Annotated in this window: 102 protein-coding genes, 2 pseudogenes and 1 riboswitch (1 of these 105 only partly in view); of the genes and pseudogenes, 49 read left to right on the top strand and 55 right to left on the bottom strand. The window is 67.5% G+C overall.

What is annotated here, in order from left to right; translation table 11 throughout:
- Window positions 1-567, top strand: the 3' portion of a protein-coding gene (locus C1925_RS03165) for an EamA family transporter (RefSeq protein ID WP_108767667.1). It extends 255 nt beyond the left edge of the window; 567 of the gene's 822 nt are visible here — the last part of the coding sequence; its start codon lies off the left edge, out of view; its stop codon occupies window positions 565-567.
- Between the two features lie 45 nt (window positions 568-612).
- Here the strand turns inward: C1925_RS03165 and rimI are convergent, their stop codons facing one another.
- Genes rimI through pssA form a run of 3 tightly spaced genes read right to left on the bottom strand, consistent with a single transcriptional unit; the run spans window position 613 to window position 2,386 of the window.
- Window positions 613-1,110: a ribosomal protein S18-alanine N-acetyltransferase gene (gene rimI / locus C1925_RS03160; protein ID WP_108770599.1), complete on the bottom strand. Its 498-nt coding sequence runs from the start codon at window positions 1,108-1,110 to the stop codon at window positions 613-615.
- Window positions 1,107-1,613 (bottom strand): hypothetical protein, encoded by a 507-nt coding sequence (locus C1925_RS03155; RefSeq protein WP_108767666.1) that lies wholly within the window; start codon window positions 1,611-1,613, stop codon window positions 1,107-1,109. The genes rimI and C1925_RS03155 overlap by 4 nt, the downstream gene beginning before the upstream one ends.
- Window positions 1,610-2,386 (bottom strand): CDP-diacylglycerol--serine O-phosphatidyltransferase, encoded by a 777-nt coding sequence (gene pssA, locus C1925_RS03150; protein WP_108767665.1) that lies wholly within the window; start codon window positions 2,384-2,386, stop codon window positions 1,610-1,612. Before pssA ends, C1925_RS03155 begins: the two co-directional genes overlap by 4 nt.
- Before the next feature lie 80 nt (window positions 2,387-2,466).
- On the opposite strand from pssA, the gene C1925_RS03145 reads away from it, so the two are divergent.
- The 3 genes and pseudogenes from C1925_RS03145 to C1925_RS03135 form a co-directional block, all read left to right on the top strand.
- Window positions 2,467-2,844, top strand: coding sequence for a DUF4124 domain-containing protein (locus C1925_RS03145; RefSeq protein ID WP_108770598.1), 378 nt, complete (start codon window positions 2,467-2,469; stop codon window positions 2,842-2,844).
- A 664-nt stretch (window positions 2,845-3,508) separates the two neighbouring features.
- Window positions 3,509-5,200, top strand: a complete 1,692-nt coding sequence (locus tag C1925_RS03140) for a proline--tRNA ligase (protein WP_108767664.1) — start codon at window positions 3,509-3,511, stop codon at window positions 5,198-5,200.
- Window positions 5,201-5,422: 222 nt separating this feature from the next.
- A pseudogene (locus tag C1925_RS03135) lies at window positions 5,423-5,803 on the top strand (H-NS histone family protein); the annotation flags it as partial.
- Between the two features lie 65 nt (window positions 5,804-5,868).
- On the opposite strand, the gene C1925_RS03130 reads toward C1925_RS03135, so the two are convergent.
- On the bottom strand, window positions 5,869-7,128 hold the full coding sequence (locus C1925_RS03130) for a threonine/serine exporter family protein (protein ID WP_108767663.1): 1,260 nt from the start codon (window positions 7,126-7,128) through the stop codon (window positions 5,869-5,871).
- Between the two features lie 92 nt (window positions 7,129-7,220).
- Here C1925_RS03130 and C1925_RS03125 point away from each other — a divergent pair, with 92 nt between their 5' ends.
- The 4 genes from C1925_RS03125 to C1925_RS03110 are packed head-to-tail and all read left to right on the top strand — an operon-like array spanning window position 7,221 to window position 10,739.
- Window positions 7,221-8,342, top strand: coding sequence for an ABC transporter permease (locus tag C1925_RS03125; RefSeq protein ID WP_174213481.1), 1,122 nt, complete (start codon window positions 7,221-7,223; stop codon window positions 8,340-8,342).
- 1 nt (window position 8,343) lies between these two features.
- On the top strand, window positions 8,344-9,171 hold the full coding sequence (locus C1925_RS03120; RefSeq protein ID WP_108767661.1) for an ABC transporter ATP-binding protein: 828 nt from the start codon (window positions 8,344-8,346) through the stop codon (window positions 9,169-9,171).
- Between the two features lie 3 nt (window positions 9,172-9,174).
- Complete coding sequence (locus C1925_RS03115) at window positions 9,175-10,101, top strand: MlaD family protein (RefSeq protein WP_108767660.1); 927 nt, start codon at window positions 9,175-9,177, stop codon at window positions 10,099-10,101.
- Window positions 10,098-10,739 (top strand): ABC-type transport auxiliary lipoprotein family protein, encoded by a 642-nt coding sequence (locus tag C1925_RS03110; RefSeq protein ID WP_108767659.1) that lies wholly within the window; start codon window positions 10,098-10,100, stop codon window positions 10,737-10,739. Before C1925_RS03115 ends, C1925_RS03110 begins: the two co-directional genes overlap by 4 nt.
- Window positions 10,740-10,826: 87 nt before the next feature.
- Here C1925_RS03110 and C1925_RS03105 read toward each other — a convergent pair whose 3' ends face one another.
- The gene (locus C1925_RS03105; RefSeq protein ID WP_108767658.1) at window positions 10,827-11,414 is read right to left on the bottom strand and encodes an alpha-ketoglutarate-dependent dioxygenase AlkB; all 588 of its coding nucleotides are present in this window, start codon (window positions 11,412-11,414) and stop codon (window positions 10,827-10,829) included.
- Between the two features lie 130 nt (window positions 11,415-11,544).
- Between C1925_RS03105 and C1925_RS03100 the strand changes: the two genes are divergently transcribed.
- The gene (locus tag C1925_RS03100; RefSeq protein WP_108767657.1) at window positions 11,545-13,596 is read left to right on the top strand and encodes a glycoside hydrolase family 99-like domain-containing protein; all 2,052 of its coding nucleotides are present in this window, start codon (window positions 11,545-11,547) and stop codon (window positions 13,594-13,596) included.
- A 38-nt stretch (window positions 13,597-13,634) separates the two neighbouring features.
- On the opposite strand, the gene C1925_RS03095 is transcribed toward C1925_RS03100, so the two are convergent.
- Together C1925_RS03095 and C1925_RS03090 are read right to left on the bottom strand one after the other, a co-directional pair.
- A complete protein-coding gene (locus C1925_RS03095) occupies window positions 13,635-14,267 on the bottom strand; it encodes a CoA transferase subunit B (RefSeq protein WP_108767656.1) in 633 nt (210 codons plus the stop codon).
- Between the two features lies 1 nt (window position 14,268).
- Complete coding sequence (locus C1925_RS03090; RefSeq protein WP_108767655.1) at window positions 14,269-15,000, bottom strand: CoA transferase subunit A; 732 nt, start codon at window positions 14,998-15,000, stop codon at window positions 14,269-14,271.
- A gap of 144 nt (window positions 15,001-15,144) precedes the next feature.
- On the opposite strand from C1925_RS03090, the gene C1925_RS03085 reads away from it, so the two are divergent.
- The 3 genes from C1925_RS03085 to C1925_RS03075 all read left to right on the top strand — a co-directional run bounded on the left by C1925_RS03085 (window position 15,145) and on the right by C1925_RS03075 (window position 21,322).
- Window positions 15,145-18,462: a DEAD/DEAH box helicase gene (locus C1925_RS03085; protein WP_108770597.1), complete on the top strand. Its 3,318-nt coding sequence runs from the start codon at window positions 15,145-15,147 to the stop codon at window positions 18,460-18,462.
- Between the two features lie 98 nt (window positions 18,463-18,560).
- Window positions 18,561-19,907 carry a phosphomannomutase gene (locus tag C1925_RS03080; RefSeq protein WP_108767654.1) on the top strand — a complete coding sequence of 449 codons (1,347 nt, stop codon included), beginning with the start codon at window positions 18,561-18,563 and terminating at the stop codon, window positions 19,905-19,907.
- Window positions 19,908-19,918: 11 nt separating this feature from the next.
- Window positions 19,919-21,322 (top strand): mannose-1-phosphate guanylyltransferase/mannose-6-phosphate isomerase, encoded by a 1,404-nt coding sequence (locus C1925_RS03075; RefSeq protein WP_108767653.1) that lies wholly within the window; start codon window positions 19,919-19,921, stop codon window positions 21,320-21,322.
- Window positions 21,323-21,502: 180 nt separating this feature from the next.
- Here the strand turns inward: C1925_RS03075 and rfbD are convergent, their stop codons facing one another.
- Genes rfbD through rfbB form a run of 4 tightly spaced genes read right to left on the bottom strand, consistent with a single transcriptional unit; the run spans window position 21,503 to window position 24,904 of the window.
- Window positions 21,503-22,396 (bottom strand): dTDP-4-dehydrorhamnose reductase, encoded by an 894-nt coding sequence (rfbD, locus tag C1925_RS03070; protein WP_108767652.1) that lies wholly within the window; start codon window positions 22,394-22,396, stop codon window positions 21,503-21,505.
- Window positions 22,393-22,950: a dTDP-4-dehydrorhamnose 3,5-epimerase gene (gene rfbC / locus C1925_RS03065; RefSeq protein ID WP_108767651.1), complete on the bottom strand. Its 558-nt coding sequence runs from the start codon at window positions 22,948-22,950 to the stop codon at window positions 22,393-22,395. The genes rfbD and rfbC overlap by 4 nt, the downstream gene beginning before the upstream one ends.
- On the bottom strand, window positions 22,947-23,834 hold the full coding sequence (rfbA, locus tag C1925_RS03060) for a glucose-1-phosphate thymidylyltransferase RfbA (protein WP_108767650.1): 888 nt from the start codon (window positions 23,832-23,834) through the stop codon (window positions 22,947-22,949). Before rfbA ends, rfbC begins: the two co-directional genes overlap by 4 nt.
- Before the next feature lie 14 nt (window positions 23,835-23,848).
- Window positions 23,849-24,904, bottom strand: a complete 1,056-nt coding sequence (rfbB, locus tag C1925_RS03055) for a dTDP-glucose 4,6-dehydratase (protein WP_108767649.1) — start codon at window positions 24,902-24,904, stop codon at window positions 23,849-23,851.
- A 326-nt stretch (window positions 24,905-25,230) separates the two neighbouring features.
- Here rfbB and C1925_RS03050 point away from each other — a divergent pair, with 326 nt between their 5' ends.
- The 7 genes from C1925_RS03050 (at window position 25,231) to C1925_RS03020 (ending at window position 33,606) form a co-directional block, all read left to right on the top strand.
- Window positions 25,231-25,977 (top strand): electron transfer flavoprotein subunit beta/FixA family protein, encoded by a 747-nt coding sequence (locus tag C1925_RS03050; RefSeq protein ID WP_108767648.1) that lies wholly within the window; start codon window positions 25,231-25,233, stop codon window positions 25,975-25,977.
- A complete protein-coding gene (locus C1925_RS03045) occupies window positions 25,977-26,915 on the top strand; it encodes an electron transfer flavoprotein subunit alpha/FixB family protein (RefSeq protein ID WP_108767647.1) in 939 nt (312 codons plus the stop codon). Before C1925_RS03050 ends, C1925_RS03045 begins: the two co-directional genes overlap by 1 nt.
- A 72-nt stretch (window positions 26,916-26,987) precedes the next feature.
- Window positions 26,988-27,374: a GtrA family protein gene (locus C1925_RS03040; protein ID WP_108767646.1), complete on the top strand. Its 387-nt coding sequence runs from the start codon at window positions 26,988-26,990 to the stop codon at window positions 27,372-27,374.
- Between the two features lie 110 nt (window positions 27,375-27,484).
- A complete protein-coding gene (locus C1925_RS03035; protein WP_108767645.1) occupies window positions 27,485-28,648 on the top strand; it encodes a cystathionine gamma-synthase in 1,164 nt (387 codons plus the stop codon).
- 95 nt (window positions 28,649-28,743) lie between these two features.
- Window positions 28,744-29,523: an ABC transporter permease gene (locus C1925_RS03030; protein ID WP_108767644.1), complete on the top strand. Its 780-nt coding sequence runs from the start codon at window positions 28,744-28,746 to the stop codon at window positions 29,521-29,523.
- A 5-nt stretch (window positions 29,524-29,528) separates the two neighbouring features.
- Complete coding sequence (locus tag C1925_RS03025; protein WP_108767643.1) at window positions 29,529-30,281, top strand: ABC transporter ATP-binding protein; 753 nt, start codon at window positions 29,529-29,531, stop codon at window positions 30,279-30,281.
- A 43-nt stretch (window positions 30,282-30,324) separates the two neighbouring features.
- The gene (locus C1925_RS03020) at window positions 30,325-33,606 is read left to right on the top strand and encodes a glycosyltransferase (RefSeq protein ID WP_108767642.1); all 3,282 of its coding nucleotides are present in this window, start codon (window positions 30,325-30,327) and stop codon (window positions 33,604-33,606) included.
- A gap of 244 nt (window positions 33,607-33,850) precedes the next feature.
- Here C1925_RS03020 and C1925_RS03015 read toward each other — a convergent pair whose 3' ends face one another.
- The 6 genes from C1925_RS03015 to C1925_RS02985 all read right to left on the bottom strand — a co-directional run bounded on the left by C1925_RS03015 (window position 33,851) and on the right by C1925_RS02985 (window position 40,337).
- A complete protein-coding gene (locus C1925_RS03015) occupies window positions 33,851-35,671 on the bottom strand; it encodes a DUF2142 domain-containing protein (protein WP_108767641.1) in 1,821 nt (606 codons plus the stop codon).
- On the bottom strand, window positions 35,668-36,651 hold the full coding sequence (locus C1925_RS03010; protein WP_108767640.1) for a glycosyltransferase family 2 protein: 984 nt from the start codon (window positions 36,649-36,651) through the stop codon (window positions 35,668-35,670). The genes C1925_RS03015 and C1925_RS03010 overlap by 4 nt, the downstream gene beginning before the upstream one ends.
- A gap of 95 nt (window positions 36,652-36,746) precedes the next feature.
- Window positions 36,747-38,117, bottom strand: coding sequence for a pyridoxal-phosphate dependent enzyme (locus C1925_RS03005; protein WP_108767639.1), 1,371 nt, complete (start codon window positions 38,115-38,117; stop codon window positions 36,747-36,749).
- 412 nt (window positions 38,118-38,529) lie between these two features.
- Entirely contained in the window at window positions 38,530-38,766 is a 237-nt protein-coding gene (locus C1925_RS02995) for a YdcH family protein (RefSeq protein WP_079220527.1), read from the bottom strand.
- 324 nt (window positions 38,767-39,090) lie between these two features.
- Window positions 39,091-39,975: an OmpA family protein gene (locus tag C1925_RS02990; RefSeq protein WP_108767638.1), complete on the bottom strand. Its 885-nt coding sequence runs from the start codon at window positions 39,973-39,975 to the stop codon at window positions 39,091-39,093.
- Window positions 39,972-40,337: a DUF4398 domain-containing protein gene (locus C1925_RS02985; RefSeq protein ID WP_108767637.1), complete on the bottom strand. Its 366-nt coding sequence runs from the start codon at window positions 40,335-40,337 to the stop codon at window positions 39,972-39,974. The genes C1925_RS02990 and C1925_RS02985 overlap by 4 nt, the downstream gene beginning before the upstream one ends.
- 121 nt (window positions 40,338-40,458) lie before the next feature.
- On the opposite strand from C1925_RS02985, the gene C1925_RS02980 reads away from it, so the two are divergent.
- The 3 genes from C1925_RS02980 to C1925_RS02970 all read left to right on the top strand — a co-directional run bounded on the left by C1925_RS02980 (window position 40,459) and on the right by C1925_RS02970 (window position 44,502).
- On the top strand, window positions 40,459-41,589 hold the full coding sequence (locus tag C1925_RS02980) for a PilT/PilU family type 4a pilus ATPase (RefSeq protein WP_108767636.1): 1,131 nt from the start codon (window positions 40,459-40,461) through the stop codon (window positions 41,587-41,589).
- A gap of 149 nt (window positions 41,590-41,738) precedes the next feature.
- Window positions 41,739-43,022: a putative DNA modification/repair radical SAM protein gene (locus C1925_RS02975; protein ID WP_108767635.1), complete on the top strand. Its 1,284-nt coding sequence runs from the start codon at window positions 41,739-41,741 to the stop codon at window positions 43,020-43,022.
- A complete protein-coding gene (locus tag C1925_RS02970; RefSeq protein WP_108767634.1) occupies window positions 43,003-44,502 on the top strand; it encodes a UdgX family uracil-DNA binding protein in 1,500 nt (499 codons plus the stop codon). The genes C1925_RS02975 and C1925_RS02970 overlap by 20 nt, the downstream gene beginning before the upstream one ends.
- A gap of 33 nt (window positions 44,503-44,535) precedes the next feature.
- Here C1925_RS02970 and maiA read toward each other — a convergent pair whose 3' ends face one another.
- Together maiA and C1925_RS02960 are read right to left on the bottom strand one after the other, a co-directional pair.
- Window positions 44,536-45,219, bottom strand: a complete 684-nt coding sequence (gene maiA / locus C1925_RS02965; protein ID WP_108767633.1) for a maleylacetoacetate isomerase — start codon at window positions 45,217-45,219, stop codon at window positions 44,536-44,538.
- A 14-nt stretch (window positions 45,220-45,233) separates the two neighbouring features.
- The gene (locus C1925_RS02960; protein ID WP_108767632.1) at window positions 45,234-46,223 is read right to left on the bottom strand and encodes a fumarylacetoacetate hydrolase family protein; all 990 of its coding nucleotides are present in this window, start codon (window positions 46,221-46,223) and stop codon (window positions 45,234-45,236) included.
- A 684-nt stretch (window positions 46,224-46,907) separates the two neighbouring features.
- Here C1925_RS02960 and C1925_RS02955 point away from each other — a divergent pair.
- Entirely contained in the window at window positions 46,908-48,332 is a 1,425-nt protein-coding gene (locus C1925_RS02955; protein WP_108767631.1) for a DEAD/DEAH box helicase, read from the top strand.
- A 533-nt stretch (window positions 48,333-48,865) separates the two neighbouring features.
- On the opposite strand, the gene C1925_RS02950 is transcribed toward C1925_RS02955, so the two are convergent.
- Complete coding sequence (locus C1925_RS02950) at window positions 48,866-51,460, bottom strand: M14 family zinc carboxypeptidase (protein WP_108767630.1); 2,595 nt, start codon at window positions 51,458-51,460, stop codon at window positions 48,866-48,868.
- Between the two features lie 71 nt (window positions 51,461-51,531).
- Complete coding sequence (locus tag C1925_RS02945) at window positions 51,532-54,171, bottom strand: TonB-dependent receptor (protein ID WP_108767629.1); 2,640 nt, start codon at window positions 54,169-54,171, stop codon at window positions 51,532-51,534.
- Between the two features lie 190 nt (window positions 54,172-54,361).
- Here C1925_RS02945 and queD point away from each other — a divergent pair, with 190 nt between their 5' ends.
- A complete protein-coding gene (gene queD / locus C1925_RS02940) occupies window positions 54,362-54,724 on the top strand; it encodes a 6-carboxytetrahydropterin synthase QueD (protein ID WP_108767628.1) in 363 nt (120 codons plus the stop codon).
- A 115-nt stretch (window positions 54,725-54,839) separates the two neighbouring features.
- A complete protein-coding gene (locus C1925_RS02935; protein ID WP_108770596.1) occupies window positions 54,840-55,193 on the top strand; it encodes a phasin family protein in 354 nt (117 codons plus the stop codon).
- 224 nt (window positions 55,194-55,417) lie between these two features.
- Here C1925_RS02935 and C1925_RS02930 read toward each other — a convergent pair whose 3' ends face one another.
- Complete coding sequence (locus C1925_RS02930) at window positions 55,418-56,890, bottom strand: HAMP domain-containing sensor histidine kinase (RefSeq protein WP_108767627.1); 1,473 nt, start codon at window positions 56,888-56,890, stop codon at window positions 55,418-55,420.
- Entirely contained in the window at window positions 56,887-57,606 is a 720-nt protein-coding gene (locus C1925_RS02925; protein WP_108767626.1) for a response regulator transcription factor, read from the bottom strand. Before C1925_RS02925 ends, C1925_RS02930 begins: the two co-directional genes overlap by 4 nt.
- Window positions 57,607-57,750: 144 nt before the next feature.
- Here C1925_RS02925 and msrB (C1925_RS02920) point away from each other — a divergent pair, with 144 nt between their 5' ends.
- The 4 genes from msrB (C1925_RS02920) (at window position 57,751) to C1925_RS02905 (ending at window position 62,520) form a co-directional block, all read left to right on the top strand.
- Window positions 57,751-58,326, top strand: a complete 576-nt coding sequence (msrB, locus tag C1925_RS02920) for a peptide-methionine (R)-S-oxide reductase MsrB (RefSeq protein WP_108767625.1) — start codon at window positions 57,751-57,753, stop codon at window positions 58,324-58,326.
- Between the two features lie 2 nt (window positions 58,327-58,328).
- Window positions 58,329-60,098, top strand: coding sequence for a cytochrome c biogenesis protein CcdA (locus tag C1925_RS02915; RefSeq protein ID WP_108767624.1), 1,770 nt, complete (start codon window positions 58,329-58,331; stop codon window positions 60,096-60,098).
- A gap of 15 nt (window positions 60,099-60,113) precedes the next feature.
- Window positions 60,114-60,851: a peptide-methionine (S)-S-oxide reductase MsrA gene (gene msrA, locus C1925_RS02910; RefSeq protein WP_108767623.1), complete on the top strand. Its 738-nt coding sequence runs from the start codon at window positions 60,114-60,116 to the stop codon at window positions 60,849-60,851.
- Between the two features lie 226 nt (window positions 60,852-61,077).
- Complete coding sequence (locus tag C1925_RS02905; protein WP_108767622.1) at window positions 61,078-62,520, top strand: PLP-dependent aminotransferase family protein; 1,443 nt, start codon at window positions 61,078-61,080, stop codon at window positions 62,518-62,520.
- Window positions 62,521-62,642: 122 nt separating this feature from the next.
- Here the strand turns inward: C1925_RS02905 and bioD are convergent, their stop codons facing one another.
- Complete coding sequence (gene bioD / locus C1925_RS02900) at window positions 62,643-63,335, bottom strand: dethiobiotin synthase (protein ID WP_108767621.1); 693 nt, start codon at window positions 63,333-63,335, stop codon at window positions 62,643-62,645.
- 67 nt (window positions 63,336-63,402) lie between these two features.
- Between bioD and C1925_RS02895 the strand changes: the two genes are divergently transcribed.
- Together C1925_RS02895 and C1925_RS02890 are read left to right on the top strand one after the other, a co-directional pair.
- Window positions 63,403-63,885 (top strand): GAF domain-containing protein, encoded by a 483-nt coding sequence (locus tag C1925_RS02895; protein ID WP_004154035.1) that lies wholly within the window; start codon window positions 63,403-63,405, stop codon window positions 63,883-63,885.
- On the top strand, window positions 63,882-64,244 hold the full coding sequence (locus tag C1925_RS02890) for a TfoX/Sxy family protein (protein WP_108767620.1): 363 nt from the start codon (window positions 63,882-63,884) through the stop codon (window positions 64,242-64,244). The genes C1925_RS02895 and C1925_RS02890 overlap by 4 nt, the downstream gene beginning before the upstream one ends.
- Window positions 64,245-64,342: 98 nt before the next feature.
- On the opposite strand, the gene C1925_RS02885 is transcribed toward C1925_RS02890, so the two are convergent.
- Together C1925_RS02885 and C1925_RS02880 are read right to left on the bottom strand one after the other, a co-directional pair.
- Window positions 64,343-64,921 carry a histidine phosphatase family protein gene (locus C1925_RS02885; RefSeq protein ID WP_108767619.1) on the bottom strand — a complete coding sequence of 193 codons (579 nt, stop codon included), beginning with the start codon at window positions 64,919-64,921 and terminating at the stop codon, window positions 64,343-64,345.
- Between the two features lie 128 nt (window positions 64,922-65,049).
- Window positions 65,050-66,174, bottom strand: a complete 1,125-nt coding sequence (locus C1925_RS02880; protein ID WP_108767618.1) for an acyltransferase — start codon at window positions 66,172-66,174, stop codon at window positions 65,050-65,052.
- 58 nt (window positions 66,175-66,232) lie between these two features.
- A riboswitch (cobalamin riboswitch) is annotated at window positions 66,233-66,456 on the top strand.
- A gap of 115 nt (window positions 66,457-66,571) precedes the next feature.
- On the opposite strand from C1925_RS02880, the gene btuB reads away from it, so the two are divergent.
- Window positions 66,572-68,419, top strand: a complete 1,848-nt coding sequence (gene btuB, locus C1925_RS02875; RefSeq protein WP_108767617.1) for a TonB-dependent vitamin B12 receptor — start codon at window positions 66,572-66,574, stop codon at window positions 68,417-68,419.
- 99 nt (window positions 68,420-68,518) lie between these two features.
- Here the strand turns inward: btuB and gph are convergent, their stop codons facing one another.
- The 3 genes from gph to C1925_RS02860 all read right to left on the bottom strand — a co-directional run bounded on the left by gph (window position 68,519) and on the right by C1925_RS02860 (window position 70,968).
- Complete coding sequence (gene gph / locus C1925_RS02870; RefSeq protein WP_108767616.1) at window positions 68,519-69,175, bottom strand: phosphoglycolate phosphatase; 657 nt, start codon at window positions 69,173-69,175, stop codon at window positions 68,519-68,521.
- Between the two features lie 75 nt (window positions 69,176-69,250).
- A complete protein-coding gene (locus C1925_RS02865; protein ID WP_108767615.1) occupies window positions 69,251-70,042 on the bottom strand; it encodes a class I SAM-dependent methyltransferase in 792 nt (263 codons plus the stop codon).
- The gene (locus C1925_RS02860) at window positions 70,039-70,968 is read right to left on the bottom strand and encodes a LysR family transcriptional regulator (protein WP_108767614.1); all 930 of its coding nucleotides are present in this window, start codon (window positions 70,966-70,968) and stop codon (window positions 70,039-70,041) included. The genes C1925_RS02865 and C1925_RS02860 overlap by 4 nt, the downstream gene beginning before the upstream one ends.
- Window positions 70,969-71,075: 107 nt before the next feature.
- Here C1925_RS02860 and C1925_RS02855 point away from each other — a divergent pair, with 107 nt between their 5' ends.
- Together C1925_RS02855 and C1925_RS02850 are read left to right on the top strand one after the other, a co-directional pair.
- Complete coding sequence (locus C1925_RS02855; protein WP_108767613.1) at window positions 71,076-71,714, top strand: NAD(P)H-binding protein; 639 nt, start codon at window positions 71,076-71,078, stop codon at window positions 71,712-71,714.
- 93 nt (window positions 71,715-71,807) lie between these two features.
- A complete protein-coding gene (locus C1925_RS02850) occupies window positions 71,808-72,719 on the top strand; it encodes an MBL fold metallo-hydrolase (protein WP_108767612.1) in 912 nt (303 codons plus the stop codon).
- 230 nt (window positions 72,720-72,949) lie between these two features.
- Here the strand turns inward: C1925_RS02850 and C1925_RS02845 are convergent, their stop codons facing one another.
- Together C1925_RS02845 and dinB are read right to left on the bottom strand one after the other, a co-directional pair.
- A complete protein-coding gene (locus C1925_RS02845; protein WP_108770595.1) occupies window positions 72,950-73,864 on the bottom strand; it encodes an IS110 family transposase in 915 nt (304 codons plus the stop codon).
- Between the two features lie 458 nt (window positions 73,865-74,322).
- A complete protein-coding gene (gene dinB / locus C1925_RS02840; RefSeq protein ID WP_108767611.1) occupies window positions 74,323-75,417 on the bottom strand; it encodes a DNA polymerase IV in 1,095 nt (364 codons plus the stop codon).
- Window positions 75,418-75,608: 191 nt separating this feature from the next.
- On the opposite strand from dinB, the gene fabA reads away from it, so the two are divergent.
- Window positions 75,609-76,124: a 3-hydroxyacyl-[acyl-carrier-protein] dehydratase FabA gene (fabA, locus tag C1925_RS02835; protein WP_079220498.1), complete on the top strand. Its 516-nt coding sequence runs from the start codon at window positions 75,609-75,611 to the stop codon at window positions 76,122-76,124.
- Window positions 76,124-77,332: a beta-ketoacyl-ACP synthase I gene (gene fabB, locus C1925_RS02830; protein ID WP_108767610.1), complete on the top strand. Its 1,209-nt coding sequence runs from the start codon at window positions 76,124-76,126 to the stop codon at window positions 77,330-77,332. Before fabA ends, fabB begins: the two co-directional genes overlap by 1 nt.
- Before the next feature lie 209 nt (window positions 77,333-77,541).
- On the opposite strand, the gene C1925_RS02825 is transcribed toward fabB, so the two are convergent.
- Genes C1925_RS02825 through C1925_RS02815 form a run of 3 tightly spaced genes read right to left on the bottom strand, consistent with a single transcriptional unit; the run spans window position 77,542 to window position 79,984 of the window.
- Window positions 77,542-78,225, bottom strand: a complete 684-nt coding sequence (locus C1925_RS02825; protein WP_108767609.1) for an HAD family phosphatase — start codon at window positions 78,223-78,225, stop codon at window positions 77,542-77,544.
- Complete coding sequence (locus C1925_RS02820) at window positions 78,222-78,923, bottom strand: pseudouridine synthase (RefSeq protein ID WP_108767608.1); 702 nt, start codon at window positions 78,921-78,923, stop codon at window positions 78,222-78,224. Before C1925_RS02820 ends, C1925_RS02825 begins: the two co-directional genes overlap by 4 nt.
- Complete coding sequence (locus tag C1925_RS02815; RefSeq protein WP_108767607.1) at window positions 78,920-79,984, bottom strand: class I SAM-dependent methyltransferase; 1,065 nt, start codon at window positions 79,982-79,984, stop codon at window positions 78,920-78,922. The genes C1925_RS02820 and C1925_RS02815 overlap by 4 nt, the downstream gene beginning before the upstream one ends.
- A gap of 158 nt (window positions 79,985-80,142) precedes the next feature.
- On the opposite strand from C1925_RS02815, the gene C1925_RS02810 reads away from it, so the two are divergent.
- The gene (locus C1925_RS02810; protein WP_108767606.1) at window positions 80,143-80,406 is read left to right on the top strand and encodes a hypothetical protein; all 264 of its coding nucleotides are present in this window, start codon (window positions 80,143-80,145) and stop codon (window positions 80,404-80,406) included.
- A gap of 39 nt (window positions 80,407-80,445) precedes the next feature.
- Here C1925_RS02810 and C1925_RS02805 read toward each other — a convergent pair whose 3' ends face one another.
- Both C1925_RS02805 and C1925_RS02800 read right to left on the bottom strand, forming a co-directional pair.
- A complete protein-coding gene (locus C1925_RS02805) occupies window positions 80,446-80,748 on the bottom strand; it encodes a DUF3247 family protein (RefSeq protein ID WP_108767605.1) in 303 nt (100 codons plus the stop codon).
- A gap of 19 nt (window positions 80,749-80,767) precedes the next feature.
- Entirely contained in the window at window positions 80,768-82,783 is a 2,016-nt protein-coding gene (locus C1925_RS02800) for an ATP-binding protein (protein ID WP_108770594.1), read from the bottom strand.
- Between the two features lie 217 nt (window positions 82,784-83,000).
- On the opposite strand from C1925_RS02800, the gene C1925_RS02795 reads away from it, so the two are divergent.
- Window positions 83,001-83,567, top strand: a complete 567-nt coding sequence (locus tag C1925_RS02795; RefSeq protein ID WP_108767604.1) for a DUF3016 domain-containing protein — start codon at window positions 83,001-83,003, stop codon at window positions 83,565-83,567.
- A 122-nt stretch (window positions 83,568-83,689) separates the two neighbouring features.
- Here the strand turns inward: C1925_RS02795 and alr are convergent, their stop codons facing one another.
- Together alr and C1925_RS02785 are read right to left on the bottom strand one after the other, a co-directional pair.
- Window positions 83,690-84,760, bottom strand: a complete 1,071-nt coding sequence (gene alr, locus C1925_RS02790; RefSeq protein ID WP_108767603.1) for an alanine racemase — start codon at window positions 84,758-84,760, stop codon at window positions 83,690-83,692.
- Complete coding sequence (locus tag C1925_RS02785) at window positions 84,739-86,043, bottom strand: D-amino acid dehydrogenase (RefSeq protein ID WP_108767602.1); 1,305 nt, start codon at window positions 86,041-86,043, stop codon at window positions 84,739-84,741. Before C1925_RS02785 ends, alr begins: the two co-directional genes overlap by 22 nt.
- 149 nt (window positions 86,044-86,192) lie before the next feature.
- On the opposite strand from C1925_RS02785, the gene C1925_RS02780 reads away from it, so the two are divergent.
- Window positions 86,193-86,672 carry a winged helix-turn-helix transcriptional regulator gene (locus C1925_RS02780; protein ID WP_108766941.1) on the top strand — a complete coding sequence of 160 codons (480 nt, stop codon included), beginning with the start codon at window positions 86,193-86,195 and terminating at the stop codon, window positions 86,670-86,672.
- A gap of 103 nt (window positions 86,673-86,775) precedes the next feature.
- Here C1925_RS02780 and C1925_RS02775 read toward each other — a convergent pair whose 3' ends face one another.
- Window positions 86,776-86,964, bottom strand: coding sequence for a lana protein (locus tag C1925_RS02775; protein WP_108767601.1), 189 nt, complete (start codon window positions 86,962-86,964; stop codon window positions 86,776-86,778).
- Between the two features lie 115 nt (window positions 86,965-87,079).
- Complete coding sequence (locus C1925_RS02770) at window positions 87,080-87,469, bottom strand: classical arabinogalactan protein 4 (RefSeq protein WP_108767600.1); 390 nt, start codon at window positions 87,467-87,469, stop codon at window positions 87,080-87,082.
- A gap of 137 nt (window positions 87,470-87,606) precedes the next feature.
- Here C1925_RS02770 and msrB (C1925_RS02765) point away from each other — a divergent pair, with 137 nt between their 5' ends.
- From msrB (C1925_RS02765) to C1925_RS02745, 5 genes are all read left to right on the top strand, one after another.
- Window positions 87,607-88,074, top strand: coding sequence for a peptide-methionine (R)-S-oxide reductase MsrB (msrB, locus tag C1925_RS02765; RefSeq protein ID WP_108767599.1), 468 nt, complete (start codon window positions 87,607-87,609; stop codon window positions 88,072-88,074).
- Window positions 88,075-88,165: 91 nt separating this feature from the next.
- Complete coding sequence (gene motA, locus C1925_RS02760; RefSeq protein ID WP_108767598.1) at window positions 88,166-89,020, top strand: flagellar motor stator protein MotA; 855 nt, start codon at window positions 88,166-88,168, stop codon at window positions 89,018-89,020.
- A 3-nt stretch (window positions 89,021-89,023) separates the two neighbouring features.
- Window positions 89,024-89,980, top strand: coding sequence for a flagellar motor protein MotB (gene motB / locus C1925_RS02755; RefSeq protein WP_108767597.1), 957 nt, complete (start codon window positions 89,024-89,026; stop codon window positions 89,978-89,980).
- 178 nt (window positions 89,981-90,158) lie between these two features.
- Complete coding sequence (locus C1925_RS02750; RefSeq protein WP_108767596.1) at window positions 90,159-90,650, top strand: hypothetical protein; 492 nt, start codon at window positions 90,159-90,161, stop codon at window positions 90,648-90,650.
- Window positions 90,651-90,663: 13 nt separating this feature from the next.
- Entirely contained in the window at window positions 90,664-90,939 is a 276-nt protein-coding gene (locus C1925_RS02745; protein ID WP_108767595.1) for a DUF4031 domain-containing protein, read from the top strand.
- Between the two features lie 277 nt (window positions 90,940-91,216).
- Here C1925_RS02745 and C1925_RS02740 read toward each other — a convergent pair whose 3' ends face one another.
- On the bottom strand, window positions 91,217-91,759 hold the full coding sequence (locus C1925_RS02740) for a hypothetical protein (RefSeq protein ID WP_108767594.1): 543 nt from the start codon (window positions 91,757-91,759) through the stop codon (window positions 91,217-91,219).
- An 89-nt stretch (window positions 91,760-91,848) separates the two neighbouring features.
- Here C1925_RS02740 and C1925_RS02735 point away from each other — a divergent pair, with 89 nt between their 5' ends.
- Window positions 91,849-92,097: a DUF3297 family protein gene (locus C1925_RS02735; protein WP_108767593.1), complete on the top strand. Its 249-nt coding sequence runs from the start codon at window positions 91,849-91,851 to the stop codon at window positions 92,095-92,097.
- A 90-nt stretch (window positions 92,098-92,187) separates the two neighbouring features.
- Here the strand turns inward: C1925_RS02735 and C1925_RS02730 are convergent, their stop codons facing one another.
- The 4 genes from C1925_RS02730 to C1925_RS02715 form a co-directional block, all read right to left on the bottom strand.
- Window positions 92,188-93,837, bottom strand: a complete 1,650-nt coding sequence (locus C1925_RS02730; protein ID WP_108767592.1) for a Na+/H+ antiporter — start codon at window positions 93,835-93,837, stop codon at window positions 92,188-92,190.
- Window positions 93,838-93,948: 111 nt separating this feature from the next.
- A complete protein-coding gene (locus C1925_RS02725; protein ID WP_108767591.1) occupies window positions 93,949-94,602 on the bottom strand; it encodes a phospholipase in 654 nt (217 codons plus the stop codon).
- On the bottom strand, window positions 94,599-95,405 hold the full coding sequence (locus tag C1925_RS02720) for a class III extradiol ring-cleavage dioxygenase (protein WP_108767590.1): 807 nt from the start codon (window positions 95,403-95,405) through the stop codon (window positions 94,599-94,601). The genes C1925_RS02725 and C1925_RS02720 overlap by 4 nt, the downstream gene beginning before the upstream one ends.
- 31 nt (window positions 95,406-95,436) lie before the next feature.
- Window positions 95,437-95,847, bottom strand: coding sequence for a DoxX family protein (locus C1925_RS02715; protein ID WP_108767589.1), 411 nt, complete (start codon window positions 95,845-95,847; stop codon window positions 95,437-95,439).
- Window positions 95,848-95,942: 95 nt separating this feature from the next.
- Here C1925_RS02715 and C1925_RS02710 point away from each other — a divergent pair, with 95 nt between their 5' ends.
- Window positions 95,943-96,824, top strand: a complete 882-nt coding sequence (locus C1925_RS02710) for a LysR family transcriptional regulator (RefSeq protein ID WP_108767588.1) — start codon at window positions 95,943-95,945, stop codon at window positions 96,822-96,824.
- A gap of 95 nt (window positions 96,825-96,919) precedes the next feature.
- Here C1925_RS02710 and C1925_RS02705 read toward each other — a convergent pair whose 3' ends face one another.
- The gene (locus tag C1925_RS02705) at window positions 96,920-99,871 is read right to left on the bottom strand and encodes an EAL domain-containing protein (protein WP_254051375.1); all 2,952 of its coding nucleotides are present in this window, start codon (window positions 99,869-99,871) and stop codon (window positions 96,920-96,922) included.
- 287 nt (window positions 99,872-100,158) lie between these two features.
- Here C1925_RS02705 and C1925_RS02700 point away from each other — a divergent pair, with 287 nt between their 5' ends.
- On the top strand, window positions 100,159-102,270 hold the full coding sequence (locus C1925_RS02700; RefSeq protein ID WP_108767586.1) for a M13 family metallopeptidase: 2,112 nt from the start codon (window positions 100,159-100,161) through the stop codon (window positions 102,268-102,270).
- 122 nt (window positions 102,271-102,392) lie between these two features.
- Here C1925_RS02700 and C1925_RS02695 read toward each other — a convergent pair whose 3' ends face one another.
- Window positions 102,393-103,319 carry an oxygenase MpaB family protein gene (locus tag C1925_RS02695; RefSeq protein ID WP_108767585.1) on the bottom strand — a complete coding sequence of 309 codons (927 nt, stop codon included), beginning with the start codon at window positions 103,317-103,319 and terminating at the stop codon, window positions 102,393-102,395.
- A 309-nt stretch (window positions 103,320-103,628) separates the two neighbouring features.
- On the opposite strand from C1925_RS02695, the gene C1925_RS02690 reads away from it, so the two are divergent.
- Complete coding sequence (locus C1925_RS02690) at window positions 103,629-104,243, top strand: hypothetical protein (RefSeq protein ID WP_108767584.1); 615 nt, start codon at window positions 103,629-103,631, stop codon at window positions 104,241-104,243.
- Between the two features lie 73 nt (window positions 104,244-104,316).
- Here C1925_RS02690 and C1925_RS02685 read toward each other — a convergent pair whose 3' ends face one another.
- The 7 genes from C1925_RS02685 to C1925_RS02655 all read right to left on the bottom strand — a co-directional run bounded on the left by C1925_RS02685 (window position 104,317) and on the right by C1925_RS02655 (window position 111,004).
- A complete protein-coding gene (locus C1925_RS02685) occupies window positions 104,317-105,087 on the bottom strand; it encodes a LytTR family DNA-binding domain-containing protein (RefSeq protein WP_108767583.1) in 771 nt (256 codons plus the stop codon).
- Window positions 105,077-106,336 (bottom strand): histidine kinase, encoded by a 1,260-nt coding sequence (locus C1925_RS02680; protein WP_108767582.1) that lies wholly within the window; start codon window positions 106,334-106,336, stop codon window positions 105,077-105,079. The genes C1925_RS02685 and C1925_RS02680 overlap by 11 nt, the downstream gene beginning before the upstream one ends.
- 140 nt (window positions 106,337-106,476) lie before the next feature.
- Window positions 106,477-108,126, bottom strand: a complete 1,650-nt coding sequence (locus tag C1925_RS02675; protein ID WP_108767581.1) for a M28 family metallopeptidase — start codon at window positions 108,124-108,126, stop codon at window positions 106,477-106,479.
- Between the two features lie 170 nt (window positions 108,127-108,296).
- On the bottom strand, window positions 108,297-109,583 hold the full coding sequence (locus tag C1925_RS02670) for a sigma-70 family RNA polymerase sigma factor (RefSeq protein WP_108767580.1): 1,287 nt from the start codon (window positions 109,581-109,583) through the stop codon (window positions 108,297-108,299).
- Window positions 109,584-109,641: 58 nt separating this feature from the next.
- Window positions 109,642-110,052 (bottom strand): VOC family protein, encoded by a 411-nt coding sequence (locus C1925_RS02665; protein ID WP_108767579.1) that lies wholly within the window; start codon window positions 110,050-110,052, stop codon window positions 109,642-109,644.
- A gap of 54 nt (window positions 110,053-110,106) precedes the next feature.
- Window positions 110,107-110,529 (bottom strand): VOC family protein, encoded by a 423-nt coding sequence (locus tag C1925_RS02660; RefSeq protein ID WP_108767578.1) that lies wholly within the window; start codon window positions 110,527-110,529, stop codon window positions 110,107-110,109.
- Window positions 110,530-110,590: 61 nt separating this feature from the next.
- The gene (locus C1925_RS02655; RefSeq protein WP_108767577.1) at window positions 110,591-111,004 is read right to left on the bottom strand and encodes a YciI family protein; all 414 of its coding nucleotides are present in this window, start codon (window positions 111,002-111,004) and stop codon (window positions 110,591-110,593) included.
- A 694-nt stretch (window positions 111,005-111,698) separates the two neighbouring features.
- On the opposite strand from C1925_RS02655, the gene C1925_RS02650 reads away from it, so the two are divergent.
- A complete protein-coding gene (locus C1925_RS02650; protein ID WP_108767576.1) occupies window positions 111,699-112,106 on the top strand; it encodes a YciI family protein in 408 nt (135 codons plus the stop codon).
- On the opposite strand, the pseudogene C1925_RS02645 reads toward C1925_RS02650, so the two are convergent.
- A pseudogene (locus tag C1925_RS02645) lies at window positions 112,084-113,031 on the bottom strand (gluconolaconase); the annotation flags it as partial. The gene C1925_RS02650 and the pseudogene C1925_RS02645 overlap by 23 nt on opposite strands.

Below are 113,031 nucleotides of genomic sequence, written 5' to 3'. Positions count from 1 at the left end.
AGCCTGGCCTACCCGCTGATGCGCGGTTGCGCGCCGATCCTGGTCGCATTGGCCGGCAGCCTGTTCGGCCAGTCGTTGCCGCCAGCGGCGTGGCTGGGCGTGGTCCTGGTCAGCACCGGCATCCTGTGCATGGCGCTGGGCGCACGTCGCGGCCAGCTCGGCCTGCCACTGCTGACGGCGTTGATGATCGCCACCTACACGCTGGTCGATGCACAGGGCGCACGCCAGTCCGGCAGCGCGCTGGCCTACACGCTGTGGCTGTTCCTGCTGTCAGGCCTGCCGCTGCCGGCATGGGCGCTGTACACCCGACGTGGCGCAGTGCTGGCCTACGCGCGCCAGCATTGGCCGCTGGGCCTGGCCGGTGGTGTCGGCACCACCGCGTCCTATGCGATGGCGCTGTGGGCGATGACCCAGGTGCCGGTGGCGATGGTGTCGGCACTACGCGAATCGTCGATCCTGTTCGCGCTGCTGATCTCGGTGTTCGTGCTGCGCGAGCGCGTGCCACGGGTGCGCTGGCTGGCGGCGGGCTTGATCGTGGCTGGCGTGCTGGCGCTGCGGATGGCGTAAACCACCCATCGGTAGTGCCGGCCGCTGGCCGGCAATCCCTCTCCGTTACAGCGGCGGCATCGTCTGCAGGTCGTCGTTGACCAGCTCGATCGCCATCACCAGCGCATCCTCACGACCGTTGGCGGCCGGGTAATAGCGCGGGCGGCGGCCGATCTCGTTGAACCCTTCGCTGTGGTACAGCGCCAGCGCCGGGGTATTGGACGGCCGCACTTCCAGGAAAACGCGCTGCGCGCCACGGTCACCGGCCAGGCGCACCAGTGCGCGCATCAGCTGCCGGCCGAGGCCATGCGACTGCTCCAGCGGATCGATGCAGATGTTGAGCACGTGGGCTTCATCGGCGGCCAGGCTCAGCACGCCGTAGCCGATCAGCAGGCCGTCGCGTTCCATGGCCAGGCCGGGGTAGCCGGCGCGCAGGCAGTCCAGGAAGATGCCGCGGGTCCAGGGGTACGGATAGCCACGCACTTCGATGGCCATCACCGCATTGAGGTCGCTTTCGCGCAGGGCGCGCATCGACACCGGGCCCGGCCGGGCGACCGCACTCACGGCGCGCCCCGCTTGCGCAGCGCGCGCAGCTGCGGCCACAGCGCGCGCTTTGCCTTCGGATCGCGGCGCAGCTGTTCCAGCGGCCAGCTGTCCATCAGGGCCTGCGTGGCCGGGTCATTCGGGTTGCAGCCCGATGCGCGCAGCAGCGCGATCTGCAGGCGGTCAGGCAGGCGTACCGACGGCTGCCGGGCGTTGCCGCCGGGCAGCGGCCGCGATGCGGCCGGCGCCGTATCCGGCGCCGCCACCGGGGTGGTGCGAACGGGCGGTGCCGGGCGTTCGTACGGGGCCGGTGCGCGTTCGGTCGGCGCATCGGCCTGGCGTTGCGGCTGCCGTGGCGCTTCACTGCGCACCGGTGCGGCCGCGGCTTCGGCCTCGGCCACGCTCAGCTGCAGGGCCGCGTCCAGCTCGGCGGCCAGCTGGCCATCGTGGAAGACGGTGTAGCCCATGGCCTGCAGCCAGGCCTGCTGGGCCGGGGACCACAACACGGGCAGGTCCTCGCTCACGCCGCCTCTGGCTTCTTGCGCAGGCGCTGCAGGGCCCACATCACCGGGCCGGACAGCGCGTAGAGGATGCCCACCACGAACAGCACGCGCGGCAGGTCGATGACCGCGATGGCGATGGCGATCGGCACCAGCGCCAGCACCAGGAACGGCACACGGTCGGAACGGGTGCCCTTGGCGGCACCGCCCTTGAAGCTCCAGAAGCGGATGCGGCTGACCATCAGCAGGGCCGCGACCACGGTGACGGCCAGCGCGACGAAGCGCAGCTCGTTGCCATTCCAGCCCAGGCCGCCATCGGCGAAGGCCCAGACGAAGGACATCATCAGGCCGGCCGCGGCCGGGCTGGCCAGGCCGACGAACCAGCGCTTGTCGACCACCGCCACCTGGGTATTGAAGCGGGCCAGGCGCAGCGCCGCGCAGGCGGCATACAGGAAGGCGACCGCCCAGCCGAGGCGGCCGAGCAGTTCGCCGTCGTACTTCAGCTCCGACAGCGACCAGTGGTACATCACCAGCGCCGGGGCCATGCCGAAGCTGACCAGGTCGGCCAACGAGTCGTACTGCACGCCGAACTCGCTGCTGGTGCCGGTCAGGCGCGCGACGCGACCGTCCAGGCCATCCATCACCGCTGCCACGAACACGGCGATGCTGGCATTGACGAAATCGCCATTGGCCGCCGCGATGATCGCGTAGAAGCCGGAAAACAGGCCGGCGGTGGTGAACAGGTTGGGCAGCAGGTAAATCGTGCGCGAGCGCGGCGGCGGTGTGATCGGGTCCATGGAATCCAGTTTAATCGACTTGCCAGCCGTCGGCGGCAATGCTGCAATCGGCGTTCTACGCCCATTCTGCGGAGTTTGCCATGCGTGCCTTGTCCTGCCTGGGATGCCTGCTGCTGTTGGCCAGTGCCAACGCGGTGGCCGGGCCCGTCTACAAATGGAAGGATGCCAAGGGCGTGACCCAGTATTCGGAGACGCCGCCGGCCGGGGGCAAATACGAAACCCGGGAGCAGGCCCGCGGCGGCCAGGCGCCCGCGGCAGAGGCCAGCGAGGCCAAGCCGGTGCCGGAGAAGTGCAGCACCGCCCGCGCCAACGTGGCCCTGCTGGACGGCAACGGGGAGGTCATGCAGGACACCGACGGGGACGGCAAGGCCGATACCGCGTTGACGCCGGAGCAGCGCAGCGCGCAGAAGGGGTTGGCCGAAGCGGCGATCAAGGCGTACTGCCCGCCGGCGGGTTAAGGGGTTTTTCGGCAGGGCTTGCAGCCCTGCACCTGCTTGCAAGCCAAGGCAACGGCCAGAGCCAGAGCGGCATTCCGTGGGATGCCGGGGCACTGTGGGTTTGCGGGGACGCCGTAAACCCGTCCATGGGGGCTTGGTCGCCGCATCCATGCGGCTCACACCCCGCAAACCCACAGTGCCCCGCCTTCGACAGTTTCACGCGGCCGTTGGTAAGGGCGATGTGCAGCTTTTGGTAGGTGTCGACCTTGGTCGACACGATTTTTCTCTCAGATATCGATATTCAGATGGGGTCAGAGCCCGTTGCGCAGCAACGGGATCCGACCCCGTGCTCCGACAGATCGCGGAGGCCTGTCGAAGGCGGGGTGGGTCCGGTTGAGGGGGTGTGAGCGCCATGGATGGCGCGACCAAGCCCCCATGGGTGAGGGCGCTTTGCTTGCGAAGCACTGCTTCGCAAGCGCCCGAACGCACAGCCGCCAGCGGCTGGGCCGGACCCCGGAGGGGGGTTTACGGCGTCCCCCTCAACCGGACCCACCCCGCCTACCCACGGATAGCCAGCTTTTGACGTTGACGTTGATTCTGCGGGTGCAGGGCTGCAAGCCCTGCCGGTACAAACCCCCGGCCGGGCTGGCAGAATAGGCGTCTCTGCCGTTATCCGAAGCCGCCGATGCGCCTCTCCCAGTTCCACCTGCACACCACCAAGGAAACCCCCAGCGATGCCGAGCTGACCAGCCACCGGTTGATGCTGCGGGCGGGCATGATCCGCAAGCTGGCATCGGGCCTGTACACCTGGTCGCCGCTGGGCCTGCGCGTGCTGCGCAAGGTCGAGCGCATCGTGCGCGAGGAAATGGACCGCGCCGGCGCCGTCGAATTCCAGATTCCGACCATCCAGCCGAAGGAACTGTGGGAGCAGACCGGCCGCTGGGAGAAGTTCGGCCCGCAGCTGCTGAAGATCAAGGACCGCAAGGAACAGACCTTCTGCTACAGCCCCACCGCTGAAGAAGCGGCCTGCGATTTCGCGCGCAGCGAGCTGTCCAGCTACAAACAGCTGCCGGTCAACTTCTACCAGATCCAGACCAAGTTCCGCGACGAGATCCGCCCGCGTTTCGGCGTGATGCGCGCGCGCGAATTCCTGATGAAGGATGCGTATTCGTTCCACCTGCACGATGACTGCCTGGTGCGCGAATACGAAAACATGAAGGCGGCCTACAGCCGCATCTTCACTCGCCTCGGCCTCGATTTCCGCATGGTCCAGGCCGATTCCGGTGCCATCGGTGGTGATGCCTCGCAGGAATTCCACGTGATCGCCGATTCGGGCGAAGACGCGCTGGTGTTCTCCACCGGCTCGGATTATGCCGCCAACATGGAAGCGGCCGTGGCCGCTGACCCGGCACCGCGCGCGGCTGCCACTGAAGCCATCCGCAAGGTGGAAACCCCCACGCAGAAGACCTGCGAGGACGTCGCTGCCCTGCTCGGCCTCGACCTGACCCGCACCGTGAAGTCGGTGGCGCTGATGACCGAAGCCGGCTTCGTGCTGGCCCTGGTCCGCGGCGACCATGACGTCAACGAGATCAAGCTGGGCAAGGTCGCCGGCCTGGAAGACCAGCGCTTCGCCAGCGAGGCGGAGATCGCCGAGTACCTGGGCAGCGTGCCGGGCTTCCTCGGCCCGGTCGCCCCGGCCAAGGCCATCCGCGTGATCGCCGACCGTGAAGTGGCGGCCATGGCCGACTTCGTGGTCGGCGCCAATGAGGCCGGTTTCCACCTGGCCGGCGTCAACTGGGGCCGCGACCTGGCCGAGCCGGAAGTGGCTGACATCCGCAACGTGCAGGCCGGTGACCGCGCCGTCGATGGCGGCGAGCTGAAGATCGCCCGCGGCATCGAGGTCGGCCACGTCTTCCAGCTGGGCCGCAAGTACGCCGCCGCGCTCGACGCCACCGTGCTGGACGAGAACGGCAAGGCCGCGGTGATGGCGATGGGCTGCTACGGCATCGGCATTTCCCGCGTGGTCGCTGCGGCGATCGAACAGAACCACGATGACGCCGGCATCATCTGGCCCGAGGCGATGGCGCCGTGGCAGGTGGTAGTGTGCGTGATCAACCCGAAGGGCGACGCCGGCGTGGCCGAAGCGGCGGCCGGCCTGCTGCAGGAACTGCGCGATGCGGGCCTGGATGCGGCGCTGGACGACCGTGGCCTGCGCCCGGGCGCCATGTTCGCCGACATGGAACTGATAGGCGTCCCGCACCGGGTCGTGGTCAGCGAACGCGGCCTGGCCGCCGGCACGTTCGAATACCGTTCGCGCCGTGCCAGCGAGGCGGAAAGCCTGGACAAGACCACCCTGCTGCAGCGACTGCAGGGCTGACCAGAGAGACCGGGGCCTGCCCCGGTCTTTTTTTGCCTTTTTTGTGCGCGCCAGCAAAATGCGGCCGGACATAATCCGGTCAAAATAGACGCATTGGGGCCATCTGGCCGCCATGTCGCGACTGCCGATGTTTGTGCTGGCATTAATTCATCATTATTCTGTCCCGCGACGCCACGGACCGGCTCGTCCCTGTCCCTAATTCAGTTTCCGGAGTAATCGTAGATGAGCATCGACCTGAGCGGCCTGTCGGCACGCGAGCTGGGCGCCCTGATCCGTACCGCCAAGAAGCAGCAGACCATCGTGGCCAAGCGTCGCCCGATCACCAAGGTACGCGCCCAGCTGAGCAAGCTGGCCAAGGCCGAGGGTTACACCATCGAGGAACTGTTCGGTGATGCCCCGGCTGCCCCGCGCGCCCGCAAGGCGACGAAGGCTACCAAGGCACCGGCGAAGACCGCCGGCCGCAAGCTGGGCAAGGTTGCCCCGAAGTACCGTAATCCGGCCAACCCGAAGGAAACCTGGACCGGCCGTGGCAAGCAGCCGCGCTGGATGGCCGAACTGACCGCCAAGGGCGGCAAGAAGCCGGAAGATTTCCTGATCAAGAAGGCGTAAGGCCGAATATCAGGTTGAAATGAAAGACGCCGGCGAAAGCCGGCGTTTTTTTTGCATCGTCACAGGGTTTTGCGGGCCGGCATCAGCAGGTTGCCGAACAGCAGGCCGGCCACCAGCGCCATCACAACGTTGAGCACGGTGAGGAACACGCTCTGCCCGGCGCCCACGTCCTGCTGCTGCACCAGGGTCAGCACGCCGCGCAGGCTGGTGCTGCCCGGCACCATCATGATGATGCCCGGCAGGCGGATGATCGCGCCCGGGCGCCCGACCAGGCGGCCGAACAGATTACCGCCGGCGGTCAGCAGCATCGCGGACAGGAAAATACCCGCCGGTGCGCCCCAGGCGTGGCCACCGAATTTGGAAATGGCATAACCGGCCACCGAGGCCGCCATCACCCACGGATAATCACGACGGTTGGCCTTGAACAGCATGGCGAAGGCGAATGCCGCGGTCAGCAGCGAGCCCCATTCCACCCACGGCCCCTGCGGCCGCGCGGCACGGATCACCGGCTCCAGGCCCAGCACATCGGCCAGGGTCACCGCGATCATCGCGCCGACGCTGAGTTTCATGATGGTGGTCAGCGCACCGGCGAAACGCGCGGTACCCGATACCCAGTGCTGGCTGGCCAGTTCATTGACCGCATTGGTCAGCGACATGCCGGGCAGCAGCACCACCAGCGAAGCAATGATGACGGTATTGAGATTGAGCGCGCCGATGAAGGCAGCCACCAGCGTGGCGACCATGCCCGCCAGCAGCGCGGCCAGTGCTTCGGCGGCCTCGCGGGTGGCCGGGCGGCGGTCGGTGACCATGCCCAGCAGGCCGATCATCAGACCGATGACACCGGCGGTGGCGATATCCAGCCACGGCAGTTTCCACATGCCGGCCACGCCGGCCGCGCCCAGGCTGAAGGACAGGATGGTGCGCAGCTTGCCGCGCCGGCCGGGATCCTTGTCCAGCTGGCGCAGCGCGGTATGGCCCTGGGCGATGCTCATGCGGCCGTTGGACACTTCCTCGGCGATGCGGTCGGCCACGCTCAGTTTGTGCAGGTCGTTCTCGCCCGGTGCCAGGCGGATGACCCGGGTGATGTCACTGGAACCGATGGCCTGTGCCGGATCGCTGAAGCTGAGGATGATGCCGGTGGGGTTGGACCACGGCTCGCAATCGAGATCGAGCTGGCGCGCCAGGGCCACCACGGCCGTTTCCAGGCGCTGTGCGGTGGTGCCATAGCTGTGCAGGCGCCCGGCGATCTCGGAAACGAATGCCACGCGCTGTGCGTAGGTGGCCGGGGGCGTGGGGATCGTGTGAGCGTCTGCAGACATGCGCCGTAGTATTACCCACGCGGGGCCCGGCAGGAGAAATTCATCCCGGTTCGACGCGGCGCGCAGGACGAAACGGTTATGCTGCGAACCGAATGGCCCCCATGACCCCGAACCACGCCCCCCGGCTTGAACAGGACGCCCACGATCCCGGGCTGATCCGCCTGTCCGGGCACTGGACCCTGAAGACCGCGCTGGACGCGGCCGAGGTGCTGCGTGGTATTCCCGACACGTTGACCGGCATCGATGCCACCGGCATCGAACAGCTGGACTCGGCCGGCGTGCTGCAGGTGCTGCGCGTGGCCCATCGTGCCGACCTCGGCGAACAGGCACTGCAGTTCCGCCCGGACCACCAGGCGCTGGTGTGCACCATCGAGGAAGTGGCCGACGACCGTCCCAAGGCCAAGCGCGATTTCGGCGTGCTGGCCGCGCTCGAACGCCTCGGCGTCAGCGTCCATGCCACCGGCCACAACATCAAGGCGCTGTGCAGCTTCCTCGGCGAGAACCTGGTGAAGGCCGCGCGGCTGGTGAAGGAACCGCGGCGCTTCCGCCTGACCGCCACCGTGCACCAGATGGAACAGGTGGGGCTGGACGCGGTGCCGCTGGTGGCCCTGCTGTCCTACCTGGTCGGCGCGGTCATCGCCTTCCTCGGCTCGACCATCCTGCGCGACTTCGGCGCGGAGATCTACGTGGTCGAACTGGTCAACATCGCTTTCCTGCGCGAGTTCGCCGTGCTGCTCACCGCCATCGTGCTGGCCGGCCGCACCGCCAGTGCGTTCACCGCGCAGATCGGCGCGATGAAGGCGCGCGAGGAAATCGATGCGATGCGCACGCTGGGCCTGGACCCGGTCGACCTGCTGGTGCTGCCGCGCCTGCTCGCCCTGCTGGTGACCCTGCCGCTGCTGACCTTCATCGCGATGATCGCCGGCCTGGCCGGCGGCATCACCGTCGGCGCGTTCGACCTGGACATCCCGCCGCAGATGTACATCGCGCGCATGCACGAAACGATGGAAGTGCGGCACATGCTGGTGGGCCTGTCGAAGGCGCCGGTGTTCGCGCTGATCATCGGCCTGATCGGCTGCCTGGAAGGCCTGAAGGTGGAAGGCACGGCGCAGTCGGTGGGCGAACGCACCACCTCCAGCGTGGTGCAGACCATCTCGCTGGTCATCATCATCGACGCCTTCGCGGCGTTGTGGTTCATGCACATGGACTGGTGACATGAACGCACACGACACCCCCACCGATGCCGCCATGCAGGACGACCAGGGCCACGACCTGGCCATCCGCGTGCGTGGGCTGGTCAACCGCTTCGGCAGCCAGACCGTGCACGAAGGCCTGGACCTGGACGTGCGCCGCGGCGAGATCCTCGGCGTGGTCGGCGGTTCGGGCACCGGCAAATCGGTGCTGATGCGCTCGATCCTCGGCCTGCGGGTGCCCGACGAGGGGCAGATCGAGGTGCTCGGCCGCGACGCACGCGCCGACGATGCCGAAAGCCGCCTGCACATCGAGCGCAACACCGGCGTGCTGTTCCAGGATGGCGCCCTGTTCTCCTCGCTGACCGTGGGCGAGAACGTGCAGGTGCCGCTGAAGGAACACCACCGCGAGCTGCCCGAGCGCTGGCATTACGAACTGGCGCTGCTGAAGGTGAAGCTGGCCGGCCTGCCCGCCGATGCGATCAACAAGCTGCCCTCGCAGCTGTCCGGCGGCATGCGCAAGCGCGCCGGCCTGGCACGGGCGCTGGCGCTGGACCCGCCGCTGCTGTTCCTGGACGAACCCACCGCCGGCCTGGACCCGATCGGCGCAGCCGCCTTCGACCGCCTGATCAAGACCCTGCAGGAAGCGCTGGGCCTGACCGTGTTCCTGATCACCCACGACCTGGACACGCTGTATGCGATCTGCGACCGGGTGGCGGTGATCGCCGACCGCAAGGTGGTGGCCAATGCGCCGCTGCCGGAGATCGAGACACTGGACCATCCGTGGATCCAGGAATATTTCCACGGACCCCGCGCGCGTGCTGCACGCGGCGAACAGATCAAGAGTGCCTGAGCCATGGAAACCAAAGCCAATTACGTGCTGATCGGCGCGTTCACCCTGATCACCGGCCTGGCCCTGCTGGCCTTCGGCCTGTGGGCGGCCAAGTACTCCTCCGACCGTACCTGGCAGGAATACCGCGTGGTGTTCCGCGAGGCGGTCACCGGCCTGTCGGTCGGCAGCCCGGTGCAATACAACGGCATCGCGGTCGGTTCGATCACCGAGCTGAACCTGGTGCCGGACGACCCGCGCCAGGTGGTCGCACGCATCCGCCTGAACTCCAACACGCCGGTCAAGACCGATACCCGCGCCAAGCTGGCCATCACCAGCCTGACCGGTCCGTCGATCATCCAGCTCAGTGGCGGCACCCCGCAGGCGCCGACGCTGACCATGGTCAACAAGGATCCGGCGCCGATCATCCCGACCACGCCGTCGGCGCTGCAGAACATCACCGATGTGGCCAACCGCATCGTCGAACGCATGGATCAAGTCCTCAGTGACCGCAACGTGGCCTCGATCAACGCCACCCTGGCCAACCTGGAAACCATCAGCGGCGGCCTGGCCGACCGTGACCAGGGCACCCAGGCGCTGCTGCTCAGCGCGCGCGATGCCGCACGCAGCCTGGACACCACGCTGAAGACCACCAACGGCACCATCGAGCGCCTGGACAAGAATCTGGTGCAGCAGCTGCCGGGCATCATCGACAAGCTCGACGCCACCCTGGGCAAGCTCGATTCGGCGGCCGGCAATGCCGATTCGATCCTCGGCGAGAACCGCGCGGCCATCAACAGCTTCGCCAACGATGGCCTGGGCCAGCTCGGCCCGACGCTGAATGAACTGCGTGGCCTGATCCGCGACCTGCGCCGGGTCAGCGACCGCCTCGAGAACAACCCCGCGCGCTACCTGCTGGGCCGCGACGCACCGAAGGAGTTCGAACCCAAATGAGCCCGATGACCCTTCCGCGCCTGCTGCTGGCCGCCTCGGCCGTCGCCCTGCTGGGTGGCTGCTCGATCCTCGGCAGCGGCGACAAGAGCCCGGTCACCCTGTATTCGCCCGCCGTGCAGGTGAAGGTGGACCCGAGCTGGCCGCAGGCCGACTGGCAGCTGGTGGTGTCCAAGCCCAGCGCCGCGCGCATGGTCGACAGCCCGCGCATCAACGTGCGGCCGACGCCGTCCGAGCTGGAGATCTACAAGGGCGCCAGCTGGGCACAGCCGGCCACCGACATCATCGAAGACACCCTGCTGCGTGGCTTCGAGGATTCCGGCCGCCTGCGCGGCGTGGCCCGCACCGCCGCCGGCATCCGCGCCGACTACAAGCTGGCCACTGATATCCGCCGCTTCGAATCGGACTACCAGGGCCAGGCCACGCCGACCGTGGTGATCGAAGTGAACGCCAAGCTGATCCACACCACCGACCAGCGCGTGGTGGCCGACCGCACGTTCCGCCAGGCGCAGCCGGTGGGCAGCACCGACGTACCGGCCGTGGCCGCCGCCTTCGAGCGTGGCCTGCAGCAGCTGGCGCAGGATGTGGTGGGCTGGACGCTGGAGAACGGGCAGAGCGACGCGGCTGCGCTGAAGCGTTGAGCCGTGTCCGCTGCGCTCGCCGGGCATGGCCCGGCGCTACCCCTTGTGCAATCCTGGTAGCGCCGGGCCATGCCCGGCGGAACGCCCTCAGCGCGGCTGGATCCAGCGGAACGTCAGGTTGATCCGCTCGCCCTGCACCCGTGCCATCTTCGGCAGCGCGTGCTGGTAGAAGCGCTGGGTGTTGCCGCCCATCAGCAGCAGGTCGCCGTGGCCGAGCAGGAATTCGGCCTTTCGCGCGGGATCATCGCGCCGTCGCAGCAGGAAGCGGCGCGCCGAGCCCAGGCTGAGCGAGGCGATGAGCGGTGACGACCCCAGCTCCGGTTCGTCATCGCTGTGCCAGCCCATGTAATCGCCGCCGTTGCGGTAGCGGTTGACCAGCACGCTGTTGAACGTACCGATGCCCTGTTCCTGCAAGCGCTCGCGCAGGGCCTGCAGCCGCGCCGGCCAGGGCTGCGGCACGAACTCGGCACCGGAATAGCGGTAACGTGCCTGCGGATCACCGATCCAGCAGCTCAGCCGGGGCGAATCGACCCAGTGGCCGAACATGCGGATGCGATGCACCTCCCACGGCAGTTCCGACTGCAGGGCCGACAGCAGCGCATCGGCGGCGGCGGCCGGCAGCCAGCCGGGCAGGTGCTGGACATCGGCATCGGGCAGGTCGTGGGGGAACAGCATCACCCCACGCTAGCACGGCAGCCGCCGCGATCCGGTTTGCCGTGATGGCCATCAGCGTCGAAAATGCGTCCATGACCCTTTCCACGACGTCCATGCACGCCCCCGCCCGCCCTTCCCGGAGCGCGCTCCAATGAGCGGCAGCCTGCGCCAGGCCCTGTTCCCGCTGCTGCGTGCGGCCTTCCGGCTGCTGCCCCTGTCCGAGGGGCAGCGCGACCGGCTGCGGACCCGCCTGCTGGCCCGTCATGGTGACTGGGTGCCGCCGCCACCCAAGGGTCAGCAGGACGCCGCCGGGCCAAGCTCGAGCGCGCAGCTGCGCTGGCGGGCCGACGAGGCCGCGATCGGCCACCGCCGCTATCAGCAGGCAGCCCTGCCGGACCCGGTGCCGGCCACCCTTGTCGCTTTCTACCTGCCGCAGTTCCACACCTTCGCCGAAAATGATGCCTGGTGGGGCAAAGGCTTCACCGAATGGCGCAACGTCACCCGCGCCCTGCCGCAGTTCGAAGGCCACATCCAGCCACGCCTGCCGGCCGATCTGGGCTTCTACGACCTGCGCAACCCGCAGGTGATGCGCGACCAGGCGCAGCTCGCCGCCGAACATGGCATCGGCGCGTTCTGCTTCTACTACTACTGGTTCAGTGGCCGCACCCTGATGGAAGACCCACTGCAGCAGTGGCTGGCCGATGACAGCATCGACTTGCCCTTCTGCCTGTGCTGGGCCAACGAGAACTGGGCGCGGCGCTGGGATGGCCGCGACGAGGACATTCTGATCGGCCAGCAGCATAGCGCCGAGGATGACCTGGCCTTCATCGCCCACGTTGCACCGTACCTGCGTGACCGGCGCGCACTCAAGGTCGATGGCAGGCCGATGCTGCTGGTCTACCGCCCGCACCTGCTGCCCGATGCACGGGCGACCGCGGAGCGCTGGCGCCGCTGGTGCCGCGACCACGGCGTCGGCGAGATCCACCTGGCCTATGTGCAGGGCTTCGAGCGGCCCGATCCACGCGACATCGGCTTCGATGCCGCCGTCGAATTCCCGCCGAACATGAGCAATCCGGCCTCGCTGTCCGCGCAGCAGTGGCTGCTCAATCCAGAATTCAACGGCGATGTGCGCGACTGGCGCGAACTGGCCGCCGAGATCGGCGCGCGGCCGCTGCCCGACTACCCGCTCTACCCCGGCGTGAATCCCGGTTGGGACAACGAAGCACGACGCTCCGGCCGTGGCCGGGTGTACCTGCACGCCTCACCACGCGGCTACCGCGACTGGCTGCGCCGGACCGTGCACGAGCGACTGTCGGCAGCCCCACAGGACCAGCGCCTGGTCTTCATCAACGCCTGGAACGAATGGGCCGAAGGCGCGGTGCTGGAGCCGGATGCACGGCTGGGCCACGCCTGGCTGCAGGCCACGCGCGAAGCGCTGCTGCCGCTGCCGGCCACGTCACCGCAACCGGCGGTGCACGTGCATGCGTGGTATCTGGAAACCCTGCCGGAACTGCTGTCCGCCCTGCGCGAGGCGGCGCTGCCATGGCGGATCATCGTCACCACCCCGGCGCAGCAGCTGGACGCGGTCCAGCAGGCGCTGGCCAGCCATGGGCTGCAGGGTGAGGTGATCGCCGTGGCCAATCACGGGCGCGACATCCTGCCGTTCCTGGAGGTGGCCGAGCGACTGCTGCAGGACCAGCATGATCTGGTGCTCAAGCTGCATACCAAGCGCTCGACCCATCGTGACAACGGCGACCAGTGGCGGCAGGAACTGCTGCAGCGCCTGCTGCACGGCGGCCGGGCCGCGCGCATCCACGCCGCATTCCAGGCGGATCCCGGCCTGGGCATGGTGGTTGCCGAAGGGCATCTGCTGCCCGTTGCCGACTTCATCGGCGGCAATGGGCCTGCGCTGCAGCGGCTGCGGGCGCGGCTCGGCCTGCCACCGGCGCAGGCCGCCGTGTTCGGCGCAGGCAGCATGGGCTGGTGGCGGCTGCAGGCGCTGCGCCCGTTGCTGGACGCGCATCTGTACCGCAGTGCGTTCGATCCCGAACAGGGCCAGACCGACGCAACGCTGGCCCATGCCATCGAGCGGGTGTTTGGTGAGTGCTGCACGCACAGCGGCCTGCGCGTGGCCACTGCGGCGTCCTGTCTGGGTGAAGCGGACCCCGCTGGTTCCGACTACGCCTACGCCCGTCGCAGTTGAGCAAAGGAGGCCGCACGGCCTCCTTCGCGGTTCATCGATCAGGCCTTGCGGAACGCAACGCCGGTCTTTTCCTTCAGTTCGTCATCGCCCACGCCCGGCGCAGCTTCCACCAGCAGCAGGCCATCGTCGGTGACATCGAACACGGCCAGGTCGGTGATGATCCGGTCGACCACGCCGACGCCGGTCAGCGGCAGCGAGCATTCGGCCAGGATCTTGTGCTCGCCGTTCTTCGCGGTGTGCTCCATCAGCACCACCACGCGCTGCACGCCGGCCACCAGGTCCATCGCGCCGCCCATGCCCTTGACCATCTTGCCGGGCACCATCCAATTGGCCAGGTCACCCTTGTCGGTCACCTGCATGGCGCCAAGGATGGCCAGGTTGACGTGGCCACCGCGGATCATCGCGAAGCTGTCATGGCTGCCGAAATAGCTGGCACCCGCACGCGCGGTGACGGTCTGCTTGCCGGCATTGATCAGGTCGGCGTCCACTTCGGCGTCGGTCGGGAACGGGCCGATGCCGAGCAGGCCGTTCTCGGACTGCAGCCACACGTCCACGCCTTCGGGAATGTGGTTGGCCACCAGGGTCGGCAGGCCGATGCCGAGGTTCACGTAGGCGCCATCGGTCAGTTCGCGGGCGGCACGTGCCGCCATCTCGTCACGGGTCCACGCCATGTCAGTTGCCCTCCGCGCGGATGGTGCGCTGTTCGATGCGTTTCTCGGGATGCGCGTTGTGCACGATGCGGTGCACGTAGATGCCCGGCAGGTGCACCTGGTCAGGGTCGATGGCGCCCACCGGCACCACCTCTTCCACTTCCACGATGCAGACCTTGCCGGCCATCGCGCACGCCGGGTTGAAGTTGCGCGCGGTCTTGCGGAACACCAGGTTGCCGGCTTCGTCGGCCTTCCAGGCCTTGACCAGGGCAACGTCGGCACGCAGCGCGGTTTCCATCACGTAGTGCTTGCCGTCGAACTCGCGGGTTTCCTTGCCTTCGGCCACCACCGTGCCGTAGCCGGTGGCAGTGAAGAAGGCCGGGATGCCCGCGCCGCCGGCACGCAGGCGCTCGGCCAGGGTGCCCTGCGGGTTGAACTCCAGTTCCAGCTCACCGGCCAGGAACTGCCGTTCGAATTCCTTGTTCTCGCCCACGTAGGACGAAATCATCTTCTTGATCTGCCGTGTTTCCAGCAGCTGGCCGAGGCCGAAGCCATCGACGCCGGCATTGTTGGAGATCACGGTCAGGCCCTTGGCGCCGCTGTCGCGCAGTGCGGCGATCAGTGCCTCGGGAATGCCACACAGGCCGAAGCCGCCCACGGCCAGGGTCTGGCCATCGGCGATGACGCCCTGCAGGGCCTCCGCCGCCGAAGCGAAGCGCTTGCTGCGCTTGCTGCTGGAAGTTGCGTGTTCCATTTCTACTGCCCTACGGGGGAAGAATCAGCGCATTCTAGCTGGGCCTCGCCATATGGCTGGATGCGCCGCAGCATTTATCGGTCTGTTGCCGGGCTCCCGCTAGAATGTCGAATTGACGGAAGCTTGCCGCCGGCACTGGAAACGATGTCCCTGCACTACACCGATGAGGATCTGGCCCGCTGGTTCGATGACGGCACGCTGACCCGCAGCGAGCGGTGCATTGGCGGAGTAAGCCAGCTGGAACGCCACGGCGATGTGCTCATCGCCGATGTGCAGGGCACCGCCGCGCGGCCTTACCGCGTAAAGATCGACCTGGCGGCCAGCATGCGCACGCCCCGCAGCCGCCTGCAGGGAGACTGCTCCTGCCCGGTCGGCCAGAACTGCAAACACATGGCCGCCACGCTGATGGTCTACCTGCTGGATGGGGCCATCGAAGACGATGAACGTTTCCCGTTGGGTGCCGGGACCGACGGCGGACTGGAGCAGCCCGTGCGCCCGCAGCTGCTGGCGGAACTGTCGCGCTGGCAGGCCATGCGCAGCCAGCCGGCCAAGCCGGTCCGCAATGGCGTGATCTTCGAGCTGTCCACGGTCAATCATCGCCCGTCGGTGCTGATGCGCAAGGTGAAGTACCGTGGCGACGGCGGCATCGAGTTCGGCAAGTGGACCGAAATCACCGCCGAGATGCTGCTCACCCCGCCCAATTACCTGACCCCGGCGGACATGTCGATCATCGCCCAGCTCTGGGCTGAGCGGCGCGCCACCTCGCCGGAACCGCGCATCGACATCAACGCCACGCTGGCACTGATCGTTGCCAGCGGCCATGGCTGGGTCTTCTGCGGGCGGGATCGTGTGCCCGCACGCGCCGGCGCGCCGCGCCAGGGCGCGCTGCACTGGGAGGTGGACGAGGTGGATGGCGAGCTGCTGTCGTTTCCTTCGTTGCAGCTGGACGGCGATGCCGAGGGCCTGGTGCTGGGCAATGCCGCCGGCTACCTCGACCCCGTCACCGGCGAGGTGGGGCCGCTGCTGCTCGATGTGAGCACCCAGGATGCGGATTTCTTTCTCTCCCTGCCGCCCCTGCTGCCCAGCGAGGCGCCGGTGGTGGCGCAGGTGCTGCAGCAGATGGACCCGGCGCTGCCGCGCCCCGGTTCGATTGACCCGATGCGTACGCTGCAGATCAGCGCGATGACGCCGGTGCTGCGCCTGCACAGTTTCGAGTACCGCCCGGCATGGATGAGCCGTCGCGGGCCCTCGCAGTGGGCGGACTTTGCGACCGTTGCCTTCGAATACGACGAACACGTGCGCTTCCTGGATGACCCCAACGTGTTCGTCCACGATGGCGACGGCGCGCTTGCGCTGCTGCCGCGCGACCCCGCCGAAGAGGCGCGCCGCGAGCGCGAACTGCGCGGCTTCCACCTGCACCGCGATACGGCACCCCGTGCCTCGCTGGAGGGCGCAGGACCGCAGTTCGTCCTGCGCAGCCAGGACTGGACCCGGCTCATGCTGCAGGACGTGCCGCAGCTGGAAGCGCTCGGCTGGAAAGTGGAGGTGGATGATGATTTCCGCCACCGCATCACCCTGGTCGATGATATCGATCTGGACATCCAGCCCAGCCAGACGGAAGACGGCTGGTTCGATCTCGGCCTGGACATCCAGGTCGATGGCCGCACCGTGCCGCTGGCCCCGCTGCTGCACACGGTGCTGCAGACCGATCCGCGCTGGCTGCGCGGGCAGATCGATGCCATCGATGACGACGAGCACGTGATGCTGTCGGCCGACGACAACACCCATCTGGCGATCCGCGCTGTACGCCTGAAGCCGGTCATCGCCTTGCTCGCCGATCTGTTCAGCCAGCGCGGCGCGCCCCTGCGTGTGTCGTCGCGTGACCGTGGTCGCCTGCGCGCCCTGCAGGACGACGCCCGCCTGCAGTTCAAGGGCAACCAGGACACCCGTGCGCTGGTGCAGCGGCTGCTGCAGACCCCCGCACTGGAGGAGATCGCGGCTCCGGCCGGCCTGGCTGCCTCCCTGCGTCCCTACCAGCTGCAGGGCCTGGCCTGGCTTCAGTACCTGCGGCAGCAGGACCTTGGCGGCGTGCTGGCCGACGACATGGGCCTGGGCAAGACACTGCAGACCCTGGCCCACATCCTGCTGGAGAAGGAACAAGGCCGGCTGCAGCGGCCGGCGCTGGTGGTGGTGCCCACCTCGCTGCTGCACAACTGGAGCAGTGAAGCGGCCCGCTTCGCCCCGGACCTGCGCGTGCTGGTCCTGCACGGTGCCGACCGCGCTGCCCACTTTGATCGCATCGGCGAACACGATCTGGTGCTGACCACCTACCCGCTGGTGTGGCGCGATGAAGAAGCGCTGCTGGCCCACGATTACCACCTGCTGATCCTCGATGAAGCCCAGCAGGCCAAGAACGCGAAATCGAAGGCGGCCATCGCCCTGCGCACGCTGCATGCACGCCATCGCCTGTGCCTGACCGGTACGCCGCTGGAAAACCATCTGGGCGAGCTTTGGGCGCAGTTCGATTTCCTGCTGCCCGGCCTGCTGGGCAACGAAAAGCAGTTCAACCAGCATTGGCGCCATCCCATCGAACGCGGCAGCGATCCACAGCGCGCGCACCTGCTCGCCCAGCGCCTGCGTCCGTTCATGCTGCGCCGGCGCAAGGACCAGGTGGCGGCCGAGCTGCCACCGAAGACCGAAATCACCCGCACGGTGGCACTGGAAGGCGCACAGCGCGATCTGTACGAAACCGTGCGCGCATCGATGGAAGCCAAGGTGCGCGAAGCCGTCGCCGCGCAGGGCCTGGGCCGCAGCCACATCCTGGTGCTGGACGCCCTGCTGAAACTGCGCCAGGTGTGCTGTGACCCGCGACTGCTGCCCGGCGAAACCGGCAAACGCAGCGCGCCGTCTGCCAAGCTGGACCTGCTGCGCGACATGTTGCCGGAGATGGTGGAGGAAGGCAGGCGCATCCTGCTGTTCTCGCAGTTCACCAGCATGCTGGCGCTGATCGCACAGGCGCTGGATGAGATGGGCCTGGCCCATGTGCAGCTGACCGGCGACACCCAGGACCGGGCCACACCGGTACAGCGGTTCATGCAGGGCGAGGTGCCGATCTTCCTGATCAGCCTGAAGGCCGGTGGCGTCGGCCTGAACCTGACCGCGGCAGATACCGTCATCCACTTCGATCCTTGGTGGAACCCGGCCGCCGAACGGCAGGCGACCGACCGCGCCCACCGCATCGGCCAGCAGCAGCCGGTGTTCGTCTATCGGCTGATCGCTGCCGGCAGCATCGAAGAGCGCATCGCCGAGCTGCAGCAGCGCAAGGCGGCGCTGGCCGATTCCATCCTGGAAGGTGGCGATGCCAGCGGCCCGCGCTTCAACGACGAGGATCTGGAGGCGCTGCTGGCGCCGCTCCCCGGGGTGGTTCCGAAGGGCAAGCGCGGTCGGCCACCCCGTGCCTAGTGCGGCGCGGGCCGTTCAGCCGGAGCATTGGCATGGAAACGCTTCCCACACGGGGCTGGGATTACACTAGTCGACTGAACTCACCAAGGACTCGCTCGATGCCCCTGCCCGCCTTCAAGGCCTATGACATCCGCGGCCGGGTCCCGGAAGAACTGAACGAAGACCTGGCCCGCCGTATCGGCGTGGCGCTGGACGCTCAGCTCGCTCCGGGCCCGGTAGTACTGGGACATGACGTCCGCCTGACCAGCCCCGCCCTGCAGGACGCGCTCGCCGCCGGCCTGCGCGGCGTCGGCCGCGACGTGATCGACATCGGCCTGTGCGGCACCGAGGAGGTCTACTTCCAGACCGACCACCTGGGCGCCGCGGGTGGCGTGATGGTGACCGCCAGCCACAACCCGATGGACTACAACGGGATGAAGCTGGTCAAGGAAAACGCGCGTCCGATCAGCTCCGATACCGGCCTGTTCGCGATCTCCGACGCCGTGGCCGCCGATACCGGCGCCCCCCAGCCGCCGAGCGCAACGCAGACCGCCCGCCACGACAAGGGTGCCTACATCGACCACCTGCTGAGCTACGTCGACGCCAGCAAGCTCAAGCCGCTGAAGCTGGTGGTCAACGCCGGCAACGGCGGCGCCGGTGCCATCGTCGACCTGCTCGCGCCGCACCTGCCGCTGGAGTTCATCCGCATCTGCCATGAACCCGATGGCAACTTCCCCAACGGCATCCCCAACCCGCTGCTGCCGGAAAACCGCGCCGCCACCGCCGAGGCCGTGCGCGAACACGGTGCCGACTTCGGCATCGCCTGGGACGGCGACTTCGACCGCTGCTTCTTCTTCGACCACACCGGCCGCTTCATCGAGGGCTACTACCTGGTCGGCCTGCTGGCCAAGGCGATCCTCGCCCGCAACCCGGGCGGCAAGGTCGTGCACGATCCGCGCCTGGTGTGGAACACCGTGGAAATGGTCGAAGCGGCCGGCGGCGTGCCGGTGCTGTGCAAGAGCGGCCACGCCTTCATCAAGGAAAAGATGCGCGCCGAGGATGCGGTGTACGGCGGCGAGATGAGCGCCCACCACTACTTCCGCGAATTCGCCTATGCGGACTCCGGCATGATCCCGTGGCTGCTGATCGCACAGCTGGTGTCCGAGAGCGGCCGCTCGCTGGCCGACTGGGTGGAGGACCGCATGGCGGCCTTCCCCTGCAGCGGCGAGATCAACTTCAAGGTGGCTGACGCCAAGGCGGCCGTCGCCCGCGTGATGGCACACTTCGCCGCGCAGTCGCCGGCGCTGGACCACACCGACGGCGTCAGCGCCGATTTCGGCGACTGGCGCTTCAACCTGCGCAGCTCCAACACCGAACCACTGCTGCGCCTGAACGTCGAAGCCCGTGGTGACGCCGCGCTGCTGCAGGCGCGTACCGACGAGCTGTCGCAGCTCATCCAGCAGTAACCGAGGCCTCCATGAGCAGCATCCAACCCGTCATCCTGTCCGGCGGCTCCGGCACGCGGCTCTGGCCGCTTTCGCGCGAGGCTTACCCGAAGCAGTTCCTGCCGCTGGCCGGCCAGCTGACCATGCTGCAGGCCACGTGGCAGCGGGTGGCGCCCATCGCCAGCCGTGGCCCGCTGGTGATCGCCAACGAGGAACACCGCTTCGTTGCCGCCGAGCAGCTGCAGCAGGTCGGTGCCGAACCCGCCGCGATCATCCTCGAGCCGGTCGGCCGCAACACCGCGCCGGCGATCGCAGTGGCGGCGCTGGAAGCCACCCACGATGGCGCCGACGCGCTGCTGCTGGTGCTGCCCTCGGACCATGTGATCACCGATGAAGCGGCCTTCCGCAGCGCCGTGCAGGCGGCTGCCAGCGCGGCCGAAGCCGGCAAGCTGGTGACCTTCGGCATCGTGCCGACCGGCCCGGAAACCGGCTACGGCTACATCAAGGCGGCCGACGGCCAGGGCCTGCGCGCGGTCGAGCGCTTCGTCGAGAAGCCCGACCTGGATACCGCCAGCGGTTACGTGGCCAGCGGCCAGTACTACTGGAACAGCGGCATGTTCCTGTTCAAGGCCTCGCGCTACCTGCAGGAACTGGAGCGCTTGCAGCCGGCGATGCTGGCCGGCAGCCGCACGGCGTGGCAGCAGTCGCGCCGCGATACCGACTTCACCCGCCTGGACAAGGACGCGTTCACCGCGGTGCCGTCCGATTCCATCGACTATGCAGTGATGGAAAAAACCGCCGACGCGGTGGTGATTCCGCTCGACGCAGGCTGGAACGATGTCGGCTCGTGGACCGCGCTGCGTGATGTCTCGCAGCAGGATGGCGACGGCAATGCCCACCAGGGCGATGTGATCGCCATCGACTGCCGCAACACCTATGCCTACGGCCAGCGCCTGGTGGCGATGGTCGGCCTGGACGACGTGATCGTGGTGGAAACCGACGATGCGGTGCTGGTCGGCAAGGCCGACCGCATGCAGGAGGTCAAGACGGTGGTGGCGCAGTTGAAGGCCGACGGCCGCAGCGAAGCCACCTGGCACCGCAAGGTGTACCGCCCGTGGGGCGCCTACGATTCGATCGACAACGGCGAGCGTTTCCAGGTCAAGCGCATCACGGTCAAGCCGGGTGGCACGCTGAGCCTGCAGATGCACCACCATCGCGCCGAACACTGGATCGTGGTCAGCGGCACCGCCGAAGTGACCCGCGGCGACGAAGTGATCCTGCTGAGCGAGAACCAGAGCACCTACATCCCGCTGGGCGTGACCCATCGCCTGCGCAATCCGGGCAAGCTGCCGCTGGAGCTGATCGAAGTGCAGTCCGGCAGTTACCTGGGCGAGGATGACATCGTGCGCTTCGAGGACACCTACGGGCGCAGTTGAGGTTTGCCCGGGGTCGGATCCCGTTGCTGCGCAACGGGCTCTGACCCCTTTTCTGCTGACCAGTAGATCCACGCCATGCGTGGATGCTTCTCCATTCCGTCTGGCCCCTTCCACGCATGGCGTGGATCTACCAAGGCGGAGCAGTGCTGCGTCGCCGGGCACGGCCCGGCGCTACCGCCATCAGGCCAGCTCGGCCATCACCCGCTTCAGGCCGTCCTGCCAGGACGGCAGCACGATGCCGAACTCCTGCTGCAGCCTGCGGTTGTCCAGCACCGACCATGCCGGACGCTTGGCCGGGGTCGGGTACTCGGAACTGGGAATCGCTTCGACGGCCGGCACCTTCGCCAGCACGCCAGTGGCCAACGCCTCGGCGAAAATCGCCTCGGCGAATCCATGCCAGCTGGTCTGGCCGCTTGCGGTCAGGTGCCAGGTGCCCGACAGCTGCCCGGGGTGCTGCAGCGCCTGTGCGGTGACATCGGCGATCAGCGCGGCCGGGGTCGGCGTACCGATCTGGTCGGCCACCACCCGCAGCTGGTCGCGCTCGGCGCCCACCCTCAGCATCGTGCGCAGGAAATTGGCGCCGTGCGAGGCATACACCCACGCCGTGCGGAAGATCAGGTGGCGGCCACCAGCGGCGCGCACAGCGTCTTCGCCATCCCGCTTGCTGGTGCCGTACACGCCCAGCGGCGCGGTCGCTTCGTCTTCGCGGTAGGGCGCGCTGCCCTGGCCATCGAACACGTAGTCGGTGGAGTAATGCACGAACGGTACGCCATGGGCTGCACACCAGCGCGCGATCACGCCCGGCGCCTGCGCGTTGGCCGCGAACGCGGCCTCCACGTCCTGCTCGGCACGGTCGACCGCCGTGTAGGCGGCGGCATTGACCACCACCGACGGCTGCAGGCGGTCCAGCAGCGCCGGCAGGCTGTCGGGCTGGCCGAAATCGGCCACCTCGCACGCGCTGCCGTCGGGCAGCTGGCCACTGCGCGTGGTCGCCAGCACCGGCCCCAGCGGGGCCAGTGCGCGCAGCAGTTCCTGGCCGACCTGGCCGTTGCCGCCGAACACCAGCACGGTCATGCGCTGTAGACCGGCAGGCGGTCTTCGGCGATGTCCTTCAGGAACGGTGCGCTCTCATCCTTGGCCGACAGGGTCGGTGCGCTCACCGGCCAGTCCACCGCGATGTCGGCATCGTTCCAGCGCACGCCGGCATCGAAGTCCTTCAGGTAGACCTCGGTGCACAGGTAGCTGAACACCGCACGCTCGGACAGCACGGCAAAGCCGTGGGCGAAGCCTTCCGGAATCCAGAACTGCTTCTTGTTCTCCGCGCTCAGCACCACCGCTTCCCACTGGCCGAAGGTCGGCGAGCCGCGACGGATGTCGACGGCGACGTCATACACCTCGCCTTCCAGCACGCTGACCAGCTTGCCCTGCGGGCGCGGCCACTGGTAATGCAGGCCGCGCAGCACGCCCTGCGCCGAGGTGGACACGTTGCTCTGCACGAAGCGGTCCGGCAGGCCCAGCGCAGCGAAGCGCTCGGCATTCCAGGTTTCAAAGAAATAACCACGGGCATCGCCGAACACCGCCGGCTCGATCACCACGCAGCCGGGCAACTTGGTTTCAATCACTTTCACGGAACGACTCCACGCAGGGCGAGCTTGTGCAGGTACTGGCCATAGCCATTCTTGATCAGCGGGGCGGCCAGCGCCTCCAGCTGTTCGGCGGAGATCCACCCCTGGCCGAAGGCGATTTCTTCCGGGCAGCAGACCTGCAGGCCCTGCCGGGTCTGGATGGTCTCGATGAAGTTGGACGCTTCCAGCAACGACTGGTGGGTACCGGTATCGAGCCAGGCATAACCACGGCCCAGCGCCTCCAGATGCAGCTTGCCCTCGGCCAGGTAACGCTTGTTGAGATCGGTGATCTCCAGCTCGCCACGCGGCGACGGCTTGAGCTCGGCGGCGTAGTCGCTGGCATTGCCGTCGTAGAAGTACAGGCCGGTCACGGCGTAATTGGAGCGCGGGTTTTCCGGCTTTTCCACCAGGTCCACCACCTTGCCGCTCGCGTCGAACTCGGCCACGCCGTAGCGCTCCGGGTCGTTCACCCAGTAGCCGAACACCGTCGAGCCGTCCACGCGCTGGTCAGCGCGCTTGAGCACCTCGCGCAGGCCGTGGCCGTGGAAGATGTTGTCACCCAGCACCAGGCAGCTCGGCTTGCCGGCCACGAAGTCGCGGCCGATCAGGTAGGCCTGCGCCAGCCCGTCAGGGCTGGGCTGCACGGCGTACTGGATGTCCATGCCCCACTGCGAACCGTCGCCCAGCAGCTGCTGGAACAACGCCTGTTCGTGCGGGGTGTTGATGATCAGCACTTCACGGATGCCCGCCAGCATCAGCACGCTGAGCGGGTAGTAGATCATCGGCTTGTCGTACACCGGCAGCAGCTGCTTGCTGACGCCCTTGGTGATCGGATACAGCCGGGTGCCGGAGCCGCCGGCGAGGATGATGCCTTTACGCTGCGTCATGTTCTCTCCCGGTTTCAGGCGCTGGTGCCGATGCGCTGCAGGCGGTAGCTGCCGTCGAGCACGCCGTTGACCCATTCCTGGTTGTCCAGGTACCAGTCCACGGTGAAGGCGATGCCCTGTTCGAAGGTGTAGGCCGGTTCCCAGCCCAGGTCGTTCTTCAGCTTCGACGCATCGATCGCATAGCGGCGGTCGTGGCCGGGGCGATCAGCCACGTAGGTGATCTGGCTGCTGCGCGGCTGGCCATCCCCGCGCGGGCGGCGCGCATCGAGCAGCGCACAGATCGCCTGCACCACTTCGATGTTCTGCTTTTCCGAATTGCCGCCGACGTTGTAGGTCTCGCCGACCTGGCCCTTGGCCAGCACGGTGCGGATCGCTTCGCAGTGGTCGGTGACGAACAGCCAGTCACGCACCTGCTTGCCGTCGCCGTACACCGGCAGCGGTTCGCCGGCCAGCGCCTTGGCGATCACCAGCGGAATGAGCTTTTCGGGGAAGTGGTACGGGCCGTAGTTGTTGGAGCAGTTGGTGGTCAGCACCGGCAGCCCGTAGGTGTGATGGAACGCGCGCACCAGGTGGTCCGACGCGGCCTTGGACGCCGAGTACGGCGAATTGGGCGCATACGGGGTGGTCTCGCTGAACTTGCCGGTCTCGCCCAGGGTGCCGTACACCTCGTCGGTGGACACGTGCAGGAAGCGGAAGGCCGCGCCCTGCTCGGCCGGCAGGCCCTTCCAATGGTCGCGCACCGCTTCCAGCAGGCCCAGGGTGCCGACGACGTTGGTCTGGATGAAGGCACCCGGACCGTCGATGGAGCGGTCGACATGGCTTTCGGCGGCGAAGTTCAGCACCGCGTCGGGCTGGTGTTCGGCCAGCAGGCGGGCCACCAGGGCGCTGTCGCCGATGTCACCCTGCACGAACACGTGGTTCGGATTGCCTTCCAGGCTGGACAGCGTCTTCAGGTTGCCGGCGTAGGTCAGCGCGTCGAGATTGACAACCTTGACGCCGCGGGCGACTGCTTCGAGAACGAAGTTACCGCCAATGAAACCGGCGCCGCCGGTTACAAGCCATGTGGACACTACCTGTTCTCCTGTTATTTGAATTCTTCCAAGGGGCGCTTGAAGCGCCCCGACACGGCGGCACAGCGGCACAGCGGCACAGCGGCACAGCGGCACAGCGGCACAGCATACATGCCAGCACTCTTCACGACTGCGTGCAGGAGGTGAACAGCGCACGGGGCAAGGGCTTTTTTGCCGCATCGCAGCAAAACCATACGCATTCGCATGGTCACCCCAAGCCAGCTAGAATCGGGATCCCACCCCCGAACCGGTTGCTGTGCGAGGACCGGACGTTTCCCGTTACTGTGAGCCGGCCAATGGCCGGCACTACAAGGATCGAGTACCAGATGAAAATCCTCGTCGCGTACAAGCGCGTGGTGGACTACAACGTCCGCATTCAGGTCAAGCCGGACGGTTCCGGCGTGGTCACCGACGGCGTCAAGCTGTCGCCCAATCCCTTCGATGAAATCGCGCTGGAAGAAGCCCTGCGCCTGCGCGACAAGGGCATCGCCACGGAAGTCGTGGTCGCCACCATCGCCCCGGCCGACGCCCAGGCGCACCTGCGCAATGGCCTGGCCATGGGTGCGAACCGTGCGATCCACGTCGTGACCGACCAGGCCATCCAGCCGCTGACCGCCGCCCGCACCCTGCTCAAGCTGGTCGAGAAGGAACAGCCGGACCTGGTGATCCTCGGCAAGCAGGCCATCGACGACGATGCCAACCAGACCGGCCAGATGCTGGCCACGCTCTGGGGCCGCCCGCAGGCGACCTTCGCCAGCAAGCTGGACATTGCCGACGGCAAGGCCACGGTGACCCGCGAAGTCGACGCTGGCCTGGAAACGCTGGAAGTGGACCTGCCGGCCGTGGTCACCACCGACCTGCGCCTGAACGAACCGCGCTTCATCAAGCTGCCGGACATCATGAAGGCCAAGGCCAAGCCGCTGGAGAGCCTGCAGCTGGCCGACCTCGGCGTTGAAGCCGCCGATACCTTCAAGACCACCCAGTACGCCGCGCCGTCCAAGCGCAGCAAGGGTGTGATGGTCAAGGACGCGGCCGAACTGGTTGCCGCACTCAAGCAGAAGGGGCTGCTGTAATGAGCAAGATTCTCGTCATCGCCGAGCACCACGACGGCAAGCTCAACGCCGCCACCGCCAAGACCGTCAGCGCCGCCGCCGCCATCAGCGGTGCCAGCATCGACGTGCTGGTGCTGGCCGCCGACCCGGCCGCCGTGGCCGCTGAAGCCGCGAAGATCGCAGGCGTCACCAAGGTCCTGACCGTGGCCAACGCCGCCAACGCGCAGGCCATCGCCCAGGTGCTGGCCCCGCAGATCGCGCAGCTGGCCAAGGGTTACACCCACGTCTTCGGTCCGTCGACCACCTTCGGCAAGGATCTGATGCCCTGCGTGGCCGCCCTGCTGGGCGTCAACCAGGTGTCCGACCTGATGGCCGTGGAAGGCAGCCACACCTTCAAGCGCCCGATCTACGCGGGCAACGCCATCATCACCGTCGAAGCACCGGCCGACCAGATCGTGGTCGCCACCGTGCGCGCCGCGTCGTGGCCGGAAGCGGCCCAGGGTGGCAGCGCCGCCGTTGAAGCAGCCAGCGTCGATGCGGCCCTGCCGGCGCACACCCGCTTCGTCGGCCTGGCCGCCGGTGCCAGCGACCGCCCTGACCTGCAGAGCGCCAAGCGCGTGGTCTCCGGTGGCCGTGGCGTCGGTTCGGAAGAGAACTTCAAGGTCATCTTCCAGCTGGCCGACAAGCTCGGTGCCGCCGTCGGTGCCTCGCGCGCCGCGGTCGACGCCGGCTATGTGCCCAGCGACCTGCAGGTCGGCCAGACCGGCAAGATCATCGCGCCGGAACTGTACGTGGCCGTCGGCATCAGCGGTGCCATCCAGCACCTGACCGGCATCAAGGACGCCGGCACGATCGTGGCCATCAACAAGGACGCGGATTCGCCGATCTTCGAGATCGCGGATATCGGCCTGGTCGGGGATCTGTTCACGATTCTGCCGGAGCTGGAAGCGGCACTCTGAGCCCCTCTGCATGACCGTTGCACGGAGGGCACCGCCAGCGGCGCCCTCCCTTTCCGGACCCCTGTCGTATCCATGATGCCGCGCCTGTTCCGTTTCCTGATTTCCGGTGGCTCCGCCGCCGCCGTCGAATATGCGATCTTTCTGCTGATGCAGACCCAACTGGGTGCGAACTGGCTGCTGCTGAACCAGTCGGTCAGTTTTACAGGTGGCTTCGTCGTGAGTTTCATGCTCAACCGCCACTGGGTGTTCCGCAGTGAGGGTGCCTGGAGCGGGGAGCTGGCCCGCTACGGGCTCCTGGCTGCGATCAATCTCGTCCTGGGCAATGTTCTGATCAGCCTGCTGACCGGCCCCTTGGACCTGCACCCCCTGCTCGCAAAACTGATCGTAATGGTCATGGTGGCAGGCTGGAACTACGCTATCTTCGCCCGGCTGGTCTTCCGCCCGCGCCCGACGCCCTGATCCCATGGCCGCAGGGCGCATCACGCCCTTTCTGAACAGCGTGGAGGGCCCCTCCCACGGGTTGCCCTAGAATAGGCCCCCCAAACCTTCGTACTTCCAGGTTACTTCGAATGGCAAAGATCCCGAACTCGCTCGGCCTCGGCACCCGTGCCATCCATGCAGGACAGCAGCCCGACCCGAGCACCGGCGCCATCATGACGCCGATCTACGCCACTTCTACCTACGTCCAGGAAAGCCCCGGCAAGCACAAGGGTTATGAGTATTCACGTACCCAGAACCCGACGCGGAATGCCTACGAGGCCTGCGTCGCCAGCCTTGAAGGGGGCACCGCCGGCTTTGCATTCGCCTCCGGGCTTGCCGCTGCGTCGACGACGCTGGAGCTGCTGGACGCGGGCGACCACGTCATTGCGATGGATGACCTCTATGGCGGCACGTACCGCTTGTTCGAGCGTGTCCGTCAGCGATCGGCGGGCCTGGAGTTCACCTATGTCGACCTGAACGACCTGGATGCCGTACGAGCAGCGATACGGCCCAATACCCGCATGATCTGGGCGGAAACCCCCACCAACCCCATGCTCAAGGTGGTGGATCTGGCCAAGCTGGGTGCCTTCGCCCGCAAGCAGGGCGTGCTCTTGGTCGTGGACAACACCTTCTGCTCGCCGATGGTGCAGCGCCCGCTGGAGCATGGCGCCGATCTGGTCCTGCATTCGGCAACCAAGTACCTCAATGGCCATTCAGACATCGTGGGCGGCATCGTGGTGGCCGGCACTGATGCCCTGGCCGAACAGATGGCCTTCCTGCAGAACTCGATCGGCGCCGTGGCCGGCCCGTTCGACTCCTTCCTGGCCCTGCGTGGCCTGAAGACGCTGCACCTGCGCATGCGTGCACACAATGAAAGCGCATTGGAACTGGCCCGCTGGCTCGAACGCGACAGCCGTATTGAAGCGGTGATCTATCCCGGCCTGAAGAGCCACCCGCAGCACGCCCTGGCCAAGCGCCAGATGGATGGCTTCGGCGGGATCATCTCGGTGCGCATCAAGGGTGGCAAAGCCAAGGCCCGCCGCATGCTGGAGCGCTGCGAACTGTTCGCATTGGCCGAATCGCTGGGTGGCGTGGAGAGCCTGATCGAACTGCCGTCAGTCATGACCCACGCGTCGATTCCTCCGGCCCAGCGCAAGCGTCTGGGCATCACCGACAACCTGGTACGCCTGTCAGTGGGCACGGAAGACCTGGCCGATCTCCGCCACGAACTGGACGCAGCCCTGGGGCGTTGAGCCAGGTCTTCATTGATTCCACGCCGCCGCGTCAGCGGCGGCCTGAAGCCGCGTCCTGCACGCGGTGACCGTATTGAACCCACGAGAATCCCTTGATGAATGAAGCACTTTCCGATCTGGGACGCAGCCTGCGCTCCTGGCGTCTATGGACACTGCTGGGCTGGCTGGAAATACGCCAGCGCTACGCCCGCTCCCGTGTCGGTCCGTTCTGGCTGACGATCAGCATGGGCGTGATCATCGGCACCATCGGCATCGTGTACGGCACGCTGTTCGGCCAGAAGATGAGCGAGTACCTGCCCTACCTCGCGGCCAGCCTCGTGCTGTGGGGTATGTTCTCAAGCATTGTGACGGAAGGCAGCACCGCCTACATCGCCAATGGCTCCTACATCCGCCAGGTTGCGACGTCACGATTGATCTACATCCTCCAGGTGACGTGGCGCAACGCAGTGATCTTCTGCCACAACGTGGCGATCATCATTCTGTTGCTGGCCATCTTCGGGGTGAAGCGCTGGGACACCCTCATCCTTTTCCTGCCGGGCCTGCTGCTGCTGGTCGTCAATGCCACGTGGATGGCGATGATTACCGCACTGATCTCGGCACGCTTCCGTGACTTTCCGCAGATCGTGGCCTCCATCGTCCAGATGGCGTTTTACATAACGCCCATCATGTACAAGGCCGAGCTACTGACGAAATATTCATTCATCACGCGCTACAACCCCCTGCTCTACCTGCTGGACGTGGCCCGTATGCCCCTGCTTGGACAGGTTCCGTCGATGCAGACGTACGTAATCACGACGGTGATGGCGATTGTCGGCTGGACGTTTGCCCTGTGGTTCACCGGCCGCTACATCAAGCGCATCTCCTACTGGATCTGAGCCGCATGGCATTCATTCAACTCGACAACGTATATCTGGACCTGCCCATCTTCGAGGTCCAGGGTCGCTCACTTAAGCGACAGGTCATGCGCCTTGGCCGGAAGAATTCAATTGCCGCCGACAACGACGGCGTCATCATCGTGCGCGCACTGAATGATGTCAGCCTGCGTTTTGAAAAGGGGGATCGGATCGGCCTGATCGGGCACAACGGTGCGGGCAAGTCCACCCTGCTTCGAGCACTAGCCGGCATCTATGCCCCAACGCAGGGCAGCATCAACCACGAAGGAAAGATCGTGCCGTTGCTGGATATCAGCCTTGGCATGGATGACAACTCGACTGGCATCCAGAACATCCGGCTGCGCGGCCTGCTGCTGGGAATGACCGACGAAGAAATCCGCGCCAAGACGCCGGAGATCGCAGAATTCTGCGAACTGGGCGACTATCTGGACCTTCCTGTACGCACCTACTCCAGCGGCATGCGGGTCAGGCTGGCGTTCGCGGTTTCCACCGCGGTCGAGGCCGAAATCCTGCTGCTGGACGAAGTCATGGGCGTGGGTGACGCATCCTTCATGCACAAGGCACAGAAGCGACTCCAGGACCTCCACAGTCGCGCGGAAATCGTAGTGCTTGCCATGCACTCCAACGCGGAGATCCGCAGGGTCTGCAACAAGGTGCTCTGGATGGATAACGGCCAGGTACGGATGTTCGGCCCGACCGAAGAGGTCGTCAGCGCCTACGAGCAGTTTGTAGGCGCCTGATCCCCAGCAGCGACCCGATTGAGGCAGCCTCGTGGATAGAAACATGGACCAGGTACTTGACGTCTTCTCATCCACTCCAGGAGGGACGAGCGCGGAGACGATCTACCTCAGGGAACTCAACAACGACGCGCTGCAGTTGCTGCGCGTCCAGTTGGCATCCACGCACGCGTTTGCCTTGGGTGAGTCCGAGGCAGACGCCCGCCTGACGCCCTTGGCAGGCCCCAGCAACAGCGCACTCGTACTGGGAATTGGTGGCGGCCTGCACGCATCGGTGCAGCATGTGCTGGATCACCTGTCCAACCATCCGGATACTCGGCGCCTGGTATTGGTGGCGGGCAGCGAGATGGCGGACGGCACGCCAGGCGTTCTGGCGTTCTGGCAGGAAGTTCTTCCCTCGCGCACACTGCCCGGCAACGGCGCGATCGAGCTTCTGGTCGACCCAGCCTATTGCAGTGAATTGGCGCGGAACGCCAACATCAACGTTCCCTTGGATCTTGCGCCTCTGCTCGATGCCACGACCAAGGCAGCCCTTGAAGGTACCGGCCTGGTCCGAGCGCTCTGGACCGAACTGCTGCTATCGAGGATTCATGCAGCAAGCGCGTCCCACGAGCGCCGACAACTGCTGCACCGGCAAGAGGTGCTGACGCGCTCGCTCAACCGCACGAGCCTGTCGGCACAGGCTTCGGTTGGCGCCATGAGCCAGGCGCATTCCCGCATCACCGATCTGCTTCACTCACGCTCCTGGCGAGTCACCGCCCCCATGCGGGCGGCCGGCATGCTCGTGCGTCGTGCACGCAACATGTACCACCGGCTGCGCGGACACGCAGGCACCGCTCTTCGCCTGCGCGCCGAACGTGGCACAAAGGGCGTGCTGAAGGAATTCATTCGAATCGCCTCCAGTCCGCGCTCGGCGATGAAGTACTTCCGCCACCAGGATGCCGCATCGAACCGGCAGCAACCGGTGTACAAGCTGCCCCCCGCCAGCCCCGCCCTGACCGAGCTGAGCCTTCGCGTGCTCATCATTGCGGACATGAACCTGGCTCAGTGCACCAAGTATCGTGTGCTGCAGAAGCAGCAGATGATCCAGGATCTGGGTATTGATTGCAGCATCGTGCGCTGGGAAGACCTGGACAATGCGCGCGGTCTTCTCAGCACACACACCGTCGCCATTTTCTATCGGGTACCAGGCTTCGAGCAGCAGCTTGAATCAATCGCACGCGCGAAAGCACTGGGCATGCGCACGATCTGGGAAGTGGATGATCTTATTTTTGATGAGTCGCTCTATCAGACCAACAGCAATCTGGCAGACCTGGACCAGCGCACCCGCCAGTCCCTGCTCAACGGCGTTCCACTCTACCGCGCCGCAATGCTGGCCTGCGACCACTGCATCGCTTCGACCGTCGCACTGGCCGAAGCCATGCGCAGCGTGGGCGCTGCCAGGGTTGACGTGGTCAACAATGCGCTCGACGACCAGACGCTGCTGATCGCCGAAGAAATCAACGCCAAGCCGCAGCGCAAGGATGGCCTGGTCCGAGTGGTGTACGGCTCAGGCTCGGCATCGCATGACTCCGACTTCCGCCAATGTGCCGATGCCATGCTGGCGACGCTTCGTGAGCATTACCACGTGCGGCTGACCATTGTGGGAACGCTCAATCTCCCGCCTGCGTTCAAGGAAGTGGAGGATCAGATCGAACGGCTGCCCCCCGTCGACTACGCCTCCTTCCTGGAACGGATCTCCCGCTGCGATATCAACATCGCGCCGTTGGAACCCAGCGTATTCAACGACGCGAAGTCCAACATCAAGTACCTGGAAGCGGCCATCCTGAAGCTGCCGTCCATCTGCTCGCCGTCACAGGAGTACCGCAACACCATCGTGCATGGCGAGACCGGCATGCTCGCCGCTTCTCCCGGAGAATGGAAAGCCTGCCTGGACGAGTTGATCGCAGACGCCGCACTCCGCCAACGCATCGGTAAGCAGGCCTACCGGCACGTAGTGGAGCACTACACGCCGCAGGTAGTGGCGCGCGAACAGGTTCTTCCGTTGTTCAAGGAGATCGAGCGCTTCGAACCGGCGCGTCCACGGATCCTGGGTGTGAACATCTTCTTCGAGCCACGCAGCTTTGGCGGTGCCACCATCGTGGCCGAGGAAATCGCGCGTTGCATCAACGCAAGCGGGAAGGCCGAGTACGCCATGGTCACCTCCCTGCCGTGCAGTGATGCTCCTCCCTACAATCTGGTGCGCTACCGCTCATCGGCTGCCGAAGTATTTGCAATGGGTCTCCCGTTCGAGGCCGACCCCGCGTTCGATTTCGACAACCCGTTCACTCCCGGAGCATTCCGCCAGATTCTCCGCGCCTGGCGGCCAGACGTCGTGCACCTGCACTCCATCCAGGGCTTTGGCGTGCAGATCGCCGAAGCGTGCCAGGAGGCCGGTATTCCCTACGTGGTCACCATGCATGACGCATGGTGGATCTGTGCACGTCAGTTCATGATTACCGGCGAGGGCAAGTACTGCCATCAGAGCAAGGTGGATCTCAATGTCTGCGCCAAGTGCGTGGCCAACCCGGTGCTGAACCCGTATCGCCAGCACCGCCTGCACGAAGTGCTTTCCGGCGCAGCAATGATGCTGGCTCCAAGCCGCTTCTTCCGAGGCGTCTACGTGGACAATGGATTCGATCCATCACGCGTACAAATCAACAAGAATGGCGTGGTGCCGCCCCGCAGGTCGGTCACCCGTGAACCTCTTGCCCGGCGCAAGCTCAGGCTGGGATTCGTCGGAGGTGAGGGCCCGGCCAAGGGTAGCGAGCTGATCAAGGAAGCGCTGCGCCAGCTCCCCCATACCAACTACGAACTGCACGTCGTCGATGCCGCCCTGAACCTGGGCCGCCGCCACATTTTTGAAGAAACCTGGGGCATTCCCGGTACGCTGAAGATCGTCCCTGCGTATACCCAGTCAACCATTGACGACTTCTTCGCAAGCGTGGATGTGCTCCTGTTCCCGACCCAGTGCAAAGAGAGTTTCGGCTTGACGGTTCGCGAGGCAATGCTGCGCGATACCTGGGTCATTGCCACGGATGCGGGCGGCGCTGTGGAGGACATCATTGACGGGGCGAACGGCGACATCGTGCCGCTCATCAACGGCTTTGAACCCTTCCGCGAAGCGCTGCGCCGACTCTTGGACAATCCGGAACAACTGGACGGCTATCACAACCCACACCCGGAGCTGATCCGCGTTTTCTCTGATCAAGCTGATGAATTGCTCGGGTTCATGGGCGAGGTGATGGAGCGTTTTCCCGCAAGGCATCTTGCTCTTCCGCGCGACTGACGTCTGCACGGAACGGAGAACGGATTTGGTACTACTGCAGTGTCGACGCCCGCCAAAGCTGCGGTCAAGCAGCGGCACTTTCCACCCTTTACACGATCGCAGTTCCGCTGTTGATTGCCGAGCCGTTCCCACGGGGATTCTACCTGCCCTCCATCCGCAGGCATCCGGATGGAGGGGGGGGTTATACGACGATCCCTTGACCAAGTAGCTGCAATGCAGCGCCTTGGTCATGCCTGGCCTGAGACTACTGAGGCAACGGGCAGGCTTCTGTGGGACTCATTGCCGCGCCTTGGGTGGGGACCAATACGACACAGGTCCCCTGAAGATCGCCGTCAGCCTGACGCACCTCCCATACACTGACTCCTTCACCCTGCAGCGCCCGCAGTTCTCCTCCGACGTACGGTTTGTCGTCCAGGTCAATGGACAGGTAACCATTGTCGACCAGACTCGCCATATCGAATGTACTTCTGAAAGTGTCGCCCTGCTTGCTCCACAGACGCAGCTCCGCTTTGCCCGAGTTGCGGCGGGCATAGGTCCCCAGCAGAAGTTTAAGTTCGGCAAGCGACTGCGGATTCTGCACCTGCTCTTCCGGGAAGCCGAGGGCAACGGCACGCTCGGCGCTCAGCACGTTGCTTGGCGTGAGCGTCAGCCCATTTCCAATGCGCTGACCGTCAACCATCATGTAGCGCAATGCGAGAACCGTAGATACCGAGAACGCCGTAGCGAGTGCAATGCACAGTACAAGTATCCGGCTGAGCCATTCCATCGAAACGGCGAGAGGACGCGGATTGGCCCCCAGCGCATACGCCAGCGCGATGGCCGGGATCTGGAAGTAGCGGCCCTGCACCCCCTGAATGATGCCAGTGTCGTCAATGGTCCATTGCACCAGCATCGCCAGATAAGTAAGCAGGATCGCAACGCTGAGCGCGAGTACCATCGACCAGCGTGCCAGTCCAGTTCCGCGGAACTGGGGCCAGGCAATCGACGTGGCGCCGCAGACCACCAGCAGCAGGGCAAACACAGTGTAGTGGCGCGGGCCCAGTGGCGTGTCCAACCAACCCAGCACCCCCAGGAACGAGTTGTAGTAATACTCCGCAACACCGGGGCTGGTGAGCGTCTTGTGCATCATGCCGCCGAACCTCATCGGATCGAACAGATAGCTGGTCAGCCGCGCCAGGTGATCGATATTGCGGGCTCCGGGCGGATAGACCGTTGTCTTGATCGTCACCACGGTCCAGGCCAGCACCAGTACCGTGAGCACGGCGGCACCGATAGCCAGTCGCTTGTCACGCCGGTACCAGGCCGCCACAAAGGGCAACAGCAGGAACGGCAGCGTATTGGCACGACATGCAGCAAACAATCCCAGCGCGACCATCATGATGATCGCGGTCGAGCGTCTGTCATCCTGGAGTGCCACGATCCGCCAGAAGGCAGAGAACGCCAGTACCGCCATGCTCATGGACATGCCATCGAGCACGGCAAAACCCAACAGGAAACTCGACATCGGCAGCAGCAGCAATGCCAGTACCAGCGGCGGCGGCGGGAACAGTCGGAATGCCCAGTACAACAAGCCGACGCAAGCCAACAGCGTGAAGAGTCTGGACAACCGGTAAGACTGATCAACACTCAGGTTGATCGTCTTTCCAACCCAGAGCCCGAGAGCCTGCGGCGCGTAGAGGACAGGCAGGTAATAGGCAGTACCAGGCTGGGTGGCACGCTCGGACTGTCCCGCCCAGCGTTCAGCGCGCGCCGACACGAGAATTTCCCCGGTCAGTTTAACTTGGTGTTTGCCGGCAAGAGGCGTGAAGTGATCCATGTACCTTGTCAGACCAACATCAACGTCGCCACCCGATGGCTGGCCATTCGACGTATCGAGCAGGATCTGCCCTTGGCTGAGCATGTAGGCACGCTTGACGTGATCAAACTCGTCTGGCGCCTGGAACGAGGGCGTCAATGCTTGCCAGATGATGCCAAACACCAGCAGCAGGAGGCAGGCCACCCCACCATAGCTGGCGATTGAACGAACTTCAGGGCCGCTTACAACACTGGCTCCAACGCGACTCATGGCGCAACTTCCCGCTCAGGTGCCACGCGGCTCCTTATATGGATAGCCTTTTCCGGCGTGGCACGTACGTCGTGACCGATGAACGCAAGAATGAGCTGCACGCCAACCAGTACGGGCATGGCCGCAAGCATTACCGTGCCACTCGACGCGGTCGTTCCGGTGGCACTGGCGTGGATCCAGCTGCTGGCGCCGAACAGTACGCCGAACAGTAGCAGCAGAATTCCGACAGGCAGCTCAAAAGATGCCAGCGACATATCCCGCAGATAATAGTTATAGAAGATCCGCTTCATTGCATTGCGCATGTTCTTCACGAAGAACTCGCCGATCACCTGACCGATGCGTAGATTGCTGACTTCGTCGGCATAACGTGCATGCATGGGAACGTCCACGACAGCCGCCCGCAGCGTTCCCAGCCGGAACAGCATGTCGGTTTCAAAGAAGTAGCGCTTGCTGATCTTCCCAAGCGGCAGGTGACGCGCCACGTCGGTGTGGACTGCGGTGTATCCATTGGTCGGATCGAAGAGATTCCAGTAACCGGACGACACCTTCGTCAGCAGCGAAAGACCTGCGTTACCAAACAGGCGAAGCCGCGGCATCTGGGAAATACGCTCCAGATCGAAGAAGCGATTCCCCTTGGTATAGTCCGCCTCTCCTGCAAGAATCGGCGCAACGAAGCGAGGAATCAGCGCAGGATCCATCTGACCATCGCCATCCACCTTGACGATGATCTCCACTCCTTCGGCGATCGCAGCCCGATATCCGGTCATCACCGCACCGCCCACACCTTGGTTTTCTTCATGGCGAAGAACAACGACGCGCGGATCAGTGCAGTTGGCCTCAACAAAGTCACCGCTCCCCACCGGGCAGCGATCATCCACAACATAGATGCGTCCCACTTCCGGGCCGACGCCTGCAATCACTCCGAGAATGTGATTTGTGACCTTGTAGGACGGAATCACCACTGCGATCTGGGCGGGCATACGCTATATCTCCGGTGCCCATGACGGCACGATGGACGTTATTTCGGTAGAAGCCGCTGACGCAGAAGACGCAGCGACCGGAAGCCATGACGCAGTTACTGCACGCGGCGGCGCAGATAGTTCAGCAGATCGATGCGGGTGATCAGCCCGAGGAAGGTGCCGCCATCCATCACGATGGCCACCTGGCCGCGGTCGAACACCGGCAGCAGGGCCTCGATCGGCGACTTCACGTCTAGGCGGTCCAGCTTGCTGACCATGGCCGTGGCGACCGGATCGCGGAAGCGGGCTTCGTCACCATAGACATGCAGCAGCACGTCGCTTTCATCGACGATGCCGACCAGCTGGTCGCCGTCCATCACCGGCAGCTGCGACACGTCATACAGCTTCATGCGCTGGTAGGCGGTGGTCAGCAGGTCGTTCGGGCCGATTACGACAGTGTCGCGCTGGCCGTAGGGGCGCAGGATCAGGTCGCGCAGGTCGCCGTGCTGCGGGCGCTCCAGGAAGCCGTTGTCCAGCATCCAGTAGTCGTTGTACATCTTCGACAGGTACTTGTTGCCGGTGTCGCACACCAGCACCAGCACCTTCTTCGGCGTGGTCTGTTCCTTGCAGTACTTCAGGGCCGCTGCCAGCAGGGTGCCGGTGGACGAACCACCGAGGATGCCTTCCTTGCCCAGCAGCTCGCGGGCGGTGTGGAAGCTCTCTGCATCGGTGATCGCATACGCCTTCTTGACGCGGCTGAAGTCGGAGATCGACGGCAGGAAGTCCTCGCCGATGCCTTCCACCAGCCAGCTGCCCGACTTGTCGTTCAGGTTGCCGTCGTTGATGTACTCGGCCAGGATCGAGCCGACCGGATCGGCCAGCACCAGCTCGGTCTTCGGCGACAGCGTGGCGAAGGCGCGCGACAGGCCGGTCATGGTGCCCGAGCTGCCGCAGCCGAACACGATGGCGTCGAGGTCACCGCCCATCTGCTCAAGGATTTCCGGGCCGGTGCCGAATTCGTGCGCGGCCGGGTTGTCCGGGTTGCCGAACTGGTTGATGAAGTACGCGCCCGGGGTCTGGTCGGCGATGGTCTTGGCCAGGTCCTGGTAGTACTCCGGGTGGCCCTTGGCCACGTCCGAACGGGTCAGGCGCACTTCGGCGCCCATCGCCTTCAGGTTGAAGATCTTTTCGCGGCTCATCTTGTCGGGCACGACCAGGATCAGCTTGTAGCCCTTCTGCTGCGCCACCAGTGCCAGGCCCAGGCCGGTATTGCCGGCAGTGCCTTCGACCAGGGTCGCGCCGGGCTTGAGGTCGCCGCGCTGTTCCGCTGCTTCGATCATCGACAGACCGATGCGGTCCTTGATCGATCCGCCCGGGTTGGCGTTCTCGAGCTTCAGGTAGAGCTCGCAGACACCGGTATCCAGGCGCTGGGCCTTGACGATGGGGGTCTGGCCGATGAGTTCGAGGACGGAGGAATGGATGGGCATTCGGAAACTTCGCTTCGCGCCACGCTGGGCCGGACAGATGATTATCCGCCGGATGGCTGCGAAAGTCAGGAGTGGAGCGTGCCGACCAACGGTCGGCACCCACCAGGGCGCGGTCGGCACCCACCAGGGCGCGGTCGGCACCCACCAGGGTGCGGCCGGCACCCACCAGGGCACGGTCGGCACCTGCCAGGGCAATGAGCGCCCGGCTGGCGGCCCAAGGGGATGCGGACGGCCCCGGATCGACGAGGAGACCAGTACCGCCCGCATCGGTGGACTGAGGGTATGCACGGGTGCAGGCCGTTGCCTGCGAGCCAAGGCACCACCGCCTGTGGTGCCTTGGCGCGGCCGCCGTTGCCGGCAACCGCGGGGCCATCGTTGGCCGGGTCACGCCGTTCCCGGCGCGACCGGAGCGTCAGTGCGTGGGGGACGTCGTTGCGAGCGGTGTTTCGTACATACGCAGAAGGCGTTGCTTGGCCAGCAGCTTCTCGCGCTTCATGCGACCCAGGGTGACATCATCGATCGGGAGTACACCCAGCTCCGCGTCCATGCACTTCTTGTTCAACTTGCGGTGCTGGTCATGGAGTGCCCGGAACTCCGGATCACGCGCGCGACGGGCGTCGATCTCGCTCTGGGGCTGATCTTCAAACATGATGGACCTCCTTCGACAGATACACGAACGCCCCGGCCGCAAGGCACGGGGCGTTGTTCATGGAGGAGCGCCGGTCGATTGCCACATGGGTGCCCACAACGACCTGCGGCACTGGCCTGCGCACGTCGGTCTGCTGCGGTTCGCGCCCTGCTTTCATCGGCCCGGCCCTCCCATCGTCCGGTCCGCGGCATTGCGTCCCGGACGATTGACCCTACGCCTGCTCCGGGCCGGGTACAAGACCCCCGCGACAAAAAGACCGAACCCCGCCGGGGCGGGGTTCAGGCTGAATGCTCAATGCAACGAAAAACAAACGAATTCAAGCAATTACGGGGCGACGATGACCTCGGCCGAGCGTGCCTTGGTGGACGCTGCCTTCTTGCCGCTGACCTGGATCCGGCTGCTGGCGACACCGGCTGAGACCAGCGCATCACGCAGGGCTTCGGCGCGCTTCTGGCCGACGCCATTGGCGCTGTCATAGGCCTCGATCCGGACCCGGCCCTTCTTGCCGATGTTCAGGTACTCGGCCAGGGCCTTCGCCTGGTTCTTCGCACCGCCGGACAGGCTGGCCGCACCGGTACCGAAGGCGTCGCCGCCGAGGGTGAAGACCTCGCCGCGGGCGTCGAACTTCGAGCCCGGCAGCTTCTGCCCGGACACCAGCTCGGCTTCCTCGCGCGCCAGCTTGGCGGCGTTCTGCTGGGCCGAGCTGAGGCGCTGCTGCTGCTTGCCAGCCACGCTGGTCAGGGCGTTCTCGGCGTCCTGGCGGGCCAGGGTCTCGGCTTCGGCGGCCTGGCGCAGGCGCTCGGCCTCCTCGGCCTGCACCTGCGCCTGCATGCGCAGCTGTTCGGCTTCCTGGCGGGCACGGGCGGCGTCGCGGCGGCTGGCTTCGATCAGCAGGTCGCTGCGGGTGCGGTCCAGGCGGTCGACCTCGCGGGCGGCCAGGGCGGCGCGCACGCTGGTTTCGGCAATCTCGACCCGGCGCTCGGCCAGGTAGGTGGCCAGTTCCTGGTCGCGGCGCTTGGCCTTGTCCAGGGTGGCAATGGCCTGCTGGGCCTGCATGCGCTCGAAGGCAGCCAGCTCAGCGGTGTCGGGATTGGCCTGGATGTTCATCAGGCGCTGGCTCAGCTGGCCGACCATCGGGTTGTCGGCGGCGACAGCCAGGGCCGGCAGGGCCAGCGCGGTGGCCAGGGCCAGGGCGGAAATCGACTTCATCGGCGGTCCTCCCCGGTCGACAGCTGGCGCTGCAGCTGGTTGACCTCGTTGCGGCGCAGCTGCAGCTGGGCCGTGGCGGTGGCTTCCTCGCTGCGGGCACGGGCCAGGTCGGCGTCGGCAGCGGCGCGCAGGGCCAGTGCCGGGGCATTCTTGCGCTCGCGGCGGTCGCCGGCGGCGCGCTGGGCCTGCTCCAGGCCCTGGCGGGCCAGGCTGATCAGGTCCGGGGCGTACTGGTCGGCATCGGCCTGGGTGGCCTTGTCCACCGCCTGCCGGGCCTGGGCCAGTTCCTGTGCGCCATCCTGCGCCCAGACGGGAGCAGAGAGTGCGAATGCAAACGCCATCACATACAGGCTGTGGCGCATTCGTGCGAAGCTAAGTCGTTTCATTGGGGAGGCCGTACCGGTTGTCGGTTCACGGCCATTGTCGTCAAGCCGACACCGTGCTTGCAACGGGCGCCGGCAGTTTCGTTGGGGAAAATTCGCAATGGATATCGGCTACTTCCTGAAGCTGATGACCGAAAAGAACGCTTCGGACATGTTCTTGACCACCGGTGCGCCGGTCTACATCAAGATCGAGGGCAAGCTGTACCCGCTCGGCAACACCGGGCTGCCGCCGGGCATGGTCAAGAAAATCGCCTATTCGCTGATGGACGAGGGCCAGGTGCCCCAGTTCGAGCGCGAGCTGGAACTCAACATGGCCATCGCCCTGGCCGATGCCGGGCGCTTCCGTGTCAATGTGTTCAAGCAGCGGGGCGAGGTCGGCATGGTCATCCGCGCCATCCGCAGCCGGATTCCCAGCATCGAAGAGCTCAACCTGCCGCAGGTGTTGAAGGACGTCATCATGACCCCGCGTGGGCTGGTGCTGGTGGTGGGGTCCACCGGCTCGGGCAAGTCCACTTCGCTGGCGTCGATGATCGACCACCGCAACAGTACGACCACCGGGCACATCCTCACCATCGAGGACCCGATCGAGTACCTGCACAAGCACAAGATGTCGATCGTCAACCAGCGTGAGGTCGGCCTGGACACCCATGCCTTCCACAACGCGTTGAAGAACGCGATGCGTGAAGCGCCGGACGTGATCCTGATCGGCGAGATCCTGGATGCCGAGACGATGGAGGCGGCCATCGCCTTCGCCGAGACCGGCCACCTGTGCCTGGCCACCCTGCACTCCAACAACGCCGACCAGACCATCGAGCGCATCCTCAACTTCTTCCCGGAAAGCGCGCACAAGAACGTGCTGATGAACCTGGCGCTGAACCTGCGTGCGGTGATCAGCCAGCGCCTGGTGAAGAACAAGGAGGGCCGTCGCCTGCCGGCCACCGAGGTGCTGATCAACACGCCGATGATCCGCGACCTGCTGCGCCGCGGCCAGGTGCACGAGATCAAGGCGGCGATGGAGTCGTCGCTGGAGGAAGGCATGGAGAGCTTCGACCAGTGCCTGTTCCGCCTGGCCAAGGCCGGGGTGATCGAGCAGGAGGAAGCGCTGCGCGCGGCCGACTCGCGCGACGGCCTGGCCCTGAAGTTCCGCCTGTCCGAGGGTGGCAGCGGCGAGCATGACCCGTACGCGGATTTCTCCTCGCCCACCCAGACCAGCATCACCCACGGCTTCTGAGCCGCACGGACGCCGGGCATGGCCCGGCGCTACCGGAAACGCCGGGCGCTGCCCGTTCCCGACGGTAGCGCCGGGCCATGCCCGGCGGAATCCTGAAGGGTTAAGGGGCGGTCTCATCCAATGAGACCGCCTGTCCGTAGGTTTCCTCAATGGAAACCATCCGCAAGCTGGCCATCCTCGCCGACGCCGCCAAGTACGATGCCTCCTGCGCCTCCAGCGGCGCGGGCAAGCGCGACTCGCGCGCCAGCGGCGGCATCGGCAGCACCGAAGGCATGGGCATCTGCCACAGCTACACGCCGGATGGCCGCTGCGTGTCGCTGCTGAAGATCCTGCTGACCAACTTCTGCGTCTACGACTGCGCCTACTGCGTGAACCGCGTCTCCAGCAACGTGGCGCGGGCGCGCTTCAGCGTGGACGAAGTGGTCGCGCTGACCCTGGATTTCTACAAGCGCAACTACATCGAGGGCCTGTTCCTTTCCAGCGGCATCATCCGCAATGCCGACTACACCATGGAACAGATGGTGGAAGTGGCGCGGCAGCTGCGCGAGGACCACCGCTATGCCGGCTACATCCACCTCAAGACCATTCCCGAAGCGTCGCCCGAGCTGCTGGCCAGCGCCGGTCGCTACGCCGACCGCCTGTCGATCAACGTCGAACTGCCCACCGAGGCCGGGCTGAGTGCGCTGGCGCCGGAAAAGACCGTGCACTCGATCCGCGGCGCGATGGGCGAACTGCGCTGGCGCATCGAGGAAGCCAAGGAAGCACGCAAGGCGCCGGCCGTGGTCGCGCCAACGGCCACCCGCAGCGCGCGCCCTCGCCCGCCGCGCTTCGCCCCGGCCGGGCAGAGCACGCAGATGATCGTCGGCGCCGACGGGGCCAATGACCAGCAGATCCTGGCCAGTGCCGACGCGCTGTACGGCAACTACCGCATGCGCCGGGTGTATTACTCGGCCTTCAGCCCCATTCCCGATGCCAGCCGCCAGCTGCCGCTGCAGCCGCCCCCGCTGCAGCGCGAGCATCGCCTGTACCAGGCCGACTGGCTGCTGCGCTTCTACGGTTACGGCGTGGAGGAGATCACCGATACCACCCAGGACGGCATGCTGGACCTGGACATCGACCCGAAGATGGCCTGGGCGATCCGCCACCCCGAGCGCTTCCCGGTGGACCTGAACCGCGCGCCGAAGGAACTGCTGCTGCGCGTGCCCGGGCTGGGCGTGCGCAACGTGAAGCGGGTGCTGATGGCGCGCCGGCACGGCCGCCTGCGGGTGGCCGACGTGGCCCGGTTGAAGGCCCCGATGAGCAAGCTGCTGCCGTTCGTGCTGCTGGCCGACCACCACCCGCGCAAGGCGCTGGATGATCCGGCGGCGTTGCGTGCACAGCTGGCGCCGCCGCCACGACAGGGCTCGCTGTTTGATGCACCGCCCGCCGCCTGACGCACAGCGCTGGTCGCTGCGGGTGGACCCGCCGTGGTCGCTGGACGCCTGGCGCGATGCCGCGCGCGAGGCGCTGCTGCGCGGCGTGGCACCGGCGCAGCTGGACTGGCTGGAAGGCAGCGAGGCCTCGCTGCTGGACGCGCCATCGGTGCAGGGGGCTCCCCTGCCCGCCGACGCCAGCGCGCCCAGCGTGCCGCGCGATTTCATCGAACTGGCCGCGACCTGCCTGTGCCATCGCGAGCCGCAGCGCCTGGCCCTGCTGTACCGGCTGCTGTGGCGCATCGCCCATGGCGAGCGCAGCGTGCTGTCCAACCCGGCCGATGCCGACGTGCTGCGGGCGATGGCACTGGCCCAGGCGGTGCGCCGCGACACCCACAAGATGAAGGCCTTCGTGCGCTTCCGCGAAGTGCCCGGGCAGACCGATGCCTTCATTGCGTGGTTCGAGCCGGACCACCACATCGTCGAGCGTGTCGCGCCGTTCTTCGCGCGCCGCTTCGCCGGCATGCGCTGGGCCATCCTCACCCCCGGCCGCAGCGTGCACTGGGATGGCCAGGCCCTGGCCTTCGGGCCCGGTGCCCGTCGCGAAGATGCACCGGCCGAGGATGCGCGCGAATCGCTGTGGCAGACCTACTACGCAAGCATCTTCAACCCGGCCCGCTTGAATACCCGGATGATGCTGCAGGAGATGCCGGCGCGGTACTGGCGCCACCTGCCCGAGGCGCAGCTGCTGCCTGGGCTGGTGCGCGATGCGGCCGACCGCGTGCAGGAAATGCACGACCGCCCCGCGCAGGCCCCGCAGCGGAAGATTCCGCAGCGACCGGCGGTGCTGCCATCACCGGGATCAAGCGCGGACAGCCTCGATGCGCTGCGTGCCCAGGCCGCCGGCTGCCGCCAGTGCCCGCTGTGGGAGCCGGCCACCCAGGTGGTGTTCGGCCAGGGCCCGGCCGATGCACGGGTGATGGTGATCGGCGAACAACCCGGCGATACCGAGGATCTCTGCGGCCGTCCCTTCGCGGGCCCGGCCGGCCAGCTGCTGGACCGTGCCCTGGCCGAACTCGGCATCGACCGCGCCACGCTGTACCTGACCAATGCGGTGAAGCACTTCCACCATGAGCGGCGCGGCAAGGTGCGCCTGCACAAGCGCCCCGAAAGCCGGCATGTGCGGGCCTGCCAGCCGTGGCTGCTGGGCGAGATCGCGCGGGTACGGCCGCAGGTCATCGTCTGCCTGGGCGCGACCGCTGCTTCCTCGGTGTTCGGCGCAGGCTTCCAGCTGTCACGCGACCGCGGTCGCTGGCACACGCTGGAAGACGGTACCCGCGGCTATGCCACCGTGCACCCGGCGTGGGTGCTGCGGCAAGGCGACGACGCCCGGCGTGAGGAGGCCTACCGGCTGTTCCGCGATGACCTGCGCCGTTTGCAGGCGGACGACGTGGAATCCGCCGGTCATCGTCCGGCGCTACCACCGGACGATGACCGGTAGCGCCGGGCCATGCCCGGCGAGCGAAGCGGCGTGTCAGCCTGCGTCGGGCTGGTTTTCCGGGCGGGCGCGCTCGAAGGCGTCCAGCGCCTGGCAGGCCGCTTCGATGCGGCGCAGCGTCGGGTATGGCGCCAGGTCCAGACCGAAGCGGTGCGCGTTGTACAGCTGCGGCAGCAGGCAGATGTCGGCCAGGCCGGGGCGGTCACCGTGGCAGAACACGCCGGTATCCGCACTGTCCGCGAGCATCGCTTCCATCGCCGCGAAGCCTTCAGACATCCAGTGCAGGGTCCACTGCGTGCGCGCGTCGGCCGGCGCTTCCAGGCGGCGTTCGAGGTACTGCATCACCCGCAGGTTGTTGATCGGATGGATGTCGCAGGCCACCAGCTGGGCCAGTGACCGCACCCGCGCGCGGCCGACCGCATCGGCCGGCAGCAGCGGCACCTGCGGGTAGCGCTCATCGAGGTATTCGAGGATCGCCAGCGACTGGGTGAACGCATGCCCGTCATGCAGCAGGGTGGGCACCAGCTGCTGCGGGTTGAGCGCGGCATAGGCGTCGGCATGCTGCTCGCCACCGTCGCGCACCAGGTGCACCGGCCGGCCCTCCCAGGCCAGGCCCTTCAGCTGCAGGCCGATGCGCACGCGGTAGGCGGCGCTGGATCGCCAGTAGGTGTACAGCACGAGGCCGTCGTCGACCGGGCCGTCGTCAACCAGGATGTCCATCGCCGCCTCCACGCTCAGGGCTTGGCCGCCTGCTCGATGCGCTGTTCGATCGCACCGAAGATGCTGTTGCCGGCGGCGTCGAGCATCTCGATGCGCACCACGTCGCCGAAGGACATGAACGGCGTGCTCGGCTTGCCGTCGCGCAGGGTTTCCACCACGCGCTGTTCGGCGAAGCAGGAAGCGCCCTTGCTGGTGTCCTCGTTGGCGATGGTGCCCGAGCCGACGATGGTGCCGGCGCCCAGCGGACGGGTCTTGGCCGCATGCGCGACCAGCTGGGCGAAGTTGAACTGCATGTCCACGCCGGCTTCCGGCGCACCGAACCACTTCCCGTTGATGTGGGTCAGCAGCGGCAGGTGCACCTTGCTGTCCTGCCAGGCAGTGCCCAGCTCATCGGGGGTGACGAACACAGGCGACAGCGCCGAGCGCGGCTTGGACTGCAGGAAGCCGAAGCCCTTGGCCAGTTCGCCCGGGATCAGGTTGCGCAGCGAGACATCGTTGACCAGGCCGACCAGCTGGATGTGGCCGGCGGCCTGTTCCGGGGTGGCGGCCATCGGCACGTCATCGGTGATGACCACGATCTCGGCTTCCAGGTCGATGCCGTACTCCTCGCTGACCACCTTGACCGCATCGCGCGGGCCATGGAAGCCGGCGCTGGTGGCCTGGTACATCAGCGGGTCGGTGTAGAAGCTTTCCGGCACCTCGGCGCCACGGGCGCGGCGCACGCGCTCGACGTGCGGGAGGTAGGCGCTGCCATCGACGAATTCATAGGCGCGCGGCATCGGCGCGGCCAGGGCCTGCGGGTCGAGGTCGAACACGCCATCGGCGTCGCCGGCGTTCAGCGATTCGTACAGGGCGTTCAGGCGCGGGGCGATGTGGCTCCAGTCTTCCAGGGCCTGCTGCAGGGTGGCGGCAATGCCGGTGGCGCGGACGCCGAGGCGCAGGTCACGCGAGACGACGATCAGGGTGCCGTCGCGGCCGCCTTCCTTCAAAGAACCAAGCTTCATGGGTGGGTGTCCGGAGTCGTGGGCAAACAAGTTTCAAGTGTAATCAAATGCGCGGGTTAGCCAAGCTGCAGCGCGGCATCCGCTCCACCCTACCGTAGTGGGGGGTTCGGCAGGGCTTGCAGCCCTGCACCTGCTGGTAGTGCCGGCCGCTGGCCGGCAACCTGAAGATCAAGAGCCGAAGCGGCATTCCGTGGGATGGCGGGGCACTGTGGGTTTGCGGGGACGCCGTAAACCCCCCTCCGGGGTCCGGCCCAGCCGCTGGCGGCTGTGCGTTCGGGCGTTCGCGAAGCAGTGCTTCGCAAGCGCCCGGACCCACCCCGCCATCCCACGGATAGCCCGCTTCTGCCGTTGCCGTTGCCGTTGATTCTGCGGGTGCAGGGCTGCAAGCCCTGCAGCCCCCCCTACCTGAACAGGGGATTTTGCGTGGGGTATTGAAGATCGTTTAGACTTGCGGGGTCTGCAGCGGCCGTCCGTTTCCCTCCGGGATCGCCGGCGACCTGGGTCCGCCCACTTCGCCCGCCCCCACTCCGACGCCGTTCGTCACGCATTCCAGCCTGCGCTCCGTGCCGGCTGCACCCAATTCTCGCAGCGCGGTTCACGGGAACGCTCCGAGTCAGCCGATCAGTTTGATCTGCCCCCGTCTGTCCGTTCGGACAGGCGTTTCTTGTACTTGGAGCAATCTCAATGTCTTTTGAATCCCTGGGCCTTGCGCCTTTCCTGCTGCGCGCGCTCGCCGAGCAGGGCTACGAAAACCCGACCCCGATCCAGCAGCAGGCGATCCCGCTGGCGCTGGCCGGTCGCGACCTGCTGGCCGGTGCACAGACCGGTACCGGCAAGACCGCCGCCTTCGGCCTGCCGCTGCTGCAGCACCTGGGCACCGCTTCGCAGGAAGTGCGCAGCGGCCCGCGCAAGCCGCGTGCGCTGATCCTGGCCCCGACCCGCGAACTGGCCACCCAGGTGCATGACAGCCTGCGCGGCTACAGCAAGTACCTGCGCATCCCCAGCGCCTGCATCTACGGCGGCGTCGGCATGGGCAACCAGCTGGACATCCTGCGCCGCGGCGTCGACCTGCTGGTCGCCTGCCCGGGCCGCCTGATCGACCACCTGGAGCGTCGCAGCGTCGACCTGTCCGGCATCGAAGTGCTGATCCTGGACGAAGCCGACCGCATGCTCGACATGGGCTTCCTGCCGTCGATCAAGCGCATCCTGGCCAAGCTGCCGAAGCAGAACCGCCAGACCCTGCTGTTCTCGGCCACCTTCGAGGACAACATCCGCCAGCTGGCGCTGGAGTTCATGCGCAACCCGGAACAGATCCAGGTGACGCCGAAGAACACCGTGGCCGAAACCATCACCCACCGCGTGCATCCGGTCGATGGCAGCCGCAAGCGCGACCTGCTGCTGCACCTGCTGGCGCAGGACAGCCGCGAGCAGACCCTGGTCTTCGCCCGTACCAAGCACGGCAGCGACAAGCTGGCCTCGTTCCTGGAAAAGTCCGGCATCAAGACCGCGGCCATCCACGGCAACAAGAGCCAGGGCCAGCGCCTGCGTGCACTGGGTGACTTCAAGGCCGGTCGCGTGACCGTGCTGGTGGCCACCGACATCGCCGCGCGCGGTATCGACATCAACGAGCTGCCGAAGGTGATCAACTTCGACCTGCCGATGGTGGCCGAGGATTATGTGCACCGCATCGGCCGTACCGGCCGCAACGGTGCGACTGGCCAGGCGATTTCGCTGGTGGCGCAGGACGAAGTGAAGCTGCTGCGTGCGATCACCCGCCTGCTGGGCCGCGACATGGACATCCGCGACGTTCCGGGCTTCGAGCTGCAGACGCCGATCCGCTGGGGCAACAGTGCACCGGGCAAGGCCGAGCACGACACCGGCGAGCGCGCACCGCGCAAGAGCCACGCGCGTCGTCCGCACGGTGATGCGCCGCGCCATGCGCATGCGGGCCCGAAGAAGTCCGGTGGCGGCCGTCGCGAGGGCGGTGGCAATGGCCAGCAGCGTGCCGGTGCGGGCGCGGGTCAGGGCCAGCGTCGTGGCGGTGGCGGCAACGGTGGTGGCGGCCGTGGCCGCGGCCAGGGCGGCAACGGCGGCGGTCGCGCTGGCTGATCGCAGCTGACGGTTGTTGCGCTTCCCGCTGCGCGGGGGGCTATCGAGGGACGGCGCTGAGGCGCCGTCCTTTTTTTTGCGTTGGCTACCCGGGTTTGGAGGCTGGCGGTTGGTTCTGCGTGGGCGTTGGTGAGCGGGGGCGGCGCAAAACACGCCGTAAACCCATCCATGGGGGCTCGGTCGGCGCATCCATGCGCCTCACGGTTTTGCGCCGCCCCCGCTCCCCAGCGCTTCAGACATTTCCAGCGCCTTCCCTCTCCCGCGGGGTAGCCGGAGGAAGAAAGATCAAATTCAAATTCAAGAGCAAAAGCCGAAGCCGCTGCTTTTGCTTTTGCTTTTGCTTTTGCCCTTGCCCCCGCCTTGGGTTTGATGCGGCCGCGCCCGCAGGAAACTCTAGAGGGGAGGCCCGGAGGCCCAGGCAGGACCGTTGGCGCCATGGATGGCGCCATCGAGCCCCCATGGATGGGTTCACGGCGTGTCCTGACTGGGCCTCCGGGCCTCCCCAGCCAGGGAAAATCGCGGCGCTGACTGCCTCAACCCCGCGCTTTCGCCGGATTCACCAGATTCCCGAAGAAAATCGCATTGATCAGCAGGCGATCCGTACCGTGCCAGTACTTGCGATGCGCCGGATCATCGGCAAACAACACCACGTTGCCCTGCCCCTGCGCCGACACCAGCAGCCACGCACTCCCCGCCACACGCGCACGGTTGCGCTCGGACAGGTAACCATTCACCCGTGGCGTCGCATCGATGCGCACCACCGTCGAGAACGGATTCGCACTCGGCTGCAGCGTCACCGTGTTTTCCTTGTTGATCGCCAGCTGCCGGCGCGGCACGCCGAACGCCAGCGGATGGGTGGTATCGACGTCGGCGCTGAGGATGTTGCCGCTCACCCGCTCGATCGCGGCGATGTCACGCTGGTCGCCGAACGCGCGGCGGTCGGCATCGCCCGCCTCTTCGTCCTTGCCCAGCGATTCGCCCTCGGCCAGCTTCTGTTCCACCGCCCACTTCGACGCGCTGCCATAGGTCACCAGCGAGCCGCCGGCCTGCACCCAGCGCTTCAGCGCGGCCACGGCGGTGGCGTCGATGCCGGTGTAGGTGCCGCCGGACAGCACGATGGTGGTGTAGCGGTCCAGCGCGACTTTGCCCAGCTGCTGCGGATCCAGCTTGCTGGCCGGGAGGTGCAGCTGCTGGTCGAGCAGGAACCAGGCCGAACCAATCTCGGTCGCAGCCACGCCCTCGCCCATCACCAGCGCCACGGCCGGCTTGCGCAGTGCCTTGACGCCGTCGCTGCCGAGATCGATGCCCTCACTGCTGCGGCCGCTGGACAGCGCATGCACCTGCACGCCGGCGTCGCGTGCGGCGGCGGCTACCGCCTCGAGCAGGGCCGCGCCCTGCAGCGGCTGGCCGGCCACCGGGATGACCAGGCTGCCCGCGGCGAAGTCGACCTGGCCCTGCGCGGTGGCGCTGCTGAACGGCTTGAACGCGGCGCGTGCGCTCAGCCCCTTGGCCTGCAGCGCGGCCAGCGCGCGGCCGGCGTTGTAGTCGCGCCAGTCGATGGCGTAGGCGAAGCCGGCCTGGCCGCCGTTGACCGCACCCTGCACCGGCGGCAGTTCCGCCACGCGGGCACCACCGTCGATACGGCTGCGGCTGCCGGCAAAGGCCACGCCATAGGCCGGTGCGATCGCATAGCTGGTGCTGCCGTAGAACACGTCGCCCTTGATCGACGGCGTCTCGGCGAAGATCGAATGGACCAGGCGGAACTGCGCCTGCTGCACCGGCACCACGTAGGCACTGCCGGCCTCGAAGCGCTGCCCGTCGACGGTGACCGTGCGATCCAGTGCACGCACGTCAATGCGGTGCAGCAGCAACAGCTCCAGCAGGCGCCGGGTCAGTGCCGGGTCGTGCGCATCACCGAACACGAAGCTCTTCACCGGTTGCTGCGCTGCCTGCTTCAGCGCGCTCTGGAAGAAGTCCTTCTGCAGGTCGAACAGGCCACTGCGCTCGGTCACCGCGCCGCGCACCGTGCCCAGGCCGGTGGCGACCTGGTTGCGGATGGTGAAGGGAAAGGTCAGCAGGCCGTTCACCGATTCCTGCACGCGCCCACGCGAGCTGGCCTGCTCGACGGTGACACCGACCGCGCCGTGGAAATCCGGATAGGTCGAGCCATACACCGGCGAGAAGTTGTCGTAGTTCTCGCCGGTGTAGTACAGCGAGCCCAGCGCATCCAGCGACTGCGCGTGGTACTTGGCCAGGGTCTTGTTGAACTCGTACGACGCCGCCGGAATCAGCGGGCTGTGCATGCTCTTCGGCGAGGGCTCGAAGTAGTACGTGCTGTCCTTGCCCATCTCGTGGAAGTCGATCTGCACATTCGGGTACCACTGGTGGAACACGGCCAGCTTGGGCCGCGAATCCTGCTGGGTCAGGGCCAGCCAGTCGCGGTTGAGATCGGTGAAGTAATGGTTGGTGCGGCCCTGCGGGAACGGTTCGACATGCTCCTTGTCGGCCGGGTCGGACGAAGCCGGGTCCGAGGCCCAGGCGTTGTGCCAGTTCGCGGCGCGGTCGCGGCCGTCGGGATTCTGCGCCGGATCGAACAGGACCACCGACTGCTGCAGCCACTGCTGGGTTTCGGCGCTGCGGTTGGCCACCAGGTAATAGGCGGTCAGCATCGCCGCTTCGCCGCTGGAGGTTTCGTTGCCATGCACGCTGTAGCCCAGCCAGACCACAACGGGGCTGTCACCGGCCGCGCTGCGCGGTTGCGCCGGGTCGACCAGGGTGGCGTGCTGCTGGCGGATCTGTTCGATGCGCGCCTGGTTGTCGGCGGCGGTGACGGTGGCGATCAGCAGCGGCCGGCCTTCGTAGCTGCGGCCGATCTCCTGCACGCGGATCTTGTCCGAGTGCTTCGCCAGTTCCTGGAAATAGGCCACCAGCTGGTCATGGCGGGTGTAGCGGCTGCCGATCGGGTAGCCAAGGAACTGCTCGGGGCTGGGAATGGCGGCATCGAACGCGGCAGCGTCGGTGGCCTGCGGGAAGAAGTACGCACTCTGGGCCTGCGCCGGCAGCGGCGAGGACAGGACGGTGGCGGCGGCAAGCAGCAGCGGAAGAACGGCACGGCGGTGGAAGGACACGGTGACTCCCCAGGAAACAGGACAGCGGCAACGCGGCCGGCCACAGGGTGTGGCCGGCCGCGGCGATGGCATCAGAAGCGGTAATCGAAGCCGAGGGTGAAGTAGCGGCCACGCAGGTCGTACTGGCTGAAGTCGTACGGCGCGCGGATGCCCGGGAACGAAGCGTCGTACGGCGGCGTCTTGTCAGCCAGGTTCTGCACCTTGGCGTACACGGTCAGCTTGTCGATGCCGGCATAGGCCAGGTACAGGTCGAACTGGTTGTACGCATCGATGCGGTCCTGCACGGCCGCGGCGGCGGTGCTGGCCTTCTGGTCGTAACCGCTGGTGTAGTACCAGGTGACGGCCGCGGTGAAATCGCGGTAGGTCCAGTCCAGCGTGGTGGTCGCCTTGTTCTTCGGCAGCGTTGCGCCGAGGTTGCTGCCGGCGTAGTCCACCAGCGGGCCACCGACCACGGTCGGGCGACGGTAGTCACGCACGTGGGTGTAGGCCGAGGACAGGGTGAAATCGCCCAGCGCGGCGGTCGGGATGCGCTGGCGCAGTTCGACGTCGATGCCCGAGGTCTTCAGCTCGCTCAGGTTCTGGTAGCGGTTGAACACGGCCAGCAGCTTGCCGCGTTCGTCGCGCTGCACGGCACCGGCCACGTTGTCGTTGACCAGGGTCTGGGTGTTGTTGGTGCCGACCAGGTTGTCCAGCTGGATGCGGTAGTAGTCCACGCTCAGGTTGGTGTTGGCCCACGGCGAGAGCACCACGCCGAAGTTCACGCTCTTGGTGCGCTCGGGCTTCAGCTCGCTGTTGCCGACGGTGAAGAAGGTGGGGTTCTGGCGCGAGCCCGGCACGTCCGGATCACGCGGGTCGACCACGCTGCCGTAGGCGATGCTGGTGCTGTTGGAGTTCTCCGACAGCGACGGCGCACGGAAGCCCTTCGACGCCGAGGCGCGCACCAGCAGGAAATCCAGCGGCTGCCAGCGCAGGCCGAGCTTGGGCGAGAACGCGTCGCCGAAGTCGTCGTAGTGATCGGCACGTGCGGCGGCGGACAGTTCCAGGCCCGTGGCCAGCGGCACGTTCACTTCGGCATAGGCGGCGCTGACCTTGCGCTCGCCGTGCACCTCGGCGATGGCCGGGCGTACCTGCAGGCCGGCATCGATCTGCCAGGGGTTGTTGGAATCGAGCTTCTCGCGGCGCCATTCGGCACCGGCAGCAAAGCCGATGTCACCGGCCCAGGTGCGGCCCAGGGTGCCGGAGATCTTGGCGTCTACGCCCTGCAGCACCGATTCGGCCGGGCGCAGGGTGGAGATGTTGATCGCATCGATCACCGACTGCGGGGTGGCCGACGGGTTGAGCAGGTTGTAGCTGCCGCTGGCCAGCGCATCGGCCAGCGCCCAGCGGTTGGCGAAGCCGCCCGACACGGTCTCGCGCTCGCTGCTGCGGGCGCCGAACGCGGCCACTTCCCAATCCCAGGCGGCGGTGCTGCCGCGCAGGCCGACCACGCCGCGGTAGGCGGTGGAGCGGTTGGTCTTGATGGTGCCGCCGAGGTCGAAGAAGGTGTATTCGATCGGCACGGCGCGGCCATACGGGTTGTACGGGCTGCTGGCCGGCAGGTTGGACGAGACCGGTTCGGCAAGGCCGGTTTCCGCGTTCAGGGCGAAGCGGCCGCTTTCCAGGGTGAAGAACGGGCTGCTGCCGAACCACGCGGCGCTTTTGATCTGGCTGTACAGCACTTCGCCGAAGGCTTCGACGTTCTCGCCGAGGCGGAAGGTGCCGTTGGCATACGCCTGGTAGCGCTTGGTCGAGGGAATCAGGGTGGTGTACGGCGCCTGGTTGAAGCCGCAGGTATCACCGGCGAGGCCGTCGATGGGCGCGCTGGCGACGCGGGTGGTGCCGGTGGGGCAGTTGCCGTCGGCATCGAGCATCGGCACCGAGACGCCGTTGATCAGATAGCGCGCGCCCTTGGCCGACCAGCCGTTCCAGCGGCCGCCGGGCTGGTCGCTGTAGATGCCGCTCTTGGTCAGGTTGCGCTCGTCCTGGTCCAGGCGCTCGCGGTTGTAGCCCTGCAGGCTGAAGAGGATGTTGTAGCCATCGGTATCCAGGTCACCGAGGCCACCGACGAACTTCAGGTTCTGCTCGTGCAGGCCGCCCTGGTCGGCACCGCCGAAGCTGCCGCCGAGTTCGGCGCCTTCGAAGTTCTGCCGGGTGATGATGTTGACCACCCCGGCCACCGCATCGGAACCGTACACGGCCGATGCGCCGTCCTTGAGCACTTCGATGCGCTCGACGGCGACCAGCGGCAACGCGTTGAGGTCGACGAAGGTGTCGGACAGGCCGCCGGCCGGGAAGCCGTAGTTGGCCAGGCGGCGGCCGTTGAGCAGCACCAGCGTGTTCTTCTGCGAAAGGCCGCGCAGGCCGATGCCTGCCGAGCCGGACGCCCAGCCGTTGTTGGTGGTTTCGTTGGCGGCGTTGCCGGTGTTGGCCGAGATCGAACGCAGCACGTCGGCGACGGTGGCCTTGCCGGTCTGTTCCAGCTGCTGGCGGCCGATCACCTGCACCGGGTTGGACGCCTCGGTATCGGTGCGCTTGATGTTGGAACCGGTGACGCGCACGGCGGTCAGGGTGCTGGCTTCGCCACTGGCGTCGGCGGAGGTTTCGGCGGCGGCAGACAAAGGCGCGGCCAGAGCGACGGCCAGGGCCGCCACGAGCAGGGTGTGCTGGGGCATGACGATGTGGGGGTGGTAGTGGACGACGGAAGTTCCGCAGTAATCCATGCCAGGTCTGGCGGGACCAATAACATCTCTTCATACGGATATAAGAGAAGCTAACATCTCTTCATCCGGATGGAAAGAATTGCTTTACGGAAAGCCAACAACCGGGACGGCCGCGGCGGCGGGGCCGGCGTACAATCGCGCCATGGAAATCTTCAAAGTCTTCATGCTCGAGGCGGCCCACCGCCTGCCCAACGTGCCGCCGGGCCACAAATGCGCGCGCCTGCACGGCCACTCGTTCCGGGTGGAACTGAAGGTGGAAGGCGAGCCGGGTGCGCAGACCGGCTGGATCATGGATTTCGGCGACGTCAAAGCCGCCTTCCAGCCGATCTACGACCGCCTGGACCACCACTACCTCAACGACATCCCCGGCCTGGAAAACCCGACCAGCGAGAACCTGGCGGTGTGGATCTGGAAGGAGCTGAAGCCGCTGCTGCCCGCGCTGAGCGAGATCACCGTGCATGAAACCTGCACCTCCGGCTGCCGGTACCGCGGCCCGGCCGCCTGATCAAGCCATTGATACTCAAGGGTTTCTGAAGGCGCCTTGAGCGCCTTCTTCTTTTTTGTTGCATTGCGGCATGATCGGCGTATGCTGCATTGCATCAACCGCTTTCGATGCCGCCATGGCCAACGCCTTCGCCGATCGTTTCAGTGATGCCACCCGCCAGCTGGCGGCTGCGGCAACGCGTGCAAACCGATTGGCGCTGGAAAACGCCGAGAGCATGTTCGGCGTGCAGCTGAAGGCGATGGAACGCAACCTGACCGCAACCGGCGGCTGGCTGGGCGAACTGGCCCGCAGCGAGGATCCGGCCGGGTTGCTGCCCAAGGGCGCACAGCTGTGGCAGGACAACCTGCAGCGGCTGGGCCAGGCCCAGCAGGACGTGGTCGATCTTGGCCTGCAGGCCGGTCGCGCCTGGTCCGACCTGGTGCAGGGCCAGACAAATACAACGGCGGACGCCACCGGCAACAGCCACTGACGTCACGCCCACGCTCATTGCATGGGTCCCTCCCCCCATGCAATCCGGACCCGGCAGATCCCTCCCTCTGCCGGGTCTTTTTTTGCCTGCGATTCCGGGGAAATGCATCCACGCATGGCGTGGATCTACGGGTGCGATTCCGATGAAGCGGACGTGTCACGAGCGCCGCGGTGGCCCCGCACACCGGTAGCGCCGGGCCACGCCCGGCGAGCGCAGCGGCGCAGTCAGGGCCCCGCGCTCTCCGCGCGCGGCAACGCAAACACGAACAGCGCGCCGGTCGCGCTTTCCCGCAGTTCGATGCGGCGGCCGTGCAGCTGCACGATGCGCTGCACGATCAGCAGGCCGAGCCCGCCGTTCTCGCCACGCCGCGCACCCAGCGCTGCCGGTGCCTGGAACAGCTGCGCACGCAGCGCCGGCGCCACGCCCGGGCCATCGTCGGCCACGCTCACTTCCACGCTGCCGTCGATGGCGCGCAGCTGCACCCGCACCTCGCCGCCCTCGGGCGCATGCCGCAGCGCGTTGTCGAGCAGGTTGGTCAGCACCCGCTCGACCAGGCCGAGGTCGGCACGCACCAGCGGCAGGCCCGGCGGGAAGTCCGCATGCAGGTGCTGGCCGCGCGCCTGTGCGGCCAGTTCGAACTTCTGCAGCACGTCCTGCAGCAGTTCCGGCAGCGCAAACACCTCCCACTCCAGGCGCACTTCGCCATGTTCCAGCCGCGCCAGTTCGAACAGCGCGCGCGCCAGGCGGCCGACCTTGGCGCTCTGCGCCAAGGCGATGCCGAGATAGCGACGGCGTTCGTCCGGCGACAGCGTGGCTTCCTTCAGCGCCATCGTTTCCAGGTAGCCATGCAGCGAGGACAGCGGCGTACGCAGGTCGTGCGAGATGTTGGCCACCAGTTCGCGGCGCTGCAGGTCCTGCTGGCGCAGCTGCTGCCACTGTTCGCCCAGCCGCTGCGCCATCTGCGCGTGGGCATGTTCGAGGATCTTCAGTTCGTCACGCTCACCGCTGCGCAGCGGCACCGGGGCCGGCAATGGCGTGGGCGCATCGATGTCGAAGGCCTGGATGCGCCGCGTCAGCCGGCGCAGCGGCCGGGTGACCCAGTAGAACGCCACCAGCCCGGCCAGCAGGCCCAGCCCGCCCACCAGCAGCACCGACCACAGCGTGGTGTTCCACTGGTTGCTGGCGGCCAGGTCGTCGGCCAGCATCTGCCGGTGCTCGCCCACCAGCACCACGTACACATAACCGGCCTGGCGCCCCTGCACCACCAGCGGGGCCACGCTGAACACCTTGCGTCCGCCGGTACTGCGCGGGTCGTCGCCGAGGATCGGCAGCGGTGCACCGGCCAGCAGGCGACGCAGCGGCGCCAGGTCGACGCGGTTGCGCAGCAGGTGGCCGCTGGGCGCATCGTGGCCGAGGATGCGGCCCTGGTCGTCCAGCAGGTACACCTCCACGCTGGGATTGACCGCCATCAGCTGGCCGAACAGCGCGCGCACTGCGGTATCGCGCATGCCGCTGGTGTCCATCAGTTCGCTGCGCTGGGCGATGTGTTCGGCCAGGCCCAGCGACAGCCGCTGCACCACTTCCTGTTCGTGGCGGGTGCTCGCGCGCATCTGCAGGGCCAGCAGGGCCATGCAGCACATCAGCATCAGCGCGGCGATCACCGCCGCCAGCTTCTGCCACAGGTTGGGCGTGATCATGCCGCCGCCCCGGCCGGGTCAACCAGCTTGTAGCCGCGCCCCCACACCGTCAGCAGGCGCCGCGGCGTGGCCGGGTCGAGCTCGATCTTGCTGCGCAGGCGATTGATGTGGGTGTTCACCGTGTGCTCGTAACCATCGTGCTGGTAGCCCCAGACCTGGTTGAGCAGTTCCATCCGTGCGAACACCTGGTCACGGTGGCGGGCGAAGAACAGCAGCAGGTCGAACTCACGCGGGGTCAGTTCCAAGGTGCTGCCATCGACCGAGGCGGTACGCGCCACCGGGTCCAGCTGCAGGCCACCAACTTCGACCGCGCCGGCATCGATGCGCGCGTTCTGTGCCATCGCTTCGGCACGGCGCAGCAGCGCGCGCACGCGCGCCACCAGTTCGGGCATCGAGAAGGGCTTGGCCAGGTAATCGTCCGCGCCCAGTTCCAGGCCGACGATGCGTTGGGTTTCGCTGCCACGTGCGCTGATGATGATGATCGGCACGTAGCGCGCCATCGCACGGGCACGCTGGCAGATCTGCAGGCCATCTACGCCGGGCAGCATCACGTCCAGCACCAGCGCGTCCCACGGGCCGTCCTGCTCCAGCAGGCGCAGGCCGGCATCGCCGGTGGCGGCGTGGGCGACGTCGTAGCCTTCGTCGGCCAGGTGCATGCGCAGCAGGTCGGCGATATGGGCATCGTCTTCGACGATCAGGACGCGTTTGGCGGACATCGGCAGCTCGGGGCCAGTGGGGAGGCTGCCCGCATTGTGGCGCGGGACGGCCACCGATACCTCACGAAAAATTGAATCCTGCGTGAGGATTCGTTGACCCGGGCAGGCGCAGCATGGCCCCGTCGCCCCTTCCCGGAGTCCGCCATGCCCCTCACCCGCCGCCACCTGCTGGGCCTGGGTGGTCTTGCCACCGCCGCTGGCGTGCTCGGCCTGGGCGCGTGCAGCCGCGCTGCCACGGCCGCCGCCGAGAACCGCCCGGCTCGACAGTTCCCGCTGATGCGCACCGACGCCGAATGGCGCCGGCTGCTGACCCCGGCGCAGTACGCGGTGCTGCGCCAGCAGGCCACCGAACGCGCCGGCAGCAGCCCGCTGGACCGCGAACACCGGCAGGGCACCTTTACCTGCGCCGGCTGCCAGCAGCCGCTGTTCTCCTCGTCCACCAAGTTTGAAAGCGGCACCGGCTGGCCCAGCTTCTGGGCACCGCTGCATGGCGCCGTCGGCGAGGACCGCGACACCACCTTCGGCATGCTGCGGGTGGAAGCGCACTGCAGCCGCTGCGGCGGCCACCTCGGCCATGTCTTCAACGATGGCCCGCGCCCCACCGGCCTGCGCTACTGCATGAACGGTGCCGCCCTGCTGTTCCAGCCCGGTGCGGCACAGCAGGACAGCAACGGTGGCTGGCGCGTGCCGCTCGGTTCTTCCCCTACTTCTGGAGCCTGATGATGCTGCTGTTGCTGCTGGCCTACCTGGGCGGTGTACTGACCCTGCTCAGCCCGTGCATCCTGCCGGTGCTGCCCTTCGTGTTCGCGCGGGCCAACCGCTCCTTCGTGCGCAGCACGCTGCCGCTGCTGCTGGGCATGGCGTTGACCTTCGCCGCGGTCGCCAGCCTGGCCGCCGTGGGCAGCCAATGGGTGGCGCAGGCCAACCAGATCGGCCGCTGGGTGGCCCTGGTGCTGATGGCGGTGTTCGCCCTGGCGCTGCTGTGGCCGCGCCTGGCTGACCATCTGCTGGCGCCGTTCCAGCGCGTGGGTGCACGGCTGAGTGCACGCGCCGATGCCGCCGATGATGCCGGCCGGGGTGGTGCGTGGACCTCGCTGCTGATCGGCATCGCCACCGGCCTGCTGTGGGCGCCGTGCGCGGGGCCGATCCTCGGCCTGGTGCTGACCGGTGCCGCCCTGCATGGCGCCAGCGTCGGCACCAGCGCATTGCTGCTGGCTTACGCACTGGGTGCCGCCACCGCGCTCGCGCTGGCGGTGTGGATCGGCGGCCGCGTGTTCAACGCCCTGCAGGCGCGCCTTGGCCTGGGCGATGTGCTGCGCAAGGTGCTGGGCGTGGCCGCGCTGCTGGCGGTGGTGGCGATCGGCCTGGGCTGGGATACCGGCCTGCTGACCCGCCTGTCCACGGTGAGCACCGCGCGCATCGAACAGGGCCTGCTCGATGCCGTGCCCGGTGCACAGCCGGCGGCGCCGCCGATGATGATGATGGCCGGCGCCAATGCCGGTGCCGACGCGCCGCTGCCGGTGGAAGGCACCCTGCCCGCCCTGGATGGCGCCACCGGCTGGCTCAACAGCCCGCCGCTGAAAGCCGAGCAGCTGCGCGGCAAGGTCGTGCTGATCGATTTCTGGACCTATTCCTGCATCAACTGCCTGCGCGCCATGCCCTTTGTGCACGAATGGGAACGCCGCTACCGCGACCATGGCCTGGTGGTGGTCGGCGTGCACACGCCCGAGTTCGCCTTCGAGCGTGACCCGCGCAACGTGATGAAGGCAGTACAGCAGCTGAAGGTGGAATACCCGGTGGCGCTGGACAACCAGTATTCGATCTGGCGCGCGTTCAACAACCAGTATTGGCCGGCGCAGTACTTCGTCGATGCGCAGGGCAACATCCGCGCCCATCAGTTCGGTGAAGGCAACTACGCACATTCGGAACAGGTGATCCGCCGCCTGCTGACCGAGGCCGGCCAGACCGACCTGCCGCCCCCGGCCGATCCGACCGCCGCCGACCTGCAGGGCGTGGCCACGCAGGCCGACATGGGCAACCTGCGCTCGCCGGAAACCTACCTGGGCCATGCACGCGCCGAGCACTTCGCCTCGCCCGGCGGGCAGCGCACCGATGCGGCCTTCGACTACACGCTGCCGGCCAGCCTCGCGCTGAACCAGTGGGGCCTGTCCGGCCGCTGGACCATCACCGATGAAGCCGCGCAGCTGCAGCAGGCGGGCGGGCGCATCGCCTTCCAGTTCCATGCCCGCGACCTGCACCTGGTGCTGGCACCAAAACAGGACGGCACGCCGGTGCGCTTCCGCGTGTGGATGGATGGCAAGCCGCTGCCTGCCGCCGATGCCGGCAGCGATGTCGGCGCCGATGGCAGCGGCGTGGTCAACGAGAACCGTCTGTACCAGCTGGTGCGCCAGCGCGGCACGGTCGGCCCGCACCGCTTCGAGATCGAATTCCTCGATGCGGGCGTGCAGGGCTATGCCTTCACCTTTGGTTGAGAACAGGAGGGCACGATGAAATTCTCCTTCGAACAAGGCATTGCAGTGGGTGTGGCCGGGCTGGTCGCCACGGCACTGGTGGCCGGCGTGCTGCTGGTGGATCGCGGCGCGATGGCCGCACCGGCTGGCGCCACCGCGCAGGTACAGGCACTGCCGGCACCCACCGGCGATGCCGCCTTCACCGATGGCGCCACCCAGGCCAGCGTGGTGTTTGCCGGTGGCTGCTTCTGGGGCGTGCAGGGCGTGTTCCAGCACGTGAAAGGTGTGAGCAATGCAGTGGCCGGCTATGCCGGAGGCAGTGCCGCCGATGCTCGCTACGAGCGCGTCAGCAGTGGCCGCACCGGCCACGCCGAAGCGGTGAAGGTCGACTACGATCCGCGCCAGGTCAGCTATGGGCAGCTGCTGCAGGTGTTCTTCTCGGTGGCGCACGATCCCACCCAGCTGAACTACCAGGGCCCCGACCACGGCAGCCAGTACCGCTCGGCGATCTTCAGCGATGACGCCAGGCAGCTGGCTGCCAGCCGCGCCTACATCGACCAGCTGGGCAAGGCTGGCAGCTACCGCGGCCCGATCGTGACCCAGGTGGCCAGCGGCCAGCGTTTCTACCCGGCCGAGAGCTACCACCAGAACTACATGAACAACTACCCGCAGGCGGCCTACATCCGCTACTACGACGCACCGAAGCTGGCCGCGCTGGGCAAGCAGTTCCCTGCGCTGTACCGGCGCCAGGCGTCGCTGGTGCCGATGCGCTGACCGCGCTTCTGTAGAGTCGAGCTTGCTCGACTGTCCCGGCAAAGCAGTCGAGCAAGCTCGACTCTACGAAGCGCCAGCGATTGTTGACGCGGCCCATAAAAAAAGACGCACGGCCCTGCGGCCGTGCGTTTGCAATGGATCGGCCAGGCCCCGATCAGGCCCCACCGACAGCACCATGCTAGGCTCGGCGGCATCATGGGTGCAGCTCCAGATGCAGGCCAGAACAATGGATACAGATCCGCGCACCACCCCGGCCCCGCCGCGCTACCAGCGCCTGTCCGATGAACTGGCCGAGGCCATCCACGGCGGTCGGCTGCCGGTCGGCAGCCGCCTACCCTCGCTGCGGCAGATGGCCGCGCAGCGCCAGCTCAGCCTGAACACCGTCATCGCGGCCTACCGGCAGCTGGAAGATGCAGGGCTGGTGGTGCCGCGGCCGAAGGCGGGTTTCGAGGTGGCGCCGCGCCTGTCGGTGCCGCAGCGTTCGCTGCGCGATGCACCCTCCGCGCCCACCGCACCGCTGCAGCAGGCGTTGATGGCCCGCGTGCTCGAGGCGCAGCGACGCCCCGGGGTGATCGATCTGGCGTTCGCCGGGCCACGTGGGCGGCAGTTCTATCCCGGCGCGCAGCTGGCCCGGCACACCGCACAGGTGCTGCGCCACGGCCAGCAGACGGTGGAAACCTACGCGCGCCCGAACGGATCGCCGCGCCTGCTGGCACAGATCGTACGGCGTGGCCCGAGGATGGGTTTGCACACGCATGCCGACCGCCTGCTGTTGACCCATGGCGCGATGGAAGCACTGCAGCTGGCCCTGCGCGCGGTGACCGAACCGGGCGCGGCCGTCGGCATTGAAGCGCCGTCCTATTTCAACCTGTACCCGCTGCTGGCCAACCTCGGCCTGCAGGCCATCGAACTGCCTACCCACCCGCAGCACGGGCTGGACGTGGATGCGCTGGAGGCGCTGCTGAAACACACGCCGCTGGCCGCGCTGGTGGTGATGCCCACCGTGCACAACCCACTGGGCTGCACCATGCCGACGGCCGCCAAGCAGCGCCTGGCCGAGCTGGTCAATGCACGCCAGCTGCCGCTGATCGAAGATGCGGTGTATGCCGAACTGCAGTTCTGCGAGCCACCGGCGCCACTGCTGAAGGCGTTTGATCGCGATGGCTGGGTGATGGTGGTCGGCGGCTTTTCCAAGACGCTGGCGCCGGATTACCGCATCGGCTGGCTCGATGGCGGCCGTTTCGCCGAGCGCATCGCCCTGCTGAAATTCCAGTCGACCGGCGGTGAACCGCAGCTGCTCGGTGATGCGGTGGCCGCTTACCTGGAAGCAGGCAGTTACGAGCACCACCTGCACCGCATGCGCCGGCTGTACCGCGAACAGGTCGGGCGCCTGCGCCAGCTGGTGGCCGAGCACTTCCCCGCCGGCACCCGTGCCACCGAGCCGCAGGGTGGCTTCCTGCTGTGGCTGGAGCTGCCCGGCGTGGATACCCGCGAACTGTTCGAGCGGGCGCTGGCGGAGGACATCGTGTTCATGCCCGGCCAGGTGTATTCGCGCGGTGCGCGCTACCGGCATTGCCTGCGGCTGTCGTGCTGCCAGGCGCTGGATGCGCGCTTCATCAGCGCGGTGGAACGGCTGGGTGCGATCGCGCGGGAATTGTCTGCACGGTAGTGCCGGCCGCTGGCCGGCAATCGCGGTGCCGTTCGTATCGGGTTGCCGGGTAGAGTCGACCGTTGGTCGACTGCTCCTGATCAGACCCCGCGCTGCGCGCGATAGTCGACTGACAGTCGACTCTACTGCTGCTCTGCTCCCAGGTGTGCGCCCAGGGTTTGGCCATCCGCGCCCGGCAGGTACGGCAGGCGGCCCCAGCACGGCATCGGCAGGCGCTGCTGCAGGGTGGCGATGTTCTCGTCCTGGCGCTGCATGGTCGGATCGATGTGGTTGCCGATCCAGCCCAGGCACGCCACGCCGCTGGCCTGCAGCGACTGCGCGGTCAGCCGTGCGTGGTTCACGCAGCCCAGGCGCATGCCCACCACCAGCAGCACCGGCAGGCGCAGCGCGCGCACCAGATCCAGCTGGTCCAGGGTGGCCGATACCGGCGCCAGCCAGCCGCCCACGCCTTCCACCACCACCACGTCGGCCTGCGCACGTAGGCGCTCGAACGCGGCCACGATCGGCGCCAGCTGCACCTGCACGCCGTCCTCGGCGGCGGCCAGTTCCGGCGCCAGCGGCTGCCGCAGCGCATAGGGATTCAGGTCGGCGTAGTCCGGCACCGGCCAGCTGGCCGCCTGCAGCGCCAGGGCATCCTCGTTGCGCAGGCCGTGGCCGAGGTCCTGGCTGCCACTGGCCACCGGCTTCATGCCCACCGCACGCAGCCCGCGCCGGCGCAGCGCATGCAGCAGCGCGGTGCTGCTGGCGGTCTTGCCGATCTCGGTATCGGTCCCGGTGACGAACAGCGCCGGCGGCAACGTGGTAGGCAGGGGCATCAACGGCTCCAGGCATGCAACAGAGCGTGCATTATCGCTGGTCCCGTACGCTTGCTAGACTGCAGGCATGTTCGCCAATGCCTCGCTCACCGGCAGCAAGCCGGAACAATACGCCCAGCTGCTGGAACAGGCCCGCGGCCTGGTCTACGCCGAGTCCGACCGCATCGCCAATGCGGCCAACCTCTCCGCACTGGTCTACCACGCCCTGCCCGACCTGAACTGGGTGGGCTTCTACCTTTACGACGGCAAGGAGCTGGTGGTCGGCCCGTTCCAGGGCCTGCCGGCCTGCGTGCGCATCCCGCTGGACAAGGGCGTGTGCGGTGCCGCCGCCAGCCAGCGCGTCACCCAGCGCGTGGACGATGTCGATGCCTTCCCCGGCCACATCGCCTGCGATTCGGCCTCGCGCTCGGAACTGGTGGTGCCGCTGCTGCGCGGTGATGAACTGATCGGCGTGTTCGACATCGACAGCCCGAAGGTGGGCCGCTTCGATGCCGAGGACCAGGCCGGTCTGGAAGCCATCGCCCGCGTGTTCGTCGAGGCCCTGGGATGAGCGCACCGAAGCTGCGCAACATCGGCCCGAAGAGCGCGGCGTGGCTGCGCCAGGTCGGCCTGCGCAGCCGCGAGGACCTGGCCGCGCTCGGCGCGGTCGGGGCCTTCGTCAAGGTCAAGCGCGCCGGCTTCAAGCCGAGCCTGAATCTGCTTTATTCGCTGGAAGGCGCGCTGCTGGACTGCCACTGGCAGGAGCTGGGCGAAGCCCAGCGCGAGGCGCTGGTGCAGGATTACGAGGCACGTATCGCCGCGCACCCGCTGAAGGCGGCCGGCCCGGCATCGGGTCCGGTGCATGAGCAGCGCTTCGACACCGGGGATGACGGCGAAGACAGTTTTGCCGAGAACGCGGACGAGGATTAGAGCGTCCGCGCTTCGCGCTCGCCGGGCATGGCCCGGCGCTACCACGGTGCGGCGGTCATGCGGGATCGGTAGCGCCGGGCCATGCCCGGCGGTCGCGTTTACGGCTGCTGCAGTTCCAGCAGCTCGCCCACCAGGCCCACTTCGCCGCGTTCCAGCCACACCCGCAGGCGCGTGCCGTGGTCGATGCGCAGTGCCCAGCACAGCGACAGCGGCAGCCCGCAGACCTGCGACAGCACCATGCGCAGCGGGCCGCCATGGCTGACCACCACGGTCGGCAGCGGATCCTCATCGTCCAGCAGGCGATCCAGCGCGCGTGCGATGCGCCGTTCGAAATGGCCCCAGCTTTCGCCGTTGGGCGGCGGGAACGCATGCGGATCGGCATGGAAGGCCGCCAGCGCGTCCTCCGGCAGGTCGAACAACGACTGCCCGTCCCAATCACCGAAATCCAGTTCTTCCCACTCCTCGTCCGCCTCAACGTCCAGCCCGCGCGGGGTGGCCAGGGCCATCGCCGTATGCAGTGAGCGCAGGCGCGGCGAACTGATCACCCGCTGCCAGTCCTGCCCGGCATAGGCGTCGACCAGTTCCTGCGGCAGGCGGGCCAGCTGCGGCGGATCGCTGCGGCCATCGAGGAACTCATCGCGGCCGTTGCCGGCATGGCGGACCAGGTCGAGGATCATCGTTGCCGGCCCATGCACATCCGACGGCAGGACTGCAGCGGCAACCTACCGCGTGCGGCAACCTGGGGCGATTGAATCAGCATCATGGGCACTTCCAGAACGAACTTCCCGCGACCGGGCGGCTCATTCTAACGTGCGCGTCCACCCTGCTGCCCAGCCATGGCCGCCGCGCGGGCCGGCGCGGAGCGGCCCATCAGGCGTTTTCCCAGCCGGATCATGGGCGCTTCGATGACACGATGGCCCAGTGCGGCCAGCGGCAACGCCACCACCAGGGTGATGACCGCACATGCCAGGTAACCGGCGCTGCCATCCATCTGGGCAAGCACCCGCGCGAACACCGGGCCAAGCAGGGCAATGATGATCGGGTGCCCCAGGTACAACGAGTAGCTGACCGTGCCCAGCCAGGCGGTTGCACGGTTGACCAAACCTCGCGGCGGGCACTGCGAGAAGCCCAGCAGCAGGGACAGATAGCCCAACCCTGCCAGCTGCCATTGCCAGGGGCCGGCACCGGTCCACCACGGCGCCACGGCCGCCAGCACCAGCAGCGCGGCACCTGCCACGTTCAAGCCGTGCCCCCAACGCCGTGCGCGCTGGCGTGGCAATCCCGCCAGAGCGCCGAAGGCGTGGAAACCGACAAGCCCCATCACGAACACTGGTGCATGGCGCAGCCATCCGTAATCACCCAGTGACGCCGCCGCGCGTGGCCCCAGCCACCCTGCCCAGGCCATCACAACCAGCCCCAGCAGGCCCAGCAGGAGCATCCACGCCCGCCTTGCGCTGCCTGCCAGCACGTAGAGCGCGGGGAAAATGGCGTAGAACAGCATCTCCACGCCCACCGCCCAACTGGCCCATACGATGCCTGCTTCCCAGCCGGGGAACAGATTGAACGTGAACGACACGTTCGCCGCGATCTCGCTCCAGGCATGGCCTGCATGCGCGCCGCGGCCATCGCGGAACAGCGAGAAGGCCAACAGGACATAGAACAACGGTGCGATGCGCAGGAACCGGTGCAGGTAGAAACTGAGCAGCGGCGTGCCGCTGGCCTGGTGCCGGGGCATGGTGTAGCACAGGGAAAACGCGCTGATCACAAAGAAAAGGGCAACGCCACTTCCCCCCATCTGCACCACCGGCAGCCATGCGCTGCCCAGCGGCAGTGCCGGCGAGGGCATCGACTGCACATGGAACAGCACGACATACACCGCAGCCAACCCGCGCAGCGCATCGAGGAACTGCAGCCGATCCTTCGCAACCATGGAGCGTCCTTGAAACAAAGCAGGGCCGCTACTCTAACGCCCTGATGGACGATGCCGTAGACTGCGCCCACTTCCAGGTGACCTGCGGCCATGGCCGGCAGGTTGAAACGGGAAGCCGGTGACGCGTGGCAACACGCCAGGCCGGCGCTGCCCCCGCAACGGTAAGCACGTCTGTTCCAGGCAACATCGCCACTGTGCCTCTGGCATGGGAAGGCGCCTGGACGGTGGCCTCGCGCCACCTGGCGGCAAGCCCGGAGACCGGCCCGGAAGCCTCAGGTCGCGATGCGGTGGGCATGGCGCTGGATGACCGTGGCGCTGCCGCGGCTTCGGCGCCTGCCTGCCTTCGCGGTTCCTCCCCTTCGCCACGCGGGCGTGCGTGGCACCTGGAGTCCCCCCGATGAAGCTGCAGTCCCGAATGCTGTCCCTGGCCGTGCTGGCCGCCCTGCCCGCCCTGGCCCATGCGCAGGCCAACGATGACACCGCGGCGCTGGACCAGGTGCTGGTCACCGCCACGCGTACCCCCATCGCCCTGCAGGACAGCATCGCGCCGGCGCAGGTGATCGACCGTGCGCAGATCGAATCCAGCCAGGCCACCTCGCTGCAGGAGCTGCTGGCGGGCCGCGCCGGCATCAACCTGACCAACAGCGGTGGCCTCGGCAAGCAGAGCTCGCTGTTCCTGCGCGGTACCAATTCCTCGCACACCGTGGTGCTGGTCGATGGCGTGCGCATCAACAGCGCCGACCTCGGCCTGGCGATGTACCAGGACCTGCCGCTGGCGCAGATCGAACGCGTGGAAATCGTGCGCGGGCCGCAGTCGAGCCTGTACGGCGCCGATGCCATCGGTGGCGTCATCCAGATCTTCACCCGTCGCAACCAGGGCGAATTCGCGCCACACTTCCAGCTCGGCGGCGGCAGCAACGGCCTGCGCGAAGCCAGCGGCGGCATCGGTGGCAGCGGCGAGCACGGCTGGTTCGGCGCGGACATCGCCTACCAGCACACCGATGGCATCAACGCCTGCCGTGGCTCGGCCACGCTGTTCACCGGCTGCTTCGCCGATGAGCCCGACCGCGATGGCTACCGCAACCTGTCCAAGAGCCTGCGCGGTGGCTACACCTTCAACGACCAGTGGAGCGTGGAAGGCAGCGCGCTGCGTGCCGAAGGCGAGAACCACTACGACGGTTACTACAACTATTCGGAAACGCTGCAGCAGGTGATGTCCGGCAAAGTGCGCTACACCCCGACCGAGCGCCTGGCCTTCACCGCCAGCGTCGGCCGCAGCGACAACGAATCGGACAACTACGGCGACTTCGGTGTGTTCGGCAGCGCGCAGACGCACCGCGACAGTGCATCGCTGCAGGCCGACATCGGCCTGGCCGAGGGCCAGCTGCTGAGCACCGGCGTGGACTGGAGCGAGGACAACCTCGATGGCAGCAGCGCTGGCTACCTGGTCGACAGCCGCCGCAACACCGGCGTGTTCGTGCAGTACCAGGGCCGTTTCGGCCGCCACCAGCTGCAGGTGAGCGCGCGCAACGATGACAACGCGCAGTTCGGCAACCACGCCACCGGCAGCCTCGGCTGGGCGATGGACCTGGGCCACGGCCTGCGCGTGAATGCCAGCTACGGCACCGCGTTCAAGGCACCGACCTTCAGCGACCTGTACGACCCGTGGAGCGGCGTGCCGACGCTGGACCCGGAGAAGTCGAAGAGCGCCAACCTCGGCCTGTCGCAGCATGGCCAGGGCTGGCACTGGGGTGTGGACGTGTACGAGACGCGCATCGATGACCTGATCACCTACGATGCGGCGACCTTCATGATGCAGCAGGTCGAGAAGGCGCGTATCCGCGGTGCCGAACTGACCGCTGGCGTGGTGCTGGCCGGCTTCGACATCAATGGCCAGCTGAGCTACACCGACCCGCGCAACCGCACCGCGGGCAGTGCCCAGTTCGACAACTGGCTGGCTCGCCGCGCGCAGCAGACCGCGCGCCTGGACGTGGACCGCCGCTTCGGAGATTTCCGCGCCGGGCTGACCGTGCAGGGTGCGGGCAAGCGTTACGACGACGCCAGCAACGCGGTGAAGGTGGGCGGCTACGGCATCCTGGACCTGCGCGCGGAATATGCGCTGACGCCGTCGTGGTCGCTGCTGGCGCGCGCGGCCAACGTGTTCGACCGCCGCTACGAGACCGTGGCGTGGTTCAACCAGCCGGGCCGCGAGTATCAGCTGAGCGTGCGTTACCAGCCGAAGTAAGCGTGTTCGCCATGGTAGTGCCGGCCGCTGGCCGGCAACATCATGGTCTTCGGCAGCGTGCAACGGGTTGCCGGCCAGCGGCCGGCACTACCCGGTGCTTCAGCGCTGCAGGCCGGGAAGGTCACGCAGGTCGTCGATGACCGCCACGGCATGCGCCGTTTCCAGGTCCAGGCCACGCGGGTAGCCGTAGCGCACCAGCGCGATCGGCATGCCCGCGTCTTCGGCAGCACGGTAGTCGGTGAGCGAGTCACCGACCATCAGGCAGGCGTCCACCTCCAGCCCGAAGTGCGCAGCGATATGCCGCAGCGGTTCACCACTGGGCTTGCGCTGCGGCAGCGAATCACCGCCCAGCACCAGCGAAAACGCATCGCCGATGCCCAGGTGCTGCAGCAGCGGCGGCACCAGCGCCGCCGGCTTGTTGGTGCAGATGGCCAGCGGCACGCCACGCGCGCGCAGCAGGGCCAGCGCTTCGGGCACGCCGTCGAACAGGCGCGGGCTGCGCAGCAGGCACTCGCGGTAATGCACCATGAAGGTCGGCATCACCTCGGCCAGATCGATGTCACGACCGGCGGCATGCACGGCCTGCTCCACCAGCCGCCGCACGCCATCGCCGATCCAGCCCAGCACGGTGGCTTCAGGCACGCGCGCCAGGCCGATGTCTTCCAGCGTGCGGTTCAGCGCTTCGGCGATATCGGCCGCGCTGTCCACCAGCGTGCCGTCCAGATCAAACACAACCAACGGATAGGGATACGACAAGGGACGGCACCTGTACGACGTGGGCCGTCCATTGTACGCCCCGCTCTTTTCCCGAGCAGACCGGGCAGGTCCGCCTCAGCCGATCCGGCGCGCGCGGGTGGCCAGGAAGGTGGGCAGGTAGCGATCGATCAGGAAGCGCGGCTGCGGCTGCCAGTCTTCCATGAAGCGCTCGACCACGAAGCCGGCATCGAGCTGGCCACCGATCAGTTCACCCAGGCTGTGGCCAAAGGTCAGCGCTTCGCCACGCGCCAGCTTGGCCTCGCGCTCGTCGGCGGGCAGGTCTTCCAGGTCCGAATACGGAATGGCAAACCGCGGGCGGATCAGGCCCTGTTCCTGCAGCTGCGGATCGCGCGCGCCCACGAACACCACCGGGTTGTAGAAGCTGGCCAGCAGCAGGCCATCCCGGGCCAGCACGCGCTGGCACTCGGCCCACACCGGGCGCACGTCGGGCACGTACAGATTGGAAATGGGGTGGAACACCACATCGAAGCTGCCATCGGGGAAGGCGTGCAGGTCACGCATGTCGCCCTGCACGGTGCGCAACGTCAGGCCGTCGCGCTGGGCCACGCTGCGGTCCTGCGCCAGCTGCCCGTCGGACAGATCGAACACCGTGACGATAGCGCCGGCGGCGGCCAGTACCGGCGCCTGCTGGCCACCGGCCGAGGCCAGGCAGAGGATGCGGCGGCCGCGCACATCGCCCAGCCAGTCCAGCGGCAACGCGCGTGGCGTCAGGTGTACCTGCCAGCGGCCCTGGCGGGCAGCGGCGATGGTGTCCGCATCAACGGGGCGAGACCAGTCGCGGACCTCGCGTGCCTGCCGGTCCCACGCCGCGCGGTTGTGGTCGAGCAATGCCTGTCCATGGTTCATGTGTCCTCCTTGATCGCTGGGCGCCAATCCAGATCCTGGAAGGCCGGGCTGGCAAAACACTCGGCCAGGAAATCCAGGAACCGCCGCATGATAGCGGGCTGCTGTCGACGCGATGCGTACACGGCATGAATGCCCAGCTCGTCCAGTTCGTAGGCCGGCAGCAGCTGCACCAGTTCGCCCGAACGCAGCAGCGGTGCTACCTGGTAGGTCGGCAGCATGGCGATGCCGGCACCGGCGCGCACCGCTTCCAGCAGCAGCGAGGCTTCGTTGGCACTGATGTTGCCGCCCACCGCCACCGACAGCGCGCGGCCATCGCGGTGCAGCTGCCACAGGCTCTTTCCTACGTAATGATGGGTGAGGCAGTTGTGCGCGGGCAGCTGTTCCGGTGCGCTGGGCGTGCCGTGCGCCTGCAGGTAGGCGGGCGTTGCGCACAGCACCGAGCGGCATGTGGCCAGCCGTCGCGCGATCAGGCTCGGGTCGATCTGGCGCGCGATGCGCACCGCTAGGTCCACGCGCTCCTCCACCAGGTTGACCATGCGGTCGACCAGCAGCAGCTCGATGCGCGCCGCCGGATGGCGCTGCACGAAGGCAGCCACCGCGCGGGCCAGATGGCTCTGCCCGAACGACACGCTGGCGGTGATGCGCAGGGTGCCGTGCGGCTCGGGATCGTCGCTGGCCAGTTCGCCCTGCAGCTCCTCGCCGATGGCCAGCATCTGCCGGAAGCGCGCCAGCGCGGCTTCACCGGCGCCGGTCAGGCTGATCCGCCGCGTGGTCCGGTGCAGCAGGCGTGCGCCCAGCCAGCCCTCCACCTCGGCCAGGTAGCGGGTGACCATCGCGCGGGACATGTCCAGCACCTCGGCGGCGGCGGTCAGGCTGCCGCGCTCGGCCACTTCGACGAACACGGTCATGGCGGTCAATCGGTCCATCTGCTCGATCCATGCAACAAACAAGCGCGTTATACGCTGTTTTTCGAGCAACTGCAGCGGCCTACAGTGGCCTCGTTCCCCCCCATTCCGCCCCAAGGAGTTCCGCCATGAAGATCGCCCTCGTCGGTGCCACCGGCAACATCGGCCGCCAGATCGCCCGCCACGCGCTGGCCAACGGCCACCAGGTCACGGCCGTGGTCCGCAGTGAAAAGGACCTGCCGGCCGAACTGGCCGGTGCCCAGCTCGCCATCGCTGCGCTGGATGACACCGACGCCCTGGCTGCGGTGATTGCCGGCCACGACGTGCTGGCCAGCGCCTACGGCCCGCGCCCGGGTGATGACATCGCCCAGATCGCCACCGTGGCCGACCAGCTGGTCGCCGCCGCACGCCAGGCCAAGGTGCCGCGCGTGGTGGTGGTCGGTGGTGCCGGCAGCCTGGAGATCGCGCCGGGCGTGCAGCTGGTCGACACCCCGGATTTCCCGGCCGCCTACAAGCCCTACGCACTGGCCGCGCGCGAAGCACTGAAGCGCCTGCAGGCCGTGGACGACCTGGACTGGACCTTCTTCTCGCCCGCGGCGGAAATCGGCCCGGGCGACGAGCGCGGCCAGTACCGCGTGCAGGCGAAGACCTTCCTCGCCGATGCCAGCGGCCACAGCCGCATCAGCTACGCCGATTACGGTGCGGCATTCGTGGCCGAGCTGGAAGCGGCCAAGTACCCGAAGCAGATCATCACTGCGGCGTATTGATCGATACGTTCCCCCGGTAGAGCCGATCCTGCGCTCGGCTCGAGGCAACCACTGCAGCCGAGCATGGGCTCGGCTCTACACGAGGAATCGTTGATGCGTACTGCTGCCCTACTGCTTCCCCTCGCACTGGCTGCCGGTTTCGCCAGTGCACCGCTGCTGGCCGCACCGGCCACGCCCGCAGCCACCGCGGCGAAGCAATCACAGCTGCACCTGCAGACCTTCCATCCCGGCCCGCAGGCGATGTTCTCGGTGTCCTCGGTGCTGATCGAAGGCCGCCATGAGGTGATCCTGGTCGATGCGCAGTTCGCGGCCAGCGATGCGCGCGCACTGGTCGAAAAGATCCGCGCCAGCGACAAGCAGCTGACCACGATCTACATCAGCCACGGCGATCCGGATTACTACTTCGGCCTGGCCACGCTGCAGGATGCGTTCCCGCAGGCACGCATCGTCGCCACCGCGCAGACCGTCGCCCACATCAAACAGACCCAGGCCGGCAAGCTGGCGTACTGGGGCCCGAAGATGGGTGCTGACGCGCCCGCGCGCATCGTCGTGCCGCAGGTGCTGGACGGCGATGCGCTGCAGCTGGAAGGCCAGCGCCTGCCGCTGATCGGGCTGGATGGGCCGACGCCGGACCGCACGGTGCTGTGGGTGCCGTCGCTGCGCGCGATCGTGGGTGGCATTCCGGTGGTGGCCGGTGAGCATGTGTGGATGGCCGATACGCAGACGCCGCAGTCGCATGCCGATTGGCTGCAGACGCTGCAGCGGCTGCAGGCGCTGAAGCCGAAGGTGGTGGTGCCGGGTCATTACGCGCCGGGTGCGGCGCTGGATGCGAGCGCGCTGCGTTTTACTGCCGATTACATCCGCGCGTTCGATGTGGAAACGGCGAAGGCGAAGGACAGTGCGGCGCTGGTGAAGGCGATGCAGGCGCGTTATCCGACGCTGGCGGGCGTGGAGTCGCTGGAGCTGAGTGCGAAGGTGGCCAAGGGCGAGATGCAGTGGCCTTGAGGTAGGTGGTTTCTTTTTTGCAGGGCTGCGCCCTGCACCTGCTCAATGCAACGGCAACGGCAACAGCTGGGCATCTTTGGGTTGGCGGGGTGGGTCCGGTTGCGGGGGACGCCGTGAATCCGTCCATGGAGCAACTGTGTTGTTGGAGGGGCTCAGGCCCTCCCAGCAGACGCGCACGGTAGTGCCGGCCGCTGGCCGGCAGCCTCTGAGGATGCCCAGATACGCGCCTGTTAAGCGGGGATCGGTCCGCTTTCAGCGTCGCGCACGCGGGCGTTGAGGATCACCAGCATCTTCCGCATCACCGCCACGATGGCCACCTTGCCCTCCTTGCCGCGGGCTCGCAGCGACTGGTAAAAGTCGCGCAATCGAGGTTCATGCCGCATGGCCGACATCGCCGCCATGTAGAGCACCTGGCGGATCTCAGCCCTGCCACCTTGGATGCTTCGTTTCCCGCGCATGGTGCCGCTGTCGTGGGACATGGGCGCCACACCGACCAGGCTGGCGATGCGCTTGCCACTGATCCTGCCAAGCTCTGGCAGATAACTTGCCAGTACGGCCTGCAGCGCTGGTCCCACGCCTTTCATCGACTTCAGGACAGCCAGTTGAGGCTGCTGGGCGACCTGCTCGGCAATCTGCTTCCCCAGGCGTTCAACCAGCGCCTGCTGGCGGTTGATGTTGGCCTGCAGCAGCCGGCGCAATTCACGATCACCGACCATTTCCTGCTGCTGCCGCGCGATGGTCAACATTTCCATCGCCTGACGACGCGCTCGCACGAACTCCCGCATCTTCTGCTGCCAAAGCTCTAGCGGCTGATAGGGAGGCAGTTTCACCAGCGCAGCCATCTGCGCCAGCGCGTAGGCATCCAAGCGGTCCGTCTTGGCGATATGGCCCATCCCCTGGGCCAGCCTGCGGGCCCGCAGGGCATTGGCACGGACCACCGGATGGCCAGCCTTGTGCAGGAAATCCAGCACGGGCTGTTCATAGCCGCCGGTAGCCTCCAGCACGATCTGGGCGGCCGGATGTTTTCTCAGCCAAACATCCAATTCAGAAAACCCGGTGAGGTGATTGCTGACCTGCAGGGTCTCTCCGTCCGTCGTGCCGACATCCAGCTGGCGCTTGCTGACATCAATCCCGATCCCGTTCATCACCGGACTCCGTATAGTCTGGAAGGGTCGAGAGCTCCCCCGCTTGCCCAGTCTTATCACTGCGAGTGTCTGCTCCAGCAACTGTTCGGGCGGATCAAGGGAGATTCCGGCGTGGGCGCCAAGCTCCATGGCGATCGTCGAGATCCAGGCTCGCACGGCGGCCCACGCCGGCTCTCGACACCTACGCTGCCAGATTCCGATCAGATAAGGCTCGGTCGCGCTTGCTCGTGTGCGCTGTCCTGCGCACACGGCAAGACCGGGGTTGGGCGTCCTGCCCAACCCGCCCGAGGCATGCCTCGGGCCCATGGCGCTCACGCCCCCGCAACCGGACCCACCCCGCCTTCGATAGTTTCCCGCGAGCTGTGGGAACCTGCTGCTGATGGTGGGTGCCGACCGTTGGTCGGCACGGGGTCGGATCCCGTTGCGACGCAACGGGCTCTGACCCCAGTGTTGGATGACTAGATATCTGTTGGATTGTTTGGGTCGTGCCCAAACAGTTCGCCCTGCACGACCGGTTCTTTATCGCGGAATCCGCCGAGGCCGACGCCGACCAGGCGGTAGCGGGTGTCGGCGGGCAGGTCGACGCGGGCGCGCAGGGACAGGGCGATGTCGCGCAGTTCCTGCAGCGATTCCGGTGGGCGGTCGGGGGTGTAGCTGCGGGTGAGGATGCGGAACTGGGCGGTCTTCAGTTTCAGCACCACGGTGTGGCCGATGCGTTCGGTCTTCCGCGTGGCGTTCCAGGTCTTCTCGGCCAGCTGCACGATGGCCTCCCCCAGGTCTTCCAGCAGCAGGTCTTCGGCGAAGGTGTCCTCCGACGAGATCGACTGCACCTGCTGGTCCGGTTCCACCGGGCGTTCGTCGATGCCGCGGGCGCGGTTGTACAGGCTGCGGCCGAAGCTGCCGAAATTTTCTTCCAGGTCCGGCAGCGTCCAGTTGCGCAGGTCACCACAGGTGATGATGCCGCGCTCGGCCAGCTTGCCTTCCATCACCTTGCCCACGCCCGGCACGCTCTTCACCGGCAGGGTCAGCAGGAACGCGTCCACGCGCTGCGGCGGAATGACGAACTGGCCGTCAGGCTTGCGCCAGTCCGAGGCGATCTTGGCCAGGAACTTGTTCGGCGCGATGCCGGCTGAAGCAGTCAGGTTGGTTTCTTCACGGATCTGCGCGCGGATGGTGCGGGCGATCTCGGTGGCCAGTTCGATGCCGCTCTTCGGCACGGTCACGTCCAGGTAGGCCTCGTCCAGCGACAGCGGTTCGACCAGGTCGGTATGGCGCAGGAAGATCTCGCGCACCTGGCGTGACACGGCTTTGTAACGCGCGAAATCCGGCGGCACGAAGATCGCATCCGGGCACAGGCGCTCGGCACGCAGGGCCGGCATCGCCGAGCGCACGCCGAATACCCGCGCTTCGTACGAGGCCGCGCACACCACCGAACGCGCGCCGCGCCAGGCCACGACAACCGGCTTGCCGCGCAGTGACGGGTCGTCACGCTGCTCCACCGACGCGTAGAAGGCGTCCATGTCGACGTGGATGATCTTGCGCAGTGCGTTCATGGTTGGCTGACATGATAACCGCACCGTACCGGCCCAGACGGCGAAGTATGGTCGTTGTGCATCAACGGGATGCGTGATTCCCGGGGAAAACACTACGCACGCGTACGGTGCGGCGGTTTGATTCCCGTTGCAACCGTCGTGCATCCTCGGGGACTTGTTGCCTTGTTTTCGCTTCCAGGAATGCGCTTTCCATGACTCGTCTCCACGCGTTCAACCGTGACCAGCTGCTGGCCAGCGCCCGCGGTGAACTGTTCGGCGCCGCCGCCGGCCGTCTGCCCAACGACCCGATGCTGATGTTCGACCGCATCACCGAAATCCGCGAGGACGGCGGACCGCATGGCAAGGGCATGGTTCGTGCCGAACTGGATATCCGCCCGGACCTGTGGTTCTTCGGCTGCCACTTCATCGGCGACCCGGTGATGCCCGGCTGCCTGGGCCTGGATGCCATGTGGCAGCTGACCGGCTTCTACCTTACCTGGCTGGGTGCGCCCGGCAAGGGCCGCGCCCTGGGCTGCGGCGAGGTGAAGTTCACCGGCCAGGTGCTGCCGGAAGCCAAGCTGGTGCGCTACGAGATCGACATCACCCGCGTCATCAACCGCAAGCTGGTGATGGCCCAGGCCGATGCCCGCATGTACGTGGACGACCGCGAGATCTACAACGCCCGCGACCTGCGCGTGGGCCTGTTCACTGAAACCGGGAGCTTCTGATGCGTCGCGTCGTCATCACCGGCATGGGCATCACCTCGTGCCTGGGCAATGATCTGGATACCGTTTCCTCGGCGCTGCGCGAAGGCCGCGCCGGCATCACCGCGCTGCCCGACCACGCCGAAGCCGGCCTGCGCAGCCAGATCGGTGGCCGCGTGGACCTGGACCTGGATGCGCAGATCGACCGCAAGCAGAAGCGCTTCATGAGCGATGCGGCCGCCTTCGCCTACATCGCCATGCGCGATGCGATCGCCGATGCCGGCCTGTCGCCGGAACAGGTGAGCGCGCTGCGCACCGGCCTGATCGCCGGTTCCGGCGGTGGCTCCAGCGAATGGCAGGTGGGTGCCGTCGACCTGCTGCGCGCCCGTGGCGTGCGCAAGGTCGGCCCGTACATGGTGCCGCGCACGATGTGCTCCACCGTGTCGGCCTGCCTGGCCACTGCCTACCAGATCAAGGGCGTCAGCTACTCGCTGTCGGCCGCCTGCGCGACCTCGGCGCACTGCATCGGCGCGGCCGCGGACATGATCCGCCACGGCGCGCAGGACATCATGTTCGCCGGCGGCGGCGAAGACCTGCACTGGTCGATGAGCGTGATGTTCGATGCGATGGGCGCGCTGTCGACCAGCTTCAACGACACCCCGGCCAACGCCTCGCGTCCGTACGACAAGGACCGCGACGGCTTCGTCATCGCCGGTGGCGGCGGCATGCTGGTGCTGGAAGACTACGACCACGCCGTGGCCCGCGGTGCGCGCATCCATGCCGAGCTGATCGGCTATGGCGTGACCTCCGACGGTGCCGACATGGTCGCCCCGTCCGGTGAGGGCGCGGTGCGCTGCATGAAGATGGCGCTGCAAAACGTCGACCGTCCGCTGGATTACCTCAATACCCACGGCACCTCGACGCCGCTGGGCGACGTGACCGAGCTGGGTGCGATCCGCGAAGTGTTCGGCGATGCGGTGCCGCCGCTGTCGTCGACCAAGGCGCTGTCGGGCCACTCGCTCGGCGCGGCCAGCGTGCACGAGGCGATCTACTGCCTGCTGATGATGCGCGATGGTTTCGTGGCCGGTTCGGCCAACATCACCGAGCTGGACCCGGCGGTGGAAGGCTTCCCGATCCTGCGCGAGAGCCGCGAGCAGAAGCTGGACACGGTGATGTCCAACAGCTTCGGTTTCGGTGGTACGAACGCAGCGCTGGTGTTCGGCCGCGTTTGATTGGCAGGCGTGCCGACCAACGGTCGGCACCCACGGTAGCGCCGGGCCATGCCCGGCGGGCGCGGTGAAGCGTGCCGACCAACGGTCGGCACCCACCAGGGCGGTAGCGCCGGGCCATGCCCGGCGAGAGCGGTGAAGCATGCCGACCAACGGTCGGCACCCACCAGGGCGTGGTCGGCACCCACCAGGGCGGTGGTCGGCACCTACCGTTACCTCGGCAGCAGCGGCACCAGCAGGGCGTGGGCATCCACCAGCGAGCCGACGATGCGGTGGCCCAGCGCGCGCAGTTCATCATCCGGATGCACCAGGTCCGGTACCTGGATCACGGTCATGCCCGCGGCCACGGCGGCGCGCGTGCCGGCCGGTGAATCCTCCAGCGCCAGGCAGCGTTCCGGTGCCTTGCCCAGCCGCTGTGCGGCCAGCAGGTAGATGTCCGGCGCCGGCTTCGGGTGGGCCACGTCGCCACTGGTGATGACCGCATCGAAGTACGGCAGCAGGCCGGCCGCAGCCAGCTTGCGGTTGGCCCGCGGCTGCCGCGTGGTGGTCGCCACGGCACGCGGAATGGCGTGCGCCTTCAGCAGTTCCAGCAGCTCCAGGATGCCCGGCCGCAAGGGCAGGCCGGTCTGCGTGCGCGCCTCGTAGAGGTCGTGGCAGCGTGCCGCCATCGTCTCGATCATCGCGTCCGACACGCCCTGCCCGCGCAGCAGCGCCTGGCTGTCACGGTCACCCAGGCCGACCATGCGCACGAAGAACGTCGCGTCCAGCGGCAACCCGAGTTCGGCGGCCGCCTCGCTCCAGCACGCGATCGACACCCGCTCGCTGTCGATCATCAGGCCGTCCATGTCGAAGATGACGGCATCCGGGAGGAACGACAGCGCAGCGAGGGAGGTCATGGAGCGAACAGGGTGTCCAGGTCGGTTGAGGTCAGCATCCGCCATTGGCCTTCGTCCAGCCCCTGCAGGTCCAGGCCGCCAACGCGGCTGCGGTGCAGGGCCTGCACGTGGTTGCCGACGGCGGCGAACATGCGGCGTACCTGATGGTAGCGGCCTTCGTGCAGCACCAGGCGCGCCTTGCGCGGGCCCAGCACCTCGAGTTCAGCGGGCAGCAGGGGCGTCTTCTCCGCTTCCAGCATCAGCGTACCGCTGGCGAACTGCGCCACTTCGTCGCCACGCAGGTCCTCGGCCAGTTCCACTTCGTAGACCTTGGGCAGCTTCGACTTCGGCGAGATGATCCGGTGCAGCAGGCCACCGTCGTCGGTCAGCAGCAGCAGGCCGCTGGTCTCGCGGTCCAGGCGGCCGACGGTGGACAGCACCGGGTCGCGGTCGCGGAAGCGCGGCGGCAGCAGGTCGTAGATCAGGCGGCCGGTGTCCTTGGTCGAACAGGTGTAGCCGGCCGGCTTGTACAACGCCAGCGACAGGCCCACCGGCGGGTCCAGCGGCTCGCCATCAACCCGGATCGCCTCGTGCGGCACCTGGTCATCGGCGTACAGCACCTCGCCGTCGGCATCGGTGACGCGGCCCTCGCGGAACATCCACTGCACCTGCTTGCGGCTGCCGTACCCCAGGTTGGCGATCAGCTTGACCAGCTTCACTTGCCCTTCCCCTTCACTGCCTCGACCAGCTTGAAGCCATCGCGCTCGGCGATGACACGCACGGCGCCGAAGCTCTCGTTGAGCGTGTATTCGTAGGGCAGGTGGCGGTTGGCCACTACGTACAGGCGGCCACCCGGGCGCAGCGCCTGCGCGGCCACGGCGATGAAGCGCTGGCCGATGTCCGGACGGTCGGCGCGCGACGGCGTGTGGAACGGCGGGTTGCTGATGATGACGTCGTAGCCCGGCTCGACGCCGGCGGTGACATCGCGCCACAGGAAGCGCAGCGGCAATGCGCGCGGCGGCGGTGCCAGGTTCAGTTCGGCCAGGGCCAGCGCACGCTGCTCGGCTTCATACAGGTCCAGCGCGGTGATCTTCGGGCAGCGCTCCAGCAGCTCGCGCGACAGGTAGCCGTAGCCGGCACCGAGATCGGCGGCACGGCCGGCCAGGTCGGCGGGCAGGTGCTCGGCCAGCAGCGCCGAGGCCGGGTCGATGCGGTCCCAGGCAAACACGCCCGGGCGGCTGAGGAAGCGGCCGCCGACGATCGGACGCACGGCGTCCAGCGCGCTCCAGCGCTTGGCCAGGTCGGCATCGTGCTGGCCCTGCAGCGGCGCGGTCCAGTACACGCGGCAGTGGTTCTTGGTCAGGCAGCCGCCGAGGCCGGTCAGCTGCTTGAGGTCGCCTTCGCCGGAGCGGGCGCCCTCATTGTTGGACTGGCAGGCGACGATCCGGCCACCCTCGGCCACCAGGGCCAGGGCGCGGGCGAACAGCGCGCGGGCTTCCTCACGCTGGCGCGGCGGCAGCACCAGCACCAGCGGGTAGCGGCCCTTGCCGGCGGCATCGTCGATCTGGCCGCTGACGGTCCAGCCGGCGGCCTGCTGCAGCGGCTCGGCAAACGGGGCGAAGCTCTGCTCGCAGTGCACTTCGCGGTTGCCGGCGATCTCGCGCAGCGGCCAGCCATCGCGGGCACGGAGGAAGGCGACCGGGCCGTCGGGCCAGTGCAGGGTGCCGTTGCTGAACGGCAGGAGCAGGGTCTGCAGGGGGGCGTCGTTGCTGGAGGCCATCGGCGCGGGTACTTCAAGCGTAGGGCCGTCCATTGTACCGCCCTCGCCGGGCCGGCCCCGGGCGGCCGCTTTGCGAAAGTTCAACGGGCTGTTGATGCGCCGACAACATCGAAGCGTTCAGGGTAAGGGCTCCCCCAGCAAACCCCAGGAGAACCTGCATGCGCGCCTTGTTCGTCGGTGGAGTGGTCGACAACAGTGAGATGGACCTGGAAGGCAGCCATCCGCCCGTGCATTACCCCGAGGACACCGGTGGTGGGCATTCGCGCTACCGCCTGCACCAGGTCGGTCATGGTGCCGATGGCAGCGTGGCCTATGCGGTCTATGGGGCACCGGACCTCGCCGACGACGAAGTGGCCCGCGTGGCCGACGAGCGCGCCTATGCGCGCCGGTTCGAGGCAACGCCGACCGTGTTCGAACATTGAGATGCGGGGTGGCACCGGGCATGGCCCGGCGCCACCGTTTCACGCCTGTGACGGCGCCTTCGGCGGCAACCGGCTGACGCTGGCGATCTCGTCCAGCCAGACGTGGTGCTGCTGCACCGGGTTGTCGTAGTCGTCCAGGCGCAGCTGGCCGTTGCTGCCTTCATCACCCGCTTCATTGCGGTACTGCTGCAGCGTCGGGCGCACGGCCACGGTGCCCAGCAGGCGGCGGCCATCATGCAGGGTCAGCTGCACCTGCCATTCGCCACCCAGTTGCGGCAACAGGGCTTCCAGATGGGCGATCTGCGCTGGATCGGTGTGGATGCGGGGCGCAATACGGGACATCGGTGAACCTCCTGGGTGCTCAGTGCAAGGCGTCGCCACGGCGTTCCGGCTGCACGCTGCGCACGGCCGAAACCAGCTGCGCCACCGAGTACGGCTTGGCGACGTGTTCCTGGAAGCCCGAGGCCAGCGCGCGGCGGCGGTCGTCGGCACGTGCCAGCGCGGTCACCGCCACGGCGGGAAGGTCGGTCGCCGCCACGCCCATGTCCTCGCGCAACGTGCGCACCAGGCCATAGCCATCCATGCCCGGCATGCCGATGTCAGTCAGCATCACCTGGTACTGCAGGTGGCCGCTGTCGGCCAGCAGGGCCAGCGCTTCACCGGCCGAACTGACCGCCGAGACACTGGCGCCCTGCTCTTCCAGCATGCGCCGCAGGTATTCCAGCACTTCCGGCTGGTCGTCCACGGCCAGCACATGCAGGCCGCGCAGCGGATACGGCTCGACCACGGTCGGGTCGAGGATCGGGCCGCTGAACACTTCGCGCAGCGGCCGGCGATCAGCATCGGGCAGGTACTGCGGCAGGCGCACGGTGAACGTCGAGCCATGGCCATGGCCGTCGCTGGCTGCGCTGATCGTGCCGCCGTGCAGCTCCACCAGCTGCTGCACGATGGCCAGGCCCAGGCCCAGGCCGCCATGGCGGCGGGTGGTGGTGCCATCGGCCTGGCGGAAGCGGCTGAACAGATGGTGCAGGAACTCGGGCGCGATGCCGTCGCCGGTGTCGCGCAGGGTGATCGTCCAGTAGCCGCCATCGGCACGCACCTGCGCCTCGATGCGGCCTTCGGCCGGGGTGAACTTGATGGCGTTGGACAGCAGGTTCCAGAACACCTGCTGCAGGCGCGTGGCATCGCCCAGCACCAGGCAGGGCTGATCAGGCAGCTGCAGACTGACATCCAGCGCCTTGCCCTCGGCTACCAGCTCCTGGGCACCGATGGCTTCGCCCAGCTGCGTGCGCAGGTCCAGCACTTCCACTTCCAGCTGCACCTTGCCCAGCAGCATGCTGCTCAGGTCCAGCATGTCCGAGATCAGGCGCTTCTGCGCCGTGGCGCTGCTGGCGATCACGTTCAGGCCCTTGAACAGCGGGCTGGTGTTGTCCACCCGCTGCAGCAGCAGTTCGCTCCAGCCGAGGATGGTGGTCAGCGGCGTACGCAGCTCGTGCGACAGCGTAGCCAGGAACTCGTCCTTCAGCCGCGCCATGTTTTCCGCGGCGCTGCGCGCGGCACGCTCGGACTGCAGCAGCTCCTCGCGCGCCAGTTCGATCTCGCGCCGCTCGGTCACGTCCGGACTGCTGCCAGCCAGGCCGATGAAGCGGCCCATGCGTGAGAAGCGCGGCCGCGCGTTCATTTCCAGCCAGCGCCACTGACCATCGGCCCGCCGCGCGCGCACCAGCGCATGCATCGAGCGCTGCACTGTCAACGCTTCCTGCAGCTCGTACTCAAATACCGAGGCGTCATCCGGATGCACCAGGCCACGCCAGACATCTTCCGGCACGCGGGTTTCGTCGCCACCGAAGAATTCGCTGAAGGCGCTGTTGACGAAACGGGCATGGCCGCGCTCGTCCAGCACCCAGACCGGCATCGGCAGGCCATCGGCCAGCGCGCTGAAACGCGCCTCGCTCTCGCCCAGCTCCACTTCGATCTGCTTGCGCGCGGTCACGTCGAAGAACAGGATGCCGACCTTGTCCTCGCCCGGCTCGCCCACGCGCACGGCGTCCACTGCGAACGAGCGGCCGAGTGCGCGTGCTTCCATCTCGAACTGCGCCGGCTGCCCCGTACGCGCCACTTCGCCGTAGATGCGGAACCAGTCACGTTCGTGGTGCGGCTCCAGCGCGCTCATCCGCTTGCCCTGCACGTCTTTCAGGCCAGTCTGCTGCTCGAAGGCGTCGTTGACCTCGATGAAGCGGTAGTCCACGGCCTGCTCGCCTTCGAACAGCACCTGGATCACACAGAAGCCGGCATGGATGTGCTTGAGCACGCCGTGATGCAGGTCGGATTCGGGCGCCGGCGCCTTCGTGGGCGCGCGCTCCGCGAGGGGCGGCAGTGTGGACAAGGGCGTGGAGGACGGACCGGGTGGAGGGACAGCATCTTCCAGAGCGCGTATTCACAGCGTCAAGCGCCGTCAGTCAGGCTTGACGACCGTGAATTCGCGACAACTGCTGTCGTATATGACGCAATCGGCCATTGCTGGCGCCCGGCCGCAGGATCACACTCGACCTGTACACCGACACCGCCCCGATCACGGGACGCAGGAGACCACCATGAACCGCTCCCTTTCCGCCGCCCTGCTGCTGGCAGGCGTCCTGGTCGTGGGCAGCGCCACCGCTGCGCCACGCACTGTCACCGATCCGCAGGCACCGCGGGCGCTGCAGGCCGATGGCCCGGTCAGCGTGAAATGGGACGATCCGGCCACCTTCACCGAGATCCGCCGCAGCACCAACCGCTTCGAAGCACAGCGCGGCGACTGGGTGCAGCAGCTGGCCCGCTACGTGCGGACTGCGGCAGCCAAGCCGCTGCAGCCGGGGCAGACCCTCGACGTGACCCTGGTGGACATCAAGCGCGCCGGCGACTACGAGCCGTGGCACGGCCCGCGTGCCGACGGCATCCGGATCATGCGCGACATCTACCCGCCGCGCATCACCCTGCAATACACGCTGAAGGACGCCAGCGGCCGCATCGTCGACGAAGGCGAGGCCAAGCTGAGCGACAGCGGCTACCTGCACAACATCGGGCTGCGCAGCGACAGCGACCCGCTGCGCTTCGAGAAGCGCCTGATCGATGACTGGGTGAAGCGCCAGTTGACCACGCAGGCAACCGCGGCGCGTTGATCAAAGGCCGCCGGGCATGGCCCGGCGCTACCGCTGGCACCGCAGATCCCGGTAACGCCGGGCCATGCCCGGCGGTCGTACGACGTGCATTCCGGCAGTGCCGGCCGCTGGCCGGCATCGCCTCACTCCTGGTAAACCCGGGCCACGCGCTTGACCGCGCACGGCAGCTGGTAGGCACTGACACCGCAGCGCGGGGCCAGTTCGGCCAGGGTCGGCGCCGTGCCCCACAGTTCCACCACGCTGCCGATGCCGGCCTGCGCATGCGCGGTCAGGTCCACGGTCAGCATGTCCATCGACACGCGGCCGATCAGCCCGCCGGGCTGGCCATCGATCAGCACCGGGGTACCGTTCGGGGCGAACTGCGGGTAGCCGTCGGCATAGCCCAGCGCGACCACGCCCACGCGGGTGCGGGCCTTGGCCACGAAGCGGGCGCCATAGCCCACCGGCTCACCGGCATCGATCCAGCGCTCGGCGATCACCTTCGACTGCATGGTCATCACCGGGCGCAGGCGCGCGGTCAGCGTGGTGTCGTCCGGCAGCGGGTTGGCCCCGTACAGCATCAGGCCCGGCCGCACCCAGTCGCTGCGCACGTCCGGCCAGCCCAGCAGGGCCGGCGAGTTGCACACGCTGGTCTCGCCCTGCAGGCCGTCGATGGCGGCCTTGAAGGTAGCGGCCTGTTCGTGGGTGCGTTCGCTGTCCAGCTCATCGGCACGCGCCAGGTGGGTCATCATCACGATGCGCTCCACCTGCGGCAGCGCCGACAGGCGCGCGTGCGCGGCGCGGAAGCCGGCCACGTCCAGGCCCAGCCGGTGCATGCCGCTGTCCAGCTTCAGCCACACCGTCAGCGGGCGCGGGCTGTCGAAGGCGGCCAGCGCCTCCAGCTGCCACGCCGAACCCACCGAGAACCACAGGTCATGCTCGGCCACCAGGGGCAGCTCGCTGGCCTCGAAGATGCCTTCCAGCAGCAGGATCGGCGCGCGGATGCCGGCCTGGCGCAGTTCCAGCGCCTCTTCAATGGTGGCCACCGCAAAGCCATCGGCCTCGCCTTCCAGCGCCTGCGCGCAGCGCACCGCGCCGTGGCCATAGGCATCGGCCTTGACCACCGCCAGCGCCTTGCCGCCGCCCAGTTCGCGGGCCAGCCGGTAGTTGCTGCGCAGCGCGCCCAGGTCGATCAGCGCGCGGGCAGGACGCATGCGCGACTCTCCTGCTGCGGGGCCTGGCCGTACTGGCCGTAGCGGAAGATATCCAGGCCCTCGGTGCTGATCTGCGGCTGGCGCGCGCTCATCAGGTCGGCCAGGTAGCGGCCCGAGCCGCAGGCCATGGTCCAGCCCAGGGTGCCGTGGCCGGTGTTGAGGTACAGGTTGCGGAACGGGGTGGCGCCGATGACCGGCGTACCGTCCGGGGTGGCCGGGCGCAGGCCGGTCCAGAAATCGGCCTTGGCCAGGTCGCCGCCCTTCGGGTACAGGTCGCGCACCACCCGTTCCAGGGTTTCGCGGCGGCGCTGCGACAGCGACAGGTCGAAACCGGCCACTTCGGCCATGCCGCCCACGCGGATGCGGTTGTCGAAGCGGGTCACGGCCACCTTGTAGCTCTCGTCCAGGATGGTCGAGGTCGGCGCCATCGCCGGGTCGGTGATCGGCAGGGTCAGCGAATAGCCCTTCAGCGGGTACACCGGCAGGCGCATGCCCAGCGGCGCCACCATCTGCGGCGAATAGCTGCCCAGCGCGACCACGAAGCGGTCGGCGGTTTCCAGCCGGCCGCCGATGCGCACGCCGGTGATGCGGTCGCCATCGAACTCCAGGCCGCTGATGTCCTGGTCGTAGCGGAACTCGACGCCGGCGTCGGCCGCCATCTGCGCCAGGCGGCGGGTGAACAGCTGGCAGTCGCCGGTCTGGTCACGCGGCAGGCGCAACGCGCCCACCAGGCCATCGACATGGGCCAGGGCCGGTTCGGCCTGGACGATGCCGGCGCGGTCCAGCACTTCGTACGGCACGCCGTACTGGGCCAGGATCTCGATGTCCTGCGCCGAGGCGTCCAGCTGCTGCTGGGTACGGAACAGCTGGGTGGTGCCGAGATCGCGGCCTTCGAACTCGATGCCGATCTGCGCGCGCAGCTCGTTCAGGCAGTCGCGGCTGTATTCGGACATGCGCACCATGCGCGCCTTGTTGATGGCGTAGCGCTCGTGGGTGCAGTTGCGCAGCATCTGCCACAGCCAGCGGTACTGGGCCAGGTCCATGCCCGGCTTGATCGCCAGCGGCGCATGCTTTTCGAACAGCCAGCCGATCGCCTTCTTCGGCACGCCCGGGGCGGCCCACGGCGAGGTGTAGCCGAACGACAGCTGGCCGGCGTTGGCAAAACTGGTCTCCAGCGCGGGGCCGGGCTGGCGGTCGATGACCGTGACTTCAAAGCCGGCCTGCCGCAGGTACCAGGCACTGGTGGTGCCGATCACGCCGCTGCCGAGAACGAGGACTCGCATGGGAACTCTCCAACCCGATGATTCCCTGCGTTTGAGCACGCCGGGAGCATAATCGGGGAAGTATATTCTTCCGTTCCTAGACGATTTGCCTGATTTAGCTATCACAGGCAGGATGTTTTCCTGTGATTCACCCCCGGAGGTTGACGGCCATGGCCACACGCCCGCGCGAGCTGGACAAGATCGACCGCAAGATCCTGCGCATCCTGCAGGCCGAGGGCCGTATTTCCTTCACCGAGCTGGGTGAACGGGTCGGCCTGTCGACCACCCCCTGCACCGAGCGCGTGCGCCGGCTGGAGCGCGAAGGGGTCATCACCGGCTACCACGCGCACCTCGACCCGGCGGCACTGAAGGCCAGCCTGCTGGTGTTCGTGGAGATCAGCCTGGCCTACAAGTCCGGCGACATCTTCGAGGAGTTCCGCCGCGCGGCGTTGAAGCTGCCCAACGTGCTGGAGTGCCACCTGGTCTCGGGCGACTTCGATTACCTGCTGAAGGCGCGCATCAGCGAGATGGCCAGCTACCGCAAGCTGCTGGGCAGCACCCTGCTGACCCTGCCGCATGTGCGCGAATCGAAGAGCTACATCGTGATGGAAGAAGTGAAGGAAACCTGGGCGCTGCCGATCGCGGACTGAGCGGCTGGGCCGGGTTTGGGGTCAGAGCCCGCGTTGCGGGATCCGACCCCTGGTGTAAGTGAGGGTCAGAGCCCGCTGCGCGGGATCCGACCCCTGGCGTCGGTCAGCGCTGCTGCGGGTGCTTCTGCGACCCCTGCTGGCGCTGCTCCTGCTGCTTGCCGCCCTTCTGCGGCTGCTGCGCATCCATCTGCTGCTGTTGCTGCTGCGGGCTGCGGCTCTGGCCCTGCTGCTCCTTGCCGGGATGACGGTTCTGCTGGTTTTTCATGATCGCGATCCAGTGGACGAAGGACATGCATCGGCGGTTGCCGGTGCAGGGTCACGGTGGTCCCGGCGCGGTTAATCGCAGGCGAAAAAACAGTGATCGGCAGGACGTCGTTTTCGTGGGTTCAGGCCCGCCACGGCGAAGATCACGGTTTGATCTGCTGCCCGTCGCCCGCCGGCACGCTGTCGTAGTAACGGCCGGTGCGCGAATCGAACACGCGGTTGGGGCCCGCCGGCTTCACCCCCGGCACGATGCGGCCGTTGCGGTCGTACACCTTGTCTGGTGCCCGCGTGGCCGGCGTCGGTGCCGGCGCCACCTGCGCCGGTCCGGTCGAGCGGATCGGCTGCGCCGGCTGGCGCGGCACCTGCACCGGCAGTGCCGGGTTGGCGGGCTGCGGCGGCGCATGCGGCGCAACCGGGGGCGGGTTCACGCTGTTCGTGCTGCGCGTGGCCGTCGGGCTGGAGGACGTGGGCACCTGGGCCTGGGCAGCCAGCGGCAGCAGGGCGGTCAACAACAGGGCAAGACGCGGTGTCATGGCACGCTCCTTCGTGTGAGAACTCGACTTTGCGCCGGGGCCTGTGTGCCGGCCATGAATGGCCATCACACTTGCAACGGCCGCCGCGCACCCCCACGTTTGCCGGCATCCCCAGGCCACACCCCCACGGAGCCGGCATGAGCGCTTTCGACCTGACGCCCCCCACCGCCACCCAGACCGACGCCCTGGTGGCCGGCCTGAGCGCCGAGGAACGCCGCGTGCTGCTGCAGCACGGCACCGAGGCCCCGTTCTGCGGCGTGTTCCTCGACAACAAGCGCGAGGGCGTCTACTGCTGCCGCCTGTGCGCGCTGCCGCTGTTCCGCTCCAGCACCAAGTTCGATTCGGGCACCGGCTGGCCCAGCTTCTTCGCGCCCTACGACCCGGCGCACGTGACCGAGATCCGCGACACCAGCCACGGCATGGTCCGCACCGAGATCACCTGCGCCCGCTGCGGCAGCCATCTGGGCCACGTGTTCCCGGACGGCCCGCCGCCCACCTTCGAGCGCCACTGCCTGAACTCGGTCTCACTTTCCTTCGTCGGCAACGGCGAGCCGTGGCCCAATCCCCTGCAGCGTGAAGGCGCCGAGGCCGGAACGGCGGGCTGATCACCCCCGCTGACCGACTTCACAGAATTCCTTCTTCAGAAACACCGGTGTCAGGCCGACAAGGAGATATCCCCTCTCCTTGCGTCGCGCCATGCTCATCATCGTTGGATTCCTGGTCGTCATCATCAGCGTCCTCGGCGGCTACCTGGGCGCCCACGGCCGCCTGGGTGCCCTCTGGCAACCTTACGAACTGGTCATCATCGGCGGCGCGGCCGTCGGTGCGTTCCTGGTCGGCACCCCGGCCAAGACGGTCAAGCAGACGCTGCAGGCGGCGATCGGCGTGTTCAAGGGCCCGCGCTACAAGCAGCAGGACTACATCGACGTCCTCAGCCTGCTCTATGAACTGCTGAACAAGGCCCGCCGCGAAGGCTTCATGTCGCTGGAAGACCACGTCGAACGCCCGGCCGAGAGCGCCCTGTTCGCCAACTACCCGAAGGTGCAGGCCGACCACCACCTGATCGACTTCATCACCGACTGCCTGCGCCTGATGATCGGCAGCAACATCGAGCCGCACGAACTGGAGCCGCTGCTGGAGCTGGAGCTGGAGAAGCACCACGCCGAAGCGATGGCGCCCTCGCAGGTGATGAACAAGGTGGCCGACGGCCTGCCCGGTTTCGGCATCGTGGCGGCGGTGCTGGGCATCGTCATCACCATGGGCTCGATCGGCGGCGACATCGTCGAAGTGGGTGGCCACGTGGCAGGCGCCCTGGTCGGTACCTTCCTCGGCATCCTGCTGGGCTACGGTTTCATCGGCCCGATGGCCTCGGCGATGGAAGCGCGCGCCGAGCAGGACAGCCGCATCTACGAATCGGTCAAGACCGCCCTGCTGGCCTGCCTGCGCGGCTACAACCCGAAGATCGCCCTGGAATTCGCCCGCAAGACCCTGCCGTCGAACGTGCGCCCGGCGTTCTCCGATTTCGAGCAGCACCTGAAGACGGTCAAGTAAGCCATGGCCGAGAACAAGCCCACCGTCATCGTCCGCCGGGTCAAGAAGGGCGGCCATGCCGCCCATCACGGCGGTTCGTGGAAAGTGGCCTACGCCGACTTCGTGACCGCGATGATGGCCTTCTTCCTGGTGCTGTGGCTGATGGCCAGCACCAGCAAGCCCGAGCGCGCGGCGATCTCCGAATACTTCCGCAACCCCAGCCCGCTGGCCGGGCAGAGCCCCACGCCCGCACCGGGCATGGCTGGCCCCGGCGGCGCCAGTACCTCGATGATCAAGCTGGGCGGCGCCACCGATGTGTCCCGCGGCAACAGCAACGACCCCTTCCAGAACCAGAAGGAAGCGGTGCCGCAGCCGGTGGACCAGCAGCAGCGCGACAAGCAGCAGCTGGAGCAGCTGATGAAGGAGCTGCAGGAAGCGATCAGCAAGAGCCAGGCGCTGGAACCGTTCAAGGACCAGCTGCTGCTGGACCTGACCCCGGAAGGCCTGCGCATCCAGATCGTGGACAAGCAGAACCGGCCGATGTTCGACCTCGGCAGCGCCACGCTGAAGCCCTATACCCAGCAGATCCTGCACGAGCTGGCCGAGTACCTGAACCACGTGCCGAACCGGATCAGCCTGACCGGCCACACCGATATCACCGCCTATTCGGCCGCGCGCGGCTATGGCAACTGGGAACTGAGCGCCGACCGCGCCAACGCCGCGCGCCGTGCGCTGGTCGATGGCGGCATGGACGACAGCAAGATCACCCGCGTGGTCGGCCTGTCCTCCTCGGTGCTGTTCGACAAGGCCGATCCGCAGAACCCGATCAACCGCCGCATCAGCATCGTGGTGATGACCAAGGCCGCCGAAGAAGCCGCCCTGGCCGGCGCCGGCCCGCAGGTGGGGTTGTCGGCCGCCGTGGCCGACCCGGATGTGCAGGCCGCGCAGGGTGAGGCCGCGCCGCCGGCGGTAGCACCCTGAGCCGGGGTCGGATCCCTTTCCCCCGGAAAGGGCTCTGACCCCTGACCGGCCTCCGCCGGGCATGGCCGGGCGCTACCCTGGCGCGCTGCGATCCGGTAGCGCCGGGCCATGCCCGGCGAGCGCGCAGCGCGGCACCCAGTACAATGGCGGTCTTTCCCTTTCCAGGTGACCCCACCCCATGTCCCAGAACTCCAAGGCCAAGCGCGACAAGCGCAAGAAGCAGCAGGCCAAGCGTCCGTTCCTGCGCCTGAATGCCCAGCAGCAGGTGCAGAACCACGCGGTGCTGACCAACGAAGACGGCCAGGCCGTGGCTGCCATCGGCCTGCAGGGCCGCGAGTGGCTGCTGGCCATCGGCGGCCAGACCATGGGCAACGCCGACAACCCGGTGCCGATGCTGGCCATGCTCAAGCACCTGTCCAACGTGCAGGAAAAGGAAGGCCGCACGGTCAACCTGGAATATTCCGAGCTGATGCAGAAGCTGCTGGACACGCTGGCTGCCGAAGCCGGCCAGACCGCTGACGAGTACCTGGACAAGCTGGTGGCCGAGTTCGAAACCGAGCAGGCCGAAGAAGGCGAAGACGCCGCTGAAGGCGACGTGGTTGAAGCCGCTGCCGACGCCGAGGCCGCTCCGGCCGACGCCGCCGACACCGACGGCAAGCCGCAGGCCTGAACCGGCCGCGGCGGTGGCGGTCTACGTCGATGACGCGGTGCATCCCTGGCGCGGACAGCGCTGGGCGCACCTGATGGCCGACACCCTGGCCGAGCTGCACGCGATGGCGGCGCAGCTCGGCATTCCGCCGCGGGCCTTCCAGAACAAGGCCAGCGGCGCCCACTACGATGTCAACGCGGACCTGCGCGCGCAGGCGATCGCACTCGGCGCACGCGCCATTTCCCGGCATACCGACCGCGAGCTGGTGAAGGCCGTGATCGCCAACGCACGGGCGCAGTACCAGCCGTAGGCCGGTACGGGCAGCGCCGGGCCATGCCCGGCGAGCGCAGCGCGGTGAGAAGCCGCCGGGCATGGCCCGGCGCTACCGGTGGTGCATGGTCGGATGCATCCAGTAGATCCACGCCATGCGTGGATGGGGTTTGGGCCCGGCGCTACCGATCAGAACGGGTCGCTGCCCAGCGGCGAGAAGCCGCCGGGCATGGCCCGGCGCTACCGGTGGTGCATGGTCGGATGCATCCAGTAGATCCACGCCATGCGTGGATGGGGTTTGGGCCCGGCGCTACCGATCAGAACGGGTCGCTGCCCAGCCGCACTTCCAGATTCAGCAGCGAGCACAGCGCCAGCAGCGCGTCGTCGTCGCGGGTCAGCGCCATCCAGCCGGTGAAGCCGTCGCTGCCCGCATCCACGCTCCACAGCGTGTAGTTGTGCTCGCGCAGGCGGTCGAAGGCGGTGGACATCAGCTGCACGCCGTCCAGGTCGGCAGCGAAATCCTCGTCGTCCAGGTCGCCGCCCCAGTCCAGCTGCAGGTTGAAGCGCGCCGACAGCTCGTTCACCGCCGACTGCAGCGATTCCAGGTCATCACGCTCCACCTCGAAGCCCGACTGCCAGGCGATGGCCGTGAACAGCGCCGGCACCCAGTCACTGTCCGCTTCCAGCGGCTGCCCGTCCTCGGCCAGGTGCTCGCGCCAGCGGTTGAACTGCTGCAGCGCCAGCTCCTCGTCGCCCGGATTGATCAGGACCAGCAGGTTCCAGACCCGCGCCTCGAAGTCGTCTTCGTCGAAATCGTGGGCGTCTTCTTCGAAGTCGAAATAATCGCTGTTGTCGGGCATGGCGGGCACTCCTTGGGGCAGGCCGGCATTCTACGGTTTATCCTGTGCCGCTGAAGCCGGCCTTGGTGGCCGTCACTGTGAATGAAGCGATGAGCGATACCCCTCCCGACCACCTGGCGATCAACCCGGCCAGCCCCTTCCATGATGCCAAGGCGCTGGAGCGCGGCGTTGGCGTGCGTTTCAACGACATCGAGCGCGACAACGTCGAGGAATACTCGATCAGCGAAGGCTGGATCCGCGTCCAGGCCGGCAAGGCCCGCGACCGCCGCGGCAACCCGATGACCATGAAGGTCAATGGCAAGGTCGAGGCGTACTTCCTGGACCAGAAGCCGGAGTAATCCGCGCCGCGCGATCGGTAGAGTCGAGCTTGCTCGACTGCTTTGGGAAAGAGCAGTCGAGCAAGCTCGACTCTACGTTTCAGGGCAGGGTCAATCGCGCTTGCGCGATTCCAGCAGGTCGAGGTTGCGGATCAGGCGCCGCGAGATCTCGTCGGAGATCACCCCGCGCCGGGTCAGGCGGAACAGCTCCTCGCGCTCGGCGTTCAGGCCGGCACTGCGCAGCTGGCGGTAGCCCTGCTCCATCCGGTTCACCTTCTCCGGGTCCACGTCGGGGCCGTCGCTGTCCTTTTCCAGATGGCGCTGGTACAGCAGGCTGACCCGCGAGGCCGCGTCGTTGTACAGCTGTACGTTTTCGGTGTTCTGGTTCATCACCAGCTGCTGGCGCATGCGCTCCACCCCGGCCAGGGCGGCCTTGGAGGACAGCTTGCGGGCCAGGTCCTCCTCCTTGCGTTCGCCCGAATCGGCCGGCAGCTGCAGGCCCTTCAGCAGCTGCGGCAGCGCCACGCTGGCGCCGACCAGCGAGAACAGGATGACCGCCGCGGCCAGGAAGATCACCAGGTCACGCGCCGGGAAGGCGCTGCCATCGGGCAGGAACAGCGGCAGGGTCAGCACGCCGGCCAGGGTGATGGCACCGCGCACGCCGGCCACCGAGGTCGCCACCACGATGCGCCAGTTCGGCGCCTCGCCCCGCTCCAGGCCACGGCGGCGCGCGCGCAGCAGGTTCCAGCGCAGCGACAGCCACACCCACAGCAGGCGCAGCGCGATCAGCGCGGCATTGATGACCAGCACGTACACCAGCAGCCACCAGGCGCTCTGGTGGCCGGTCTCGTTCATGGTGGTGGTGGCGCGCTCGACGATGCCCGGCAGCTGCTCGCCCAGCAGCACGAACATGATGCCGTTGAAGCTGAACTGCAGCATGTTCCAGACGCCCGCACGCTGCACGCGCATGCTGCCCGACACGCGGCCGGTCAGCTCGACGTAGCTCATCGCGATGCCGGCGGCGACTGCCGCGAGGATGCCCGAGGCGTGGATTTCTTCGGCCAGCAGGTAGGCCGCGAACGGGATCAGCAGGTTGACCAGCATCGCCGCGCCGGGCTCTTCGCCGAAGCGGCGCCACAGCCAGCGCTGGAACGTGGACACACCCAGGGTGACCGCCACGCCCACCGCCAGGCCGGCCACGGCCACCCACAGGAAGGTCAGCGAGGCGGTGGCCAGCGAGAAGCTGCCGGTCATCACCGCCGCCACGGCGAAGCGGAAGCAGACCAGGCCGGAGGCATCGTTGAGCAGCGATTCGCCTTCCAGGATGTGCATCAGGCGCTTGGGAATGGGCGCCTTGGCGGCGATCGCACCGACGGCCACCGGGTCGGTGGGCGAGACGATGGCGGCCAACGCGAAGCACACCGCCAGTGGCATCACCGGAATCATCCAGTGGATCAGCAGGCCGGCGCCGATGACGGTGAACACCACCAGGCCGAACGCCAGTTCGAGGATCGCGCCTTTATCGCGGAACAGGCCCTGTTTGGGAATGCGCCAGCCATCGAGGAACAGCAGCGGCGGCAGGAACAGCAGGAAGAACACTTCCGGTTCCAGCGCATGGCCGCGGTTGAACACGCCGGCGATGACCGCGCCCAGCGCGATCTGCACCAGCGGCAGGGGCAACGAGAATGGCAGGACGCGAACCAGGTAACCGCTGGCGACAACGGCTACCAGCATCGCCAGGACGACTTCGATGGTGTGCATGCTTCTTCCAGGAAGCGGCGCGTGGGGCCCGGGAAAAACCGGTGTGCGCCGGAGACTGGAAAAAAAGTTAACACAGCAGGCCGTCGCTGCGGCCTGCTGTGTGAATGCGCGTCAGGGCAGCGACAGCAAACGCTGCTGGATCCAGCCGCTGATGTCCCGCTGCATGTCCGCCGACAGCGTGTGGCCAACCGGGTAGCCACGCAGCTGGTGGGCCACGCCCAGCGCCTGCAGGCGCGCGGCGGCGGATTCGGCCAGCGTGTACGGCAGCTTGTCGTCGGCATGGCCGTGCACCAGCAGGCCGTCCAGCCCGGCATCGGCAATGTCGGCCGGCACATGCGGGGCGATCTCCGGCAGGATGCGCCCGCACAGCACGCCGAACGACTTCACCCGCTGCGGCTGGGTCAGGGCGACGCTGGCACTCATGATGCCGCCCTGGCTGAAGCCGGCCAGCACGGTCTGCCGTGCGTCCACGCCCAGCCGCTGCTGCTGCGCCGCCAGCCACTCGCCCAGCAGCAGGCGCGACTGTTCGGCCTGCGCCGGGTCGATCACCGGCCCCTGCGCACCGAAGCGCACGGTGAACCAGCCGAACGCCTGCGGCCCGAACACCAGCGGCCCGCGCGGCAGCAGCACGTGCAGGCGCGGGTCGAGCGCCTGGGCCAGGCCGGCCAGCGACTGCTCGTTGCTGCCCACGCCGTGCAGCAGCACCACCAGGCCCTGCGCGGTGCCCTGCGCCGGGCGCTCCAGCATCGGCAGCTCCGCGCTCATGCGGCCACCGCCGCAGCGCTGCCATCGAAGCGGTAGATATCCATCGCCAGCATGCCGGCGTCGATGCCCGCATCGATGCGCTGCGCACCGAAGCCGCCCTCGCCCGCCGCGCCCATCGCGAAGTACAGCGGCAGCAGGTGCTCATCGGTGGGATGCGCGCGCTCGGCAAACGGTGCCTGGCGGCGGTAGTCGAACAGCGCATCGCGATCGTTGGCGGCCAGGCGCTGCTCCACCCATTCGATGAAGGGGCGCACGTACGGCGCTTCCTTGCCGTCCTGGTAATCGCGCCAGTCGTGCAGGTTGTGGGTGATGCTGCCCGAACCGATCAGCAGCACGCCCTGCTCGCGCAGCGGCGCCAGCGCGCGGCCCAGCGCGTACTGGTGCTGCGGGCCCAGCATCGGCTGGATCGACACCGGCACCACCGGGATGTCGGCCTGCGGGCGCAGCATGCGCAGCGGCACCCACGCACCGTGGTCGAGGCCACGCTGCGGGTCGATGGCCACCGGCAGGCCGGCGGCGGCGATGCGGCCGGCCACTTCTTCGGCCAGCGCCGGGTCGCCCGGGGCCGGGTACTGCAGTTCGAACAGCTCGCGCGGGAAACCACCGAAATCATGGATGGTCGGCGGCTGCGGGTGCGTGCCGACCAGCGGCTGGCGGGCGAGCCAGTGCGCCGAAGCGATGACGATCGCGCGCGGCGTCGGCAGGTCGCGGGCCAGCTCGGCCAGGCGCACGCCGACCTGGCCCGGATGCAGGGCGGTCATCGGCGAACCATGGGAGATGTACAGCGAAGGCAGGCGGGACATGGGAACCTCCAGGAATTCTTTCAGGGGGCGATCAGCGCGAACGCAGGGTCCAGCGGCCATCGCCCAGCAGGAACAGCACGACCAGGGCCACGGCCCAGAACGCCGGGTATTCCCAACCGCCGCCACTGTTGGCGAAGCTGAAACCGTTGGCGCCATGCACGGTGACGATGGTGCCCAGCAGCAGCGGCACGCCGAGCAGGCCGATCCAGCGCGCATAGACGCCCAGCAGCAGGGCGGTGGCGATGCCGAGCTCGGCAACGATCGTGAAATACCCCAGTGCGCCGGGCAGGCCCAGCGACTGGAAATAGGCCGCCGTGCCGGCCGGGGTGAACACCAGCAGCTTGGTCAGGCCATGGGCCAGGAACAGGCCGCCCAGCGCCAGCCGCAGCAGAGTGCCGGCGTAGGGGGCGAGCGGTGACAGCGGACGGGACGTGGTAGACATGGCAGGCACCTCGGAAGGAGTGGGCACAGCTTATTGCGCTCACCAGAGCCGATAAATACGATGATCTAACCGTATTTGTTGCAGAAGGCGAAATAATGGACACCCTGGACGCCATGCGTGTGTTCGTCGCGGTGGTCGAGCGCAACGGCTTCAGTGCCGCCGCGCAGGCCTTGGACATGTCCACGGCCGGGGTGACCCGGCAGGTCGCCGCGCTGGAAAAGCGCTTGTCCACCCGCCTGCTCCACCGCACCACGCGGCGGGTCAGCCCGACCAGCGCCGGCGCGGCCTACTACGCGCAGTGCGTGCGCCTGCTGGCCGAGTTCGACGCACTGGAAGCCAGCATCGGCGCGCAGGCGCTGGAGCCCTCGGGCACGCTGCGCATCAATGCACCCGTCAGCTGGGGCATCGCCCGCCTCGGCCCGCTGCTGGCCGGCTACCGCCAGCGCTACCCGCAGGTGGAACTGGACCTGGCCCTGTCCGACCGGCTGGTGGACATGGTGGAAGAAGGCTACGACGTGGCCATCCGCATCACCCGCGAGCCGAGCCCGGCGCTGATCGCGCGGCGGCTGGGCCAGGCCCGCATCACCCTGTGCGCGGCGCCGTCCTACCTGGCCGCGCGCGGCACGCCGCACACGCCGCAGGAGCTGGAACAGCACGACTGCCTCGGCTACAGCTACTGGGCTTCGGGCAACCAGTGGCCGCTGCAGGGGCCGGGGGGCGAAACCGGGGTGACGGTGAACAGCATCCTGCAGGCCAACAACGGCGACGTGCTGCGCGAAGCGGCCATCGCCGGCATGGGCGTGATCCTGCAGCCGGATTTCCTGCTGGAGGACGCGCTGGCCGATGGCCGCCTGGTGCGCGTGCTGCCGGAATGGGAAGTGCCCACGATCGGCATCTTCGCCGTCTACACCAGCCGCAGCCACCTGGCACCGAAGGTGCGGAGCTTCATTGATTACCTGGTGGATGCGGGGGTGTGACGCCCGCGCTTCGCGCTCGCCGGGCATGGCCCGGCGCTACCCGGCGGGCTGCAGAACGGTAGTGCCGGCCGCTGGCCGGCAGATGCGAGACCCGCTCACACCACCACTTCATCCAGCGAATCGATGATCTTTTCCAGCGGCGCCGGCCTCCCCAGCAGGTAACCCTGCACCTGGTCGCAGCCATGCGCGGCCAGCCAGTTCAGCTGGCCCGGCGTTTCCACGCCCTCGGCGATGATGGTCAGCCCCATGCTGTGGCCCAGCGACAGCAGTGCGCGGCAGATCGAGGCGTTGCGCGGATTGGTTTCCACATCCGCCACGAAGCTGCGGTCGATCTTCAGGATGTCCAGCGGCAGGTGCTGCAGGTAGGACATGCTGGAATAGCCGGTGCCGAAATCATCCAGCGACACGCAGATGCCCTGCTCGTGCAGGCGCTGCATGGTCTGCATCGCCTGCGCCGGCTTGCGCATCAGGCTGCTCTCGGTCAGCTCCACGTGCAGTGCGCCGCGGGCTAGGCCGAACTCCTTCTGTGCGCGGGTGAACTCGGCTACCAGGTCACTGTTGAAGAACTGCACCGCCGACACGTTCACCGCGATCGACAGCTCGCCCCAACCGGCATCCACCAAGCGTCGCTGTGCCTGCGCGGCGGCGCGGATCACCCAGCGCCCCAGCGCCAGGATCAGCCCGGTGTCCTCGCACAGCTGGATGAACTCGCTGGGCGGAATGAAACTGCCATCGGCCTGCGGCCAGCGCAGCAGCGCCTCCAGTGCCGCCGGGCTGCCATCGCTGGCATGGCGGATCGGCTGGAAATACAGCTGGAATTCGTTGTCGATGGCGGCATGGATGCGCGCGGCCAGGCGCAGGCGGTCGGCCAGGCGGGTGGTCACCGCAGTATCGAACCAGGCCACCACGTTGCCTTCGGCGCGCGCGGCATGCGCAGCCTGCGCGGCCATGCCGATCACCTGCTCGGCACTGTGGCCATCGCCCACCGCATGCACGGCCACGCCGATGCGCGGCTCGAACTGGTGCAGCGAATCCTTGCCGCGCATCGGCGCCGAGACGATCTGCAGCAGGTCATCCAGCGCCCGCTGCGCGGTGTGCTCGCCACCGATGGCCAGCACGAAGTCCTCCGCCGGCTGGAAGGCCAGCGTGCCGAAGCGCGCGCCCAACCCGCCCAGGCGCAGGGCCATCGACTGCAGCACCGCATCGCCGATCTCGCGGCCCAGCGTATCGGCCACCAGCTGCAGGCCGCGCAGCTGCACGTAGGCGATGGTGTAGGCGCCTTCCTGTGCGTCCAGCTGCTCGGTCAGCGCGCGCACGGTCAGCAGGCCGGTATCCGGGTTGTGTCGCGCGCGGTAGGCCAGGTCGCGCTCGTAGGCCAGGCGCTCGCTGACATCCTCGGCCAGCACCAGGCAGGCGGCGCGACCGTCGAAATCCAGCATGGACAGGTGCGCACGCACCTCGAACTCGCTGCCATCGCGGCGCCGGTGCATGCGCACCGTCGACTCCGGCAGCCCATCCACGCGCGCCCGTGCAATGGCACCCATCACCTCGTCCCACCCGCCACGCGGACGGATGTCGAGGATGCTCATCTGCAGGAATTCTTCGCGGCTGTAGCCGTACTGCTCGACAGCTGCTTCGTTGACTTCAAGGAAACGCAGGCTGCTCGGATCGAACACCCAGAACGGTGCCGGGTTGCGGTCGAACAGCAGGCGGAAGCGGCGCTCTGCACGACTCATCTGTTCGCGCGCACGGTAGCGCTCGGTCTGGTCGGTCAGCGCGCCGATCATGCGGCGCTGGCGGTCGGCCACTTCCACCCGCTGGCCGCGCGCGGCCACCCAGCGCACCTGGCCACCGGGCAGCACCAGGCGGAATTCCTCGTCCAGTACCGCGTCGCCGGCGAACGACTGCTCGAACGCACGCTGCAGTCGCTCACTGTCCTCGCGGTGGACGCGGGTAAAGAAGTCGGACAGGGGCAGCGAGTCTGCCGGAATGTCAAAGATCTCGCGGGCCAGCGGCGACCAGTGCAACTGCGCGGCATCTTCGTCCACGTGCCAAGTGCATACCCGGCCGACCTGGTTGGCCAACGCAAGTTCGGCACTGCCGGTGCGCAGTTCCTCGGCCATCGACTGATGGCTGCGGGTACTGCGGCGCACCGCGTACAGCAGCACCAGCAGCACGGCGATGTAGGCCAGCACAATGGCCACTGCTGCCTGCAGGTAGGGCCACCAGGGCGCCAGCACATCCTCGTCGGCCAACCCGACCTGCACCGCCAGCGGGCTGTGCTGCAGCGTGCTGATGGTGGAAATACGCGGAATGCCATCTACCGCGCCGGGGATGCTGCCCAGTTCCACCACGGCAGCACGACCCAGCAGGTCGCGTCCCGGCAGGAGATAGCGATGTCCTACCGTCGCCTGCGGGTCCGGCACCCGTGCCAGCATGGCACCATCGCGATCACTGATCGACACCAGTCCATGGGCGCCGACGTCCAAGCCACTGACAATGCGCTGCAGCTCCTCGCAGCGCAGGCGTGCCAGCAGCCAGCGGTCGCCCGCCATCGGCAGCGCCAGCGGCACCACCCAGCTGCCATCGATGACCTGCTGCGGCGGGCCGAGGTACAGCGCGCTGCCCTGCCCGCGCCGCTGCGGGTCGGTCCACAGCGGCAGCTGCAGGTCGCCCTTGCCGGCGGTCAGCGCGCGGCCGTAGGTATCGAGCACGACGATGCTGTGCAGTTCCGCATGGCGGCCCAGCACACCGTCGATGGACGCATCCAGCAGCGCCGGGGCCTGCGCCGGCACGCTGCGGAACAGCTGCGCGGCATCGGCGGCAATACCGCTCATGGCCCGTTCCAGGTTGCGCAGTTCCATCGCCAGCAGCCGCTCGGTGCCCACGGCCATGGCACGGCTCTGCCGCTGCGCGGCTTCCAGCCGACGCTGGTAGTCGTTGGCCAGCATCACCGCCAGCACCACGGCCAGCAGGACGCCTACGGCGATGCCGCCCCAGGTGATGGCGCGCAGCGGCCGGGCCAGCGCGTGCTTCAACGCTGGCATCGGTCGGTGTTCCCTGTGCAGACGACTGGCTTCATGCGCGAACGATTCCTCCACATCCCCGACCAGAGCGGCCGCAGATCAGCATTCTTGACGCCTGGGTCTGTCCGGTGCGCCACCTCCCCGCGGCTGCACCGGCATGCAGCCCCCAGCATGCACCACGTCGATGACGGCGTGAAGATCGTCGGCGCGTGTTCAGCCAGATCGCGCACAGCGCGGCCCCCGTGGCGGAGCATCCAGCACACGCGCAGGGGATTAGACTTGGGGTTTTCCCGCTGCAAGAGAAGTCCATGTCCAAGCTGCGCCGTCCCACCCTGGCGCTGGCCATCGTCGCCAGCCTGTCCCTGGCCGCCTGTGACCGCCCGGCCGAACCGGCCGCCGGCACCGCCGCGCCGGCCGATGCCACCCCTGCCCCGGCCAAGCCGATGCTGGGCAGCTTCGGCTTCGATGCCAGCGGCATGGACCGCAGCATCGCCGCCGGCGACGACTTCTTCGGCTTCGCCAACGGCACCTGGGTGAAGAACACCGAGATCCCGGCCGACCGTTCGCGCTTTGGCAGCTTCAACGTCATCGCCGAAAAGACCCAGGCCGATACCCGCGCGATCCTCGAAGGCGCGGCCGGCAATGCGCAGGCCAGCGGCGATGACAAGCTGATCGGCGACTACTACGCCGCGTTCATGGACGAGGCCGGCATCGAGAAGCGCGGTCTGGCCCCGGTGCAGCCGCAGCTGGCCGCGATCGGCGGCATCGCCGACAAGGCAGGCCTGGCACGTGCGCTGGGCGGCGACATGCGCGCCGACGTCGACCTGCTCAACGCCACCAACTTCTACACCGACCGCCTGTTCGGCCTGTGGGTGTCGGTGGACATGCTGCAGCCGGACCGCAACGCGCCGTACCTGGTGCAGGGCGGCCTGGGCATGCCCGACCGCGATTTCTACCTGGGTGATGGCCGCATGGCCGAGCTGCGCAAGCAGTACCAGGCCTACATCGCGCAGGTGCTGCAGCTGGCCGGCGTGGCCGACCCGGCCGGCAAGGCGCAGCGCATCCTCGCGCTGGAAACCAAGATCGCCCAGGCCCACGCCAGCCAGGAAGAAACCAACAACGTGACCCTGGGTGCCAACCCGTGGACGCAGGCGGACTTCAACGCCAAGGCGCCGGGCATGGACTGGGCGGCGTTCCTGGACGCAGCCAAGCTGGGCCAGCAGCAGGACTTCATCGTGTGGCAGCCGAAGGCCGTCGCCGGCCTGTCCAGGCTGGTGGCCACCGAGCCGCTGGATGTGTGGAAGGACTACATGACCTTCCACGCGCTGGACCGCGCAGCGGCCTACCTGCCGAAGACCTTCGCCGACGCCCGCTTCGCCTTCCACGGCACCGCGCTGAGCGGCACCCCGCAGCAGAGCGACCGCTGGAAGCGTGCGGTGGACGATGCCAACCACGCCGTCGGTGAAGCCATCGGCAAGCGCTACGTGGAAAAGCACTTCGACGCCAAGACCAAGGAACGCGCGGACGAGATGGCGAAGAACATCATCGCCGCCTTCGCCAAGCGCATCGACGCGCTGGCCTGGATGTCGCCGCAGACCAAGGCACACGCCAAGGCCAAGGTGGCCGGCCTGACCGTGGGCATGGGCTACCCGGACACCTGGCGCGACTACACCGGCCTGGAGATCCGCCGTGACGATCCGCTGGGCAATGCGCAGCGCGCCGAGCAGTTCGAGTACGCGCGCAACGTCGCCAAGCTGGGCAAGCCGGTCGACCACAACGAATGGGCGATGCTGCCGCAGACCATCAACGCGATGAACGTGCCGCTGGAGAACCGCCTGGTGTTCCCGGCCGCGATCCTGCAGCCGCCGTTCTTCGACGGCGCTGCCGACGACGCGGTGAACTACGGTGCCATCGGCGCGGTGATCGGCCACGAGATCAGCCACGGCTTCGACAATGCCGGCGCGCTGTTCGATGAAACGGGCAAGCTGCACAACTGGTGGACGGCCGAGGACCTCAAGCAGTTCAACGCCGCCGGCGATGCACTGGCCGCGCAGTTCAGCAGCTATGAGCCGTTCCCCGGCGTGCACGTCAACGGCAAGCTGACCCTGGGCGAGAACATCGCCGACGTGGCTGGCCTGGGCACCGCCTACGACGCCTACCAGCTGTCGCTGCAGGGCAAGCCGGGCCAGACCCTGGAAGGCTTCACGCCGGACCAGCGCTTCTTCCTCGGTTTCGCCCAGGCGTGGCGCAGCAAGAGCCGCGAGCAGGCACTGCGCAACGGCCTGCTGACCGACGTGCACGCACCGGGCCAGTACCGTGCGCTGACCGTGCGCAACATCGACGCCTGGTACCCGGCGTTTGAAGTGAAGGAAGGCCAGAAGCTGTACCTGGCCCCGGACAAGCGGGTCAAGGTGTGGTGATGTGATGCGAACGGGCGCCGAAAGGCGCCCGTTTTTTCTGGGATGCCGTGCCATCCACGCGTGGCGTGGATCTACGGTAGAGACCAACCTTGGTTGGCGCTTTCCGCCATCCACGCGATGGATCAACGCATGGTCGGCCACTCCCGCAACACCTCCACCGGCACGCCCACGCGTGCACACGCGCGCGTGGCCAGGCCATCGGGCAACGCGCGGCGGAACAGCGGTGCCATGCCCTGCATCAGCTTGGCCGACGCGGCCGCCTGCGTGCGCTGGCCGGCACTGCGTTCCAGCATCGCCTCGGCCCAGTCGGGCAGCAGCGCGGCACCGGCGCCGAGGAACACCGCGCGCGACAGGCCCGGGATCGGCACCGGCAGGTTGACCGCCGACAGCACCTCCAGCACCTCGCGCGACCGCGCATCGGCCAGCAGCTCCGGCTGCCGCGCACAGAAATAGGCCGCCACTTCCGCCTCGCTGCGCGGCACGTCCACCGCGCCCAGCGCTTCGGCCACACGGCGATACTCGTCGTAGTAGCGGTCGGCAATCTCCACCGGCACCTCGCGGCCGTAGCGGCGATAGCCCTGCAGGAAGCCGAATGCCTCGGTCACGTGCACCCACGTCAGCAGCTGCGGGTCGTCAGCCGCGTAGTCTTCGCCCTGCGCGGTGCGGCCGCGGATCTGCGCATGGATGCGGCGCACCTTGGCCACCAGCTTTTCCACTTCGGCACTCGGCGCGTAGCTGGTGCCGGCAACGAACGCGGTGGTCCGGCGCAGGCGGCCGACCAGGTCCTGGCGGAAGTTGGAGTGGTCGTACACGCCGGCCAGCGCGCGCGGGTGCAGGGTCTGCAGCATCAGCGCACACAGGCCGCCGGCCAGCATCGAGGGCAGCTCGGCGTGCATGCGCCAGGTCACGCTGTCCGGCCCGAACCAGCCGGGGTCGCCCAGCGGATGGTCATAATCGATGCCACTCTGGCCGCGCGGGAAGGCATCAAGCACCCAGCGCCGGATCGGCGCGGTGACGGGGCGGGAAAGGCGGTGCAGCAGCGGCGGCATCTTCGGTCCAGGCGGTGGCGGAATCGGCCGCGGTCTGCGCGGTCAGCCTCGATTCTGGGCGATACGGGCCGATGCAGCGAGCCCGTCGGCTCAGCCACGGTTCCATGTGCAGCCGCAGCACATTTCACCCTGCGACATCTTGACGCAGGCTTCCGGCGCGATGCTGCACCGCATCAACATTCACCCATTCAGACAAAACCCTTATGGCGCTAGGCATTCCACCCATTGCACGGCCCGCTGGAAGTGCTAGAACTGAACCCGCCACACCGTCCAATGCTGATCGACGCACGTTCCACAAGGGAGCCAGCCATGATTGCTTTGTTCAAGGGTTTGGGACTACTGCTTCGCGACAACGAGCTCTACCACAGCCCGTTCGACAAACAGGTCGCGCACTGGCGCAACCTCAGCGAGCAGCAGATCCGCGAAGAAGTGGCGGTGCTGGCCCAGGCCAAGTGCCAATGGCTGATCGCCTCGATCATCGGCTGGCAGGCGGCGTCCCTGCTCATCCTCGGCCTGATCGCCAACTACCTCTGGCGCGACGATTACCACATCACCTTCACCCGCGTGGTCGTGGTGTTCGGTTCGTGGGTGTCGATCCTGTTCGTGATCTGGTTCATGGCCAACATGTTCGACCAGCAGGCCGGTTTCGAGCGCTGGATGAAGGCATTCAACAGCCGCGCCCGCATTACCTCCAAGGCTGACAGCGTTGAATGCGTGGCCGAAGCACTGGACCTGGCCGAGCACTACCCGGAAGTGCTGGACTACAAGCAGGCCGTCACCACCCGGCGCGAGCTGCGCCACGAGGACATCCGCATCATGACCGAGATCGGCCGCATGCGGCAGCACTCGGAACTGGTCGGCCGGCTCAACCATGTCGGCGAAACCGAACACCACCACGATCTGACCCTGCAGCCGGCCTACTGAGGCTGGCCAACAGGTCCAGGGAAGCGGGGGAGCCACAATGCCACCGTGCACTGTCACGGTGGCATTGTTCTTTCTACATGCCGCGGAACAGGCTCATGAACGGCTGGCTGACCACCAGCGTTTCCGGACGCTGGCGCAGGCGCAGGACGCCACGGCCGGTGTCGTCGCGGCTGACCGCCGCCACCGCCTTCATGTTGACGATGGTCGAGCGGTGCACCTGGCGGAAGTGCTGCGGGTCGAGCACTTCCAGCAGTTCGCGCAGCGGCGTGCGCAGCAGGCTTTCACCGGCGCTGGTGACCACCGTCGTGTACTTGTTGTCGGCGCGGAAATAGACCACGTCCTCCAGCATGATCAGCTGCGTGTCGCGGCCGTTGCTGGCGGTGATCCAGGCCAGCGGCGGGCGATCACCCGCGCCCTGTGACGGGCCCAGGCGCTGCAGCAGGCGTTCCAGCACCGCATCGTCCTGGCGCGTGTTGGGCAGCCGCGAAAGGATGCGCTCGCGGGTGGCCAGCAGACGCTCGTCGCTGACCGGCTTCAGCAGGTAATCCATCGCGCCCTGCTCGAACGCATCGATGGCGTACTGGTCGTAGGCGGTGACGAACACCACCTGCGTGCGCGGGCTCAGTTCGGACAGCGCGCGTGCCACCTCGATGCCACTGATGCCGGGCATGCGGATATCGAGGAAGGCGATGTCCGGCTGCTTTTCGGCCAGCTGTTCCAGCGCACTGGCGCCATCCTCGCACTCGGCCACCAGCTTCAGTTCCGGCCACAACCGGCCCAGCTGTTCCACCAGCGACTGCCGCAGCAGCTCCTCGTCTTCGGCGATCAGGGCTTCAAGCGGCATGGCTGCGTTCCTTGGCCGGCTGCGGCAGGGTCATGGTGGCGGCGACGCCGCTGGGGAAATTGGCAACGATGGCCACACCGGCCTGCTCGCCGCAGGTCAGGCGCAGGCGCTCGCGCAGGTTCTTCAGGCCGATGCCGGTGCCGCTGGTGCCCTGGCCGAAGCCCAGTCCATCATCGGCCACGGTCACCGTCACGTGGTCATCGAACGCTCGCGCCAGGATCCAGATCGTGCCGCCACCGGGCTTGGGTTCCAGGCCGTGCTTGATCGCGTTTTCCACCAGCGTCTGCAGGGCCATCGCCGGCATGTGCACGCCGTGCAGCTCGTTGGGCACCTGCACTTCCACCGCCAGCCGCGCGCCCATGCGGATGCGCAGGATTTCCAGGTAGGCGCGGGTGCGCTCCAGCTCCACACCGAGCGTGGACACCGACTCATCCACCTGCGGCAGCGAACTGCGCAGGTACTGGATGAGGTGGCCGAGCATCTGTTCGGCACGGCCGGGATCGGTGCGGGTAAGCACCTGCGCATTGGCCAGGGTGTTGTAGAGGAAGTGCGGTTCCACCTGCGCGTGCAGCAGGTTCAGGCGGGCCACCGACAGTTCCTTTTCCACCTGGGTCTGTTCGGCGGCGGCCTGCTCGTCGCGGCGCTGGTCGGCCACGCGGCGGGTGATGGCGCGGGTGACGGCCTCGGCGTTCTCGAAATTGCTGCCCTCATCCAGCGCCAGCAGGTCGGCCCACCAGCCGGCATCGGGCTCGAACAGCAGGGTGACGGTGCTGGTGCCCTGCCCCGGGGTGACCGTGGCCTGCACGCTGTTGCGCTTGATGGCCAGCCGCGCCGGCAGATTCCAGCGCGATGGCTGGCGGCCATTCCAGGGATCGACACGGCGCACGTAGGCGCGCACCTGCAGGCTGCCGGCGGCGCTTTCCACGTCTTCCACCCGCGGCAGTTCGGCCACGGCGGCCTCGACCAGGGCGAACGCAGGGCCGGCATCCAGCGGCACTTCAATCTGGCGGCGCTGGTGGCCGGACAGGGTGCTGCCGTCGAGGCGCCCGGCGATCAGCCACACGCGGCGCACGTGGGTGATGGCACTGCCCAGCGCGCTGATCATCAGGAACATCGCCAGCAGGCCGAAGATCCAGCCGGGGCCGTCGTTCATGCCGCTGAAGATGCCGCTCCAGACCATGCCGGCCACCAGCAGTGCCACGGCCCAGGCCAACAGGTGACGGAGAATGAGAGTGAGGCTGGCGATCACGGCAGCGCCTTGGAGGAAGGGGGTGAGCCGAGCATAGGTCGGCCCACCGGGCAAACAAGCGGCCTGCGACGAAGCCCCGGAAACCGGGGATGGAAGCGGTCACGGGAACGCCGGGCATGGCCCGGCGCTACCGGTGCTTCTTATTTGCGCTGGTCGGCGCTGCTGTCACGCACGGCGCGGAACGACTCGTCGGTGCTCCAGTTCGGCCAGCTGCGCGAGTTGGCCAGCTGGTTGCCCAGCGTGTAGAGCACTTCCAGGTCGCGGGCGGCACCGGCAAACACCCAGTCCGGCTGCCATTCGTCGCCCTGCTGGTGGTAGCGCTTGGCGGTGTAATCCTCCGAGGCCTTCTTGCCGGCGGCAACGCCACCGTCCACCCAGTCCTGGCCGGCCGACCAGGACAGCGCCGGCACGCCGCGCTTGGCGAACGAGAAGTGATCGGAGCGGAAGAACAGGCCCGCTTCCGGCTTCGGGTCCGGGGTGTAGCGAATGTCCCAACCCTTGGCGACGTCCTTCAGCTGGTCCAGCAGTTCGAAGCGCGCGGTGCCGTAGATGCCGAAATCACGCGACGGACCGAATGGCGACATGCCGTCCATGTTGATCGCCGCCACGGTGGTTTCCAGCGGGTACAGCGGGTGGGTGGCGTAGTACTCCGAACCCAGCAGGCCCTTTTCCTCGGCGGTGACCGCCAGGAACAGCAGCGAGCGCTGCGGACGCGGGCCCTTGGCGAAGCCGCGGGCCAGTTCGATCAGCGAGGCGGTGCCGCTGGCGTTGTCCAGCGCGCCGTTGAAGATGCGGTCGCCGCGCGCGTCCGGTTCGCCCACGCCGATGTGGTCCCAGTGCGCGCTGTAGATGATGGTCTCGTCCGGGTGGCTGCTGCCTTCCAGGCGTGCGGCCACGTTGTGCGAGGTGATCACTTCGGTCTTCACCGCGTACTTCGCATCCAGGCTGGCGCCGGTCAGCGCCACCGGGGTGAAGTCGCGCTGCTGCGCCTTCTTCTTCAGCGCCTCGAAATCCTGCCCGGCGGCGCGGAACAGCTCGACGGCGAGGTCGCGCTGGATCCAGCCTTCCAGCAGCGGGTGGGTCTCGGCGGGGTTGTCACGCACCACGTCGAACATGGTGTTGGTGTTGGAGCCGGCCACGGTGGCCCAGCCGTACGAGGCCGGTGCGGTCTCGTGCACGATCAGCACGCCGAGCGCGCCCTGGCGTGCGCCTTCTTCGTACTTGTACGGCCAGCGCCCGTACCAGGTCATGCCCTTGCCGTCGAAGTCGCCCTTGCCGGTTTCGAAATCCGGGTCGTTGATCAGCACGACGGCGATCTTGCCCTTCAGGTCGACGCCCTTGAAGTCGTCCCAGTTGCGCTCCGGCGCCTTCACCCCATAGCCGAGGAAGACCAGCGGCGCCTTGCTGATGTCGACGGTGGTGGCGCCATTCATGGCGGCGCGCACGGCGATCTGCTTGCCCTGGTCGAGGGTGACGGTCTTGCCGCCCTGGTGCAGGGCCAGCTGCGGGGTACCGACGATGTCGCCTTTGCGCAGCGGCACGGCCTGGGTCCACAGGCGCTTGCCATCCTGCAGGTCGCCACCCGGCTGCAGGCCGGCGGCGGCAAACTGCTTGCTGAGATAGGCAATGGTCTTTTCTTCGCCTGCGGTGGCCGGCGAGCGGCCCTCGTAGGCGTCGGAGGCCAGTTCCTTGACGTCGGCGGAGATCCGCGCGCCATCGAATTTCGGCGTGGCGGCCATCAGTGCGCTCGACACCGACAGGGCCAGGATGCCCAGTACTGCTCGTTTCATTGCTCTCTCCAGCAGGAAAATCCTTCCGGAGTGTAATGGGATTCGGCAGGGCTGCGCCCTGCACCTGCGGTAGTGCCGGCCGCTGGCCGGCAACTCCAAAAGCAAAAGCCTGCATTGCGTGGGATGGCGGGGTGGGTGCCGACCGTTGGTCGGCACTCAACAAGAAGGGGTCAGATCCCTTTTCCGGTGGAAAAGGGCTCTGACCCAGATGTCTGGGCGCGCGCGAGCAGCAGCGCCTGCTCGCGGGCATTGCCGGTGAGCGCGGCCGCCTCGCGGAAGGCGGTGGCGGCATCGTCACGCCGACCCAGCTGCAGCAGCAGCTCGCCGCGCACCACCTGCAACGGGGCATAGCCCTGCAACCGCGCATCGACCAGCAACGGCTGCAACAACCCCCAGGCCGCGAACGCACCGTCACTGCGCGACACCGCCACCACCCGGTTGAGGGCCACCACCGGCGAAGGCATCACCTGCAGCAGCTGCGCATACAGCGCGGCGATGCGTGCCCAGTCGGTGTCTTCGGCACGGCGCGCGGTGGCATGGCAGGCCGCGATGCGTGCCTGCAGCACGTAGGCATCGTTGCCGCCGCCGGCATCCAGCGCACGCTGCAGCACCTGTTGCCCGCGTTCAATCTGCAGCCAGTCCCAGCGCGCGCGGTTCTGCACGTCCAGCAATACCGGCTGGCCCTGCGCATCGACGCGCGCCGCGGCACGCGAGGCCTGCAGTTCCATCAGCGCCAGCAGGCCCAGCACCGCCGGCGCGGGCAGGCGATGGGCGAGGATGCGGGCCAGCCGCAGCGCTTCCTCGCACAAGGCCGGCCGCATCCAGTCATCGCCGGCACTGGCCGCATAGCCCTCGTTGAAGACCAGGTAGATCGCCTCCAGCACCGAGGCCAGCCGCTCGGGCAGCGCCTCGGCGCGCGGCACTTCGTAGGGCACCTGCTTCTGCACCAGGGTGCGCTTGGCGCGCACGATGCGCTGGGCGATGGTCGGCTCCGGCTGCAGGAAGGCGCGGGCGATCTCGGTGGTGGTCAGCCCGCCCAGCAGGCGCAGGGTCAGCGCCACCCGTGCATCGGCCGGCAACACCGGATGGCAGGCCACGAACATCAGCCGCAGCAGGTCATCGCCGAGGTCGTCCTCCAGTGCCTGGCTGTCATCGGGTGCGGGCAGCGCCACCGGGTGCAGTTCCTCGCCCCATTTCGCATGCTGCTGCGCCACGCGCTGGTGCTGGCGCAGCACATCGATGGCACGGTTGCGCGCGGTGGTCATCAGCCAGGCTCCGGGGTTGTCCGGGATGCCCTGCGCCGGCCAGCGCTCCAGCGCGGCCAGCCAGGTGTCCTGGGCCAGCTCCTCGGCGCGGCCGACATCACCGCCGAGCAGCCGCGCCAGGCGCGCGATCAACACCGGCGATTCCATCCGCCAGAGGGTTTCCAGTCGCTGGCTCAGGGCGGGCTCGGTCATGCGCCGATCACAGCACGCAGGCCGTGCCCGCACAAGCGCCAGCGAACGGCGTCGGCCATCAGCCCGGCTCGCCTTCCATGTGTGCGATTTCCCACAGGTGGCCATCCAGGTCCTGGAAGCCGCGCTGGTACATGAAACCGTAATCGCGCGCCGGTTGCGGCTCGCTGCCACCGGCGGCCACCGCCTTGTCCACCATCACGTCCACCGCCTTGCGGCTGGCCGCGGAAAGGCAGGTGATCACCTCGGTCTCCGCGTGCGCATCGGCAATGTTCTTGTTGGTGAACTGCTGGAAGAACGGCTTGACCAGCAGCATCACGAAGATGCTCTCGCTGATGACCATGCAGGCGGCGTCTTCATTGGTGTAGGCCGGATTGAAGCTGTAGCCCAGCGCGCTGAAGAAATCCTTGGACTGTTGCAGGTCCTGCACGGGCAGGTTGACGAAGATCATCTGCGGTTGCGGTGCGCTCATCGTTGCGTTTCCTGTGCGGGTGATGGGTGATGGGTGACGGGTGCGGGAGCTGGATCAGGGCTGCTTCATGCAGTTGACCATCCACGGCTTGCCGAAGCGGTCGATCAACATGCCCCAGCGATGCGCCCAGAACGTCTCGGCGATCGGCATCTGCACCTGGCCGCCTTCGGCCAGCGCGGCGAACACGCGCTCGGCTTCCTCGATGCTGTCGACGTCGACATTGATGGTGGTCGAACCGCCCTCGCCGCCGCCCGGGCCATCGGCGGCCATCAGGATCGCGCCCTCGATCTCCAGCTGGCTGTGCGCCACGTGGTCGAGGGTTTCGGCAGGCATCTCGTTGCAGCCCGGCGAACCATCGGACGGCGGCATGTCGCGGTACTTCATCTCCGAGGTGACCTGGCCACCGAGGGCCTTGGCATAGAAGGCCATCGCATCGTGGGCCTGGCCGCTGAAGCCAAGGAAGGGAATCAGTTTCATGGCAATGCTCCGTTGGGTGGTGGTGCCGGGGCGTACCGGCGGATGTGACAGGGAAGATCGATCAGTTTTCCAGCTGTTCCCGCAGACGCTGTTCCTGCTGCTGTAATTCGGGGGTGAAGGCTTCGCCGAAATCCTCGGCGGTGATCAGCGGACGCAGCTCGAGGGTGCCGCCAGCGCCGAACGGGGCACGGCTGGCCCATTCGATGGCCTCGTCCAGCGAGCGCACGTTCCACAGCCAGAACCCGGCGATCTGCTCGCTGGGCGGGCCGAACGGTCCGGCCTGCACCTGCGGCGCGGCGGCGCCAAAATGAATGCGGCGGCCACGGGCAGTGGCGTGCAGGCCCTCACCGGCGAGCATGATGCCGGCGGCGACGAGTTGTTCGTTGTAGGCTCCCATTTCGGCCAGTTCCGCTTCGCTGGGCAGGCGCCCGGCTTCGGAATCGGCGTTGGCTTTGACGATCACCATGACTTTCATGTCGGTCTCCCGTGGGCGGCGGTTTGCGTGCCCTTCATGGGTACGACGAACCGGGGGGACGGGAATCGACAGGTCTGGTGGAATTTTTTTTCCTGCGCGGAAGGCGCGCCTGCGGCGGGGGATCGGCGAACGGCGGAGCCCCTCCGTGGTGGGGGCTTAAAGCCCTGGTAATTGAGGGTTGGCCGGGAGGGTGGGTTGGCTGGGGGACGCTGCAAGTACGTCCATGTAAGCTCGGTCGCCGCATCCATGCGGCTCACGCCCCCAGCCAACCCACCCTCCCGGCCACGGACACGTTCCCGCGCGCCCACCCCGGAAGATCAAGAGAAGAAGGCAAAAGCAAAGGCAAGAGCGGTTGGCTGGCGGGCTCGGCTGTGCGAGCGAAGCGACCCGCTTTTTGTTTTTGCTGTTGATCTTCCGTGGTGGGTCAGCCGCGTGAACGTGTCCGGGGCCGGTCGGGGTGGGGGCGCGGGACCGCAGGCGCCATGGATGGCGCCTACGAGCCCCCATGGATGGGTTCACGGCGTGTCCCGCGCCCCCACCCCGACCGGCCCACCCCAGTAATCCCAGCAGATGGCACACCACGGAGGGGCTCCGCCGTTCGCCGATCCCCCGCCGCAGGCGGCCTTTCGCGCTGCAACATGCCACCACGCAAACCTGCGCCATCATGGAACCCCGCCCCCGCCAGGACCGTGCCATGCAGCAGTACCTGCTCCTCATCTACATCGAACCCGCCCTGCTGCAGGCCCTGCCCAGCGACGCGTTCAATGCACTGATGCGCGACTGCCTCGCCCACGCCGATCAACTGCAGGCCGAAGGCACCCTGCTGGCCGCACAAAAACTGCAGCCGGTCGACACCGCGCAGACCCTGCGCGTGCGCGATGGCCACAGCCGCGTGCTTGATGGCCCCTTCGCTGAAACCCGCGAACTGCTGGCCGGCTTCAACCTCATCCGCGCACGCGACCGCGACGAAGCCATGCGCATCGCCCGCGAATTCCCCTGGGCGCGCTTTGGCAGCATCGAAGTGCGGCCGCTGGAAGACATGGACGCCGAGCGCGTGCGCTGCGGTGCGCCGGCCGCGGCTATGGCAGCAGCCGTACCCTGATCTCGCGCTTGCCGATGCCTTCATTGCCGCTGTAATCGCGTGCACTGCCGCGGATGATGTACTCGCCCGGCGGCAGCGCCGCCGGCTGCCAGCGCCCGGTTTCCATCAGGCCATCGCGCACGGTGTTGGTCGCCAGGTAGCGGAAGCGGGTCACCGCACTGCCATGTACGGTGATGCCGCTGTCCGGCGCATAGGCCACCTTCACTGCCTGCTTCTGCGGCGGCATGCGGTTGAACACGATGTTCCAGCGTGGCTGTTCGTAACCCTGCAGCGGCTGCCCGGCCGCGTCGAGGATCTGGTAACCCACCTGGTAGGGCCCCAACCGGCGGCGCGGCAGGTTGTTGTCCACCTGGTCCCACGCCTCCACCACGATCTGCACGCCACGCCCCTGCCGGGCCAGCATCACCACGCCATCGCTGCCTGCGGACAGCGGCTGGTCGTTGTCATCCAGCAGGCCGACATCTGTGATGCGCGGCGCGAAGTGGTCGGCGTAGCCGGTGAAGCCCAGTGCCACCGCATTGGTCTCGAAACCGCTGGTGCCCACCTGCAAGTGCACGTGCGCCTGGCTGTTGATGCTGCCCAGACGGTCGCCAACGTGGATGCGCGTGCCGCGCCGCACGCGGATGCGCTCCAGCTTGCCGTCCTCGCCGTACAGCGGCTGCCAGCGCGCATCGAACGGCTCACCGGCCGGGGTGCGGCCCACCCGCATGTGGATGTAGTTCAGGCGCCCCACGGCCAGCCCTTCGGCCTGGCCGCCCAGACTCCAGGCCGCAATCGGGCTGCTGATCTTGCCGTCGGCGATGGCCAGCACGGTCTGCCCCACGTCGCCGCGCACATCGAAGCCGGCGTGCAGGTGGTGGCGACTCTCGCCGGTAAAGGTGCCGCGCACTTCGCCCAGCGTGCCGACCACTTCATGCCAACCCTG

The organism is Stenotrophomonas sp. SAU14A_NAIMI4_5, assembly GCF_003086795.1.
Taxonomy (GTDB): domain Bacteria; phylum Pseudomonadota; class Gammaproteobacteria; order Xanthomonadales; family Xanthomonadaceae; genus Stenotrophomonas.
This window is presented reverse-complemented; position numbering and strand designations above follow the sequence as displayed.

Bases quoted from the DNA above. Each gene is read 5' to 3' on its own strand.
- pssA (WP_108767665.1), bottom strand. From the start codon at position 2,386: ATGGACCCGATCACACCGCCGCCGCGCTCGCGCACGATTTACCTGCTG.
- C1925_RS03145 (WP_108770598.1), top strand. From the start codon at position 2,467: ATGCGTGCCTTGTCCTGCCTGGGATGCCTGCTGCTGTTGGCCAGTGCC.
- C1925_RS03140 (WP_108767664.1), top strand. From the start codon at position 3,509: ATGCGCCTCTCCCAGTTCCACCTGCACACCACCAAGGAAACCCCCAGC.
- C1925_RS03130 (WP_108767663.1), bottom strand. From the start codon at position 7,128: ATGTCTGCAGACGCTCACACGATCCCCACGCCCCCGGCCACCTACGCA.
- C1925_RS03125 (WP_174213481.1), top strand. From the start codon at position 7,221: ATGGCCCCCATGACCCCGAACCACGCCCCCCGGCTTGAACAGGACGCC.
- C1925_RS03120 (WP_108767661.1), top strand. From the start codon at position 8,344: ATGAACGCACACGACACCCCCACCGATGCCGCCATGCAGGACGACCAG.
- C1925_RS03115 (WP_108767660.1), top strand. From the start codon at position 9,175: ATGGAAACCAAAGCCAATTACGTGCTGATCGGCGCGTTCACCCTGATC.
- C1925_RS03110 (WP_108767659.1), top strand. From the start codon at position 10,098: ATGAGCCCGATGACCCTTCCGCGCCTGCTGCTGGCCGCCTCGGCCGTC.
- C1925_RS03105 (WP_108767658.1), bottom strand. From the start codon at position 11,414: ATGCTGTTCCCCCACGACCTGCCCGATGCCGATGTCCAGCACCTGCCC.
- C1925_RS03100 (WP_108767657.1), top strand. From the start codon at position 11,545: ATGAGCGGCAGCCTGCGCCAGGCCCTGTTCCCGCTGCTGCGTGCGGCC.
- C1925_RS03095 (WP_108767656.1), bottom strand. From the start codon at position 14,267: ATGGCGTGGACCCGTGACGAGATGGCGGCACGTGCCGCCCGCGAACTG.
- C1925_RS03090 (WP_108767655.1), bottom strand. From the start codon at position 15,000: ATGGAACACGCAACTTCCAGCAGCAAGCGCAGCAAGCGCTTCGCTTCG.
- C1925_RS03085 (WP_108770597.1), top strand. From the start codon at position 15,145: ATGTCCCTGCACTACACCGATGAGGATCTGGCCCGCTGGTTCGATGAC.
- C1925_RS03080 (WP_108767654.1), top strand. From the start codon at position 18,561: ATGCCCCTGCCCGCCTTCAAGGCCTATGACATCCGCGGCCGGGTCCCG.
- C1925_RS03075 (WP_108767653.1), top strand. From the start codon at position 19,919: ATGAGCAGCATCCAACCCGTCATCCTGTCCGGCGGCTCCGGCACGCGG.
- rfbD (WP_108767652.1), bottom strand. From the start codon at position 22,396: ATGACCGTGCTGGTGTTCGGCGGCAACGGCCAGGTCGGCCAGGAACTG.
- rfbA (WP_108767650.1), bottom strand. From the start codon at position 23,834: ATGACGCAGCGTAAAGGCATCATCCTCGCCGGCGGCTCCGGCACCCGG.
- C1925_RS03050 (WP_108767648.1), top strand. From the start codon at position 25,231: ATGAAAATCCTCGTCGCGTACAAGCGCGTGGTGGACTACAACGTCCGC.
- C1925_RS03045 (WP_108767647.1), top strand. From the start codon at position 25,977: ATGAGCAAGATTCTCGTCATCGCCGAGCACCACGACGGCAAGCTCAAC.
- C1925_RS03040 (WP_108767646.1), top strand. From the start codon at position 26,988: ATGATGCCGCGCCTGTTCCGTTTCCTGATTTCCGGTGGCTCCGCCGCC.
- C1925_RS03035 (WP_108767645.1), top strand. From the start codon at position 27,485: ATGGCAAAGATCCCGAACTCGCTCGGCCTCGGCACCCGTGCCATCCAT.
- C1925_RS03030 (WP_108767644.1), top strand. From the start codon at position 28,744: ATGAATGAAGCACTTTCCGATCTGGGACGCAGCCTGCGCTCCTGGCGT.
- C1925_RS03025 (WP_108767643.1), top strand. From the start codon at position 29,529: ATGGCATTCATTCAACTCGACAACGTATATCTGGACCTGCCCATCTTC.
- C1925_RS03020 (WP_108767642.1), top strand. From the start codon at position 30,325: ATGGACCAGGTACTTGACGTCTTCTCATCCACTCCAGGAGGGACGAGC.
- C1925_RS03015 (WP_108767641.1), bottom strand. From the start codon at position 35,671: ATGAGTCGCGTTGGAGCCAGTGTTGTAAGCGGCCCTGAAGTTCGTTCA.
- C1925_RS03010 (WP_108767640.1), bottom strand. From the start codon at position 36,651: ATGCCCGCCCAGATCGCAGTGGTGATTCCGTCCTACAAGGTCACAAAT.
- C1925_RS03005 (WP_108767639.1), bottom strand. From the start codon at position 38,117: ATGCCCATCCATTCCTCCGTCCTCGAACTCATCGGCCAGACCCCCATC.
- C1925_RS02995 (WP_079220527.1), bottom strand. From the start codon at position 38,766: ATGTTTGAAGATCAGCCCCAGAGCGAGATCGACGCCCGTCGCGCGCGT.
- C1925_RS02990 (WP_108767638.1), bottom strand. From the start codon at position 39,975: ATGAAGTCGATTTCCGCCCTGGCCCTGGCCACCGCGCTGGCCCTGCCG.
- C1925_RS02985 (WP_108767637.1), bottom strand. From the start codon at position 40,337: ATGCGCCACAGCCTGTATGTGATGGCGTTTGCATTCGCACTCTCTGCT.
- C1925_RS02980 (WP_108767636.1), top strand. From the start codon at position 40,459: ATGGATATCGGCTACTTCCTGAAGCTGATGACCGAAAAGAACGCTTCG.
- C1925_RS02975 (WP_108767635.1), top strand. From the start codon at position 41,739: ATGGAAACCATCCGCAAGCTGGCCATCCTCGCCGACGCCGCCAAGTAC.
- C1925_RS02970 (WP_108767634.1), top strand. From the start codon at position 43,003: ATGCACCGCCCGCCGCCTGACGCACAGCGCTGGTCGCTGCGGGTGGAC.
- maiA (WP_108767633.1), bottom strand. From the start codon at position 45,219: ATGGACATCCTGGTTGACGACGGCCCGGTCGACGACGGCCTCGTGCTG.
- C1925_RS02960 (WP_108767632.1), bottom strand. From the start codon at position 46,223: ATGAAGCTTGGTTCTTTGAAGGAAGGCGGCCGCGACGGCACCCTGATC.
- C1925_RS02955 (WP_108767631.1), top strand. From the start codon at position 46,908: ATGTCTTTTGAATCCCTGGGCCTTGCGCCTTTCCTGCTGCGCGCGCTC.
- C1925_RS02945 (WP_108767629.1), bottom strand. From the start codon at position 54,171: ATGCCCCAGCACACCCTGCTCGTGGCGGCCCTGGCCGTCGCTCTGGCC.
- queD (WP_108767628.1), top strand. From the start codon at position 54,362: ATGGAAATCTTCAAAGTCTTCATGCTCGAGGCGGCCCACCGCCTGCCC.
- C1925_RS02935 (WP_108770596.1), top strand. From the start codon at position 54,840: ATGGCCAACGCCTTCGCCGATCGTTTCAGTGATGCCACCCGCCAGCTG.
- C1925_RS02930 (WP_108767627.1), bottom strand. From the start codon at position 56,890: ATGATCACGCCCAACCTGTGGCAGAAGCTGGCGGCGGTGATCGCCGCG.
- C1925_RS02925 (WP_108767626.1), bottom strand. From the start codon at position 57,606: ATGTCCGCCAAACGCGTCCTGATCGTCGAAGACGATGCCCATATCGCC.
- msrB (WP_108767625.1), top strand. From the start codon at position 57,751: ATGCCCCTCACCCGCCGCCACCTGCTGGGCCTGGGTGGTCTTGCCACC.
- C1925_RS02915 (WP_108767624.1), top strand. From the start codon at position 58,329: ATGCTGCTGTTGCTGCTGGCCTACCTGGGCGGTGTACTGACCCTGCTC.
- msrA (WP_108767623.1), top strand. From the start codon at position 60,114: ATGAAATTCTCCTTCGAACAAGGCATTGCAGTGGGTGTGGCCGGGCTG.
- C1925_RS02905 (WP_108767622.1), top strand. From the start codon at position 61,078: ATGGATACAGATCCGCGCACCACCCCGGCCCCGCCGCGCTACCAGCGC.
- bioD (WP_108767621.1), bottom strand. From the start codon at position 63,335: ATGCCCCTGCCTACCACGTTGCCGCCGGCGCTGTTCGTCACCGGGACC.
- C1925_RS02895 (WP_004154035.1), top strand. From the start codon at position 63,403: ATGTTCGCCAATGCCTCGCTCACCGGCAGCAAGCCGGAACAATACGCC.
- C1925_RS02890 (WP_108767620.1), top strand. From the start codon at position 63,882: ATGAGCGCACCGAAGCTGCGCAACATCGGCCCGAAGAGCGCGGCGTGG.
- C1925_RS02885 (WP_108767619.1), bottom strand. From the start codon at position 64,921: ATGATCCTCGACCTGGTCCGCCATGCCGGCAACGGCCGCGATGAGTTC.
- C1925_RS02880 (WP_108767618.1), bottom strand. From the start codon at position 66,174: ATGGTTGCGAAGGATCGGCTGCAGTTCCTCGATGCGCTGCGCGGGTTG.
- btuB (WP_108767617.1), top strand. From the start codon at position 66,572: ATGAAGCTGCAGTCCCGAATGCTGTCCCTGGCCGTGCTGGCCGCCCTG.
- C1925_RS02865 (WP_108767615.1), bottom strand. From the start codon at position 70,042: ATGAACCATGGACAGGCATTGCTCGACCACAACCGCGCGGCGTGGGAC.
- C1925_RS02860 (WP_108767614.1), bottom strand. From the start codon at position 70,968: ATGGACCGATTGACCGCCATGACCGTGTTCGTCGAAGTGGCCGAGCGC.
- C1925_RS02855 (WP_108767613.1), top strand. From the start codon at position 71,076: ATGAAGATCGCCCTCGTCGGTGCCACCGGCAACATCGGCCGCCAGATC.
- C1925_RS02850 (WP_108767612.1), top strand. From the start codon at position 71,808: ATGCGTACTGCTGCCCTACTGCTTCCCCTCGCACTGGCTGCCGGTTTC.
- C1925_RS02845 (WP_108770595.1), bottom strand. From the start codon at position 73,864: ATGAACGGGATCGGGATTGATGTCAGCAAGCGCCAGCTGGATGTCGGC.
- dinB (WP_108767611.1), bottom strand. From the start codon at position 75,417: ATGAACGCACTGCGCAAGATCATCCACGTCGACATGGACGCCTTCTAC.
- fabA (WP_079220498.1), top strand. From the start codon at position 75,609: ATGACTCGTCTCCACGCGTTCAACCGTGACCAGCTGCTGGCCAGCGCC.
- fabB (WP_108767610.1), top strand. From the start codon at position 76,124: ATGCGTCGCGTCGTCATCACCGGCATGGGCATCACCTCGTGCCTGGGC.
- C1925_RS02825 (WP_108767609.1), bottom strand. From the start codon at position 78,225: ATGACCTCCCTCGCTGCGCTGTCGTTCCTCCCGGATGCCGTCATCTTC.
- C1925_RS02815 (WP_108767607.1), bottom strand. From the start codon at position 79,984: ATGGCCTCCAGCAACGACGCCCCCCTGCAGACCCTGCTCCTGCCGTTC.
- C1925_RS02810 (WP_108767606.1), top strand. From the start codon at position 80,143: ATGCGCGCCTTGTTCGTCGGTGGAGTGGTCGACAACAGTGAGATGGAC.
- C1925_RS02805 (WP_108767605.1), bottom strand. From the start codon at position 80,748: ATGTCCCGTATTGCGCCCCGCATCCACACCGATCCAGCGCAGATCGCC.
- C1925_RS02795 (WP_108767604.1), top strand. From the start codon at position 83,001: ATGAACCGCTCCCTTTCCGCCGCCCTGCTGCTGGCAGGCGTCCTGGTC.
- alr (WP_108767603.1), bottom strand. From the start codon at position 84,760: ATGCGTCCTGCCCGCGCGCTGATCGACCTGGGCGCGCTGCGCAGCAAC.
- C1925_RS02785 (WP_108767602.1), bottom strand. From the start codon at position 86,043: ATGCGAGTCCTCGTTCTCGGCAGCGGCGTGATCGGCACCACCAGTGCC.
- C1925_RS02780 (WP_108766941.1), top strand. From the start codon at position 86,193: ATGGCCACACGCCCGCGCGAGCTGGACAAGATCGACCGCAAGATCCTG.
- C1925_RS02775 (WP_108767601.1), bottom strand. From the start codon at position 86,964: ATGTCCTTCGTCCACTGGATCGCGATCATGAAAAACCAGCAGAACCGT.
- C1925_RS02770 (WP_108767600.1), bottom strand. From the start codon at position 87,469: ATGACACCGCGTCTTGCCCTGTTGTTGACCGCCCTGCTGCCGCTGGCT.
- msrB (WP_108767599.1), top strand. From the start codon at position 87,607: ATGAGCGCTTTCGACCTGACGCCCCCCACCGCCACCCAGACCGACGCC.
- motA (WP_108767598.1), top strand. From the start codon at position 88,166: ATGCTCATCATCGTTGGATTCCTGGTCGTCATCATCAGCGTCCTCGGC.
- motB (WP_108767597.1), top strand. From the start codon at position 89,024: ATGGCCGAGAACAAGCCCACCGTCATCGTCCGCCGGGTCAAGAAGGGC.
- C1925_RS02750 (WP_108767596.1), top strand. From the start codon at position 90,159: ATGTCCCAGAACTCCAAGGCCAAGCGCGACAAGCGCAAGAAGCAGCAG.
- C1925_RS02740 (WP_108767594.1), bottom strand. From the start codon at position 91,759: ATGCCCGACAACAGCGATTATTTCGACTTCGAAGAAGACGCCCACGAT.
- C1925_RS02735 (WP_108767593.1), top strand. From the start codon at position 91,849: ATGAGCGATACCCCTCCCGACCACCTGGCGATCAACCCGGCCAGCCCC.
- C1925_RS02730 (WP_108767592.1), bottom strand. From the start codon at position 93,837: ATGCACACCATCGAAGTCGTCCTGGCGATGCTGGTAGCCGTTGTCGCC.
- C1925_RS02725 (WP_108767591.1), bottom strand. From the start codon at position 94,602: ATGAGCGCGGAGCTGCCGATGCTGGAGCGCCCGGCGCAGGGCACCGCG.
- C1925_RS02720 (WP_108767590.1), bottom strand. From the start codon at position 95,405: ATGTCCCGCCTGCCTTCGCTGTACATCTCCCATGGTTCGCCGATGACC.
- C1925_RS02715 (WP_108767589.1), bottom strand. From the start codon at position 95,847: ATGTCTACCACGTCCCGTCCGCTGTCACCGCTCGCCCCCTACGCCGGC.
- C1925_RS02710 (WP_108767588.1), top strand. From the start codon at position 95,943: ATGGACACCCTGGACGCCATGCGTGTGTTCGTCGCGGTGGTCGAGCGC.
- C1925_RS02705 (WP_254051375.1), bottom strand. From the start codon at position 99,871: ATGCCAGCGTTGAAGCACGCGCTGGCCCGGCCGCTGCGCGCCATCACC.
- C1925_RS02700 (WP_108767586.1), top strand. From the start codon at position 100,159: ATGTCCAAGCTGCGCCGTCCCACCCTGGCGCTGGCCATCGTCGCCAGC.
- C1925_RS02695 (WP_108767585.1), bottom strand. From the start codon at position 103,319: ATGCCGCCGCTGCTGCACCGCCTTTCCCGCCCCGTCACCGCGCCGATC.
- C1925_RS02690 (WP_108767584.1), top strand. From the start codon at position 103,629: ATGATTGCTTTGTTCAAGGGTTTGGGACTACTGCTTCGCGACAACGAG.
- C1925_RS02685 (WP_108767583.1), bottom strand. From the start codon at position 105,087: ATGCCGCTTGAAGCCCTGATCGCCGAAGACGAGGAGCTGCTGCGGCAG.
- C1925_RS02675 (WP_108767581.1), bottom strand. From the start codon at position 108,126: ATGAAACGAGCAGTACTGGGCATCCTGGCCCTGTCGGTGTCGAGCGCA.
- C1925_RS02670 (WP_108767580.1), bottom strand. From the start codon at position 109,583: ATGACCGAGCCCGCCCTGAGCCAGCGACTGGAAACCCTCTGGCGGATG.
- C1925_RS02665 (WP_108767579.1), bottom strand. From the start codon at position 110,052: ATGAGCGCACCGCAACCGCAGATGATCTTCGTCAACCTGCCCGTGCAG.
- C1925_RS02660 (WP_108767578.1), bottom strand. From the start codon at position 110,529: ATGAAACTGATTCCCTTCCTTGGCTTCAGCGGCCAGGCCCACGATGCG.
- C1925_RS02655 (WP_108767577.1), bottom strand. From the start codon at position 111,004: ATGAAAGTCATGGTGATCGTCAAAGCCAACGCCGATTCCGAAGCCGGG.
- C1925_RS02650 (WP_108767576.1), top strand. From the start codon at position 111,699: ATGCAGCAGTACCTGCTCCTCATCTACATCGAACCCGCCCTGCTGCAG.